Raw genomic sequence first — 110,772 nt, 5'->3', positions numbered from 1 at the left:
CCATTTCCGCGGGGTGCGTCAACCGCCGATGCGCGGCGATATGGGTCTCAAGCGCGGCACCCGACAGCCGTCCGGCCAGCGCTTGCGCCCGCTGCGTGATCCCGAGGCGTTCAAGGAACACGCCCTGCGGTGTGAGGGCGCTGAACGCGCAAGGGGCGGCGGCCTGCGCCAGCAACTCGAAATCCACATGGGCGGTCAGATCGGCCTCCCCCGGCGTCTCCAGCGGATCGACCTTTTCATGCCTGCGCACCGCCTGCAGACTGCTGCCTGTCAGCCGCCAGTCCCCGTAGTCAAGGAGCAGCGCGCACCCCCCGTGCGCCACGATTCTTTGCGCCAGCGCGTCCATCACCGGAGCCGCCGCCGCGCAACTCTCGATCAGGTCGCCGTCCTCTGTGTCCTCCATCCGGTAGGCCAGCGCCGGCTGCGGAAGCGCCGGGCCCAGCCCGAAGTGCAGCGCGCCGTCCTTCAGCCCCACCTGCCGCTCGCGCCAGAGGCTGCCCTCGCGCACGAACTGCCGGATCGGGAGGGCATCGAAGAACTCGTTTGCAACGAGGTAGAGCGGCTGCTCGGGCAGCGCCTCCGCCGTCTCGACCCAGCGCACCTCGTGCCCCTTCAGCATCTCCGCCTGCACCGCGCGCAAGGCGGGCGAGACCTCGACCAGCACCACCTCTGCCGCCGCGACAAACCCCGGCACCCCGGCGCAGGCGCGCAGGATATCGGCCATCAGCGTCCCCTTGCCCGGCCCAAGCTCGGCCAGCGTGAAAGGGGCAGGGGCCCCGTCATCGAGCCATGTCTGCGCAAGGCAGAGGCCAATCATCTCGCCGAACATCTGGCTGATATCCGGCGCGGTGATGAAATCGCCCTCCGCCCCCAGCGGGTCGCGCGTGGTGTAATAGCCGTGCCGTGGATGCAGCAGGCAGGTCGTCATATAGTCGTCGATCCGCATCGGCCCCTCGGTCGCGATGCGCTGGGCGATATGGTCGAAAAGGCTCATGCGCTGTGGCGTGCGCGCAGGATCAGGAAGAGGCCAATGAGGATCATCGGCAGGCTCAGAAGCTGGCCCATGGTCAGCCCGTAGCCGCCGACATGCCAGGCAAGGCCGAGCGGATTGCCCTCGGTCACGAACTGCGCATCGGGCTGGCGCACGAATTCGACCAAGAACCGCGCGGCCCCGTATCCGGCAAGAAACACACCCGTCAGCAGCCCCACCCGCATCAGCGCCCCGCGCCGCCACGCCAGCCACACCAGCACAGCGCCGAGCAAAAGCCCCTCCAGCGCCGCCTCGTACAATTGCGAGGGATGCCGCGCGCAGATGCCCGCGACCTCGGGGCAGAACTGCGCGGCCTCCGTCGGAAAGGCCACCCCCCAGGGCAGGTCGGTGGGCCGCCCCCAAAGCTCCGCATTGATGAAATTCGCGATCCGCCCCAGCAACAGCCCCGGCGCCAGTCCCAGCGTCACCATGTCCCCGGCCGAAAGCGTGTCGATCCGGTGCCGCTTGGTAAAGATGAACGCCGCAAGGATCACGCCAAGGGCCCCGCCATGAAACGACATGCCGCCTTCCCAGAGTTGCAGAATGCGCAGCGGGTTCGAGAGGTAGAACTCCGGCTGATAAAACAGCACGTACCCCAGCCGCCCCCCGAGGATCACACCAAGGATCACCCAGAACAGCAGGTCCTCGACCTGCTGCGCCGTCATCACCGGCTGCCCGCCCCGCCACAGCCGCGGCGTGCGCACCGCGCGCACCACGATCCGCCAGCCGATCAGAATCCCCACGATATAGGCCAGCGCATACCAGCGCAGCGCAAACTCCATCCCAAAGAGCGTGATCGAGAATATCTCGGGCGAGATGTCGGGAAAGGGCAGCATGGCGGTCATGGCGCTGATTGAGCCTTTGCGCGCGGGGAAGTCAACCTTGCCTGCACCGGCCCCAGCCCCCATATAGGGGACAACCACAGACCGGAGCCCGCCATGCAAAGCCGCAACAAGTTTTTCGACGACGTGTCCCAGATGATGACCAACGCCATGGGCGTGGCACAGGGCGCACGGGAAGAGGCCGAGAACGCGATGAAAGGGCTGGTCGACCGCTGGCTCGCCGACCGCGACTTCGTCACCCGCGAGGAATTCGACGCCGTCCGCGCCATGGCCCAGAAGGCCCGCGAAGAGAACGAGGCGCTGAAGGCGCGCATCGAGAAACTCGAAGCCAAGAAGTAATGGCCTGACGCGCGCTGGCGATGGGGCCAGCGGCAAGTACGTGACAGCCAAACGCTTCGCGTGCGCGCGACAGCCGCTCCGTTTCGGGGCGGCTTTTCTGCATAACAACCTGAGGAGAAATCCCGGTCGCGTCGCTCAACGGAACGTTACTCTTGTGCACAAAATCTCCGCGCCAGAGGCAGATCGGAACGCTTTCAATCGCTTCTGAACGTCCTCGGGATTTGCCAATAGCATGAATTTCCCAGCATACTCGGTCGCAGCAGCTTGGGGAGGCTTGGGCCGGAAGGATGTCAGCGTGATCGGAATTATGCCTTGCGCCGTGCGGGGGGCAGCGCCGTGAGGCACAGGCAGGCTGTCTGTCGCTCCCGTTGCTTTCGCAACGGCTGCGCCGCCTTGGGATTGTCACCTGTTCTGCCCTCATGCTGCTGGCAACGGGTACAAGCCTTCAGGCACAGGCAAGCGACCCGATGCTGATCCACGATGCGGACGGGCTGACCGTCCGGGGGCATCTTCAATTCGGCCTCAACGCCGTGAGCGAGGCAAATCTCTTCTGGAATTTCTCCGACACCGTCGCCCCCGGATCGGGTTTCGACCCGGACACAAGCTGGCTCGAAGTCTACGTCAAACCGGGTCTCAGCTTCGAAAAGATGCTCGACAGCGGCTCGGTCCTCTACGGCAAAGCCTCCGCCGTCGCCTCCTACACCTTCGGCACCGACGCCTATGACTTCGGCGACACCGGCCGCATCACGCTGGAAGAGGCCTACCTCGGCCTGCGCACCCCCGCCGACGGAGGCCCTGTGTTCGACTTCTCCCTCGGCCCGCGCGAGCTGAAACTCGGCACTGGCATGCTGATCGCCAACGGCGGCTCCAGCGGTTTCGAACGGGGCGCGCTGAAATTCGGACCGCGCAAGGCGTGGGAAAAGGCCGCCATCGCGCGGCTGACACAGGACGGCCTCACGGGAACCGCCTTTTACATCGACCCCAACGAACGCCCCGCCAATGACGGCAAGAACAGGCTGGCCGGGCTGGACCTCCGCCATGACTGGGCCGGAGGCGGTTTTCTCGGGCTGACCTTTGCCTCGGTGCTCAACTCCGAATCCCCCTACATTCAGGCCGCGCCCGGCGGCAGCGGTGCGCCCACGATCCTGCCGGGGGCCCGCGAAGGCACCCGTGCCCTGAACCTCTATGCACGAACGAGCCCCCTGTCCGGCGCGCTTGAGAACTGGAGCTTCGCCGCCGATCTCGCGCGCGAATGGAACGACGACATCGACCTCAGCGCCTGGGCCGGACGGGTACAGGCCAGCCATGCCTTCGCCTCCCTCCCGTGGTCCCCGACCCTGACCTATTCCTTCCAGACCTTCTCTGGCGATGACCCCAACACCACGAGGCTCGAACGCTTCGATCCGCTCTACTACGAAGGCTCCCCCAGCGCCTGGGCCACCGGGTCTAAATCGTCGATGGTCTTCATCAATTCCAACGTGCAGTCTCACAACATCGCCCTCAGCGTCAAACCGACCCCGCGCGACACGATCACGCTGCGCTACGCGCATATCCGCGCCAACGAATTGTTCAGCCCCATCCAGTTCGGTCAGGCCACGCGCCTCGACACGACAGGCGGGACCGCCAATGTCATTTCCGGCGTGACAAACGCGCATCTGTCGGATGACCTATTTCTTGAATACAGCCGCATCATCAACCGCAACACCTACCTCACCGCCGGGATCAGCGTGTCTTTCCCGGGCGAGGGGATAAAGAACACCGTAAGCGGGGATGTGCCCAACTGGACCGGAGGATTCATCAATGTCGTCTTCAATTTCTAAGCTCTTGCCGCTGGTCACCGCTGCGGGCCTCGCACTGAGCGGGGCGTCCTTCGCCACTGCCCAGACGGCCCCGCTGTCGGCACAGGACTCCGATCCGCGCGTGATGGGCTGGATGCAGGGCTTCCCGCCGCCACCCGACAAGCTGATCACCCAGCCTGACAGCAACTACTTCAGCTTCCCCAAGCTGCGCTGGTCCGTCTGCCACCTGCGCGAATTCCTCCCCACCGAGGACATCAGCCGTGGCCTCGGCGCACCTGCGCCGCTCGACTATCCCACACCCGCCGCCTTCGCCGAGCTGCGCCAGCAGATCGACGCGCTGACCTTCACCCCGATGAACAGCGACACCCCCATGACGTGGGAAGAGTCGCTCTATGCCAACTATACCGATGGCATAATGATCCTGCACGAGGGCGAGGTCGTCTACGAGCGTTACTTCGGCTGCCTTGAAGAGGACGGCAAACACGCGATCATGTCGATGACCAAGTCGATCACCGGCCTTCTGGGCGAAATCCTCGTGGCCGAAGGCGTGCTCGACGACAGCCTGCTGGTCCGCGACGTGATCCCGGAAATCGGCGACAGCGCCTTTGCCACCGCAACGGTGCGCGAGGTCATGGATATGACCACCGGCGTCCAGTACTCCGAAAACTACTCCGACCCCAACGCCGACATCTGGGTCTATTCCCGCGCCGCCAGCCCGCTGCCCAAGCCCGAAGGCTATGATGGGCCGGACGGCTACTGGGAATACCTCCAAGAGGTCAAACCCGAGGGCAACCACGGCGACGCCTTCCACTACAAGACCATCAACTCCGACATGCTGGGCTGGATGATCAGCCGTGTCACCGGGAAGGCCGTGACCGATCTGGCTTCCGAACGGTTATGGCGGCCCATGGGGGCCGAACAAGACGCTTACCAGACTGTCGATGGCAAGGGCGTACCCTTCGCGGGAGGTGGTGTGACGGCGGGCCTGCGGGACCTCGGTCGTCTCGGGATGCTGATGCTGAACGAAGGCAAGTCCGGCGAGACACAGGTCTTCCCGGCCGAGGTCGTTCGCAAGATCGCCGCCGGGGGCGATCCCTCCAGGTTCAGCGGCTTCGCCACGATTCCGAATGGCAGCTACACAAGCCAGTGGTGGGTCTTCCACAACGACCACGGCGCCTATGCCGCGCGCGGGGTGCATGGCCAGACGATATACGTCGATCCGACCGCGCGCATGGTGCTGGTGCGCCTTGCCTCCTACCCCCGCGCGCAGAACGGCTTCATCGACCCGACCTCGCTGCCCGCCTATCAGGCGGTGGCGCAGTTCCTGATGGAACGCTAGGAACCCGTCTCGAAACACGTCACTTCGAGGAGACCTCTGTTCATACCCCTGCGCTCCTGCCAGCGGTCGCGCGTTGTCTCAGCACATCAGATGCACGGCGTACTTCGGGAAAGCGTTATTGGAGTAGGTCTGGCGGAAAGTCTGCCCGCTCACCGCGCATCCCGTCGACTGCTGCGCCACGAATTGCGCCTGAGAGGACAGGTCGCGGTGGCGACGGACGGCGAAAGGCATGCCGTACTGGTGAAAGACGGCAAAGCTCTGCCCGCCTACCGCAACCATGCGCATCCCCATCGGCGTGCCGTCCACGACCACGCTGATGTCGTCGCGGGGAAGTCCGTAGCCGAAGGCCCGCCGCGCGGCGCTCTGCACCGAAAGGCTGGGCGCGGACGGCGTTGCCGCATAGCGATAGGACGCGCTGCCGTACCCCTGCGGGGCAGGGGCCGGGACACAGGCCGCAAGAATAAGGGGGAGTGTCAAGAACCAGCGCATGATGTCGCCTCCGGATTGATATGGGGCTGCAACCACAGATTGCCGGCCAATGCGTTCAAATCGTGTTTATACCGGGGCGATTTCGCAACGGTGTGATCGGAGCACCCCTGGGTCGCCCGCCACAAGACGCTGATGATGTAGCCGCGCTCAGGCCATCCACAAGATATCGCAGTTATCCCCCATCAATTGCGTTTATCCCCAAGAAAAAGGTTGCCAGACGCCCCTCTTTGCGCCCACCATATCTTGTATAGGCGGTTGCTCGCCCAACGGCCTATTGTAGAGGCATCCAGTCCTAGCGTGGCGCTGCGCCACCTCGGGCTGGACTTACAAAAGAGGTGTCGAAATGGCCCTGACCGAGCAGTACCTGGAAGAAGAAATCCACCCCATCGATATCGTCGAAACGCTGGCCGAATACCACGAGTGGGACTTTGACCGTATTTCGCAGGAACAGATCGCCATGGCCGTCGAGGGCCAGTGGCGCACCTATTCGATCACCCTGGCCTGGTCGGGTTTCGACGAAACGCTGCGCCTGATCTGCACCTTCGAAATGGACCCGCCCGAGGACAAGCTGCCGGGCCTCTACGACCTTCTGAACCGCGTGAACGATCAGTGCTGGGCCGGGGCCTTCACCTACTGGGCCGAACAGAAGCTGATGGTCTACCGCTACGGCCTCGTCTGCGCGGGCGGACAGGACGCCAGTGCCGAGCAGATCGACACCATGATCGGTGCCGCCGTCATGTCGGCCGAACGCTACTACCCCGCGCTGCAACTGCAGGTCTGGGGCGACAAGACGCCCGAGCAGGCCTTGCAGGTCGCCATTGCAGAGGCCTACGGCCGGGCGTAACACTGCCCCCCGGAAACAAACCGGGGGAGCACGATGAAAGACAGCAGAATTGCCAGGGACGGGCTCGTCCTGCTCGGATGCGGCAAGATGGGCTCGGCGATGCTCGAGGGCTGGCTGGCGCGGGGGCTGCCGCCCACCTCGGTCTGGGTGATAGACCCCTATCCGTCGGACTGGCTCAAGGCGCAGGGCGTGCACCTGAACGCGGATCTGCCCGCCAGCCCCGCCATCGTCCTTGTCGCCGTGAAACCCCAGATGATGTCCGAGGCCCTCCCGACGCTCAAGGCCATGGGCAACGGCACCACCCTTTTCGTCAGCGTCGCCGCCGGTACCCCCATCTCCTACTTCGAGGAAACGCTCGGCACCCAGACCCCCGTCGTCCGCGCCATGCCCAACACCCCCGCCGCCATCTCGCGCGGGATCACGGCCATCGTGGCGAACGACGTGGCGGGCAACGCCGCGCTGGACGAGGCCGAGACCCTGCTCAGCGCCGTGGGCGAGGTGGTGCGCCTGACCGAAGAGGCCCAGATCGACGCCGTCACCGGCGTCAGCGGCTCGGGGCCTGCTTACGTCTTTCACATGATCGAAACCATGGCCGCTGCGGGCGAGGCGCAGGGCCTGCCCGCCGACCTTGCCATGCAACTGGCCAAGGCCACCGTCGCCGGGGCAGGGGCGCTTGCCATGCAGTCGGACGACACGCCCACGCAGTTGCGCATCAACGTCACCTCGCCCAACGGCACGACGCAGGCCGCACTCGAGGTGCTGATGGACGAGACAAGCGGCTTCCCAGCCCTCCTCAACCGCGCCGTGAAGGCCGCGACCGACCGCTCAAGGGAGCTTGCCCGTGGCTGACGAGATCACCTTCGACGACTATCTCAAGGTCGATATCCGCGTCGGCACGGTGATCCGCGCCGAGGATTTTCCCGAGGCCCGCAAGCCTGCCATCAAGATGTGGATCGACTTCGGCCCCGAGATCGGAGAGCGCAAGACCTCGGCCCAGATCACTGCGCATTACGACCCCGAAACGCTGGTCGGTCGGCAGGTCATGGGCGTGGTGAACTTTCCGCCGCGCCAGATCGGCCCCTTCATGTCCGAGGTGCTGGTGCTGGGCGTGGCGGATGACGGCGGGGATATTGTCTTGCTGTCCCCGGATCGCGCGGTGCCTGATGGGGGGCGGATGCATTAGCAGGACGACGCGTTCTGTCCTGATGACGCGTTTCGGAATTGCGGCTGGCCTTCGTGTCGCATACCGTCGCGCGTCGTTTCACGCCGGAAGCGGGTCGGGTCCAACAAAACGAAAAAAGATCATAAAGGCCCCCTGCGCAGCGAGACTATTTCTTGGGGTGCTGATCCGACATCAAATCCAACATGCGCGTCACCGCTTTGCCCTCCGCCTTCACATTGACCGAATATTGAACCCACTGGGCCTTGCCCATGGTCTTGGCCGATGTCAGCCCCTTGAGCGTCCCTGCTTCGTCCCCCTTTGACGATTTCGCCCCGCTCTTCAGAACCTTGATTTCGCGGTCAAGTAGCTTAACCAGCTTCTTCTGAACCTTCTCGTGGTTCTTCAGCGCCTTCTCGGTCACCTTCAGCGCGCTCTTCGTCTCTTTCTCAAGTTTCTGAAGCGTCGGGTAGGGGATCGGCACCGGGCTGGGGGTCTCCGGTGTCTTGTCTATGTTCGGGGCCAGCTTGTAGGCTTTCTCGTGGCATTGGAACGACTTCATCATCGCCGTCTCAAGCTGCTTGGTCGCCTTGTCCAGTTCTTTCTTTGCCCCTTCCAGCGCCTTGGTATCGGCAGCCGTATTCTTGGACTGTGCGACCGCATCGTCGAGCGGCTTGAGCTTTGCAAAGAGTTTCTTCTTAGGTTTTTTGGGCTTGAGCGACATCTGCGGCAATTCCGGTCGTTACTGCACGGAAGACTAATCGCGGTTTTCAATGTCGCAAAGAATTATGTTGCGGTTCGCGGCTCCCGATCCCCCACCGCCTCGCGCCAATGCTTGCGGCAAAGCGAGACATAGGTCTCGTTCCCGCCGATCTGCACCTGCGCGCCGTCCTTGACCACCTGACCGCTGGCATCCTTGCGCACGACCATCGTCGCCTTCTTCCCGCAATGGCAGATCGTGCGCACCTCGCGCATCTCGTCTGCGAGCGCCAGCAGGGTGGCAGAGCCGGGAAACAGCTCCCCCCGGAAATCGACGCGCAGGCCAAAGCACATCACCGGCACCTTCAGATCGTCCACCGCACGGGCCAGTTGCCAGACCTGCTCGGCCTCGAGAAACTGCGCCTCATCGACAAAGACACAGGCGACGGGCCCTGTGGCAAGTCGCGCCTCGATCTTGGCAAGGAGATCCTCGCCCGGCGCGTAGGTGTCGGCCTCCTTACCGATCCCGATGCGCGAGCCGATCCGCCCCTCACCCGCGCGCTTGTCGAATTGCGCGGTTAGCAGATAGGGCACCATCCCGCGCTCTTCGTAGTTATGCGCCGCCTGCAAGAGCACGGTCGATTTGCCCGCGTTCATGGTGGAGTAGTGGAAGTAGAGCTTGGCCATGATGCTTCTTTGCCCGAGGGGTCCCGCACGTTCAAGTCTGCTTGGGGCAAAGCGAAGTTCGTACGCTTGTGTGGCTTGCGTCGATGTGTGCGGCAAAGACCCAAGGACGGCGTACGGACCCCGAACAAACACCGCCCGAGGGCGGCGGCACTCGTATCACCTGGCTATCAGGCCCGGTGGTTTTCTGAATGACATTTCCGGCCCGAGCAATTAATGGGAAAAGTCAACGGTCTTTCCCCGATGTGCGGTCCAGCGGGAAGCGACACAGAATTTGGGGACGTCAGGATATGGCCATTATCGGCAGCTATCTGAAGAAGCACACCGAAGCACTTGTGAAAGACGTAGGCATCGAGCCTGCCTGCGCCGTGACCGGCAAGTCCAAGGCGACGCTGGGCCGCTATTATTCCGACAATGACGAACACGCCGACCGCTTCATGCCCATCGATGCGGTGGCACAGCTGGAGGAGGTGGCCAGCTATCCCCATGTCACCGCCGCCCTCGCCGAGCTACGGGGCGTGGGGCTGAGTTTCGAGAACCGTCCGAACAACGCGCGGCGCTCGGGTGGGGTGAATTCCGACGTCATCGCGCTGAGCCAGCGGTTTGCGATGCTGATGGCGGAGTACCAGCAGTCGATCGAAGACGGCCGGATCAGCGTGAACGAGGCCAAGCGGCTGCTCAAAGAGACCACGCTGCTGCAGCAGGTGCTGGTCGACATGAAACTGAACCTTGAGGACGAGGCGAGCTGAGGGTTTGGAGTATTCTGAGTTTAGTGGATTTCAATAGTCTCCGCTGACCGACGCTATTCGGCCAAGGGTCTTAACCATCTTTCCTCAATATCGTGTTAACGGCCCCTCAACCGTGTTTCTCCACGATCACCGACCCAACCGAATATCCCGCGCCGAACGAACAGATCAGCCCCTTGTCGCCATCGGCCATGTCCCTGGAATGCTTGGAAAAGGCGATGATCGACCCGGCGGATGAGGTGTTGGCGTAGTCCTGCAGGATGTTCGGCTGCTCCTCCGGCTCCGGCGCGCGGCCCAGCACCTTGCGGCCGATGAAATCGTTCATCGACTTGTTGGCCTGGTGCAGCCAAAGCCGTTTGAGATCAGTGGCTTCGACCCCTTCGTCGGCCATGTGCTGCGCGATATGATCCGAGACCATCGGCACCACTTCCTTGAAGACCTTGCGCCCGTTCTGCATGAACTGCATGTCGCGGCGGTCCTTCAATCCGTCGGGTCGCGAGCGGCGCAGAAAACCGTTGTTGTTCCGGATGTTGTTGGAAAACTCGGTCGCGCAGCGGGTCGATTTGATTTCGAAATAGGGGCCCGTCGCGTCCTCTGCCCGTTCGATGAAGGTGGCGGTTGCCACGTCGCCGAAGATGAAATGACAATCCCGGTCGCGCCATTCGAGGTGGGCGGAGCAGATCTCGGGGTTAACCACCAGTGCGCTGCGGATCGATCCGCTGCGCACCATGTCGGCGGCGGCTTGAATGCCGAAGGTCGCCGACGAGCAGGCGACGTTCATGTCGAAGGCGAAGCCGTTGATTCCCAAAAGGTTCTGGATTTCGATCGCGACGGCGGGGTAGGCGCGTTCGAGGTTGGAGGCGGCGCAGATCACCGCGCCGACGTCGGCGGGCGTCTTGCCTGCCGCATCCAGCGCCTTTTTGGCGGCATCGAGCGCCATTTCGGCCATCAGCGAGGGTTCGTCGTCAGAGCGTTGGCGGAGCAGGGGATGCATGACGCGGGGGTCGAGAACGCCTGTCTTGTCAATGACATAACGCTGTTCGATACCACTGGCCTTGACGATGAATTCCTCGGATGAATACTCCTTGGCTGCGACCTCTCCGGCGGCGATAGCATCGGCGTGTTCGGCGTTATAGAGGTCCACGTAGGCATTGAAGGCGTTAACCAATTCGGCGTTGGTGATCACCTGATCGGGGGTGAAGACGCCGGTGCCGGTGATCGCGGGTGTATACATTTGATTTCTCTGGTCTTTCTGCCGGGGTGCCCTCCGGTGGTGCCGAAAGGGTTCACAAATCGTAAATTGTCACACCCTGTACACCGGGCGTACACCGCCCGTGCACACGGTGGGTTCGGACGTTTTTAACCAAAGTTTCGCTAACTCGCCACGCAAAACATGACGGAGCGGGTGATGACGAAGCGTGGCAAAGTGCAGCGGGAGCACTTCAACTACTTCTACGACCTGATGAAGCAGATCGAATGGGACCTGCATCAGGAGGTGCTGGACGCCAAGCGCATTCCGGCGGCGTGGCACGAGATTGCAAATGCGAAGGGGCAGGCGAAGAAGGTCCGGCTGACCATCCGGATCGACGCGGACGTGGTGCGGTTTTTCCGGCGCTTCGGGCGAGGGTATCAAAGCCGCATGAACGACGTGCTGGCCGCCTGGATGCACGGGCGTCTGGCGGGGCTGATCGACGGGCATTGTCAGACAAACTCGGCTTGAGGCGCGGCAGGGTGGTGACTAGCGTCCAAGCATGACGAAACGCTCTCCCTTCAAGTACTTCAAGACCAGCCCGGAGATCATTCGCTTGGCGGTGATGCTCTACATTCGTTTTCCACTCTCGCTCCGCAACGTGGAGGACCTGCTGCACGAGCGGGGTGTCGATGTCAGCCACGAAATGATCCGGTACTGGTGGCACAGGTTCGGTCCAATTTTCGCTTCCGAGATCCGGAAACGCCGCATCGAGGGCATGCGGTCCAGTCGCTGGCGCTGGCATCTCGACGAGATGTTCGTGAAGATCAATGGCGAGATGCACTATTTGTGGCGGGCGATAGATCACGAGGGGGAGGTGCTGGAAAGCTTCGTCACGAAGACCCGTGACAAGAAGGCCGCGCTCAAGTTTCTAAAGAAAGCAATGCGCAAGCATGGGAAGCCCGAAGCCATCGTGACTGACAGGCTCAGGTCCTACGGGGCTGCCTTGAAGGCCATCGGTGCGGAGGCAAAGCAGGAGACCGGCCGTTGGGCGAACAACCGCGCTGAGAATTCACACTTGCCTTTCCGACGACGCGAGCGGGCTATGCTCCGGTTCCGGCGCATGCGAAGTCTGCAGAAATTCGCCTCCGTCCATGCCTCGGTCTTCAACCACTTCAACCAGGAACGCAGTCTTTCAAATCGAACCCACTTCAAGCTGAACCGTGCCGCCGCCCTCGCCGAATGGCGCGGTCTCTGCGCCGAATAAGGGGCAGTGCGACTGTCCCACCGGAGACTGGTTCGAATTAGTCTGCCAGCACCCCTATTGCCTTTACGTCGATGCCAAAGGCAAGCCGACCGCAGGGTTGATCTGGGCGCATCTCAACGAGGAAAACAAGGAATTCTACTGCAAGTACGGCCTGCTTCCGAACGTGGAAGCCTGGCGCAGTGGCGATCAGCTCTGGCTGCTCAATGTCGTGGCCAATGGCGGGCTGATCAAGGCGGTGTTCAAGGACACGATGGAGACCCTTTTCAAAAACGAGAAGGAGGCCTTCATGATCCGGCCCTCGCCAAGCGGCAAGCGGCGCATCGTGCGGATCACCCATGGCGGGGCCGAGGTGGTGGGCGTCTTGCCCGACCCCGAACCCGAGGAAGAGGGCGCAGCCGCACCCGCCTGATCAGGTGCAGGTCCTGCCGGTCAGAACCACTGCCCCGGTTCCATCAGCCCCAGATCCAGCAACTGCCGCGAGTGCCATTCGAAGGGCGCGGAATTGTGCCACTTGAAGGTCTCGATATCGAAAGTGCTGCCGGGATTGGTCTTGAGCGCCTTGGCGGTGCGGAATGAACAGATCGCCGTGGTAATGTTGTGGTGCCAGGGGCAGGCATAGGTGTTGTATTCCTCGTCGCTGAACGTGTGGTCCCAGCGAATTTTCAGCCCCTTTCTGGCGCGAAAGATGGGAATGCGGTCGATCTTGCGCCGGTTCTGCGGCACGTGTTCCTCGTACCGCCAGCGCAGGCCGCCGAAGAAGTCGAGCTGCCGTTCCTTCGGGTGGTTGTCCTTTCCCGCGTCGGTGCGCGCGAGGGCGTAATAGCCCGAGCGGTCCAGATGTGCCCTGTCCAGCGATACCGCATTCGGAAACTGATGCAGGTCATCGGCATACAGGTCGATCACATAGGCCAGCATCGCGTCGCGCCGTTCCTCGGTGTGAAAGGCGAGCATCTCGATGATGTTGCGAGTCTCGCTGAAAGGATAGAAGAGGTATTCCGCGTTGTAGCAGTAATAGACCCACTGCCCGGCCATCGGCGTCATCAGCGTGTTGATCGCCGTTTCCATCGCGTGCTCGGCTGACATGTTGTAGTCCACGCGGATCACCGTCTCCGACAAGTCGCGAGGCAGGTCGAACGCGGGGGGCATCAGCGCAATGACCGCCTTGAACCCCATCTGCTGGTGGTGCCGCAGCGTGGTGGCGACCTCGACGTCATCCTCGACCATGATGATCGCGACAGGCCCCTTGGCGAGCCGCGCGCGCTCGCCCGCGATCATCTCTTTCAGGCCGGAATACTGCATGCGCCCTCTCTGTTCTTATTTTTGCGGCAGAATCGGTTAATTCGCTGTGCATTGCAAGCGTCGGGGCGCCCTGATAGACGCCTGACATTCCCAAGACCCAGCGGACCGATGCGATGACTGCGCCCAAGAAGCTCTTTATCAAGACCTACGGCTGCCAGATGAACGTCTACGACAGCGAGCGCATGGCCGAGGCCATGGGCGGGCGGGGCTATGTCGAAACCGACAGGCCCGACGACGCGGACATGATCCTGCTGAATACCTGCCACATCCGCGAGAAGGCGGCGGAAAAGGTCTATTCCGAACTGGGCCGCTACAAGGGGCTCAAGGCGGAAAAGCCCGATCTCAAGATCGGCGTGGCGGGCTGCGTTGCGCAGGCCGAGGGCGAAGAGATCATGCGCCGTCAGCCGCTGGTGGACCTCGTGGTCGGCCCGCAAAGCTACCACCGCCTGCCCGAGTTGGAAGCAAAGGCCCGCGCCGGGGAAAAGGCACTCGACACCGATTTCCCCGAAGAGGACAAGTTCGATCACCTCAAGGCGCGCCCCAAGGCGAAACGCGCGCCCGCCGCTTTCCTGACCGTGCAGGAGGGCTGCGACAAGTTCTGTGCCTTCTGCGTGGTGCCCTACACCCGGGGCGCCGAAGTCAGCCGCCCCGCCGCGCGGGTGCTGGCCGAAGCGCGCGATCTGGTGGAGCGTGGCGTGCGCGAAGTCACCCTGCTGGGCCAGAACGTCAACGCTTACCACGGCCACGAGGGCGGCCTTGCCGGGCTGATCCGGGAGCTGGCGAAGGTCGATGGCCTCGACCGGATCCGCTATACCACCAGTCACCCCAACGACATGGACGATGCCTTGATCGCCGCCCATGGCGACGTGGCCGAACTGATGCCCTACCTGCACCTGCCGGTGCAGTCGGGCTCTGATCGTATCCTCAAACGCATGAACCGCAGCCATACGGCTGAGAGCTATCTGCGCCTGATCGAACGCATCCGGGCGGCCCGCCCCGATATCGTCATGTCGGGCGATTTCATCGTCGGCTTCCCCGAGGAAACCGATGCCGATTTCGAGGCGACCATGGCCCTCGTCGAGGCCGTGCGCTACGGCTATGCCTATTCCTTCAAATATTCCGCCCGCCCCGGCACCCCCGCCGCGGAACGCCCCATGGTCGATGCGGCCGTCGCTGACGACCGGCTGCAGCGGCTGCAGGCGCTGATCACCCGGCACCAGCGGGAAATCCAGCAGGAGATGGTGGGCCGTGAGGTCTCGGTGCTGGTCGAGCGCGAGGGGCGCGTGCCGGGCCAGATGCTGGGCAAATCCGAGTATCTCCACGCGGTCCATATCGAAGCCTCCACCGCAGCGATCGGCGATATCGCCCGGGCGAAGGTGGTCGATTCGAAATCGAATTCACTCGGCGCCCGACACCTCTGAGGGGCATCGCAACCGAGAATTGAGCGCGCGGGTGTGCCGCTCCCGGCGGCAATCGCCATTAGAACGGCATTTCAGCCGCCGATTTCCTACTAAATGTAGATATCGGTGCTTCACAGACCGCAAAATTATCCCTAACCTACCGCATATGGATGGGCGGCCCCCTGCAAGGGCAAACAGCGCCATCCTGGGGGACAGGAAAAAGGAAAACGGCTGTGGTGAATACATTCTCCAAGGCGATCCGCGCCCTTGCCGGGCTGACGTTGGCGGCGGCCCTTGCGCTGCCGCTCACTCTGGCGCCGTCGATCTCCGAAGCGCAGACCCCATCCCAGAAGGGGCGTGACAAGGGGCAGTACATCCCGACCATCTGGGTCGATCCCGATGGCTGCGAGCATTGGGTGATGGACGACGGGTCCGAGGGCTACATGACCCCGCATGTTAACCGCCAGGGCATCCCGGTCTGCCGCCGCGGCAACGTCTGCGGCGTGATGAACAGCGACCAGTTCTTTGCCAGCAACAGCGCCCGCATCCACAAGGCGGCGCGTGAGCGTCTGGCCAAGTTCTTCCGCGAAACGCAGGCGGTCTCCTATATCATCATAGGCCATACCGACAGCCGTGCGTCAGATGCCTACAACATGAAGCTCAGCTACAACCGCGCCAACGCGGTCGCCGCCATCGCGGTCAAGAACGGCGCGCGCATCTCTGACGTGCGCGGTTACGGCGAACGGATGCCCGCCGCTGCCAACAACACCGCCGCCGGCATGGCCAAGAACCGCCGCGTCGAAATCATCTGCATCCGCTAGGGGGACAGACCGTGATCAAAGCAAAATATCTCCTCATCACGGCCATGGCGCTTAGTCTGTCGGCCTGCGGCGATTTCGAAACCATGGGCGGCGGTTTCTCCGCCGACAAGACCCACGACCGCGGTTTCGACAGCAAGCATCTCAGCCAGCTTCAGGCCGGCATCTGGGTCGATCCGAACGGCTGCGATCACTGGATCATCGACGACGGTGTGGAGGGTTATCTGTCCCAGCGGCTCGATAAATACGGCAAACCGGTCTGCTCCGGTGTCGCCCCGCCGACCTACACGGCCGGCGATTTCAAGGGCGGCTCCGACATCCGCGATCCGAACTGATCTTGCCTGCCAGACACGACATAGACGGGCCGGGGCGTTGCGCACCCCGGCCCGTTTTACATCAGGGGGGTGTCATCGGCCCCCGCAACGCTTATCTCTGTCCCAGCCCACCCCGAACAAGGAGCCTCCCTTGCCCCCAAGCGATCTGTTGACAGCCGCCCCCGTGACCGAACCCGTCGTGCTCGAATTTCCGGACAACCGCCTGCTGATCGACCTCTGCGGCGCCTATGACGCGCATCTTGCAGCCATCGAGAAGGCGCTTGAGGTTCAGATCGTCCGGCGCGGGAACCACCTGAGCGTGATGGGCGAGCCGGAGGCCAGCGCGCGGGCGGCAGGGGTGCTCAACACGCTCTACGCGCGGCTCGAAGGCGGACGCGCGGTCGAACAGGCCGATGTCGACAGCCTCCTGCGCATGGGCGGGGCAGAGATCGACACGGGCGCGCGGGCGGGCGACCAGATGGAAATGCCCATCGGCGAGACGATCGAGATCCACACCCGCAAGAAACGGGTGGAGCCGCGCACCGAAGCGCAGAAGGCCTATGTGAAATCGCTCTTCGACAACGAACTCGCCTTCGGCATCGGCCCGGCGGGCACGGGCAAGACCTATCTCGCCGTCGCGGTGGGGGTGAGCATGTTCATCGGCGGCCACGTGGACCGGATCATCCTTTCCCGTCCGGCGGTCGAGGCGGGCGAGAAGCTGGGGTATCTGCCCGGCGACATGAAGGACAAGGTCGATCCCTACATGCAGCCGCTCTACGACGCGCTCAACGACTTTTTGCCGGGCAAGCAACTGGCCAAGCTGATCGAGGAAAAGCGGATCGAGATCGCGCCACTCGCCTTCATGCGCGGCCGCACGCTCAGCCGCGCCTTCGTGGTGCTGGACGAGGCGCAGAACGCCACCTCCATGCAGATGAAGATGTTCCTCACCCGCCTCGGCGAGGGCAGCCGCATGGTCATCACGGGCGACCGCACCCAGATCGACCTGCCGCGCGGCGTGCCATCGGGTCTGGCGGACGCCGAACGCCTGCTGAAATCCATTCCCAAGATCAGCTTCAACTACTTCACCTCCAAGGATGTGGTCCGCCACCCCCTTGTCGCCGCCATCATCGAAGCCTACGAGGCCGACAGCGGGCAGGGCTGACCTGCTCCTCTTTCTGGCCAGATAAAGTCCCGGGGGTCCGGGGGCAGCGCCCCCGAAATGTACTGCGATATGGAAACGCTCGACATCGCCATCGAAGACGCACGTTGGGAAAGCCTCGATATCGAAACGCTGGCAGTCGATGCGGTGACAGCCACACTGAATGTCCTGGGCCTCGACTCCGCGACCGCCGAGATCAGCCTGCTCGCCTGCGACGACAGGCGCATCGCCGCGCTCAACGCCGATTTCCGGGACAAGGCAAAGCCCACCAACGTCCTGAGCTGGCCCAGCGAAGAGCGCGCAGCGACGCGCCCCGGGGCGGACCCGCAACCTGCCGAACCCGGCCCTGACGGCATGATCGAACTCGGTGACATCGCCATCGCCTATGACACCTGCGCTGCCGAGGCAGGCGCGGCGGGCAAGGAGATGGCCCACCACGTCACCCATCTCATCGTGCACGGCACGCTGCATCTTCTGGGTTACGACCACGAGACTGAGCCGGATGCCGCCCTGATGGAGGGGCTTGAGCGCAAAATACTTGGCAAAATGGGTCTCGATGACCCATATAGGGAAGATTAGGCGATACGGTCGCCGTTATTTGCATCAGGACCAAATGGACGACAAGGACGGATCATCTGACGCGGCGCAACGCGCGCATCCGGATGAGGACAGTGAACAGCAGGAAGAAAACGCGGCCAGGACAGGCGGATTCTTCTCTCGCGTGATCGAGGCGCTCAGCCCCTCGGAAACCGAAAGCCCCGACGAGAATACGCCGCCCCCCGTGGACCGCCTGAGCGCGCGCGGCATGATGAACCTGCGCCGCATGCGGGTGGATGACGTGGCGATCCCCAAGGCCGATATCATCGCCGTGCCGGTCACCGCGGACCTCGACGAACTGGTCGATGTTTTCAAGGAAAGCGGGCTGACCCGGCTGCCGGTCTACGACGGCACGCTTGATACCCCGGTGGGCATGGCGCACCTCAAGGACCTTGCCCTGCAATACGGCTTCAACGGCAAGCCCAGGAATTTCGATCTGCAGGGCATGCTGCGCCCGCTGCTTTTCGTGCCCCCCTCGATGAGCATCGGGGTGCTCCTGACCAAGATGCAGGCGGAACGGCGGCACATGGCGCTGGTGATCGACGAATACGGCGGGGTCGATGGCCTCGTGACCATCGAGGACCTGATCGAACAGGTGATCGGCGAGATCGAGGACGAACACGACGTCGACGAAGGCACCTACTGGACGGTCGAGAAACCGGGCACCTATATCGCGCTTGCCAAGACCCCGCTCGAGGATTTCGAGGCCGAGATCGGCCATTCCCTGACCGACCACGACGACGTGGACGAGGAAGAGATCGACACGCTGGGCGGTCTGGTGTTCATGCTCTCGGGTCGTGTGCCTGCACGGGGCGAGGTGGTGCTGCATCCTGACGGGCCGGAGTTCGAGGTGATCGATGCCGATCCGCGCCGGATCAAGCGGCTGCGCGTGCGGACCACCGGGGCCAGCGGGTGATCCGAAACCGGGCGGGCTGGCGGCTTTTCGGACTGGGCGGCGCGCTGGGCGCGCTTGCCGCGTTCGGGCAGGCCCCCTACGACCAGCCCCTGATCCTGGCGGCCGCGCTTGTGGGCGCGGTCTATGTCTACCGCTCCGCCGACACCCCGCGGATGGCGGCGCTTTTCGGCTGGGCGCTGGGGGCGGGGTATTTCGCCCATGCGCTGCAGTGGATCGTCTCGCCCTTCATGGTTGATGTCGCGCGCCACGCATGGATGGCCCCTTTCGCCATCGCCTTCATGGCCGCAGGCCTGGCGCTTTTCTGGGGCGCGGCCTTCGGTGCCGCGCGGATGCTGGCACCCAGCCGTGCTTGGCCGCTGATCCTCTGCCTGCCCGCCGCCGAGCTGATGCGCGCCTATGTCTTCACCGGCTTTCCCTGGGCCATGCCCGCGCAGGCGTTGGTGGATTTGCTGGGTGGGCAAACGCTCGCCTGGATCGGGCCCTACGCGCTGAATGCCGCGATTGTGGCAATCGCCGTAGCGCTCGGTTTCCCGGCGCGCAGCGCGCCGCAGCGGGTGATGCAATACGGCGTGATCCTCTTCGGTCTCGGCGCCTTCGTGCTGCCGCCCATGGTGCCCGCGGCCCCCTTGACGGACAATGTCGTCCGTCTTGTGCAGCCCAACGCCGCACAGCGCGACAAATGGGACCCCGAGAAAATCCCCGTTTTCTTCGACCGCCAGCTCGGTTTCACCGCCGCCCCGCCGGAGGCCGGAAACCCCGCGCCCGACCTGATCCTATGGTCCGAGACCGCGATCCCCTGGCAACTCGACTACGCGGGTACCGCCCTGCGCGAAATCGCGGGGGCAGGTGGCGATGCGACCGTTGCTCTTGGCGTTCAGCGCGCCGATGGTGAGCGCTTTCACAACTCCATGGTGGTCCTCGCCGCGGACGGCGCGGTGGCGCAGGTTTACGACAAGCACCACCTCGTCCCTTTCGGCGAATACATTCCATTCGCGAACCTCGCCGCCCGCCTTGGCGTCTTCGGCCTGGCACAGACCATCCCCGCAGGTTATGCGGCGGGTCCGGGCCCCAAGCTGCTGGAACTTGGCCCGCTGGGCCGCGCGCTGCCGCTCATCTGCTATGAGGCGGTCTTTCCCCATGACGTGAATGCCGCGCCCGAACGCCCCGATTTCCTGATCCAGATCACCAACGATGCCTGGTTCGGCAAGGGCGCGGGACCGCGGCAGCACCTCGCCCAGGCGCGGATGCGCGCCATCGAACAGGGTCTGCCGCTCGCGCGGTCGGCCAACACTGGTATTTCGGCGATGATCGACCCATATGGACGGATAACGGCATCGCTGCCGCTCAACACAGCAGGCTTCGTCGATGCAGCCCTTCCGGCGCCCCTTGCGCCCACGTTCTACAGCCGCACTGGCGATCTGCCTTTCGCGCTGCTGTTGCTTGCGGGACTCGCTTTCGCGGCAATCAGGATGCGCGAAGGGCTCTTCGGGTTTAGCGATTGACCGCCCCCAAGGCTCTGGGTAAGCCAGAGCGCATCGGTGCCACAACGGCTTCCTGACGTGGCACGTCACATTATTGGAGCAGATATGTCCCGACAGAATTACGTTTTCACCTCCGAGTCCGTCTCGGAAGGGCATCCCGACAAGGTGTGCGACCGCATCTCGGACGCGATCCTTGACACGTTTCTCAGCGAGGAGCCCGAGGCGCGGGTGGCGGCGGAAACCTTTGCCACCACGAACCGCGTGGTGATCGGCGGCGAGGTCGGGCTGAGCGATCAGGCCAAGCTTGCCGAATACATGGACCGCATCGAGGACATCGCGCGCGCCTGCATCAAGGATATCGGCTACGAGCAGGACAAGTTCCACCATGCCACCTGCGAGATCACGAACCTTCTGCACGAGCAATCCGCCCATATCGCACAGGGCGTGAATGCGGCCGCGAATAAGGACGAGGGCGCAGGCGATCAGGGCATCATGTTCGGCTATGCCACCGACGAGACCGAGCAGCTGATGCCGGCCCCCATTCACTATGCCCACGCGATCCTGCGGCGGCTGGCCGAGGTGCGGAAGGACGGGACAGAGCCCACCCTGCGCCCCGATGCGAAAAGCCAGCTGTCGGTGCTCTACAAGGGCGGCAGACCCGTGGGCGTCACCTCCATTGTCCTTTCGACCCAGCACGAGAGCGAGGCCCAGAGCAGCGACGACATCCGCGCCATCGTCGAGCCCTATATCCGCGAGGTGCTGCCGTCGGGCTGGATTACCGACGAAACCGTCTGGCACGTGAACCCCACCGGTACTTTCGTGATCGGCGGCCCGGACGGGGACGCGGGTCTGACGGGCCGCAAGATCATCGTCGACACCTACGGCGGCGCCGCCCCCCACGGCGGCGGTGCGTTCTCGGGCAAGGACCCGACAAAGGTGGACCGCTCGGCCGCCTATGCCGCGCGCTACTTGGCCAAGAACGTGGTGGCGGCGGGCATGGCCAAGCGCTGCCTCATTCAACTGTCTTACGCCATCGGTGTGAGCGAGCCGCTGTCGATCTACTGCGACACCTTCGGGACCGGCGAATGCGACGATGCGGAGGTCGAACGTGCGATCCGCAAGGCGATGAGCCTGACACCGCGCGGGATCCGCGAACACCTCGAGCTGAACAAACCGATCTACCAGCGCACCGCTGCCTACGGTCATTTCGGCCGGGCACCCGAGGCCGACGGCGGCTTTTCCTGGGAAAAGACCGACCTTGCCGACGCGCTGCGCGCCGGGGGCTGAGTGATGATCCGGGGTGGGGCGGCGTGGATACGGCGGCTTGCCCCGGCCCTGCTCTGCCTCGCCCTGCCGGGCGCGGCACTAGCCGAACGGTTCTCCGTCAGCGGTGAGAGGCTTATCTTCGACACCATTGCCCTTGTCGACGGGGAGCCCGCGGATATTTCGGGCGACGACGTCGAGCAGATGCGCGACGTGCTGCGCGCCAACCCGGACATCCGGGTGCTGGAAATCAACTCGACGGGCGGCGGGCATTACCCTTCGATGGAACTGGCCGCGCTGGTGATCGACTTCGAACTCGATACCCACGTTGAGGAAACCTGCCAAAGCTCCTGCGTGCCGGTGTTCCTGGGTGGGGCGAAACGCACCATGGCGCGCGGTGCACGCATCGGGTTTCACCAGTTGTCATGGGACGCCGAGGCGGTGGAGAATTATTATAACGAGAACCGCGAAGGCTTTGGCTGGGAGACGCCTTTCGACTTTGCCGAATGGATGTACGAGGACACCCAGACCGAGACCTACAACCGGCTCGCCTATATGGTTTCGCGCGGAGTGGATCCGGAATTCGCCATCCGCACGATCCGCAAGCCGGATACGACGCTCTGGTTTCCCTACCGTAGCGTGCTGATGGCAGCGGGGGTTCTGACGGACTGAACGCCCGTATTCCGGCACAGGGTTATTGGCAGGCGATAATCGCGCTCAGCGAAAACTCTGTGACAATTCACGCGTATTCTGATAATTTTTCGCCATTCAATTATTTGAATGATAGCGAGGTAATACCCTGTGTTTTTACCCATTATTGAACACAAGATCAAAAAAGGCGAGAATCTAACGTCGATAGTGAAGAAGCATGGCTTTCCTGGAAATGCCCGGAAGGCGATATACAACGCAAAGTACAATGCCAAGCTTCGGACGGAATGCCCAAATCCAAATCTGATCCTGCCGGGCAAGGTGTTCAAGCTGCCCTCTACTCCGAAAGCACAACTTTTGAAGGGCAAGACATACCTTGATAAGGCCAAAGCGCACTATCAGGCCGAGATTGCCCTTCAGGATTTCAATCTGGCGAAATATGCCAAACTTGCGGAGTATGCTGAACAAGAAGACGCGAATAAACAAAGCTTGTATCTGAAGGAATTGAAGGCGCTGAAAAAGACAAAACCCGGAGATGATCTCTTTGCGCGATGCAAGGAGGAATACGCAAATCCGATCTTCCTTGCATTCTTTGGTCGCTGTAAAAATGATGTGGTGAGGCACAAGAAACTGATAGAGGAAACAGAGCGCCTTACGAAGATGGCTCTGAGAGCGAACCTTCAGAAAAAGAAAGAAACGATCGCACGCTTGCGCGCGCTAAAGGATAGGGCGACAGAGGCGCGAGCGCATGCCAACCAAATCCTGACATGGTTGCTGGAGATCGAGAAGAAGGTAAACGCAGCGATTAAGGAGACCGTCTGAGGACGGTTGCACGGCTTTGCGTTTCAAACAGCTCATCATGTTTGGGTAATTCCTCAGTGCGTCCGGCGCCCGAAAGGGGACGGCGGGCGCGCGGGCTTGGGCGGCAGGCTTTGCACCTTCGCCCTGTCGCCGGTCAATTCGGCCAGAAGCTGTGCGCCGTCCTCGCGCTCCATCTCGATCAGGAAGGCCCAGAGGCTAATGCAGTTCTGCTCAAGCGCGTCCAGCGCCTGCGGGGCACCGCCGGTGGCGCGCAGGTCGCGCATCTGCCGCATCATCCGGCTGATCATCGGCTTGACGTCGCGCGCGCAGCGGGTTGCGCAACGCGCCAGCAGCCGTTCGACATCTTCGGCCGGGTACTCTGCCTTGGGGGCCTCGGCGGGGGGCGTCGCGGTGGCAAGCGCGCGCTCCACCGCAGCGGCGAAACTGGCGGGCGAAAGGTCGTCCTTGGCCAGATGACCTGAACAACCGATCGAAACCGCCCTTTCGGTCAGCTGTGCCGCCGCCTGACCCGAGACCATGAGCGTCGCGGCATTGAGGTTGCGCGCGCTCAGCCGCACCATGTCGAGCGCGTCAAGACCGGTGCCATCGGGCAGGGCATAATCGACGAGGATCAGCCGGTAGCTGTCCCGTTCGAGATGTGCGGCGAATTCCCCGAGCGTCTTTGTATTGCTGACCGCGCAGGGGAAACGCAGGCCCGAGCAAAGCCTTGCCAGCCGGTGCCGGTCGAACCTTTCGTCATCGAGGATCAGCACCGGCAGGGGCGAAAGCCCGGAGGGGTGCGGCATGCGCGTGGCGGGGCTGGAGAAGGTGGCAGGCATGAGGGGCTCCGTGGCAGGTACCGGGCGAGATTAGCGCAGGGCCCTTAAGCGGGATTTAATCCCGAAGCATTGCAGCCATGCGGTGCCCGCGCTAAAGCCCGCCGCATGAACACGCCGAAACGCCCCCGCCGCAATTTCTATGGCCGCCTCAAGGGCAAGGCCCTGAAACCCGCGCAGAAACGCTACCTTGATGAGGACCTCGCCGCGCTGTCGCCGGGGCCGGTCAGCTGGGAAGACAATCCCGGGCGCACCCCGCTCGACCTCGACATACTTTTCGGTGGACGGCCTGTCTGGCTGGAGGTGGGGTTCGGCGGTGGCGAGCACATGGTGCACCAGGCGCGCGAGAACCCGGGCGTGGGCATCATCGGCTGCGAGCCCTACATCAACGGTGTCGCGATGCTGCTGGGCAAGATCCGCAGCGCAGGGGTCGACAATCTTGCCGTCTATCCTGGCGACGCGCGCGACCTTTTCGACGTGCTGCCCGAGGCCTCCATCGCGCGCGCCTTCCTGCTCTACCCCGATCCCTGGCCCAAGACCCGCCACCACCGCCGCCGCTTCGTGACCGAAGAACATCTCGTACCGCTCGCCCGCGTGATGCGGCCCGGCGCGATCTTTCGGGTGGCCACGGATATCGAGGATTACGTACGCCAGACGCTGGAGAAGGTGCCGCGCTTCGGCTTCGAATGGCTGGCCGAGCGGCCTGCCGACTGGCGCGAACCCTGGGACGACTGGCTGTCCACGCGCTACGAGCAAAAGGCGCTGCGCGAGGGGCGCAAACCGCATTACCTGACGTTCCGGCGGCTTGACCAAAACTGAGCGGGCTGACGCCCGCACGCGATTTTATTGATTTTCCGCAGGAAAATCAGTGCGAGGCGCTGCCTCGCGCTCCGGGACCTTATCGAGCCAGAAAGAGAGGGATTGTGGTGCGCCTTGGCATGGACGGTGCCTTGCGGCTGGGCTAGAACGCGCTGAAACCAAATGAGGGCGCTAACATGTCGGGGCACGGTGATCCCATTCCAATGACATCCTCGGCCTGCGGGCCGCTAACCGGAACAGCCGAGGTGCCGGGGGACAAGTCGATCTCGCACCGCTCTCTGATCCTGGGGGCGCTAAGCGTCGGTGAAACGACGATTGAAGGTCTGCTGGAAGGGCAGGACGTGCTCGATACCGCCAAGGCGATGCGCGCCTTTGGGGCGGAGGTGACGGAGCACGGCGGCGGGCGCTGGTCGGTGCAGGGCGTGGGCGTGGGCGGGTTCGCCGAGCCCAGCCAGGTGATCGACTGCGGCAACTCGGGCACCGGTGTGCGGCTGATCATGGGGGCCATGGCGACATCGCCTATCACGGCCACGTTTACAGGCGACGCGAGTCTGAACGGGCGGCCCATGGCGCGGGTGACGGACCCGCTGGCGCTTTTTGGCTGTGCCGCGGTGGGGCGCAGCGGCGGGCGGCTGCCGATGACGCTGGTGGGCGCGCGGGAACCGGTGCCGGTGCGCTACACCGTGCCGGTGCCTTCGGCGCAGGTGAAATCGGCGGTGCTGTTGGCAGGTCTCAACGCGCCGGGCAAGACCGTGGTGATCGAGGCGGAGGCCACGCGCGATCACACCGAGCGGATGCTCGCGGGGTTCGGGGCGGAAATAACCGTGGAGGAGAAGGACGAGGGCCGGGTGATCACGCTCACCGGTCAGCCGGAGTTGTGCCCCCAGCACATCGAGGTGCCGCGTGACACGTCCTCGGCCGCCTTTCCTGTCTGTGCGGCACTCGTCGTGCCGGGATCGGATGTTTTGGTGCCGGGCATCGGGCTGAACCCGACGCGCGCGGGTCTTTTCACCACGCTGCGCGAGATGGGTGCGGACCTTACCTACGAGAATGAGCGCGAAGAAGGGGGAGAACCGGTCGCGGACCTGCGCGCGCGTTTTTCGCCGAACCTCAAGGGCATCGAGGTGCCACCCGAACGCGCGGCCTCAATGATCGACGAATACCCGGTGCTCTCGGTCGTTGCGGCCTTTGCTGAAGGCCTGACGGTGATGCGCGGCGTGAAGGAATTGCGCGTCAAGGAAAGCGACCGGATCGAGGCCATGGCCACGGGCCTGCGCGCCAACGGGATCGACGTGGAGGACGGGCCGGACTGGTGGACCGTCACCGGAAAGGGCCATGGCAATGTGCCGGGCGGGGCGCTCGTCGCGAGCCACCTCGACCACCGGATCGCCATGTCCTTTCTGATCCTCGGCATGGCCAGCCAGGAGTCTGTGCGCGTGGATGACGGCGGGCCGATTGCCACGTCCTTCCCGATCTTCGAGCCGTTGATGCAGGGGCTTGGCGCGCGGATCGCGCGCGCGGGCGCGTGACCGCGACGGGGAAGGCGACGACGGCGGCGGCGCTGGGGGCTGCCGTGCTCTTCGTGGCGCTTGGCATCCTGACGGATCGGCATCTGCAGCCGGACGGTATGGACCCCTTCGACAGCCGGCTGACGGGCTATACGGGTGACGAGGCGCGTCTCTATCTGGCCGCGCTGGCCGAAGCCGGAAGTATCGAAACCTACCTCGGGCTTTTCCGGCAGCTCGATACGATCTTTCCGGTGCTTCTGGCGCTGACCTTCCTCGGGGCGATCTGGCTTGGGACGCGGGGTCTCCCGTTGCCGCTGCGGCTTGTCCTTGGCCTTGCGCCGGTTGCCTACCTCTGGGCGGACCTGGGAGAGAACGCACGTGTGGCCATGATGCTGCGCGCCGGACCAGCGGTGGACGACGCGACCGTCGCCGCCGCAAGCTTTTTCACGAGGGTCAAGTGGTCTTGCCTTGCCCTTTCAGCCATGGTGATCCTTGCTACCTGGGGTTACCGTCGGATCAGCATGAGGGCAGAGGCATGACAACCAGGGGCTTTACCGTGGCCATCGATGGACCGGCGGCCAGCGGCAAGGGGACGATCTCGAGGGCCGTTGCGGCGCGGTTCGGCTTTGCGCATCTCGACACCGGGCTGCTTTACCGCGCGGTGGGGGCCAAGGTGCTGGAGGGCATGGACCCGGTCGCCGCTGCCCGTGCGCTCAGGCCCGGGGACCTCGATGGCGATGCGCTGCGCACCCCGGCCATTGCACAGGAAGCAAGCAAGGTCGCGGCCCTGCCCGAAGTACGCGCTGCACTCAAGGATTTCCAGCGCAGCTTTGCCGCGCGGTCGGGCGGCGCGGTGCTGGACGGGCGCGACATCGGCACGGTGATCTGCCCCGACGCGCAGGTGAAGCTTTTCGTGATCGCCGATGCAGTGGTCCGCGCGCGGCGGCGGTTCGCGGAGCTATCGGAAAAGGGGATCGAGACCACCTTCGAAGAGGTGCTGGCCGATGTGCAGGCGCGTGACGCGCGTGACATGGGCCGGGCGGATGCGCCACTCCGGCCGGCGGTTGACGCGGTTACGCTTGATACCTCTGACATGGACATCGAGGACGCAGTCGCGGCCGCCGTGGCATTGATCGAGGCGAAGCGCACTGCGCTTAACTGAACGCCAGTGCGGTGTCCAAGCGATCTCACCGACACAATGCGCATGGTTCGGGAAAATCCCTTCCGAGGGAACTGGCGGCCGCGGCGCGGCGTACTACCTGACAATTAATGCCCCGCGCGACGGGGTGCAGAATGAAAGGAATGTCGCCATGAAAACTGCCAAGGATTTCCTCGAAGAGGCCAATGCTGTCGTCCCGAAGATGGACGCCACCGACGCCATAGCCAGACATGCGGCGGGCGAAGGGGCCTTTATTGACGTGCGCGACACCTCCGACATCGAGAAGAGCGGCACCATCGCGGGCGCGCATCGTATCCCGCGCGGAATGATCGAGTTTCGCGCCGATCCGAACATGGAGAACTTCTACAATCCGGTGTTCAAGAAGGACGCACCGCTTTACCTGATCTGCGGTGCAGGCGGGCAGGCGGCGCTGTCGGGCAAGACGCTCAAGGACATGGGCTACACCAATGTCACGAACATCGGTGGCTTCAATGCCTGGAAAGAGGCGGGCGGCCCGACGGAAGAGGGCTGATCTGACCTGGAGTCGGCGCTGGGGTCAGGGACACGCCTCTCGCATTTCTCATCCACGTCGGTTTGTGGCGTGACGGGATTGACCGGACCGTTGTTCTGGCGCCTTTTCGCCGCCGATAAGTCGGCGGCACTTTGCGCGACATATCTGGCGGACGTGCAGCCCCTTGCAGCACTGAGTAAAGTGTCCTATACGCGCCCTGTCCAAAGGGCGGAAACAAGCCTTGCGACGTAGACTAGGGCAGGGTCGGTTCCAACCGGCCCTCTTTCTTTTGCGTTACAAGGGCCAACTTGCGGACCAATTCACCCCCCAGACCGGCGGAGACAACCGCGCGGCCAGAAACAGTTGATAAGGATAGCAAACGCCATATGGCAAACATGATGGATGAGTTTGAAGCGCTCCTCGAAGAAAGCTTCGAAATGGACACGCCCGAAGAGGGCAACGTCGTCAAGGGCAAGGTCATCGCGATAGAAGCGGGCCAGGCCATCATCGACGTCGGCTACAAGATGGAAGGCCGCGTCGAGCTGAAAGAATTTGCCGATCCGGGCGAAGCGCCCAAGATCGCGGTCGGCGACGAAGTCGAAGTTTTCCTGCGTCAGGTCGAAAACGCCCGCGGTGAAGCCGTCATCTCCCGCGAAATGGCCCGCCGCGAAGAGGCATGGGACCGTCTGGAGAAGGCCTACGCGGCAGAAGACCGTGTCGAAGGCGCGATCTTTGGCCGCGTCAAGGGCGGTTTCACCGTCGATCTGGGCGGTGCCGTGGCCTTCCTGCCCGGCTCCCAGGTGGATGTGCGCCCCGTGCGCGATGCAGGCCCGCTGATGGGTCTCAAGCAGCCCTTCCAGATCCTCAAGATGGACCGCCGCCGGGGCAACATCGTGGTGTCGCGCCGTGCGATCCTCGAGGAATCCCGCGCCGAGCAGCGCGCCGAGGTCATCGGCAACCTGACCGAAGGCCAGACCGTGGACGGCGTGGTCAAGAACATCACCGAATACGGTGCCTTCGTTGATCTGGGTGGCGTCGACGGCCTGCTGCACGTCACCGACATGGCCTGGCGCCGCGTGAACCACCCCTCCGAGATCCTCTCCATCGGTGAGACGATCAAGGTACAGGTGATCAAGATCAACAAGGACACCCACCGCATCAGCCTCGGCATGAAGCAGCTGCAGGAAGATCCGTGGGATCTGGTGGCCGCGAAGTATCCGCTGGAATCCGTCCACACCGGCCGCGTGACCAACATCACCGACTACGGTGCCTTTGTTGAGCTGGAGCCCGGTGTCGAAGGTCTGGTCCACGTCTCCGAAATGTCCTGGACCAAGAAGAACGTGCACCCCGGCAAGATCGTCTCCACCTCCCAGGAAGTGGAAGTCATGGTGCTGGAAATCGACCAGGCCAAGCGCCGCGTGTCCCTGGGCCTCAAGCAGACCATGCGCAACCCGTGGGAAGTCTTTGCCGAGACGCACCCCGAGGGCACCGAGGTCGAGGGCGAGGTCAAGAACATCACCGAATTCGGTCTGTTCATCGGCCTGCCGGGCGATATCGACGGCATGGTGCACCTGTCCGATCTCAGCTGGGACGAGCGGGGCGAGGATGCGATCCAGAACTACCGCAAGGGCGACGTGGTTCAGGCCGTCGTCTCCGAGGTCGACGTCGAGAAGGAGCGCATCTCGCTCTCCATCAAGGGTGTGGGCGGCGACAAGTTCGCCGAGGCAACCGGCGGCGTGAAGCGCGGCTCGATCATCACCGTGACCGTGACCTCGATCGAGGACGGCGGCATTGAGGTGGAATACGAAGGCATGAAGTCCTTCATCCGCCGCTCCGATCTGTCGCGTGACCGTGCCGAACAGCGCCCCGAGCGTTTCTCGGTCGGTGACAAGGTCGACGTGCGCGTGACCAACGTGGACGCCAAGGCGCACCGTCTGGGCGTGTCCATCAAGGCCCGCGAAATCGCCGAAGAGAAGGAAGCGGTCGAGCAGTATGGCTCGTCTGACTCCGGTGCATCTCTGGGGGATATCCTGGGTGCCGCGCTCAAGGGTGACGAAAAGTAAATCTGCCTGTCAGACAGGTCAGGAGGGCCCCGCGCTGCATGGCGCGGGGCCTTTTCTTTTCGGGGCTCCTTGTGAAAGGTCCCTACGCGATCTGGTTCTCTCAGGCCCGTGCCCGGTCGTCCCGACGCCATGGCCGGTCCAGCGCAACACCTGCTGCCGTTGCCAGCAGCGCGAAGGCGTTGCCGTACCAGGGCGGGCTGCCTGGTGTCTGGGTCAGGACGGTGAGTGTCGCAACAAGGGTAGGGACGTAGAACAGGACCAGCAGGACCGGCACCAGAATCCGCGCCCAGAGTTCCCCGCGACGCAAGGGAATGACCACGAGGACAATCACCGCAACACCGAGCGCAATCCAGCCCGCTCCGGCAACGTCGAGCAACGCGCCGAAGAGAACCCGTTCACTGTCTGGCAGCTCCTCCCAGGCACGGCCAAGTGCGTCGACGTGGTAGGGCATGAATTCAGGCGAGAACAGATAGATCGCGCCCATCACGATGCTGACGATGCCGGTGATCACGTAGGATGATATGGCCGCAATCCGCATCAGCGTTGCTCCGCCCAGGTCGCGCGGGCTTGCCCGAGCAGGGACAGAACCCCATTGATACTGCTGCGGACGCTCGAATTGTACACTGCGTGCCCCCTGAATTCCTTTCGCATACCGTACCACAGGCCACACCGATGTTACCCTGATGTGGATCAGGAAGTCAGGGGCGGTCCGGCGATCAGATGGTCCTTTGTCAAGGGATGGCGCTTTTGCTAGGTGGAATAGGTCATGGGCGATCGCTCAGCCGAGGGCACAAAAGCCCCACTCGCTCGCCTCAGTTCAGCACCTCAGGCCAGTTCCTGTCCCCCGCCGCGATCCTGCCGGTGATGTCCTTTTCCCACCGGCGCTGCACACGTTTGGAGTAGTTCAGGTACAGCTTGCCATCGACGATCCGCCAGGCTTCCGGCACGGTCGAGGCTGTGTAGCCGTTGCTGACCGCCCAGGCACAATAGCCGCCGTATTGCGGGGCGTAGCGGTCCGGGTCAGCGGCAAAGGCATCGCGGTTGGCCGCGCTCGCGAAACGCCATGTCGCTCCGCGCCAGTCGTGGGTGATAGCGGGATCGCCCGCGATGGGCCTGCCTTCGGTGAAATAGGCCACCACGTCCGTGCCATCGACGGCGACACCCCCCTCGGCATAGACCTGTGGGGTCTGCGCCCGGGCCTTGCCCGCAAGGAACGGCGCCGCGGCAATGACTGTCAGGGCGGCCAGGAACGAACGGCGGGAAACGGACATGGGGGTCTCCTTCGTCTGGGAATGATGTCTTTCCCCCCAATCTGGGACAGCTTTCCGCGCCGGACCAGAGCCCACACGAAATTGTCAGCCTGCGCGATCAGGCACGGGCCAGCGTCCCCCTTCCGCGGCCCGGCACCACGACGAATCGCTCTGACCTTTCGGCAACTGAGGGGGCCATTTGCACGTCAGCCTTTGCCAACGCAGGAGGCAGCTTGCAAAAACTTCACCAAAAACAGGATGTTCTGCCCCAAAAAACCCTTCTGTGATGAACGGACCGGCTTCCCGAATGCGCGGATTTTTCCTATAGTTTGGCGCGGACAACCAAAAATATATCTCGCGGGGGGATAGCACAATGATCCGGTCAGAACTCATCCAGAAGATAGCGGATGAAAATCCGCACCTCTACCAGCGAGATGTCGAGCGGATCGTCAACACCATCTTCGACGAGATCACCGGTGCGATGGCCGGGGGCAATCGGGTCGAGCTGCGCGGCTTCGGGGCCTTTTCGGTCAAGAAACGCGATGCCCGGGTCGGACGGAACCCGCGGACGGGTGAAACCGTTCATGTCGAGGAAAAGCACGTGCCGTTCTTCAAGACCGGCAAGTTGCTTCGGGACAGGCTGAACGGGAAAAGCTGATGCGCTATGTTCGCTATTTTTGTATCGCCATTTTCGCACTGGCGCTGATCTCTGTCGCGCTGGCCAACCGCGCGATGGTGACGCTGCAGGTTCTGCCCTCCGAGGTGGCGGGCTGGTTCGCGGTCAACCCGTCTATCGACCTGCCGCTGTTCCTTGTCATCCTTGGCAGCATCGTCGCGGGCCTTCTGGTCGGCTTCATCTGGGAATGGATCCGCGAATACGGTGAACGCGCGGAGAAGGCGCGTCTGGCGCGCGAGACCCGCAGGCTGGAGCGCGAGGTTGCCCGCCTGAAGGGCGAAAAGCACCAGGGCAAGGACGAAGTGCTGGCGCTTCTCGACGAGGCCGGCTAAGGCAGGCCATGCCTTCGAACGTCAACGTGAAGATTTGCGGCGTGAAGACGCCTGCCGATATCGCGGCCGCTGTTGAGGCGGGGGCGCGCTACGTCGGCTTCAACTTCTTTGCCAGGTCCCCACGCTCGGTCAGCGTGGAAGACGCGGCCGCACTGGCCGCGGAGGTGCCCGAGGGCATCTGCAAGGTGGCCCTCGTGGTTGACCCGACCGACGCAGCGCTGGACGCGCTTCTGGCCCGCCTGCCCATCGATATGATCCAGCTTCACGGCAGTGAAACGCCCGCGCGGGTGACCGAGATCAAGGCACGGCACGGCCTGCCGGTGATGAAGGCGGTGGGCGTGGCGGACGCCGATGACCTGCAGAAACTTGACGCCTACTTGAAGGTCGCCGATCAGATACTGGTCGACGCCAAGCCGCCGAAAGATGCGGTGCTGCCCGGCGGAAACGGCCTTGCCTTCGACTGGCGGCTGATCGCCGGACGGCGCTGGCCCGTGCCGTGGATGCTGGCGGGCGGCCTGACGGCTGAGAACGTGGGCGAAGGCATCGCCATGACGGGCGCGCGGCAGGTCGATGTGGCTTCGGCCGTGGAGTCCACGCCCGGCGTCAAGGACGCCGCGTTGATCCGGGCGTTCTGCGCGGCGGCACTGGCAGATTGAGCGCGCAAAGCGCGCACGCGATTTATTGATTTGTCTCCGCCAAATCGGTTTTGCGAGGCGCTGCCTCGCGCTCCGGGACTTTATCTGGCCAGAAAGAGGGGCGATCAGATCTTCTGGTCGTAGTCTCCCACGCCGGGTTCGGTCCGGATCACCGCGTCGATGTCGTGGAAGATGGCGCGCATTTCCTCTTCGGACGTCGGGCTTTCGCAGACGACCACCAAGTTCGGCGTATTTGAGGAGGCGCGCACCAGCCCCCAGGCGCCGTTGTCGAGGATCACGCGGGCACCGTTCACGGTGACCACTTCCTTGATGGCGCGGCCCGCGATCTCTTCGCCCGCTTCATGCTTGGCCACGAGCTTCTCCACGAGGCGCGCGAGAATGTCGTATTTCTCTTCGTCCGTCGCATGGGGCGACATGGTCGGCGTGGACCAGGTGCGGGGCAGGGCGCGGCGCAGGTCGGACATGGACATATCCGGGTTGCGGTCCATCAGCTTGCAGATTTCGACGGCCACCCGCATGCCGCAATCGTAGCCGCGCCCGATGGGCTCGGCCAGGAAGTAGTGGCCCGATTTCTCGAACCCGGCCAGCGCGCCGATTTCCTTGACGCGCCGCTTCATGTGGGAGTGGCCCGTCTTCCAGTAGTCCGCCTTGATCCCGTGCTTCTGCAGCTCCGGGTCGGAGGCGAAGAGGCCGGTGGATTTCACATCCGCGACGAAGGTCGCATCGGGGTAGAGCTTGGCAAGATCGCGGGCCATGATCACGCCCACCTTGTCGGCGAATATCTCCTCGCCCTCGTCGTCCACCACGCCGCAGCGGTCGCCATCGCCGTCAAAGCCGAGTGCCAGATCGGCGCCGGAGGCTTTCACGGAGGCGCTCATGTCGTGCAGCATCTCCATCGCCTCGGGGTTCGGGTTGTAGTGGGGAAAGGTATAATCGAGCCGGTTGTGGCTCTCGACCACCTCGACGCCCAGGCGGCGGAAAAGCTCGGGTGCGAAGGCCGAGGCGGTGCCGTTCCCGGTGGCGCAGACCACCTTGAGGGGGCGTGTCATCCGGAAGTCGCCTACCAGATCGTCGAGGTAAGCCTCGCGCACACCGTCGACGAATTCGTACTTGCCGCCGTCGCGCGGCTGTCCTTCGCCGTTCAGCACGATGTCCCGCAACTCTGACATCTCGTCCGGCCCGTGGGTCAGCGGGCGTTCGAAACCCATCTTCACCCCGGTCCAGCCGTTGGGGTTGTGGCTGGCGGTAACCATGGCGACAGCAGGCGCATCCAGGTGGAACTGGGCGAAATAGGCCATGGGCGACAGCGCCGGGCCGATATCCTTGACGTGAATGCCCGCCTGCATGAGGCCAAGGATCAGCGCGTTCTTGATCGACAGCGAATAGTCGCGGTAATCGTTGCCGACCGCGATCACCGGTTCGATCCCGCGCCGGTGCATCTGGGTGCCAAGGCCTAGGCCGAGGGCCGTGATGCCGGGCAGGTTGATGTCGTCGGGGTATTTCCAGCGCGCGTCGTATTCACGGAAACCGGTGGGCGCGATCATCGGATCGCGCAGGAATGCCCAGGTGTTCTGGGCGACTTCGGGGGCGGGTTTGCGCACGGGGGGCACCTCGCGAATTGGGTCAGAAGGTGAGGGGGTATGCCTTGGCCAGCGCGTCGAACTTCATCAGCGTCGCGATGAGGTCGTGCATCTGGTCCAGCGGGATCATGTTGGGCCCGTCCGAAGGGGCGTTGTCGGGGTCTTCGTGGGTCTCGATGAAAACAGCCGCCACGCCGATCGCCGTTGCCGCACGCGCCATGACAGGGGCGAATTCGCGCTGTCCCCCCGATGAACCACCCTTGCCGCCGGGCTGCTGTACAGAGTGGGTGGCGTCCATGACCACAGGATAGCCGGTCTGGGCCATCTGCGGCAGGGACCGCATGTCCGCCACCAGCGTATTATAGCCAAAGGACGTCCCCCGCTCGGTCAGCAGGATACGCCTGTTACCGGTGCTTTCGATCTTTTCGACGATATTGGGCATGTCCCAGGGCGCAAGGAACTGGCCCTTCTTGACGTTGACGGCCTTGCCCGTCTCTCCGGCGGCCAGCAGCATGTCGGTCTGACGGCAGAGAAAAGCGGGGATCTGGAGGATGTCCACCACCTCCGCCGCGACGGCACATTGCGCTTCGGTATGCACATCCGTCAGGACCGGCACGCCGTTGGCCTTTGCCACCGATTGCAGCACCTTGAGCCCCGCGTCTATGCCAAGGCCGCGCTTGCCCTTGAGAGAAGTGCGGTTTGCCTTGTCATAGCTGGCCTTGAAGACATATTGCGCGCCCGCTGCCGCACAGGCCTCCTTCATGGTGCCCGCGATCATCTGTGCGTGGTCCTCGCTTTCGAGCTGGCAGGGGCCCGCGATCACCGTCAGGGGGCGGTCGTTTCCGATGATAACGTCACCGATCGTGGCTTGGGTCATGAAGTTACCTGTTCTCTGAGGATCGACGCTGTCAGGGACAACATAAGGTAGATGCCTGCAAAGATCAGGAAAGCCAAGATCGTGTTCTCGAATTTGCGCGGATAGGTGGGTTCCTGCGGGGCAACGGGCTGCACCGCAACGGTCAGATAGCGCACCTGGCGGCTGGCCTCGGTCCGCGCTTGTTCCATCGCCGTCTGCGCGGCCTGCAGCTGCATGTCGGCATTGGCCAGATCGGCCTGCGCCAGCTGCATGGTCACCGCTTTCTCGGCCAGAGAGTTCTCGCCTTCGGTGGCGCTGTTCATCTTCTGGCGTAGTTTCTCAAGCTGGTCATTCAGGCGGCGCACGTCCCCCTGCGCGCCTTCGACCTTGGCGCGGTTGGGCCTTGCGTTGTCCAGCAGCGCAGCAAGTTCCAACTGTTTCTCGATCAGCAGCGTTTCATAGTTGCTGATCTGGCCGCGGATGGCGGCAATCTCGGCCTCGGGGTCGACACCGTTCTCGATCTGCAGACGGATCAGCGCCTCCTGCGCGTCGCGGCGGTTCTGCTGGGCCTTTTCGAAGCCGTCGAGCGCGTCTTTCATCCCGTCCTCGCGCTTCTTCTGGCTCAGTTCGTTCACCCGCTCTTCTGCGTATTTGATAAGGCTCTTGGAGAAATTTGCAGAGACCTGCGGATCGGCGGCGATCACTTCCATGCGGATCACGCCCTCGGTCGGATCGTAGCCGATCTTCACGTTCTTCTTGTAGATCTTGTAGGCTTCCTCGCTCGTCGAATTCGGTTCCAGCCTCTGGATCGGGTCGATCATCTCGTTCGCGAAATGGCCCTTGAAGCCTTCGTCCGCGTTGAGGCGCAGCATGGCGTCCTTGGATTGCAGATAGGCCTGCGTGGCGATGCTGTCGGCGGAATTGGCGAATTGCGTGGGCAGGATGCCGCCAAAGGGGCTGGCGCCCCCGCCGCCCTCGCTCTGGATGATCAGGAACTGGCTGGTGGTCGCATACATCGGTGTCGCGATCTTGTAAAAGTAGAAGCCCGCGATGAAGGTCGGCAGCATCACAAAAAAGGCCAGCCGGGTCAGCAACAGTCCAAGCTTGCGGCGGCGGCGGCGCGAGATGTCGCGCTGGATTTCCGAGATTTCGCGCTGACGGCGTTCCGTCGGGCTCATCTCCGTCGCGGGCAGCTTCACGCCGCCTGCGGGCACGGTCTGGGGCAGTTGCACACGCCCTGCGGGTGCTGGCTCCGCGCCTACCTCACCTTTTTTTCCGTCGTTCGATGGAACGACAAGCTCAAGCATATTGGAGCGCTGGAAAGGGTCGATGCCCTGTTTACGCAACAGGCTTATCGCATCGAAATCCGATGTGGGTGCCAGCCCGTGTTTCTGCGCGACGCGCCGCGCCAGCCGCAGTTGACGGCCAGTCAGACCCTCGCGGCGGATCGCATCTATGTCGGTCTCGCCCGCAACCTCGCTGGCCGAGGCTACCTCGCCTTCCCGTGCCGTCGCCTTGGGCGCGCTTGGCGCCTCGGGCTTTTCGTTGGGTTTCGGGGCCGGTTTGACGTCGGCTGCCGGAACCGGTTTCACTTCGGCAGAGGGCACAGGCGTCGGCACCGGGCGCGGCTTCGGCGGCTCCTTGAACTCCTCGGCGCGCACGGCCGAGCTGAGCTTGACGCTCGTGGGGGCGTCGCCGGCGGTCTCCGACGCCGGGGTGCTCCGCTTGATGCGGAATTTTCTAGCCTTGGGTTTCGTAGTCATAGAGCTGTTTCGCTTCTTCCAAGGTATCGAACATATGCAGCTGCCCGTTCAGCAACACGGCGGCGGAACGGGCGAATTTTTCAAGTGTGGAGGGCTGGTGCGAGACGATGACGATCGTCGTCGTGCGCAGCCGTTCCTGCAGGATTTCCCCGGCCTTGCGGTTGAATTCAACGTCCGTCGCGCCCGGCATCCCCTCGTCGATCAGGTACATGTCGAAATCGAGCGCCAGCATCAGCGCAAAGGAAAACCTCGAGCGCATGCCTGAGGAATAGGTGCCCAGCGGCTGGTCGAAATACTCGCCCAGCCCGCACAGCCAGCGGCAGAAGCTTTCAACGTAGTCGGGGTCAAGCCCGTAGAGCCGCGCGATATAGCGGGCGTTCTCCATGGCCGAGACCTTGGTCACCACGCCTCCCATGAACCCCAACGGAAAGGAGATGTTGCAGCTGCGCCGGATTTCCCCCTCGTCGGGTTTCTCAAGCCCTGCCATCATGTTGATGAGCGTGGTCTTGCCCGTGCCGTTGGGCGCGAGGATGCCCAGCGACTTGCCCAGCGGCACGCGGAACGACACCTTGTCCAGGATCACTTTGTGGTGTGACCCCGTCCAAAAGGACTTGGATACGTTCTCGAATTCCAGCATGCCTGCTCCGGTTGCTGTACTGGTGTGTTCTGCCTCGTCCTCTTGTGCCAGAGGTTAAAGGTCGGTTTACACCGGGACTTTGGCGACATTATGGCCGAAAGTCTTGTCGCAACACAACGAAGGATTGGTTAACGGGGCCTTTCGCCCCGTCCCCGTTCTCAGACGATCGCCTGCCAGACAAGGCCCGCCGCGATGGCGCCGACAAGCGCGAAGGCGAGGTAGGCGGCAAAGACACGCGGCTTGACCAGCGCCCAGACCGCGATGGCCGCCGGAATGCAGCTGACCCCGCCCGCGATCACGAAGGACATCGCGGCACCTTGGCTCATGCCCTGCTGGAGGAGCGCATCGACCAGCGGCACGGCGGCATAGCCGTTGAGATAGGCAGGTGCACCGACAATGGCACCCAGCAGGATCGGAGCGATCCCGTCGCCGCCCAGCACCCGCGCGATCATCTCTGCGGGCAGGTAACGCAGCATCAGCGCCTCGATCAGGTAAGCCAGCGTCAGCCACTTGGTCAGGAACAGCGCGTTGTCGAGCGCGGTCCTGCCAAAGGTCTGCCGCCGCTCCGCCACCTGCCAGAAGCGCCAGACAGGCGTGCCCGAAAAGGGCTTCTTGGCCGAACAGCAACCACTTACAGCGGGTGTGGCGCGCAGCGGATCGGCGAAAACCGGGGAGTGCGCGGTGAACATCACGGCAAAACCGCCCATCATGCCGATGCCGATTGCCGCAAAGGTCTTGGCCAGAGCGAAATCGAACCCCAGCGTGCCCGAGGTGATGGCGAACATCGCCGGATCCATCAACGGCGAGGCCAGCCAGAACGCCATGACCGCGCCCAGCGGTGCGCCCACGGCAAGCAGCGCGGCGATGAAGGGGATCACTTCGCAGGAGCAGAAGGGCGACAGCCCGCCCAGCAGGGCCGCCATGACGATCATCCGCGCTGGATTGCCCTCGAAGGCGCGGGCCAGAAGGTTTTCGGCACCGGTGGCCTTGAGGTACGCCACCGCGAGGACCGCAAAGGCGATGAACGGGGCCGTGTGGCCAAGGGCCGTAACGGTAAAGCGCACCGTTTCCCCCAGCGTTTCAGGTGCCAGCACCGCGACAAGCGCCAGGATCACCGCAATCGCGCCCCATGCACCGGGGGTCCAGCGGCGCGAAAAGGCGGCAGTTGTCTGGGTCGTATCAGCCATGATCGTGATCCTTGTGAGGGGAAGCGGCATCCGCGCAGCATTCGGTCAGCAGGAAGTTGGCCAGCGCCTCGACTTCCCGGTAGGCGACGGCGGCGCAGATGATGCTGCGCCCCTGCCGCTTCTGTTTGACAAGACCGGCGGCGGCCAGAAGCTTGAGGTGGTGTGTCAGGGTCGAACCGGTCACGCCGGTCTTCTCTCCCAATTCACCGATGGTCAGCCCATCCGGCCCAGCCCTTACGAGGCTGCGCAGCACGGAAAGCCTCTGTTCCGATCCAAGCGCGGCAAAGCTGGCGGCGGCGAGGGTGAGCGGGGGTGTGGGGAGCGAGTCGGTTTTCATATTTCTAGAATTATCGAAATGATGGCCGCGATCAAGCTTTATTTCTAAATCTGTCGAAATGATTTTCGGCGCACAGCTGCCCGCGCCCCCGAAAAACGCCGATCTCAAGGCTGCAACTCGCCCGCCGCGCACCCGCTTTCTTTGAAAGAAAGCGGCCGGGAACCTTGAATGTTTCCGATCCCGCGACGCACCCACAGAAAAACACCCTCACACCTTGGTCTCGCGCCAAAAAGACGTATCTCCCTCCCCATGAAGGACATCCGCGAAGACCTGCGCGCCTGCACCCTCTGCGCCGACCGCTTTGCCGCAACCGCCACGGCGCACCGCCCCAACCCGGTGGTCTGGTTTGCCCCCGGTGCACGCATCCTCATCGCGTCGCAAGCCCCGGGCCTGCGCGTGCACGAGGCCAACACGCCCTTCTGGGACGCCTCCGGCAAGCGCCTGCGCGACTGGCTCGGCATGGATGAAGATACCTTCTACGACCGCTCGAAAGTGGCGATCATCCCCATGGGCTTCTGCTTTCCCGGCTACGACGCCAAGGGCAGCGACCTGCCACCGCCGCCCCTTTGCTGGAAGACATGGCGCCAGCCCGCGCTCGACATGGTGCCCGAGATCCGCCTGACAGTGCTCATCGGCGGCTACGCCATGCGCTACCACCTGCCCGGTTTCACCAAAGTGACCGAGGCCGTCGCAGGCTGGCGCGACCATCCGCCCGGCGTCTTTGCCTTGCCTCATCCGTCCTGGCGCAATACCGGATGGCTGAAGAAGAACCCGTGGTTCGAGGCGGAGGTCGTGCCCCGCCTGCAATCCGCGGTGAAAGAGGTATTGAATGACTGACCTGACCCCCCTCGACGAGGCCCACGCCGCCATGATCGCTGCCGAGGACGACGATACCGCGCGCCTGCGCTTTTACGAACGCATCGCGGATGTCGAGCTGTTCCTGCTGCTCGAGGCCGAGCCGGATGATGATCAGGTGACGCCTGTCCTGCTCGACGACGGCTACGTGCTGGTCTTTGACCGTGCCGAGCGCCTCGCGGCCTACGTCGGCGAAACCGCCCCCTACGTGGCGCTGTCGGGCCGCGCGATTGCCGGGATGCTCGACGGGCAGGACCTCGGCATGGCCGTCAACATCGGCGTTGCCTCCTCCGAAATCCTGTTGCCCGCCGGTGCCGTGGCGTGGCTGCGCGACACGCTGGCCAACGAAGCCGGAGAGGTCGAGGCGCGGATCGAACGTGTCCTGCCGCCCAAGGGCCTGCCCGAAACCCTGATCGCCGCCATCGACGCCAAGCTCGCCACCGCCACGGCCATGGCCGCAGGGGCCTACCTTGTCGCCGTCGAGTATCAAGGCGGCGGACGCGGGCACCTCCTGGCCTTCATCGGCGCGATCCCCCGCGCGCAGGACGCGCTGGTGCGCGCGGCCTCCGAAGCGCTGACCTTTTCCGGCATAGAGGCGGGTGCGATGGACGTGGGCTTCTTCGAACCCGGTGACCCTACCGTTGAGAAACTCGCGAAGGTCGGCCTGCGCTTCGACCTGCCGCAGGGCGAGGGATTGCAACATACCCCCCGGATGCCGCCGGGCATGGACCCTGCAAAACCGCCGATCCTGAAATAATCGGGGCCGCCAGCCCACGGCGGATCACCAACCGGTCACGAAGCCGGGAGATCACGCAGCCGTGCAGTGATCGCGACCCGCCCTTTACCTAGCTTGGCGTGGAACGCATCATCAGCCCAAGGAGCGCATCCATGAACCGTTTCACCCTGACCCTTGCTGCCGCCGCAACCGCCCTCAGCCTCGCGGGGCAGGCCTTCGCGGGCGAGCAATACGTCGACGGCACAGGTTTCGCCGTCTCCGGCTACGATGTGGTCGCCTACTTCGACCTCAATCAAAACCCGGTGGGTACCGCCCAGCCCGCCGCCGTTCCCGGCAAGGCCGACATCACCGCCGACTACAACGGCGCCACCTTCGCCTTCTCGACCGAGGCCAACCGCGACAGGTTCCTCGCCAATCCTGCGCAATACGCGCCGCAATACGACGGCCATTGCGCCTACGGCGTCAGCAAGGGCGGCAAGGTGCCCGGCAACCCGAACCTCTGGCGGATCGTGGACGGCAAGCTCTATCTGAATATCACCAAGAATGTCGTGGGTTTCTGGGAAGAGGATATTCCCGGCAACATCACCCTGGCCGAGGGCAACTGGACGTCCATTGAACCGACCCCGGGTTCCGACCGCCCGATCCCCGATTTCAGCTCCTCCGCGCCGGTGAAATGACGTCGGAGCGCGATAAGGTATTCTCCCCGTCGCGCGCCGCGCGGCGGGGTTTCCTGTTCTCGGGCCTCGCCGTCGCTGGCCTTGCCGCCTTTGCCGCAGCGCGCTGGTTCAACGTTGGGGCAGAGCTGACTGAAAACGATCTGACCGCGCCCGAGGCGCTGCTTGCCGCGCAGGAAGGCGAGGTGATCCTCGTCGACATCCGCAGACCTGACGAATGGGCGCGCACCGGCGTGGGTGAGGGGGCGGTGCCTCTCGACATGCGGCGGCCGGACTTCGTGCTGGCATTGGCGGAACTTACCGGTGGTGACACGGCCACGCCCGTCGCCCTGATCTGCGCGCGCGGCGTGCGCTCCGCCCGCCTTGCGCGTCGGCTGGCGGAGGCGGGTTTCACCAATGTCCTCGACGTCCCCGAAGGCATGATGGGCTCCGGCGCGGGGCCGGGGTGGCTCGCCCGTGGCCTGCCTGTCACTGACGTGGAGTAACACGCAATTCTCTTGCAAGAGAATTGCCAAGGCTTTTGCAAAAGCCTTGTCCGCACCCAACCTATTCCGCCGGAACACCTGCCGATAGTTCCGCCCGGATCTCCGCCCGCGCCGTTCGCGCCCGCGCCACGATGGCCGGTTCGCGCAGCGTATAGGGGCTGTGCAGCGCCAAAGAACGCGGCGCCCCCCTTGCGAGATTCACACCCGACAGCGCCGACAGCGGCACCGCCAGCAACAAGCTCGCCGCGATGGGAATAAGCCAGAGCGACACCAGCCCCGATACAAGCCCCAGCGTCAGGACAATACCGATCGCCGTCTCCAGCCAGTGAAACTTCACCAGAGTCATGAGCGGATACCGCTGCACGTCCCGCCGCTGCGGGGCCCAGGCTTCCGACCGCGTCAGCGCTGCCCGCAGAACTGACTTGGTCTGCTGGATCATCATGATGGGCGCATAGGCGACCGACAAAAGTACCTCCGTCAGGAATGCCCCCAGAAAAGCCCCGTGCCCCCCAAAGATGCGCGTTGCCGCGGGCACCGCCGAGATGATCGCCGCACCGACAATCTTGGGCGTCAGCAGCATGGCGTACATGATCACCAGGAACACCGCGCTGTCGATATGGCTCATCGCCGGGGGCCAGTCGGGGAACAGAGGGTTCGCCTCGTTGAAATAGCGGATCACGTTGGTCTCCGCGTCCTTGCCCAGCAACGCCCAAAAGACCAGCAGCAGGAACCACGCGGGCGACAGCAGGTAACTCACAGCGCCATGCAGCAAATGAAACCGCGATACCGGGTGCAGCCCGGCGGTCCGCAACAGCCGCAAATGCTGCAAATTGCCCCGGCACCAGCGCCGGTCGCGCAGCGTGTAGTCGATCAGCGTCGCGGGCGTCTCCTCGAAACTTCCCGTCACACGCGGCCGGAAACGCACCCGCCAGCCCGCGCGGCGCAACAGCCCTGCCTCGACAAAGTCGTGGCTCAGGATCAGGTCGTCGCGGCCTCGCGACGTCAGATGCGGCAGCCCGGCGCTTTGCGCAAAGGCCCGGATGCGGATGATCGCGTTATGACCCCAGTAATTTCCCTCCGACCGCGACCAGAGCGCCAGCCCTTCCGCCAGCAGCCAGCCGTAGGCGATGTTGGAGAACTGTTGCAGCCGGGCGAACAGCGTCTCGGCCCCGATCAGCATCGGGAAGGACTGGATCAGCCCCGCGTCCGGATCGGCGGAAAGCTCGCTCGCCAGCCGCTCGATGGCGCGGCCTGTCATCAGGCTGTCGGCATCCAGCACCAGCATCGCGTCATAGGCAGCACCCCAACCCGTGACCCAGTCAACGATATTCCCGACCTTCTTGTCCGTATTCTCAGCGCGCCGCCGGTAGTGGACAGGGAAGCGCGCCGTGGCCGCAAGCCGCTGGTAAGCCTGCCATTCCTGCGCCGCGATCCTCTCGTCCCGCGTGTCCGACAGCACGAAGAGCGTGTAGCGATGAGGACCATTGCGCGCCGCCAGATCATCGAGCATCGCGGCGGCATTGCCGAAAACGTCCCAGGGCACCTCGTTGTAGACGGGCACCAGCAGCGCCACGTCCAGCGGCGCGACGCTTGCAGGCGCGCGCTGTTGCGATTGCTCGCGCGCCAGCAGCCCCGCAATCGCGACACCCACCGTGCTGACCGACAGCGTCACCCAGACAAAGGTCGCCCCGATCATGCTCAGCAGCAACCACTCAAGCCCCGTCATCCCGGCACCCGCAAGCCATGCGTAAAGCCCGTAGAGCAGGAGAACGGTCCCGATCAGCGCGGGCAGGAAGGTGGCCACACGCCAGAGCGTCGGGCTGACGGGCGCAGGGGCAGAGACACGCGGCGTCGGGGCCGCACGCAGATCCTGCGCCCGCATTTCGAGCGGCGCGCGCGGCGGCATGGCCGAGGGGAAGGGTGCCGCATCGCTCATGCCGCGGTCCACCGGTAAAGCCAGACCTCGCTCAGCGCCTCGCCCCCCAGCCGCAACTGCGCCCGAAACTCTGCCAGCGTCGCCTCGCCCGGCGTGAAGGTGAAGGCCAGGCGCGGCCCGCCTGTCTCTGGGTTGCGCTGGACGATGCCGGGGCTCACCTCACCGTGTGATGCGCGCACCAAAACCTCGATCTCGGCCAGATCGTCCGGCATCCGGTCCGACGGCGCAAAGTCGATGGCGACGATCTGCCCGCCCTCAGGCCGTCCGCCCATCGCGGTGTTCAAAACCTTGACCGGCACATCCGCCGTCGCCGCCACCGGGTCCGCACCCCAGTGCAGCGTGTAGGACATCGCGTGCTCGGTCCCGGCCAGGATCGGCTGCGCGGGCTGCCAGTAGCTGACGATGTTGTCGTATATCTCCAGATCGGCGGGGATCTCGACAAGCGTCACACTGCCCGGTCCCCAGTCCTCCCCCGGCGTGATCCAGACCGCCGGACGGTTGTGGTAAAGCGCCTCCAGATCATTGAAATCCGAGAACTTCCGCTTGCGTTGGCAAAGGCCGAAGCCGCGCGGGTTCACGTCCGAAAACGCGCTGATTTGCAGGCTCTTCGGATTGGCCAGCGGTCGCCAGATCACCTCGCCCGCCCCGTTGTGAATGAGCAGCCCGTCGCTGTCATGCACGGCCGGGCGGAAATCCGAGAAACGCTCGCGCATCGTGCTGTCGAACAGAAACATCGACGTCAGCGGCGCGATGCCCACATGAGTGAGGTCCGCCCGCGCGAAGATCGTCGCGGATACCTGCATCTCCAACACCGTGCCATGGGTGATCTCGAACCGGTAGGCCCCCGTGCAGGACGGGCTGTCGAGCAGGGCATGAAGCACGACGGTATCGCTGCCCGGTGCGGGTGCCTCCAGCCAGAAGGTCGTGAAATCGGGAAACTCCTCGCCCATGGGATCGCCGGTCTTGAGCGCCAGTCCCCGCGCCGACAGCCCGTAAATCTCGCCCGTCCCGATCCCCCGAAAGTAACTCGCCCCCTGGAAAACCGCGTATTCCTGGAAAATCCCCTTCTTCTCCAGCTCCGCCCGCAGGCGCAGGCCGGAATAGCCAAGCGTCCCGTCGATCTCGACATCCGGAAACTTGTCCGTCGTATCGAACACACCCATGTCGAAGGCCAGAGGCCGGACCGCGCCGTTCTCGACCACATGGATCGCCACCGGTTGCGGAAAGTAGAGCCCCGGGGGAAACACATCGACCCGCTGGGGCAGGTCGGTCCCCTCCCACAGCGCATTCCGACTGTCGAACCAGATCTTGCGGTACTGGTCATAGCTCAGGTCCCGCCAGGTTTGCGGGATCAGCGGGCGCGGCTGGTATGGCTCTGCTGCCAGCGCGCGGGCGCGGTCTCTGACCGTCTCGGGGCCGAAACCGCCCACGGCGTACCCCAATTGCAGGCCCGGCTCGCTGGCCAGGGCGGCGACAGGCGTTGCGGCAAGGGCGGCAAGAGCCTTCAACACATCGCGCCGGATCATGGCTTGGCCTTCCCGCGCCAGGGCTGCGACTTGAACCAGCCCGCGCCATAGGCCACCGCAACAAGCACCATCGCGCCCAGCAGGTTGACCAGGATCGTGATGCCCCAGTCGCGCCCGTAGACATCCATCACGAACCCCAAGAACCGCGCGATGAACATCGACACGACGAAAACGGCAAGGCTCTGCTGCCCGACCTTCAGGATCACCGCCAGCATTCGGCCCCAGCCCCGCGCCAGGGCACCGTCACCAGAGGGCCGCAGCCGGTCGCCCCCATCGCCGGCCAGCACCCAGCAGATGTAGGCAAGGCTCAGGAAATGCACGTAGCGCAAGATGCCAAAGTCCGACTTGTCGATCAGCGGGGCATAGGCGGCACGCCAGTCGCTTGCCCAGCCAAGCTCAAGCTCGCGCACCCCGATGCTGCTGAGCGGGACATTCGCCAGCACCAGCAGCGCGGCCAGCGCGAAAAGCGCGGGCGTCACCGGCGGCGGCGGCAGCCAGCCGCGCATGAAGGCAAAGCCCGTGAAGAAGATCAGCTGCCAGCCGAAAGGGTTGAAAAACCACGTCCTGTCCGTCCAGGGCTCCGCCGGCAAGGCAAGGTGCAGATGCCCAAGCCCCAGCCCTTCCATCAGGGCCGCCTGGCCCATCAGCCAGACGCCGATGACAAAGGCCGCCACCAGCCGCAGGTCCACCCGCGCCAGCGCCATGACCACCGGCATCATCAGCAGCACCACCATGTACATCGGCAGGATGTCGAAATAATTCGGCACCCAGCGCAGGGTCATCAGGCTCAGCAGCATGTCGGGATTGTCCCACTTGTCGCTCTCGACGAAAATCATCCAGAGGTTCAGCTGGCCCCAGTAATTCCGCCCCGTGATCTCGAGGTCCGTCAGGAAGACGCACAGCGCCAGCGTGGCAAAGAACAGCCCGATATGCGCCCAGTAGACCTGCCAGACCCGGAACAGCACCCGCGCCGTGCCCATGAGCCAGCCCTTGCGCACAAATGCCCCGCCAAAGGCAATGGCCGAGGCCATGCCCGAGCAGAAGACGAAAATCTCGGTCGCGTCCGAGAACCCCCAGCGCGCCGGGATCCAGAGGGTGAACAGGTTCCCCGGCGTATGTGCCATGAGGATGATGAACATCGCGATGCCGCGAAAGAAGTCGAGCCGCAGGTCGCGCGTCCGCGTGGCCGACCGCTCCCCAAGGGCGGTGACGGGGCGGGAGTCGATCTGGCTTGTGTCGGCGAGGCTCATCTGGCTGCGGGCCCGAAATTACTGCGCGGGAATGCGCCGCGCGCGCGCGATCTGGTCGAACCGGGTGGCGGCAAAGCGGTCTTCGCGTCCGCCGCGCAGGGCAAGCCTCTCCAGCAGGACCTGTTCTGCCGCGTCGAAATGGCCCGCGCGCAGGCCCGCGTCAATGGTCATGCGCTCAAAGACGTCGCGCTGCGCGTGACTACCCCCGATTGTCTGCATTTTTGGGCGGGCTTTTGCCAATCGGGTGAAAGCCTCGCCATAGCGGCCCTCTGCAAAGGCATTGAGCCCCGACAGCGCTGTCACCCCCGGATCGGCCACGCGCGTGGCCATGTCGCCCGTCTTCTTCGCGTCGCGGGCGAACCGGGCGGCCATGGCGGCGCTGGCCTCACCCTTGCCGGCGCCCGCTAGGGCCAGCTGGTAATGCAGATCGGCAAAGACCAGACAGCCGTCGTCGATGCGCGTCTCGGCCAGTGTCCCCAGTTCCTCCCAGCGCTTGCCCACGTCCCGCCCCTCCAGCTCCAGCCGCATCAGCAGCGAGGTGGCATTGGCGATGTCGCGATAGTCGTCGGTCCTGTCGGCGCGGATCTGGCTGTCATAAAGATCCAGCGCCGTATCCATCTCGCCCCGGTCCAGATGCAACAGCGCCTTGTGCCACCACACGTGATAGCGAAAGTTGTTCGACCCGTCCCAGGCGCTCCGGTGATCCTCGATCAGCGCGATCCCCGCATCCGGTTCGGCCCGCATGTCATGCACATGCGCCACCGCGTGCAACCCCCAGGCATCGTCGGGCGCATAGGTCAGCCCCGCGCGACCGGCCAGCTCGGCGGCGGCATAATCACCTGTTTCCTCTATCGCAAAGGCATGACAGCCCATCATGTAGCCCCGCAAGGGATGGTCGCAGGGATGCGCGGGCATCACCCGCTCGACCGAGCTGCGCATGCCCGCCGCATCGCCAAGAATGAAACGGATCGCCTGGATTGCCTTGGCCGTCAGCGAATCTTGCGGGGTGTCGTCAAGGATGCTCTCCAACGCCGCGACCGCCCCCGTCGGGCTGTCCGCCAACCAGTGATCGAGCGCTGCAATCCACGTCCGCTCCCGCGTACTGATCTCAGCCTCCCGCGCCGCGGCATGCGCCGCACTTCGCGCGTCCTCAGCCACCTGCCACATCTCAGCCCGCCCCAGCATCAGCGAGAAGAGCCCCCGCGCCGCGTGCCCCATGGCAAAGCCCGGCTCTGCGCTCAGCACGTCACCCAGATGCTGCGGTGTTGCCGGTTTATGGGCCAGAAACGCGCGGATCATCGCGTTCCAGCTGTCCACGCTGGCCGCGTGTTCCAGCGTCACCGGGGCGTCGCAGATATCGGTTTTCATGGGGCAGGCCTCTCGCAGTCTGTCGTCCTGCCTTAGAGGTACGCGCAAACGCGGATTCTAAGAACGCCCGCACCCCCGGTCACACGTCAACGTGAAGTTGCTGGGCGCTTTCGTGAGAATCCGTGACAAAATCCGCTTGAATTACGCGGATTTACGGCAGGTTTCTGCACATCGGGCCGGTTTTCGCCGGTTTCACTTGCCCGATTTCCGGGCATCCGGCCCCCATGTTTCAAGCACCTCGTCGGTATCCTGCCCGAAACGGGGCGGCGGCCGGTCATAGCGGACGGGCGTCGCCGAGAATTTCAGCGGATTTCCCAGCAACCGCAGCGCGCCGCCCTCGACATCCGCGCGGGGCACTTCCACAACCGCGCCGCGCGCTTCCGCCTGATCCGACGTCAAAGCCTCTTCGATGTTGTTGATCGGCCCGCAGGGCACCTTGACCGCCTGCAGCGCCGCGACAAGCGCGTCCTTCTCCATCCCCCTCATCGCGGGCACGATCCGGTCCATCAGCGCCGCCCGGTTCTCGATCCGGCCAAGGTTCGTGGCGAAACGCGTGTCCGATGGCAGCTCGGGCAGCCCGATCACATCCGCGAACCGCGCAAACTGCGCGTCATTACCAACCGCCAGCAGGAAATGCCCGTCCGAACATTCGAAGGCATCGTAGGGCACGATATTGGGATGCGCGTTCCCCCGCCGCTCGGGCAACTGGCCCGAGGTCAGGTAATTCGTGCCCTCATTGACCAGCCATGCCATCGAGGCATCGACCAGCGCCAAGTCGATATGCTGGCCCTCGCCCGTCCTGTCGCGGTGGCGCAAGGCGGCAAGGATACCGATGGTGGCATACATCCCGCACATCACGTCCGCGATCCCCACACCCACCTTCATCGGCGGCCCCTCCGGTGCCCCGGTGATCGACATGATCCCCGAATACCCCTGCGCCATCAGGTCATAGCCCGGCCGGTCCCGGTTCGGCCCGGTCTGCCCGAAACCCGAGATCGAGCAATATACAAGCGCCGGGTGCGCCGCACAAAGCGTCTCGTGGTCCAGCCCGTATTTCCGCAGGCCCCCGGGTTTGAAATTCTCGACCAAGACGTCGGCGCGGACGGCAAGGTGACGGAGCACGCGTTGCCCATCCTCGGTGCCGATATCGACGCTAATCGACCGCTTGTTGCGATTGGCCGCCATGAAATAGGCCGACAGGTCGGTGCGATCACCCTGCCTGTCGCGGGCATAGTTCGGCCCCCAGCCGCGCGTGTCGTCGCCCCCCGACTTCGGGTTCTCCACCTTGACGACCGTTGCCCCAAGGTCGCCCAGCAACTGCGTGCAGGTCGGTCCCGCGAGGATGCGGCTGAGATCGAGAACGAAAACCCCGTCGAGCGCGCCCCTAGATGCGCCCATCGTAGGCTCCGCGGTCGATGACGGCGGCAATCACGGTAAAGGTCTCGGCCTGAAGCGCCTTCGTCAAAGCTTTCTCCAGCCCCGCGCGGCTGCGCACGGTCACGCCCGCGCCGCCAAAGGCCACGCCCATCGCCGCGAAATTATGCTGCGCGAAATCCACCCCGTGATTGGCCAGCTGCCGCTCGCGCTGCTTTTTCTCGATCAGCGCCAGCGAGGCATCGACAAACACGACGAAAATCGGATTGAGGTCCAGCTCCGCCGCCGTGGCAAGCTCTCCCGCCACCATCAGGAACCCAGCGTCACCCGAGAAAGACACCACGGGCCGCTTGGGCTCGGCGATCTTGGCACCGATGGCCATCGGCACGGCGCACCCCATGGTGCAAAGCGCCGAGGATTGCATCAGTTCGCGCGGCGCATAGCATTCCCACATCTGGCTCAGCAGGATGCGGTGCGCGCCGCTGTCGGCACTCGCAATCGTGTCGCGCGGCAAGACCTTGCGGCAGGTGTCGATGATCGCGGCCGGGCCCCAGTCCTCGTCTGTCGAGAAAGCCTTGGCCAGCGCCGCCTTGACCGCGTCGATCTCGCCTCCGGCCCAGGTGTCCCGCCCGTCGAGCCCGTCACTCAGCGCGCCCAGCGTAGCGGCGCAATCGGTGACGAAGTTCAGCGTGGACTGGTGCATGTAGTGGTGATTGGGCGCTGCGGTGATGTCGATCACGTTCTGCCGGTCCGGATGCCAGACATCCCGCCAGCCGGGCCGCATCTCGATCGGGTCATACCCCACGCAGATAATCAGGTCGGCCTGCTGCACGAATGGCACCAGCGTCTTGTCCGCCAGCGGCGACAACCCCGCGCCGCCAAGTGACAGCGGATGATCCTCGGGGATGATCCCCTTGGCCTTGTAGGTGGCGATCACCGGGACGTTGTGATCCTCCGCGAACTCACGCACCGACATCTCCGCGTGCTGGTTCAGCGCATCCACACCCACGATCATCACCGGCCGCGTGGCGTTCTCAAGCCAGCCGCGGGCGATGGCGAGATCGGTCCCCGAAGGTGCCGCCGCACTCGCCGCCCTGCGCGGCGGCGGGGCATCCGCCGCGATCTGCGTGTTTGCCACGGTGATCGGCACATCGATATGCACCGGCCCCATGCGTCCCTCGGTGGCGATGGCCACCGCCTTGTCCGCGATCACATGCGCCGCATCGGCGGTGAGCGAGAAGGTCGCCTTGGTAATGGGCCGGAACACCGCCTGCTGATCGACGACCTGATGGGTGTAGGTCTGCACCTCGCCCGGGTCCATGCAGCCCGACAGCACGATCAACGGCACCTGGTCCTGCAGCGCGTTGGCAACCGTGTTCACCCCGTTCAGCGTGCCGGGCCCGATGGTGCCCACGAGGATCGCGGGCGCATGGTCGCGGTGGTGCACGCCCTCGGCGATGAAGCCCGCCGCGTTCTCGTGCTTGGCAAGGATGAACCGGATACCCGCCGCCTCCAGCGCGTCAATCAGAGTAAGCACCTCGCCCCCCGGCATGCCAAAGGCGGTCCGGCACCCCGCTGCAAAAAGACGGCGGGCAAGGGCATCGGCGGCGCGGATCATCTGCGTCATGGGTTCGGCTTTCGCTTGGGTCCCATTGGTTCAACCACGTCCGCAAGCGCGGCGCAATTCACTGTTCTGTTGGCTTTGTTGCAGCTTGGGAAACAGACTTTTTCGAACGCGGCGCCCAACTCCGGGCAATGGGCGCAATTCTGACCGGTTGAGCAAAGGATCCGCAGCGCGTCCGACACAAGCGATTTTCATTGCCAGCGGGTCGCGCCGAGCATATGAACAAAGAGTGAACATCTAATCGGAAGGCTTGCACCGATGACAGACACCCCCGAACACTGCCGCGACTTTGATTTCGAAATAGGCACCTGGCACGTCCGTCATCGCCGCCTCAGGGAACGGCTCACCGGCTGCACCGACTGGGAAAGCTTCGAGGGCACCGCCGAGATGCGCCCGGTGCTGGGCGGCAACGGAAATATCGAGGACAATCTGCTGCATTTCCCCGGCGGCAGCTACCGCGCCATCGCGATCCGCTCCTACGATACGCAAAGCCGCAACTGGGCGATCTGGTGGCTGGCGACGGATGATCCGCACCGCATCGACGTTCCCGTCATCGGCCGGTTCGAGAACGGCACAGGCACCTTCATCGCCCGCGAAACGCTGAGGGACCAGCCCATCCTGGTCCGTTTCCTCTGGCTTCACACGGAAACCGCCACCCCGCGTTGGGAACAGGCGATGTCACCCGATGAAGGGCAAAGCTGGGAAACCAACTGGACGATGGATTTCCGCCGCGCCTGAGCGCCGTCAGCGCCGCCGGTCACGGCGCGAGGACATCGGCTGGAACGCCACGCCCACATGCGCCTCGCAATAGGGCTTGCCCTGTTTCACCGGCAGCCCGCAGAACCAAAAATCTTCGGTCGCCGGATCGCCAACGGGCCACTTGCAGGTCCGCTCAGTCAGTTCCATCAGGCTGATCTTCTTGGCCTTCTTCTCGACCTCGTTGACCTTGGCCAAGGCCTCCGGGCTGATCTCGTTGGCCGAGGGCTGGGGCGGCAGGGGCTGGCCTGCGGGGATGATCTGCTTGCGCGCGGGCAGGGTGGAGCGCGGCGGCGCGGCGGCCTCGGTCTTCATCTCCACTGGCTCCGCCTTGGGTGCGGCCTTGGGCTTGGCCTCTGCCTTTGGGGCGGCCTTGGCCTTGGGCTTGGTCTCTGTCTTGGCGGGGCCAGCACCGGTCGCGCGGTTCGACAGGCCCAGCCGGTGCACCTTGCCGATGACCGCGTTGCGCGTGACGCCGCCAAGCTCCTTGGCGATCTGGCTGGCGGACTGGCCTTCGCCCCACATCCGCTTCAGTGTTTCAACGCGCTCATCGGTCCAGGACATCGGCAGTCTCTCTTGTTCAAAAAGCGGCCCCCTGGCCGCTTTGTCGTTTATCAGCGCCTAATACTAAACCTCTGACGCCTGCGTGCAAGGGAGGAAGCGTCAGACCGAGGTCGTTGGACGCGGCGGCACGACCTTTTTCACCCGCGCTTCCCGGAAGGCAAGCAGCAGCGCCCCCGCGATGATGATCCCCGCCCCTGTCAGCGTGACCGCATCGGGGATCACACGGAAGAACAACACATCGTAAAGGGCCGCGAAAATCAGCGTGCCATAGCTGAAGGGCGCGACGAAACTCGCCTCGGCCCGCGCCATCCCGTTGACGAAAAACGCCTGTGCGACGCTCATGCAAAGCCCCAGTGCTGCCAGGAAACCCCATTGCGCCGCCGTGGGCGCCTGCCAGACGGCGATCACCGCAAGGCTCGCGATGATCACGCCCAGCCCGTTGTTGAAAAGCAGTATCTGGAAGGGCCGCTCCCGGCCTGCGAGCTTCTTAATAAAGATCAGCTCCATGCCCATCACCACCGCTGCCCCCAGCGCCAAGAGGGCGGCGGGCTGAAAGCTCTCCGGTGTCGGGCGCAGCAGCACCAGCGCCCCCGCCAGCGCCAGCGCGGCGGCGAACCAGCGGACCGGGCCCACACGCTCGCCCAGGAGCGGGATGGCAAAGATCATGGCGAAGACAGGGTTCAGAAAGGAAATCGCCGTGGCATCGGCAAGCGGAATATAGGCCACGGCGGCAAACATCAGCGTCACGCCGCCCCAGCCGAAACAGGTGCGCGCCACATGCAGTGGCAAATGAGGCCGTGTGAGGCGCGGGCGCAGAACCGCAGCGATCGTGGTAATCCCGACAAAGGCAAAAACGAACCGCCCGTGGCTTATTTGCAGGGGATGAAGCGCAGGCCCCAAAGCGTCGCTGCCAAGCGCCTTGGCAAAAAGCGTCGTCGCCGCGATAAATGCGGTGGCCGTGGCAATCAAGAGTGCCGCCAGCGCGTTGTTGGGTGTCGGGCTGTCCTGCATGGCCCCTCATGCGCGCAACGGATTGTCCCGGCAAGCGGAAAAACAGGGCTATGCAAGCGCCTCCGCACCCTCTATGACGGCCCCATGATCACGATGGCACATATCCCGTCCCGACGACGCCGCGGCTAAGCCTCTCGCGTGGCCTGCATGACGCAGGTCTGATCCCGGTGCGTTGCACCATCCCCTTACGTACTTGACCCTCCGCGCCGCCCATGGCCTCCTGTGCCTTTAGCGGCCCCTCATAAGGATGATCCAGATGATCTCTTCCGTTCTGCCAACCTATAACCGTGCGCCCCTCAGCTTTGTCTCGGGCGCTGGCGCCTGGCTGACGGAGGCCGATGGCCGACGCTTTCTCGATCTCGGCGCTGGCATCGCGGTGAACGCGCTTGGTCACGCCAACCCAAAGCTGGTCGAGGTGCTGACCGACCAGGCGCAGAAGCTCTGGCACACCTCGAATCTCTACCAGATCCCGCAGCAGCAGGCGCTTGCCGATAAGCTGGTGGCGAACACCTTCGCCGACACGGTCTTCTTCACCAACTCCGGCACCGAAAGCTGCGAACTGGCCGTCAAGATGGCGCGCAAGTATTTCTACGACAAGGGCCAGCCCGAGCGGGTCGAGATCATCACCTTCTCCGGCTCTTTCCATGGCCGCTCAAGCGCTGGCATCGCGGCGGCAGGCTCGGAAAAGATGACCAAAGGCTTCGGGCCCCTCCTGCCCGGTTTCGTGCACCTCGATTTCGGCGACCATGACGCGCTCAATGCCGCGATCAACGACAAGATCTGCGCGATCCTCATCGAACCCGTACAGGGCGAGGGCGGCATCCGCCCGGTCCCCGACCAGTGCCTCAAGGGCCTGCGCGATCTCTGCGACGAACACGGCATCTTGCTGATCTTCGACGAGGTACAATGCGGCGTGGGCCGCACCGGCAAGCTTTTCGCCCATGAATGGGCGGGCATCACACCCGACATCATGATGGTTGCCAAGGGCATCGGCGGCGGCTTCCCCTTGGGCGCGGTGCTCGCGACCGAAAACGCCGCGTCGGGCATGACGGCAGGCACCCATGGCTCCACCTACGGCGGCAACCCGCTGGGCTGCGCGGTGGGCTGTGCCGTCATGGACATCGTTGCCGACCCGGCTTTCCTGGCCGAGGTGAACCGCAAGGCGAGCCTCCTGCGCCAGAAGCTCGAAGGGCTTGTCGCAGGTCACCCCGACGTCTTTGAAAGCGTACGCGGCTCCGGCCTGATGCTCGGCCTCAAATGCAAGGTGGCCCCTGGCGATTTCGTCAACGCGGGCTACGGCAAGGAAGTCATCACCGTCCCCGCCGCCGACAACGTGGTGCGCCTGCTGCCGCCCCTGAACATCACCGAAGAAGAGATCGCCGAGGCCGTCAACCGACTGGACGCAGCCGCCGCAAGCCTTGCGCCCTGATCTTCATCTTTCCAATACACCTCTCCGGGGGGCCGGGGGTGGAAAACCCCCGGCGCTCTCAGAAAGAGACCACCCATGACCCACTTTCTCGATATCCACATCACCCCGCAGGACGACCTGCGGCACATCATCGACAATGCCATCGCCATGAAATCCAAACGCGCGGGCCGCCCCAAGGGCGCGCTCGACGACGACCTGCCGCTCAAGGACCACATGGTCGCGCTGATCTTCGAAAAACCCTCCACCCGGACCCGCGTCAGCTTTGACGTGGGCGTGCGCCAGATGGGCGGTCAGACCATGGTTCTGTCCGGTGCCGACATGCAGCTGGGCCACGGCGAGACTATCGCCGACACCGCCCGCGTGCTCAGCCGCTATGTCGACCTGATCATGATCCGCACCTTCGAGGAACAGACGCTTCTGGAGATGGCCGAATACGCCACTGTCCCCGTGATCAACGGCCTGACCAACAGCTCGCACCCCTGCCAGATCATGGCCGACGTTATGACCTTCGAGGAACACAACGGCCCCATCAAGGGCCGCAAGGTCGTCTGGTCGGGCGACGGCAACAATGTCTTTGCCAGCTTCGCCCATGCCGCCAAGCAGTTCGAGTTCGATCTGACCTTCACCGGCCCGCCGCCGCTCGACCCCGATCCGTCCCTGCAGGGGCTCTACACGATCGAACGGAACCCGGACATCGCCGTTCAGGGCGCGGACCTCGTCGTCACGGACACCTGGGTTTCCATGCACGATCCGCAATCGGCGCGCGAGCGGCGCCACAACCAGCTGCGCGGCTACCAGGTGAACGAGGCGCTGATGGAGAAGGCCAAGGAAGACGCGCTCTTCATGCATTGCCTGCCCGCCCACCGCGAGGACGAGGCGACAAGCGCGGTGATGGACGGCCCCCATTCGGTCATCTTCGACGAGGCCGAGAACCGCCTGCACGCGCAAAAGGCCATCATGCGGTACTGCCTTGGCCGCTGACACCGGCAGCACGGCCCGCGACCCGAGGATCGTGGTCGCGGGCGCGGGCTCCATCGGCTGTTTCGTCGGGGGGCTGCTGGCGGCGGCAGGGCGCGACATAACTCTGCTCGTCCGCCCCCGCGTCGCCGCCGAAGTGCGCGCCCACGGGCTGACGCTGACCGATCTCGAAGGCATGGCCAGGAACGTCAGCGCGGATGCTCTCACCCTCTCCGAAGACCCCGCCTGCATGGAAGAGGCGGACATCGTCCTTGTCACGGCCAAATCCCGAAGCACCGCCCAGATCGCCCGCGAGATCGCGCAATATGCGCCTTTCAGCGCGCCAGTCGTCAGCCTGCAAAACGGCGTCCGGAATGCACCTATCCTGCGCGACCGCCTGCCTGGCCGCGACGTGCGGGCAGGCATGGTGGGCTTCAATGTCGTGCCCATGGGGCAGGGGTGCTACCACCGCGCAACAGAAGGCGACGTGGTGATCGAGGCCGGACCCGACGCTCTTGCCGATGTCCTGCGGGTGCCGGGGCTTGCTGCCAGCGAAAGCGACGCGATCGAGAGCATCCAGTGGGGCAAGCTCCTGCTCAATCTCAACAATGCGCTCAACGCCCTCAGCGGATTGCCCCTGCAGGAGCAGCTTCGCAACCGCGACTGGCGCAAGCTCATGGCCGACCAATGGACCGAGGCGCTCGCCGTCCTGCGCGCGGCCGGGATCGAGCCTGCCTCCTTCACTCCCGTCCCCGTAGCCATGGTGCCCCGCATTCTGCGCCTGCCGAACTTCCTGTTCCAGCGCGTCGCCTCAAAGATGCTCGCCATCGACCCGCAGGCCCGCACCTCGATGTCCTATGACCTGATGGAAAACCGCCCGACCGAGATCGACGCACTCCAAGGTGAGGTGCTCCGGTTGGCCGAGAAAGCAGGCAAGCCCGCCCCGGTGAACGCCATGGTCGCCGATGTGATCAAGACCGCCGAGCTTGCGGGCGAGGGGCTGCCCAACCTCACGCCCGCAGCACTCAGACGCGAGATTGGCCGCGCAGGCTGACCGCCGATCAGTTCACCACCGCGTTCAGCACAAGGAAAACGACCGCCGACAGGCTCGCTGCCGCAGGCACGGTGATCACCCATGCCGCCACGATGGTCAGGAAATGCGACCGGCGCACCAGCTTGCGGCGGCGTCGCTCTTCCTTGGCAATCGGCTTCACCTTACCCACTGCAGCGCCGGGCCGGCGCAACCGCCGCTCCATGTGCCATTCGCGGTAAAAGCCCACGCCAAAGACCCCGCCCACCGCGATATGGGTGGAACTCACCGGAAGGCCCAGCCAGCTTGCCACGATCACCGTGATCGCCGCCGACAGCGCCACGCAATAGGCCCGCATCGGGTTGAGCTTGGTGATCTGGCTGCCCACCATCCGGATCAGCTTCGGCCCGAACAGGAACAGCCCGAAGGAAATGCCAAAGGCCCCGATCACCATCACCCAGCTTGGGATGGCGACTTTCGCCTCGAAAACTCCGTTCTCCGTCGCATGGACGATGGCTGCCAGCGGGCCCACCGCATTGGCCACGTCATTGGCCCCATGCGCAAAGCTCAGCAGCGCCGCCGAAATCACCAGAGGCAGGCCAAATAGAGTCTTGACCGACTTGTTGCGGTTCTCCATGCCCACCGACGCCTTGCGGATAAGAGGGGCCGCCAGCGCATAGGAAAGCGCGCCGATCGCGGGCCCGATGATGAGTGCCGTCATAAGGTCGATCTTGATGATCTGCTTCAGCCCCTTCATCGCGAGGTACGTGGCAAAGACACCCGCCATGATCCCCACCAGCACCGGCACCCAGGTCCGCGCGGCGGCGATCTTGTCCTCGCGGTAGAGAATGCGGGCCTTGATGAAGGCCAGAAACAGCGCCGCAATCGCCCCGCCCAGCACGGGCGAGATAACCCAGCTTGCCGCGATGAGGCCCATGGACGGCCAGTTGACCGCCGTCAACCCGGCCGCCGCGATGCCCGCGCCCATCACGCCGCCCACGACCGAATGGGTGGTCGACACGGGCGCACCCGCCCATGTGGCGAGGTTCACCCACAGCGCCGAGGACACCAGTGCCGCCATCATCGCCCAGATGAAGATACGCGTGTCCGCAATGGACGACGGGTCGATGATCCCTTTGGAGATGGTCGAGACCACATCGCCTCCCGCGATCAGCGCGCCCGCGCTTTCGCAGATAGCCGCGATGGCAATAGCGCCTCCCATGGTCAGCGCATTCGCGCCAACTGCGGGCCCCATGTTGTTGGCAACATCGTTGGCCCCGATGTTGACGGCCATGTAGGCGCCAAAGACCGCCGCCGCGACGACGACGTAGTTCACAGGCTGCTGGCCAAAGAAGATCGCCGCGATGATCCCCGCCAGCACCATGAAGGCCAGTGCAATCCCCGGACCCACAAGCGGTCGCGCAACGTAGGCAGTGGCCATTTCGACTTGCGAAATACGGTTAAGATCGGTGTCCAGCGTTTTCCACTGGCTGCCCTGCGGTGCCTGCGCCACTAATCCTGCCCCCCGTCTGATCCGGCGCGCCCTTGCTCGCACGCTGTGGGCGCGAATTCAAGCTAAGGGAATGGTCAGGCGAATGGCGGCGCTAGAAGGTGCGCAAAAGGTCCTTGAGGTCCGGCTCATCGACAAGATTCGCCGCCTCGGACGGAGAGAACCATTTGCGCGTGCGTTCATCCACTTCCGGGTATTTTCCGGCCAGGTCGCGCACGCGGGTCATGTAGACCTGCGTCTCGACAGGCACGGTCACGCCGTTGTCGAGCCCCTTGACGTATTCGTAATACCCCATCGGCTCTTCCTCGATATCGGCCTCGCGCACGCCGGCCTCTTCCCACGCTTCCTGAAGCGCGGAACCGGGGCCGTCCTTGCCGTTGATGGGCCAGCCCTTGGGCAGGATCCAGCGCCCCGTGTCGCGGCTGGTGATCAGCAGCACCTTCTTGCCTTCCGGCGTTTCCTTGTAGCAAAGCGCAGCGACCTGCACCCGCTTGGGACGTTGTAGAATGGGCATGACCATGTCAGCCCAGGCGCGTTTCAGATTGTGGATCATGAATGCCTACCGCGAAATTTTTATTCTTATTAGAGCCTTAACTTACGCGTACCTGATTCGTTTTTCAAGAAAGTTAATGATGCCGCTCTCGCCGATGTGTTGAGCGGTAAGCGGCAGATGCCATTTCTCAGGGCATTTGGGTCAATCGGTGTGCATCAGCCGAAGGGATCGACCGGGTACCCAACATGCGCAAGATACAGCCCTTCCGGCGGGCAAACCGGCCCGCAGGCAGCCCTGTCTCTCGCCTCAAGTGCCGTTTTCACATCCCGGGGTGACCATGCGCTTGCGCCCACCCTCTCCAAGGTGCCGACGAAACTGCGCACCTGATTGTGCAGGAAGGACCGCGCGCGCACGTCAAAGTGAAATTCCGTCCCGCCGAGTGTTTCGACGCGGGCAACGTCCAGCCGGTCCAGCGTTTTCACCGGGCTTTCCGCCTGGCAGATGGTCGAGCGGAAGGTCGTGAAATCATGCCTGCCAATCAGGATCCGCGCCGCCTCCTGCATCGCCTCCGCGTCCAGATCCTGCTTCACTTGCCAGACCAGCCCCGCCTGATGCGTCGCGGGCGCACGGCGGCTGAGGATGCGGAACAGGTACCGCCGCTCCAGCGCCGAGAAGCGCGCGTGAAAGTCGTCTTCCACCCGCGCACAGGCAAGGATCGCCACCGGGTTGGGCTTCAGGTGATGGTTCAAAGCCTCGGACAGCCGGAACGGCTCCCACTCCTGTTCCATGTCGCAATGTGCCACCTGCGCCAGTGCATGTACGCCAGCGTCGGTGCGTCCTGCGGCGGCGATGGTGTGCGCGCGCGGCTCCAGCTTGGCCAGCGCCGCCTCGACCGCACCCTGCACCGACGGCAGGTCGACCTGACGCTGCCAGCCCACGAAAGGGCCGCCGTGGTATTCGATTTTCAGCGCATAGCGGGGCATGGGCCGGGCCTTAGCGCGGGGGCGGGTCACTGGCAATCCCTTCGGCTGCTGCCTATGTTACGCGACAGAATACGGAAGGGCGGGCGCAACATTGGTCATCTCAAGCATTGCCGATGGCATCTGGCGCCAGGTCGAAGCGGTGCAGGACACCGTGTCGGAGACCTTCTTCGAGCCGGTGATCCGGCTCGGCGTCACGGGCCTCGCGCGCTCGGGCAAGACGGTGTTCATCACATCACTGGTTGCAAACATGCTTGACCGGGGCCGCCTGCCGGGCCTTGTCGCCGCCGCCGAGGGGCGGATCAACGCCGCCTTCCTGCAACCCCAGCCCGACGACACGCTGCCGCGCTTTGCCTACGAATCCCATCTTGCCGCGCTCACCGGGAAAACCCCGCACTGGCCCGACAGCACCCGCGCCATTTCCGAACTGCGCCTGTCGCTGCGCGTGCGCCCCAACGGCCTGCTGTCGGGTTTGCAGGGGCCGCGCACCATCCACCTCGATATCGTGGACTACCCGGGTGAATGGCTGCTCGACCTCGGCCTTCTGGACCGCAGCTACGAGGAATGGTCAAAAGAAACCCTCACCCGCATCGAAGGGCGCGAGGCCGCGCGCTATTTCATGGCGCTGGTGCGCGACACCGATCCGGCGGCGGAGCATGACGAGGGGCAGGCCCAGAAGCTGGCCAAGAACTTCGCAAGCTACCTGCGCGAGGCCCGCGCGGCAGGCTTCTCGGACTGCACACCGGGCCGGTTCCTCTTGCCCGGCGACCTCGACGGCTCGCCCGTGCTTACCTTCGCACCGCTCCCCGTCGATGGCTATGGCCCCCGCCGCAGCCTGCACCGCGAGATGGCGCGGCGCTTCGATGCCTACAAGCAGCGGGTCGTCAAACCCTTCTTCCGCGATCACTTCGCCCGGATCGACCGCCAGATCGTGCTGATCGACGTCCTCGGCGCGATCCACCAGGGGCCGCAGGCGGTCGAGGATCTGCGTCAGGCGATGAGTGATACGCTGGGCGCCTTCCGGCCCGGCCGCAACACTTTCCTCGGCAATCTGCTCGGTGCGAAACGGGTCGAGAAGATCCTCTTCGCCGCCACCAAGGCCGACCATCTGCACCATACCCAGCACGCCAAGCTGAGTGCCATCATGGAGGCGCTGGTGCGCGACGCGCGCGACCGGGCGCAATACGCGGGGGCGGGCACCTCCGCCATGGCCCTCGCCTCCCTGCGTGCCACGACCGAGGCAACGATGGAGCACGAGGGCACACCGCTCAATGTCGTGCGCGGCACCCTGCTGGAGACCGGCAAGGAAGCCGCCTTCTACCCGGGCGAGCTGCCCGACGATCCCACGCACCTTCTGAACCCCGCGCGGCAGGGGGCGGAGAAATGGCTCGACGCGGATTACCAGGTCATGCGTTTCGCGCCCGCGCCACTGACGCTGAAACCGGGTGACGGCCCACCGCACATCCGGCTCGACCGGGCGGCGGAATTCCTGTTCGGGGACCGGCTGTGATGTTGTTGCGCGCGGCAAGGTCCACGGACGCCGGCACGGTGGGCGATATCCTGTCGGCCTTCATCGACGACACGCCCTGGATGCCGCGCATCCATACGCGCGCCGAGGACCTCGCCCATGCGGGCGCGCTGATCGCGCGGGGTGGCGTGACGGTGGCCGAGCGCGAGGGCGCGGTGATCGGCTTTGCCGCCTGCGAGGGCGATGATCTGGACGCGCTTTACGTACAGGCCGACGCGCAGAGCACGGGCGTCGGCTCGGCGCTTCTGGAGGCGGTACGGGCGAGGCGCGAAACGCTGACCCTCTGGACCTTCGAGGCTAACATTGGCGCGCAGCGGTTCTACCTCCGTCACGGCTTTCGCGAAGTGCGCCGCACCGACGGGTCGGGCAATGACGAAGGACTGCCCGATATCCTTTATGAATGGCGGCGGGAGGCATCCTGATGGCGAAAGGCCCGGTTCTCTTCGATCTCGACACCGACAGCACCCCGCGCCCGCAGGTGGCCGAAGCGCCCCCCGTTCCTGATCTGCATGTTGCTGCCCCGGAAGGACAGGCGATGCAGATCGCCGCCCGCCTCGCCGCGCGTCGTCCGTCCCTGCTGGTGCGGCTTTTCTGGTGGCTCGCGGCGGCGCTGACCGGTGCGATCGTGTCGATCGCCGCCTGGAGCTTTGTCACCGACCTGATGACGCGCTACCCGCTGCTGGGCTGGGGGATGACCGCGCTTTTCGCCGCTTTCCTGCTGGTGCTGGCGCTTCTGGGCCTGCGCGAGATGGCTGCCTTCGGCAGGTTCGCGCGGCTTGACGGGCTGCGCCATGCGGCCGCCGAGGCGGTGGCGCAGGGCGATCTGCCCGCTGCGCGCAACGTGACGGACCGGCTGATAAGCCTCTACCGGGGCAGGGAAGAAACCCGCTGGGGCCGCGACCGGCTGGCCGATCTGCGGCAGGATCAACTTGACGCGGCGGGGCTTCTCGCGCTGGCCGAGGCCGAGCTTCTTGGTCCGCTCGACCGCGCAGCGAGCCGCGAGATCGAGGCCGCGGCGCGGCAGGTGGCGACGGTGACCGCGCTGGTGCCGCTGGCACTGGCCGACGTGGCAGCGGCGCTGACCGCGAACCTGCGGATGATCCGCCGCGTGGCCGAGGTCTACGGCGGGCGGTCGGGGTTCTTCGGGTCCTGGCGGCTCACGCGCGCGGTGCTGAGCCATATGGTCGCCACCGGGGCCGTGGCGGTGGGCGATGACCTGCTCGAACCGGTACTGGGCGGAACCATCATCGGCAAGCTGTCGCGGCGTTTCGGAGAGGGGCTGGTGAACGGCGCGCTGACTGCCCGCGTGGGGGTCGCCGCGATGGAGGTTTGCCGCCCGCTGCCCTTTGCGCCCGAGAAACGGCCGAAGGTGCGCGGGATCATCAAGAACGCGCTGGGCGGGCTTTTTGCGTCGAACAAGAAAGGTTGACGTGGAGCCTGTCGCGCTGTCGGCATATTGAGCGGGCAAGCCCGCATTCGATTTTTGGATTTTTCCGGGGGAAAAATCGGTGCGAGGCGCTGCCTCGCGCTCCGGGACTTTATCGGGCCAGAAAGAGCGGATGCGTTGGGTCTTGTGGCCTTTGGGGGCTGCGCCTATAAGCGCGGCATGAGCCAGCTTCGTCTCATCATTATTCGAATTATATCCCCGGCGCTCTGAATTTTGCGAGACGCCGGGCAAAGGTGTTGAAGCATATCGCACCGTTTGAACCTGATCCATCACCAGACCCATTCGAAGGACGCCTGACATGTGCGCCGACACCACCGAAGCCGTTGATTACAAAGACACGCTGAACCTGCCCAAGACCGATTTCCCGATGCGCGCCGGATTGCCCGCGCGCGAGCCCGGCTGGCTGGCCCGCTGGGAGAAAATCGGGGTTTACGACCGGTTGCGCGAGAAGGCGGGGCGGCAGCCTTTCACGCTGCACGACGGGCCGCCTTATGCCAACGGGCATCTGCACATCGGGCATGCGCTGAACAAGACGATCAAGGACATGATCGTGCGCTCGCACCAGATGATGGGGTTCGACGCGCGCTATATCCCCGGCTGGGACTGCCACGGACTGCCGATCGAGTGGAAGATCGAGGAGGAGTACCGCAAGAAGGGCAAATCCAAGGACGACGTGCCGATCAACGAGTTTCGCGGCGAATGCCGGGCTTTTGCCGACAAGTGGGTTGATATCCAGCGCGAGGAGTTCAAGCGCCTGGGCGTGACCGGCAACTGGGCCGATCCCTACCTGACGATGGATTTCCACGCCGAGCGGGTGATCGCCGAGGAATTCATGAAGTTCCTGATGAACGGGACCTTGTACCAGGGGTCGAAGCCCGTGATGTGGTCGCCCATCGAGCAGACGGCGCTGGCCGAGGCGGAGGTGGAGTACCACGACAAGGAGAGCTCTACGGTTTGGGTGAAGTTCGATGTCGTGGGCGGCGGTGAGCTGGAAGGGGCGAAGGTGGTGATCTGGACGACCACGCCCTGGACGATGCCGTCGAACAAGGCGGTGGTCTTCGGGAAGGACATCGCCTACGGCCTTTACGAAGTGACCGGCAGGCCCGAGGAATGCTGGGCGCGGATCGGCGACCGCTACATCCTTGCGGACAACCTTGCCCCCGACGTTTTGGGCCGGGCGCGTTTGGACGAGACGATGTACCGCCGGCTGCGCGACGTGACCGCCGATGATCTGGCGGGCGTCAAGGTCAAGCATCCGCTGGCTGGAGCCGAGGGCGCGAGCGGCGAATGGGACGACCTGCGCGACTTCCGTGCCGCCGATTTCGTGACCGACGACGAGGGCACCGGTTTTGTGCATTGCGCCCCTTCGCACGGGATGGAGGAATACGAGCTTTACCGCGACCTCGGCATGCTGCAGGAGGTGATCACCTACAACGTGATGGACGACGGCTCCTTCCGTCCCGATCTTCCGTTCTTTGGGGGGAAGTACATCCTGTCCCGCAAGGGCGGAGAGGGCGATGCCAACAAGGCGGTCATCGACAAGCTGGTAGAAGTGGGCGGGCTGCTTGCGCGTGGCAAGATCAAGCATTCCTATCCGCATTCCTGGCGCTCCAAGGCGCCGGTGATCTACCGCAACACGCCGCAGTGGTTCGTGGCCATCGACAAGCCGATGCAGGTGGGCGATGATGAATTCACCATCCGCGACCGCGCCCTGCGCGAGATCGACCGCGTGAATTGGACGCCGCGGTCGGGCCGCAACCGGCTCTATTCCATGATGGAGGCGCGGCCCGACTGGGTGCTTTCGCGTCAGCGGGCTTGGGGCGTGCCGCTCACGTGTTTTGTGAAGAAGGGCACGCTGCCCACCGATGCCGACTACCTGCTGCGCAACGCGGAGGTGAACCGGCGGATCGTCGAGGCCTTCGAGGCCGAGGGCGCGGATTGCTGGTACGAGGAAGGGGCAAAGGAGCGGTTCCTCGGGAACGTGGTGAGCCCGGACGACTACGAGCAGGTGATGGATATCCTTGACGTCTGGTTCGACAGCGGCTCGACCCATGCCTTTACCCTGCGCGACCGCGCGGACGGGACCGAGGACGGGATTGCCGACGTCTACATGGAAGGCACCGACCAGCATCGCGGCTGGTTCCATTCCTCGCTGCTGCAGTCGGTTGGCACGACGGGCCACGCGCCTTACCGCAACGTGGTCACCCACGGTTTCACGCTGGACGAGAAGGGCATGAAGATGTCCAAGTCGCTCGGCAATATCATCGCGCCGCAGCAGATCATCGACCAGTATGGCGCGGATATCCTGAGGCTCTGGGTAGCTCAGACCGATTACACCGCCGACCAGCGGATCGGGCAGGAAATCCTGAAGGGGGTGTCGGACAGCTATCGCCGGTTGCGCAATACGATGCGCTACATGCTGGGGGCCTTGAGCGACTTCAGCGAAGCGGACCGGGTGGCGCAGGCGGATATGCCGGAGCTGGAGCGCTGGGTGCTCCACCGGGTGGCGGAGCTGGACCGGCAGGTGCGCGACGGCTATGCGGCCTTCGATTTTCAGGGGGTGTTCCAGGCGGTCTTTACCTTCGCCACGGTGGACCTTTCGGCCTTCTATTTCGATATCCGCAAGGATGCTTTGTACTGCGACGGCAACACGCTTCGCAGGCGGGCGGCGCGGACGGTGCTGGACATCCTGTTCCACCGGCTGACGACATGGCTTGCGCCGGTGCTGGTGTTCACCATGGAAGAGGTATGGCTCGAGCGGTTCCCGGGTGACGAGTCATCGGTGCATCTGGTGGACATGCCGGAGACGCCGGAGGCGTGGCTCGATGCCGATCTCGCGGCGAAATGGGCCAAGGTGCGGCAGGCGCGGCGGGTCGTGACAGCGGCGTTGGAAGTGCAGCGTGTCGAGAAGGTGATCGGTGCCTCGCTTGAGGCCGCACCGGTGGTCTACGTGGCTGACGCCGACCAGCGCGCCGCGCTCGAGGCGGTGTCCTTCGAGGATGTCTGTATTACCTCGGACATCACCGTGACCGGCGATGCGGCACCCTCGGACGCTTTCCGCATGCCGGAGGTGGATGGCGTGGCGGTGGCGTTTGCCAAGGCAGAGGGTGCGAAATGTGCCCGCTGCTGGAAGGTGCTGCCGGACGTGGGCACGCATGGTCATCCGGGCGTCTGCAAGCGGTGCGATGAGGCCGTCAGCGAAAGCGCTTGAGGCGGAGATACGCCGCCGGGTGACGGAACGGGGGGCGGGCAAGACGATCTGCCCCTCGGAAGTGGCGCGTGCCTTGGCCGATGATTGGCGGGCGCTGATGCCTCAGGTGCGTGCGGTGGCGGCCAGGATGGCCGCGCGGGGCGAGATTGCCGTAACGCAGAGGGGTGTGGCGGTGGATGCCTTGAGCGCGCAGGGGCCGATCCGGTTGGGACTGGGCGTGGTCGGACGGAGCTGACCGGCCTCCGAATTGTTTCGCGCGCGAAACATTTGTTTTAACAGTGGGTTAACCGAAGTGCTGCTTTGGCGCGGGAAAAGGCCCCTGTCATAGCGCAGGTTTCGGATTGAGGCAGGGCGGCGGCTGGGGCAGGCTGATCCCATGAAACGCAAATCCATAGAGACGCAATTCGGCGACCTGACGCTGGTCGAGGATGACGGGGCCATTGTCGCGCTCGACTGGGGGCGGGCGGCGCAGCAGGATGCGTCGGCGCTGCTGGACGAGGCGGCGGCGCAGCTCGCCGCTTATTGCGCGGGGGAGCGGGAGGCTTTCGATCTGCCGCTGCGGGTGAAAGGCTCGGACCTGCAGCGCGCGGTTTGCGATGCCATGGCCGCGATCCCTTTCGGGTATACGCGGACATACGGGGAGATCGCGAAGGACCTTGGTGTGCCCGCGCAGGCGGTGGGTCAGGCCTGTGGCGGCAATCCGATCCCGATCATCATTCCCTGTCACCGGGTGGTGGGGGCGAAGGGGCTTACCGGGTTTTCCGGGCGTGGCGGGGTGGAGACGAAGGTGGCGCTTTTGCGCCACGAAGGGGCGGCGGGGTTGTTGATCTAGTCCCGCGCCCCCTGACCTCGGACAAGCCCCCACATCGCGGCAAGGCCGATGCAGCCGATGGGCAGGGAGACGAGGAACAGGATTCGTGCGATGGGGATCGCTTCCTCCGCGCCCTGCAACCCGGCAAAGCCTGCGGCATTGGCCGCGATACCCATGAGCGCGGCCCCCAGCGCATAGCCCAGCCGCTGGACAGTGGGCATCGCCCCGGTGACGCGCTGTTCCTCCTCTGCGGGTACCAGTGTTACCACCCGCCGCAGGATGAACGTATAGGCCAGCCCAAAACCCGCGCCCTCGGCAAAGGCGATGACGGCAATGAGCCAGACGGGCCCTGCCGGGACCGCATAGGCAAAGCCTGCGATGCTGAGCGTGGCGAGTGCCATGCCAAGGGCGATCCACATGCGGTCCAGCCGCTCGGGCGAGCCGCTGACGGCGATGGCGGCGACGGTCCAGCCGATGGAGGAGGCGGCGACCACGTAGCCTGCCGTCAGGGCCGAGACGCCGTGTATCGCGGTCATCAGGAGCGGCCCGTAGGCGAGGATCGGGATGGTGGCCATGGAGAGGGCGAAGAGCATCAGCAGCGTCGATCCGGCGGGGGTGCGCGGATCGAAGGGCGCGTGGGGCAGCAGGCGGTCGCCCCCCGCGCGGGCGTCGCGGCGCAGGAAGAGGGCGAGGCAGGCAAGCCCTGCCAGCGCGAGTGCGCCGGTGTGCAGGGGCTCCACCCGCACGCCGCTGGAGGAGATCAGGATCACAGCCCCGCAGAGAAGCGCCAGCCGCCCGAGCGGGAAACGTCCCGGTTTGTCGACGCGCGCGGGGGCCTCAGACGGGGCCCGCCAGAAGATGAAGGCGGCAAGCCCCAGCGCCTGTGCGGCGAAGAACCAGAAGCCGATGCGCCATGTCGCGTATTCCACGAACAGCCCGCCCAGAAGCGGCCCGAGAAAGGCCGACAAGCCCCAGAAGGCCGAGACCATCGCCATGACCCGCGCGGTGTAGCGCCGCTCGAAAAGCGTGCCGATGGCGACGAAGGCCATGGCAACGAGACCGCCGCCGCCAACCCCCTGCAGGGCGCGGCCAATCAGCAGGATGCGCATATCCGGCGCCGCCGCGCTGGCCGCGCAGCCCAGCGAGAACAGCAGCGCCGCACCTGCCATGGGCAATCTCAGGCCGTGGCGCATGGTGAGAAGCGCGCTGGCGGCACCGGCCACGATCGAGCCGATCTCGTAGATCGAGACGGTCCAGCTGACGTAGGCCGCCCCGCCGATGTCGCCCACGATGGCAGGCAGCTTGGTGGCCACGATGAGGCTATCGGCGGCGTGCAGCCAGACCGCGAGGCAGACCAGCAGGAGGGCCGCGGAATTGCCGCTGCGGAGGAATTCGGACCAGCTGACGCTGCTGTCGGTCTGCGTATCGGGTGATGCCGTCATCGGGGAAAGCCTTTTTGTTTCCCCATGGATGCGACCTCAACCAAGGTTGAGGTCAAGCCCTAGTTTCCGTTCTCGGTCAATTGCTGCACCGCGCCCGCGAGGATCAGGTAGATTGAGGAGACCACGAGCCCCCAGTGCGCCCAGCTTTCGGGATCGAAGTCGACCCACGCGGCCCAACCCGCGAAGAAAGTCCAGGCCAGCGCCATGGGCAGTGTGATCGCGCGCCAGCGTTCGGTGCGGACGGGGTGGACGAATTTGACCGGTACGAACATGGTGATGGCCAGCACGGTCACGATGATCAGGCAGACCCACCAGTCGGGCTTGAGCGCGAAAAGCACCAGTACCAGCATGTTCCAGCAGCCGGGGAAGCCGGAGAATGAATTGTCCTTGGTCTTCATCCGCGTGTCGGCGAAATACATCGCCGAGGCGAAGGTGATGATGATGATCATCACCCAGCCTGACCAGCCGTCCATCAGGCCGGATTTGAAAAGCGCGAAGGCGGGGATGAAGACATACGTGAGATAGTCGATGATCAGGTCGAGCAGGACGCCGTCGAACTCTGGCGCGTTGACCTTGACGTGGTACTTGCGCGCCAAGGGGCCGTCGATGCCGTCGACGAAGAAGGCGATCACCAGCCAGAGGAACATCAGCGACCATTTGCCATCGACCGCCGCCAGCATGGCGAGCATGGCGAAAACTGCGCCCGTGGCCGTGAAAAGGTGAACGAAGAGGGCGCGCATCTGCATCGACATGCGGCAGGTTTCGCAAATTGGCGGCAGGGAGGGAAGGGGAAAGCGGCGCAGGCGTGCGAAAATGAAAAACTGGGGTGATCACCCGATTTCCCGGACGCATCGGCAGGTTTAGGCTTTGATGCGTATTTCATCGGATTTCTCCCTTATTCTTGGGAAAGGTTTCTTATGCCAGGACCCGCCGCCGCCATTGGCCTTTATGCTGCCGGATTGGGAATTTATTCTTTCTTTTCGGGCTTCTCCAGCGATGTCGAACGCCAGTTCGAGATGTCGCAACTCAAGAACGACCTCGCCGAGCTTCAGGGGATCACCACCGCCGTCATCAACCAGAACATCGCGCAGTCGCTGGGTGCGGCGGATACGGCGCTGGATCAATTGGAGCTTTATGCCGCGAGCGAGGACGCAGCGGCGCGGGCAACCTTTGCCAATAACGCCGTGCTTGAAAGCTCAAATGCGCTGAACGCCGTTGTATCGCAGGTTCTTGCGGGCAAGGGTTCGGCAAGCGCGGAGTCGCTGGCCTACATGATGGGCGCGCTGCAATATGCGGTCCTGGTTCGCCAGACTGTCGCAAATACCGTGCAGGACGGGCCACTTGGTGGGGCAGGGCTGCACCAGTCGATCAAGCAGGCCACGCAGCTCATGTACGATACGGTCGGCGGAAATGACATCTATTCGGAATTTCCACGGGCCATTTCCTCGCGCATCGAGGTGGATGGGCTCGATGTCAATTTCTTCGGGACCAAGGTGAATTTCAGCGTTGTCAGTTCGTTCAGCGGCCGCAGCGAGGCGGTCGAGGTTGTTCGGGACAGCGGCTTTGCGGATACATTCCCTTTCCTGCCCTACGTAGAAAGTGACGCCAGCTTTGAGCGGCGCGCAGATGCAGCGGCCGACGCAGCGTTCAACCGGATATACAGCGCCGATTATGCGGAAGCGCGGGTGTCGGAGTATCTCAGTCTCGCGGTCGAAATGAACACCTGGCTCGCGCAGGACGCGGTCAATGTGCCGGAGCTTTACGAGCGGATCGGCACATCGGGTGCGGATACGGAACAGGGAACGAATAACGCCGATTACTTTTCGGGTCTTGCAGGGGATGACATCCTGAGCGGTGCCAACGGCCCGGATGCGCTGAACGGGGGATCGGGCAACGATATCCTGAGGGGCGGGGCGCTTCAGGATGTGCTCACCGGGGGCCTTGGGAACGATCTGATTTTCGGCAGCGAACGGATGAGCGACGGGATTGACGGAGACACGGCGCGGTTTGCGGGGCTTTCGAGCGATTACACTGTCGTCGGCGGGTCGACCTATGCGGTCGTTACTGGTCCGGACGGCGCGCGGGACAAGCTTTTCAATATCGAGTTCCTGCGGTTCGACGACACCTATTTTGCGCTGGGCGAAGGCTCGGCGCTCGACAGTGTCTCGCGCGATGCATTCACCGTGGAGGAACGGGTCGCGCTGCTTTATGAGGCGGCGCTGGACCGGAATGGGGCGATTGATCTGCCGGGATTGAACTTTTATATCGAGGTGACCGAGCGCGATAACCTCAGCAACGAGTTCCTGGCGGCCGACCTGATGACCAGCCCCGAGTTCACGGCGAAGTTCGGGGATGTGAACACGCTCAGCAATGACGCGTTTCTCGAGCAGATCTATCTGAATGTCCTCGATCGCGCATCCGACGGGGCGGGCAAGGCGTTCTATCTTGGCCTTTTGGATAGCGGGACGATCACGCGGGCGCTGGCACTGGCGGATATCGCCACCAGCCCGGAGAATAGTCAGGGATCGGCGGATATCCTGATGGGCCTTTACGAGAGTTCAACGGGCGACTGGAGCTTTGTCAGCGACGGGATGGAGATTGCATGACGGCGCTTCGCCTGTTGCTGCGCGCGCGTGACGCAAATCGGCCCTGTGCGCTTGACGCCTTGGGCGATTCCCACTAAAGGCAGCGGACAAGTTTCAGGGTCGCGTCGCGCGGCCCCTTTTATGTGTTGCACCGCGCGGGCGTTGCTGCACCACTGAACAAAGAGGATGAACCCATGTCGCGCGTTTGCGAATTGACCGGAAAAGGCCCGATGACGGGCAACAACGTGAGCCACGCGAACAACAAGACGCGTCGCCGCTTTTTGCCGAACCTGAACGACACCACGCTGCAGTCCGAAGCGCTGGGCCGTTCGTTCAAACTGCGCATCTCCGCGCATGCGCTGCGTTCGGTCGATCACCGCGGCGGTCTGGATCAGTTCCTGGCCAAGGCCAAGGACAGCGATCTGTCGCCCAACGCGCTGAAGATCAAAAAGGCGATCCAGAAGTCCGGCATGGAAGCCGACGCGCTGAGCTGAAGCCCGCGCATCGCTTGAATATTGACAACCCCGAAGGCCCGGCCTTCGGGGTTGCGTCGTTTTGTCCCTCGCTATCCTTCCATTTGTGGCGTAGCGGTTTCCCATGACCCCGCGCGGCCTGATATCGCTCTGCCTGGCCCTGATGCTGGCCCTGACCAGCCAGGTCATGGCGGTGACGCGTGTCAGCGCGGATGCGACGGGGCAGATGGTTCTGTGCGTCGGGGCCGAGATCGTCACGGTCTACGTGGACGAGGAGGGCCAGCCGACGGCGGCTCCGCACCGGTGCCCCGATTGCGCCCTGAGCGAGGGGTTTGTCCCCGAGCCACCGCGCCTGATGGCGCCGCAGGAGGTTGCTGCGGCGTTCCTTGTGGCGGAGAGTGCGAAGAGTATCCTGCGCGCCGAGCGGTCGCCGAAACCGCACACCCGCGCGCCGCCGATCCCTGTTTGATCCCAGGACTTCAGATCAAACAAGGACAAGACAGATGACATTCACACGACTTTTCATGGCCGGTTCCACGGCCCTCATGCTCATGGCCACTCCCCTTCTTGCAGGCGATATCAGCGTCAAGGACGCCTATATGCGCAGCTCTACCCCGTCTTCGGTGACCGGGGCAGCGTTCCTGATCCTCGAGAACACGGGTGCCACGGACGACCGCCTGATCGCCGCGGCATCGGAGATCGCGGAGCGGGTCGAATTGCACACCCACAAGCAGGACGCCAACGGCGTGATGCAGATGATGGAGGTGGAAGAGGGCTTTGCGGTGCCGGCAGGGGGCATGCATGCGCTGAAGCGCGGCGGCGATCACATCATGTTCATGAGGCTGAAGCGCCCGCTTGAGCAGGGTGAGGAAATCGCCGTGACGCTGACCTTCGAGAAAGCGGGGGAGATGCAGGTGCTGATCCCCGTGGACCGCGAGCGCAAGCCCGGGCATGGCAGCATGAACCACGGCAGCGACGGCTGAGGCGGGGTGGGCGAAGCGCCCACCTTACCCGCCTGTCAACGCGAGGCGATGCTGTTGTAAGGTGGGCGTGCCGCCCACCCTCAGCGGGTCAGCAGCTCATCGACCCAGTCGCTCACGGTGCGCGAGGCGGGGCCGATGCGGTGCTCGGCGAACTGGTTGCCGATGGCCGAGCGTTCGAGGTTGAACTCGATCGTATGGGCCCCTGCGCGGCGCGCTTCCGCCACGAAACCGGCGGCGGGATAGACGTTGCCGGAGGTGCCAATGGAGGCAAAGAGATCGGCCTCGGCGAGGTGGGCAAAGAGCCTGTCCATCTCGTAGGGCATCTCTCCGAACCAGACGATATCAGGGCGTGCGGCGGGGGCTTCGCAGGCGGGGCAGCTGTCGCCCGGGGCCATGACCATGGGCGCCTCCCAGCGGTGTTCGCAGGCGTAGCAGAGCGCGCCCTTCAAATGCCCGTGCATATGGTAGAGGTTGCGGGTGCCGCCCCGTTCATGCAGGTCGTCGACGTTCTGGGTGATGACCACCACCTCGCCCGCGTGTTCTTCTTCGAGGCGCGCTAGCGCGCGATGTGCGGCGTTTGGTTCGACCGAGGCGGCTTGCGCGCGGCGGGCGTTGTAGAAATTCACGACGAGTTCCGGGTCGCGCATGAAACCTTCGGGCGTGGCCACGTCCTCGACCCGGTGCTTGGCCCAGAGGCCGTCATCGGCGCGGAAGGTCTCGATCCCGCTTTCGGCGGAAATGCCTGCGCCTGTCAGGATGACGATCTTGTCCATGGCTGCTCCTCCACTTTCTTCCCCCAAGTGCCCCTGAGATAAGCGCGCGGCGTGGGATTTTCCACCCGACGCAAGCGCAAGTTTGCCCTTGCGGAGCACGCGCGGCCCCCACATCCTGCGCGCGAAGGAGAGCCGCCATGAAGATCGCCACCGCCGCCTATCCGCTCGATGTGCTGAGTTCCTGGGCGCAGTACGAGGACAAGCTGGCATCCTGGGTCGCGGAGGCTGCCGGGGCAGGGGCGGAACTGCTGGTTTTTCCCGAGTATGGGGCGATGGAGCTTGCCACGCTGGACGGACCGGAGGTGGCGGCGGATCTTGAGCGGTCGCTTTTTGCCGTGTCCGACAAGTTGCAGGAGGCCGATGCACTGCATGTGAAGCTGGCGGCCGAATACGGCGTGCATATCGTCGCCGCATCGGGGCCAGCGGCCACGGACACGCGACCGGTGAACCGCGCGCGGCTGATCACGCCCACGGGGCAGATCGGCGTGCAGGACAAGCAGATCATGACGCGATTCGAGGCGGAGGTCTGGGATGTGATCCCCGGCGGGCCGCTGCAGGTCTTTGACACGGCATTGGGCCGCATCGGTATCCTGATCTGTTACGACAGCGAGTTTCCCCTGCTGGGCCGGGCGCTGGCGGCATGCGACGTGATTTGCGTGCCAAGCGTGACCGAAACGCTGGCGGGCTACTGGCGGGTCCGCATCGGATCAATGGCGCGGGCGCTGGAAAATCAGTGCGTTACGGCGATGTCCTCGGTCGTTGGCGAGGGCGATTGGTCGGAGGCTCTGGGTACCTCGCATGGCGCGGGGGGTATCTTCACACCGCCCGACAGGGGCCTTCCCCCGACCGGCATCCTCGCGGTTGGGGAGCTGAACGCACCCGGCTGGACCTATGCGGAGGCGGATCTGGCGCAGATCGCCGAGGTGCGCGCCGATGGGATCGTCCTCAACCGGCGGGACTGGCAGGGGCAGATTGGCCGCGAAGCACCGGCCAAAGAGGTCGCCTTGCGCTGAATCACCCTTGAAAAATGGCGCAAATGCGCTCATTTAAGCGCTGTGTCCCGCTGGTGGGGCGCAGCAAACAAGGAGAGACCATGGCCAAGGAAGATACGCTCGAATTTCCCGGTGTCGTGAAGGAACTCCTGCCTAACGCGACGTTTCGGGTCGAGCTTGAAAACGGCCATGAGATCATCGCGCATACGGCAGGCAAGATGCGCAAGAACCGCATCCGGGTTCTGGCTGGCGACAAGGTGCAAGTCGAAATGACCCCCTACGATCTGACCAAGGGTCGGATCAACTACCGTTTCAAGTAAGCGCTTGAAGCGCATGCCGTTTCTGGTCCGTACCACGGGTGCGGACCGGTCCGGAGCAACAGTCCCATGAAATTCATCCTCGGATCAGCCTCGCCCCGGCGTCTGGAGCTTCTGGCGCAGATCGGCGTGCGGCCCGACGATGTGCGCCCTCCCGACATCGACGAGACGCCACGGAAGGCCGAGTTGCCGCGCCCCTACTGCGCGCGGATCGCGCGCGAGAAGGTGGCGGCGGTCGAGGCTGGCGATGACGATATCGTGCTTTGCGCAGATACCACCGTGGCGCTGGGCCGCCGCATCCTCGGCAAGCCCGCGGATCGCGCAGAGGCGGAGGATTTCCTGCGCCGCCTGTCCGGGCGGCGGCACCGGGTTGTTACGGCGGTGGCGGTGCGGCGCGGTGCGCGGGTCTGGGAACGCGACGTGCAAAGCAGCGTCAAGATGAAGGTGCTGTCCGAACCCGAGATCGCAAGCTATCTCGACAGCGGCGACTGGCAGGGCAAGGCGGGGGGCTACGGCATCCAAGGGCCTGCAGGTGCCTTCATTCCCTGGATCAGCGGGTCCTTCACCGCCATCGTGGGGCTGCCGCTGGCCGAGACCGCGAACCTGCTGGTGGCGGCGGGCTATCCGCTTTACGGGGGCAGGGCATGAAGGGACGTACGATCATCCTTGATCATCTGGGCGACGTCGAAGCGGCGGCGCTGATGGTGGACGGGCAGCTTGAGGACCTGTTCCTCGACAGTGATGCGCCGCGCCCCGGCACAGTCTACCGCGCGATCGCCGACCGGCCCGTAAAGGGGCAGGGGGGCATGTTCCTCAAGACGCCGGATGGGGCGGCCTTCCTGCGGCAGGTCAAGGGGCTGGCACCGGGTCAGCCGATCCTGGTGCAGGTCACCGGCTATGCCGAGGCGGGCAAGGCGATCCCGGTGACGGCGAAACTGCTTTTCAAGAGCCGCTACGCCATCGTCACGCCCGAGGCACCGGGGCTGAACATCTCGCGGAGCATCCGGGACGAGGACGAGCGGGACAGGCTGCTGGAGATCGCCCATGACGTCGCGGGCGAGAGCGGTTTCGGCCTGATCCTGCGCTCTTCATGCGCGGGGGCGGCGGAATACGAGATTGCCGATGACATCGCCGCCATGCTGGAGCTTGCGCAGAAGGTGAGCGACGACCCCGCGCGCGAGATGGAGACGCTTGCCGATGGCGATGGGCCCCATGTGCTGGCCTGGCGGGAATGGGTGGAGGCGGCGGAGGTCGTGACGACATCGGGCGGTTTCGAGGACCATGGGGTGCTGGAGGCGATCGACGCCGCGCGGCGCGCGGAGGTGCCGCTGGGCGGTGGCGCGTCGATGTTCGTGGAGCCCACCCGCGCGCTGGTGGCCGTCGATGTGAACACCGGCAGCGATGCCTCGCTCGCCGCCGGCGTGAAGGCGAACCTCGCCTGTGCCAGGGCACTGCCCCGCGCGCTGCGGGTGCGCGGGCTTGGGGGGCAGATCACGCTCGATCTTGCGCCGATGCCCAAGCAGGACCGCCGCGCCTTCGAAAGCGCCCTGCGGGCCGCCTTCCGTGCCGACCAGGTCGAAACCACGCTGGTGGGCTGGACGCCGCTGGGCCACTACGAGCTGCAACGCAAGCGCGCGCGCACGCCCCTGAGCGAGGTGCCTGCATGAGCTGTCCGATCTGCGGCGAAACCACTGTGCCGAAGTACCGGCCCTTCTGCTCGCGCCGCTGCGCCGACCGCGACCTGGCGCGCTGGCTGAACGGATCCTACGCCGTGCCATCGGAGGATCCCGAGGACATCGAAGCGGCCATCGAGGCCGCATCGGCATCCGTCGAGGGGGGCGGAAAGCCTCACTGAGGCGACAAGGCGACACCGGCCCGTCGGGCGTGCAAAAAGAGGCTGGACACCCCGCCCGCAACCCCCTAGAACCCGTTCACCCAGCCTGTTTCAGGCATCCCGTGCCCGGGTAGCTCAGGGGTAGAGCAGTGGATTGAAAATCCTCGTGTCGGTGGTTCGATTCCGCCCCCGGGCACCACTTTTGAAAGCAGAAGAACCAACCGCGCTTCCGCACGTTTTGGCGGTCTGTGTTGCACGGTCATCCTACAGTTTTCAGCCTACAGTTTTCGAGCGTTGGCCGGACACTGCGCGGGCTGAAAGTCATTATTAAACATAGTGTTGGGTGCCAATGTGTTGGGCATCGAAAGTGGAACACAGCGTTTGTCTCATATTGTTTTGAAAAGCGGCCAACAGCACAGCTTATTCATTCGGGGCCAGGACCCACAGTCAAAATCCCGTCCTTGCTCCAAACCAGCGCTTCATAGCACACCTCTGCGCCAGCACCTCCGCACCAACCTCCATCACGTCCAATGAGAAGGATACGGTCGGGACCCCAATCAATGAGCCGCCAACCAGTTGACTGCCACGACATCTTCTCACCGTTCACAATGAGATTAAGCATGCACCCACCCGTCCCGCAGAAAAGCGACGCGGCGGAAGAGCATGCGTATTGGCTTTCGTCCACAAGTTCCGCGTTGACGGTCCCAAACTGAGATCGCAGTTCGATCTCAGTTACGGCATCGCCTTGATCGAACTCTCCGTTCTCGAAGGCTTGGCAGTCCGCAGCCGCGCGGTCGATGAGTTGTTGTGCTTCGGGTGAAAACGCCATTGCCGAGCCAACGCTCAACAAGAGCATCGCCAAAACGGCCAAAATCTTTGAGGTCATGTCGTAATCCCTCTCACTACTTCGCTATCAACAGCATAGACACAGTTTTGTGCTACAGTTGCCCTTCAAAGCATAGCAACAAGATACGGGAGGATCACAATGGCAAAAGGATATCTCGTCGCGCACATCCGTGTTCACGACAAGGGCGCTTTTGAGGAGTTCAAGCAACTGTCGGGAGCTGCAATCAAAGCGCACAACGGCAAAGTTCTGGTAAGGAACCCATCACCAGACCATCGCGAGGGCGGCGCTCGGGGGCTGGCCATCGTGATTGAGTTCGAAAGCATTGATGCGGCTCGGGCTTTCTACGAGTCCGATGCATACACAGAGGCACGTGCCATCAGAGAGAAGATCTCCGACACCGACCTCATCCTCGTTGAGGGCCTGCAAACCTGACTAGGTTCGAAAAACCTTGTCTGAACATCCCGCAATCGACACTGGTGGTTTATGCGAAACCTATCCATTTGCCCAAGTCAGCCGATACTTGATGAGCGCTGTGCAAGCACTGCGGCCTAACTGTACTCCAAATCGTATTTTGAGCGCAGGCTATCCCGTGTTAGTGTCACCCAGGCAAGTCACCCGCGCGTGTATTTCAATCGGCTTATGATGAAAGTCTGCAGAAAGGGAAGGTTATAGACGGCGCGTTGATAAAAGAGCTACGTAGGCGTCTCGGTATGACACAAACCCAGCTTGCCGAGAAGCTGAACGTGGACCAAGGAACGGTCAGTAGGTGGGAACGAGGTGCCGAGTCGCCTCGTCCCGCAAGGCGCGCAGCGCTTCAAACGCTGCTTCTGCGCGACCAGAGCCGCCGGGCCATGCTCAGAAGTCTGGCATTCGTACGGCACGACTATCTGCCGTCCACGCTACTCGACAGCAAGCTTCGGTTGGTCGAACTTTCCGCATCTGGAAAGCGTCACTTCGAGGCGCGAGGGCAAGACCCGCAAGCTTTGCTCGGAATGAGCCTCGAAAGATATTCCGATCGCATAGGGAAGCCGGGCTTTTTGGGCGCGGTGCGTGAGTCAGGTCTTCTAAACGGCGATTGTCTTTTGTTCAGGTTCGTAACCAATTTCGGCGGGCGCGGTCACGCCACGGTATATGAGCCGATTTTCGAGAACGATGCATTGATCGGTGTGTTGAATTACGTGACGGACTATTTTGAACTTCCCAGACAAGAGAAAGAAACTGTTGAACTGATCGAAATCGTGCGGGTAGAGGACCCATCCCGTGCGATGATTATTCATCGCGGTCCTAACGTGCAAAGTGCGTTGCATGCGCTTCGGAGTTCCTGACCGACTATCTCGGGATGCCTGCTTTTCTCGGGCACGCGGCCGCATATTCATTTCTTCAAACGCATATTTCCGCCCTTCTCTGGCGCAATGATCACGTGAGATGATCGCTTCATTGCCGGGAGGCTAGGAGTCGTTATCCAGGCTGATCGAATGGCACCAATCAGCGCCGCTCCGGACCATAGGGGACTGTTGAGGTAAGTTGAACATCGACGTTTTAGCTAGTGAAGAACCTGTAGATCATCTGAGGACAACGGCGAAGCGGGTAGGTTTTCTCGTCTTTTGTTTTGCTGTCGCGGCGATGGCAACGTCAGTAAGGGCGAGCGAATGGCAAATTGTTGGCCTAGGGGGCGCGGTGCCCGTAGGTACGCCAGAAGTCCGCATTTTGGCGGACGGAGCCTTTTCAGGCACTACGGGATGCAACCGCTTTCAGGGAAGCGCAAGGCTCGAGGGAAACGAACTGATCGTCGAAGGCCCGGTTGCCACGACGCGCATGGCTTGTCCCGACGATGCGATGGCGGCGCAGGACGACAAGATCATCGCGGTGTTCAGCGGTCGCATGACCGTGAGCTTTGACCCATTGTTGGACGTGCTGCGCTTGTCGAATGGTGGCACTGTCCTCGACCTCAAATCATTGGTGGAAGCCGGTACAGGGTTTCCTGAGGCTCCCCAAGCGCACGCGGGTCTCGAGCGCCCGGCGGGTGAGCCGCCTTATCTCAACCCGTTCGGTCTGGCGGACGGCATGCCCATCCGTGTAGAGCCGGATGTCGCGTCTAGCATTGTGGGCGGTGCTTTCTCGGGGCAAGTCCTGCGTAACGCCGGGTGCGAAGGAGATTGGTGCCAGGTCACGTCACTCGATGGCAGCGTCAGCGGATGGGCGGAGCAACAGACCCTCGAGGCCTCCGACACTGCTCTCAGGGCAGGGCAGGGCGTGTTCGATGCAACGGGCATCTTGCCCTGCGCCAAAGAGGTTGGCGCGCCAATGGCCCAGTGCGCCTTCGGTGTCGCGCGGGACGCAGGCGCCAATGCTACGGTAGCAATATTCCGGCCTGACGGAAAGACGCGGGCATTGTTCTTCTCTGACGGCGCATTGCTCGGTGCCGATACCAGCGAGGCGGATGGCGGACATGGGGTTTCGTCGGCACGCGAAGGCGATCTGTTTCTGATCCGCGTCAACGACGAGCGGTACGAAATCCCCGACGCAATTGTCCAAGGCGAGTGACGGCGCGGATCAACAGGAAAGGAATCAGATCCTGGGCAAAGTGCTTCTCGCAATCATCTTCCTCGTGCTTGGGGGCATCTTCGGCTTCGCCGGTGGTACAGCAATCGGGTTCGGAGGAGGCGCCGGTGTCGGGATTGCGACTGGCTTGTCTGCTGGTCTTTGCGGTTTGGCGCAGGCCACGCGGGACGAAGGCCTCCTGACGGACGCACAGTTGGATCAGGCCTTCAATCGCGCGGCCGAGAACCTTCGCAGCCTGTCACCCGAGATCGAAACGGAAGCCGAACAAATCGTTGGCGGTGCCGGCGAGTGCGAAGCCGTACTCGAACGGCTCCGCCAAGCAGCAACAAACTGACTGATACTTTGGAGAGGAAAGAGTCATGTATATCCGTAAACTTCTGATGGCGAGCGCTCTTGTCCTGCCGACGGCGGCACTGGCCGAGATGCCAGTCTTCTCGGCACAATGCCTGTCGAATTACGTCGATGCCGACAGCACCGGCACCGTCCGTATCAACGGCGCGCCGATGGACGTCGCGCGGTTCAACGAGAAATACTACGAGGCGCGGATGGAAAGCCTCACCATCAGCATCAGCCATGAGGGTGGCGGCCGTGATCTGATCGTGAGCTTCACCGGTTCGGGTGGCGCGAACGGGGTCTGCACGATCCTCGGGGTCGGAAGCGCAGCGGCGCCCGCGGCTCCGGAGGGCGGCGCCGACGGTCCGGACCATTTCACAGTAAGCGCCGACAGTCGTCTGAAGGTACACTCACAACCTTCGACGTCGGCGCCAACCGTCGCCGTTCTGCCGCGCGGTATGGTGGTCGAGAACCTCGGGTGCCGCGAAGCGGAAGGACGCAGCTGGTGCCATATTGCGGACGGCGACGCCTCGGGCTGGGCGGCGGCGGAGTTCCTGACCGAGGGTACCGGGCCGATCCGCTCGGCGCGCGCAACTCCGGTCCATGCCGGCCAGGACGCGAGCCACACGACCGAGCGCGTGCGCTTCGCGCGCGGGACCACCGGTACGGAGTTCACCGACACCCTGAATGTCGGCGCTTCCCATCGCTTCGTGCTGGGCGCGTCGAATGGCCAGTTTCTGTACGCTCGCATCGCCGCGAACGGACCCGGCCTGTCCTACCGGATCCTCAACCCCAATCATACCGCTCTACTGGACGAAGTGCGCGCCGACATGGAGTACCGCGGTCAGCTCTGGCAGTCCGGTGATCACGTGATCGAAGTGTTCAACCGTGGCGGCAGTTCACAGACCTACAACGTGATCATCGGAATTGAGTAAATCCAGCGTCCTGATGACAAATCAATAAACAAAGGAGAACGACATGAGCATATCCATACACAGAGCTATTGTTGCTGCCGGGGCACTAAGCTTGTTGGCGGCCTGCGTGGAAACGTCAGGCGATGCGAGCGTATCGCAGATGCCTGCCGCGGCAGGGGGGCCACCTTTTATCACGACCATGGCCTCTGACGTCAGCCAGGCCGCGATTAACTCCTGTCGGACGGCGCTTGATCTTCAGACAGATGGCAATGTCATCGTTGTCGGTGGCGAGACATCAGAAGCCGCGACCGCGATTTACATGCGGGTGGGTGAGAACGGCGCCCCCTGGCGGTGCCTGGTATCGCCAGACGGAAGTAATCCATCCACCATGTTCATGGGCAGCGAGGGCACGCTTTAGTTGATGCTGTGAGCCGTCCCCGGGGAACGCGAGGGATCGCGATATTCTCCGGGGACAGTAAGGCGGGCATCACTCACGATGCAAAAGGGCTAAATTGTCGTGGAAGATACAGCCGGAACCATCATGGGCGGATTGGCAGGCTTGGTCATAATCGTGGTGATCGGCGCGATTGTTGGCTGGGTGGCAAGTCTTGTCGTAAAGGGCCGCGGTTCGGGACTTTTTCCCGACGTGGCCATCGGGATCGGCGGGGCGCTCGTTGCAGGATATCTCTTCCCGATTATTGGCCTGCCGATCCATGGCATTCTCGGCGCTTTTCTCGGGGCGGTGATCTTGCTGCTGGTGGTCAAACTGATCAGGCGAAGGTGAGGATTGATGAATTATTCAGCTATCGTTCAGGTGGGGCGGAGACGGACTCTCGTCGGAAAGGTTCTTTCCACCGTCTTTTTGGCTCTGTTCTGGGCCCAGTCGTCTTTGGCGCAGTCGACAGAGTTCATGATCAACGAATGTTCAAGCGTCGGTCAGACCTACTTTCGCGATTTCACCGCGCGGACAGACATGCGCTACAACGGTCAGAGGGTTGATGGGACCCACGCGATCAACGGGCGCATTTTTCTTGAGACCCGTTTCGAAGACTTTGCCTGCTCTTACAATCGCAACGGCCGCCGGATGACCGAATTCTTCGCCGAAGGTCGGGTCCAGAATGCCTTTTTGCCCGGTGCCGGGAGTGCGGGGCAAGGAAGCAGTAACGCGGGGCAGGGCAGCGTGGTGCAGGTGACCGGTCTTCGCCAGGGCGATACTCTGAATGTGCGCAGCGGACCGGGGACGAATAATCGCATCGTCGGGGCGCTCTCGAATGGCACCTCGGTTCGGAACCTCGGTTGCCAGATGCAGGGTGGCACGCGTTGGTGCCAAATCGAGATGATGACGGATATGCGGGAGCGCGGCTGGGTTGCCGGACGGTATCTCACCCTTGCCGGGGCCGCGCCTGCACCTGAGGCGGGTCCGGTGGTCCGTGTGACCGGCGTCGCGGCGAATGACGTTCTGAACGTTCGGGCGGGGCCTGGCACCAGATACGGTGTCATCGGAGCTTTGCCGAACGGGGCTTCGGTGCGCAACCTGGGGTGTCAGACGCAAGGTGCCGCGCGCTGGTGTCAGATCGAGATGATGACGGACATACGGGAGAGAGGTTGGGTCAATGCCCGTTTCCTGACCGGACAAGCCGGTCAGGCGACGCAGTTACCCAGCCTTTCCCGCACCCAGCGCATCCGGTTTCAGCCGGGCGCGTCAGGAACGGAGTTTTCTGACAGCCTCCCTGCCGGTGCCACAGTGACGTATCTTCTTGGGGCGAGAAACGGGCAGACGCTTTCCGTGGAATTGGCTGGCGCAGCACCGAATCTCTTCTACCGGATTTTCAACCCCGACGGTCGTGAGCTTCTGGGCGCAGTCAATGCAGGACGGTTCTATCGCGGTCAGCTTTGGCAAAGCGGGGACTACAGGATCGAAGTCATGAACCGGGGCGGTCGGTCGGTATCCTATACCGCGCTGATCAGAGTCAGGTAGGTCATCGGTTTCAACCAAACTGATACGTAGGAAGTAGGGAAGACAATGAAGAAGACGATCAGGCTTACCTTTGGAGCCGTAGCACTTATCGCCGTGGCGGGATGCGTCGAGACAGCGGGAACGCCTGCCAATGATGGCCTGAGCGGGACAGAGGCGCAATTCAATGCCATGACTGCACCCTGCATCGACCAAGCGGCACGCTATACCAGCTTTCCCGCGCAAGACATCAATATCGCCGACCGCGTTCGCACCGGCGGCGGCCCGCTCTTGGTTCTGGACGCCGGGGGGCAGCGCGTGAGCTGTCGCCTGGAGCCGAATGGAAGCGTCACCGTGTTCAGCGAATTCGCGAACTGAGAGAAACGGAAATGAAACTCTGTCGATGGGTCATCGGTGTCGCCTGGGTCCTCTACCTCGTGGCCCTGGCGTTGCTCCTGATCGGTACCTTCGGGTTTTTCGGTCAGGAGCGTGACCCGTTGGCAGGGGTCTTTCTGGTGCCTCTTGGAATGCCATGGGTTCTCTGGACCGACATATTCCCAGAAGCGTTGCTTCCGTGGATGGGGGCCCTGTCACCACTGCTCAATATCGTGATCCTGACATTGCTCTGTCGGTTTTTCCAAACAGGCCGAACCGACAACAATTAACCAACAAGGGAGGGTCGGATGCACTTTGACCTCGCACATGCACTCATAACAGGTGTTCTCATATTCGCCGTAATGATCGGCATGCACAAAGCGGGTCTTTATGTCCCGCATAAAGATGGTGGCCCAAGGTGGAGTTGGCCGCTGTTCTTCGGGATCGGTGCCGCCGTGTTCATCCTTAATCTGATTTGGCCTTGAAGGCCGACGCACCCGAGAAAGGAAGGTACATATGGGTAAGCTGCTGTTTGGAATTGTCGGCCTCATTCTTGGCGCAGGCCTTGGTGCTTTTGTTGTCGCACCAGTCATGAGTGGCGCGGCTGCAGGCATAGGCGTCGCGACCGGTCTGTCAGCCGGTATCTGCGCGACGGTCCAGGCTGCTCAGGAAGAGGGACTGCTCAGTGCGCAACAGGTCGATCAAGTGCTTGGGCGCGCCGCAGCCGACATGAGCGCGCTCGCCGGTCAGGCAGCACCTGGGGGCGTTGTCGGTGGGGTCGAGGAATGCGCGACGGTGATGGAGAGGTTGCAAGCCGCAAATGAGAATTGAGCCCTGATATGGGAACGGGAAAGGTAAATCCCGCCCCGGCAACCCTGGTGAATGCTCTTCAAGGGAAGAGCCGGATTGAGCAGAGGGCCCAAACTGCGAGATCCCGGTTGTTTTGGCTCGACGCTTCGCGAACCCTCGCCTTGATCGCCATGATTGGCTTTCACTTCTTTCGGGATTTGGAGTTCTTTGGAGTTATTGTTCCCGGAACAACTTCTCAGGGAAGCTGGGCGATCGCCGCTCGGATGATCGCGGGCTCGTTCATATTTCTGTCGGGCATCAGTTTGGTCATTGCGCACGATGCAGGGTTTCGGCCCAGACCATGGGCAAAGCGCTTTGCGATGATTTCGGGCGCTGCCGCATTGGTATCGCTGGCCACCTACCTGGCTATCCCGGACCGCTTTGTATATTTCGGAATCCTGCATTGTCTTGCTGCGTCAAGCCTGATCGGGGCAGGCCTTCTGTTCGCACCGACATGGTTGCTGTTGGCTCTGGCCTTTCTGATCTTTGGTATGGATGGTCCTATCGGTCCAGTGCCTTCTGGATCGTTCTGGCTCGCATGGACGGGGCTGAGCTCGTCCGTACGACCGTCGCTGGACTTCCTGCCCTTGATCCCTTGGCTGGGTGTGTTTCTGGCTGGAATGGCATGCGCACGGCTGATCCCCGTCTCCCGATGGGATCTTCCGTTCCGCACCACAGCGCCTGCCCGCTGGTTCAGCTGGCCCGGACGGCATAGCCTTGCAGTCTATCTCGTACATCAGCCCGTGTTGATCAGCTTCATTGCATTGGCCGTGTGGCTGGGGCGCTAGGATATCAGCTTGTGGCGGAGATTGGACATCGTGATGCCGACTGCCAGTTCCGATCTGGCCCTTCTCTGGAACGCACCACGCCGTCTTTCTTGGTTTGCCAACCTCGTCGCATGGCAGACGCGTATGCCTCGGTGGTCTGCAAAAGCCTCCACTTGCACCGGGGACATAATTATTCCTTTATCTTATGCAACCAAGACGGGAAGGCGTCTTTCAGGATTGGAGAAATACCAGGATGAGCTTGGCAGCCCGAAAACTGGTCCCTTTGGCGATCATGGTCGCGATTGGATGCGGCAGCTTTAGTGCAATGCTACCAGGCCGCGCTGCGGCCCAGTCAGTCGATGCGCAAACCTATCATGTGCTGGGTGTGACAGCCTACGATCCCGCCGAAGTCCTGAGCTATGCTGCTCAGGTTGCCTTGCAGCGCGAGGGTCGGGTGACGCCCGGTGTGCTGGCAGATACACTTGAAGTGATCTATCGCGAGGACGGCTATTTTCTTGCCGAAGTCTGGGTTGGTGACGACGGTCGGACCATCTTGGTCAATGAGGGGCAGATCGACACGCTGAGCATCGAAGGTGTTGATGCAGGCACATTCCGTTTGATCCGCAAATATTTCGCACCGGTCCTGGGGAAGCATGCTGTTCGCCTTGATCAGTTCGAACGATCGATCATGCTGGTGGAAGACATTGGATCGATCTCGGCCACCGCGGAGGTCGAGTATCCGGCGGGGCAGGAGAATGCCCATGTCAGGATCGTTGCACGGGAGGAAGACAGCGCTTCCGGTTATCTGACGCTCGACAACCCGGCGCGGGAGTTCGGTGATGCGGCAGTCCTGACCTTTGGCCAGCAGTTCACCAGTGCGCTGACGGCGGGTGATTTTCTCCGCTTCGAGCTGTCTGCGACCGAATATTTCGGAGAAGGGGACAGCAGCGTATTCGGTGCTGTGACATACAGAATGCCGCTGGGTGGAAACGGATCCTATGGCGAGCTCTACTTCGGCAACGTGCTCGCGGATCGGGATGCGTCCGGAACGCTTGAGCGGACCGATATCGAGGGCAATACCGCGATCCTTGCCTTCGGCCATCCGGTGATCCGGGATATCGAACGCTATGGCTACGCACTTTTCGAACTTCGGCAGACCGCATCCAGTGTTACCCTCCCCTCGGTCGGGTTCGATGCCGATGTGGATGTCTTGTCGGCATCCTGGGTCTATGGTGCGGCGCTTTCCCATGGGGGTGCCTGGGAATACGCGGCAAACCTGTCTTATGGCAGGAGCCAATCCAACTTCGGAGGTGTTGGCACTGATGATGAAACCTTCTGGCACCTTCGGGCGGGTCTGGGATATCAGCGCCCCGTAAGCTGGTTTGGTGAGAATTCCTCACTTCACGCGGAATTCTGGGGCCAATACACAAGCGATGCTCTGCCCGCCATTGAGGAATTCTATCTTGGGGGCATCGATGACGAACGCGGCTACGCGTTTGCTGAGGTACAGGGAGACATTGGCCTGTCAGCGAGCATTGAGGTTTCGCGGGACCTTTATCCCGACAGTCAGTATTTGCGGCGGATCAGGCCCTTCGGCTTCCTAGATGCCGGTTACGTCAAGAACAATGAACCCAGCGCCTCCGAAACGACCGAAGAAACATTCGCCTCCGTGGGACTGGGACTCGATCTGGAATTCAAGGGGAATGTGTTCCTGCGCAACTACGTTGCCGTCCCGCTGTCGGATGGCCCGACCACGTCGGCGGGGGATCCAGCCTTTTATCTCTCTCTGACCAAAACATGGTGATGTCATGAAGTCTTTTTTCGCAGTCACCGCGACAATCGTTGCCGCCCTTGCCACAGTCCCACAGCCGGGCTGGAGCGCCGGAAACCACTATGGCTGGTGCATTGGTGTCGGAAACCAACATCAGGGGACCAACTGTGGCACCGGTGGGTCAACTCCGTCCTCAAGCCTGCCGCCCGCTCAGGTGCCCACGTCAAACCAGCTGCCTCCGACCGGGCCAAGCATTGTGCCAACGCCAACAGATGTGACGACAAGTGTGATCTTGCTCGAGCCGCTGCCCTCGCAAACCATTACGGGCACTGCCCCAGTACCGACAGTACAGGGCCAGCCCGGTGGCAGTTTCACCGGGACCGGTCAGCTCCCGATCGAGGTGACGGCTCAGCCCGGTCAGGTTTTCACGGGGACGTCGCCGGTTCCGACGGTACAGGGCCAGCCAGGCGGCAGTTTCACCGGGACAGGTCAGGTTCCGATCGAGGTGACACCTCAGCCCGGTCAGGTATTCACCGGAACCTCGCCGGTGCCCCCGTTGCAGACCCAGCAAACGCCATCCTTTACCGGTACCGGGCAGCAGCCAACCATCGTCCTGCAACCCTTGCGTCCCCAGACATTCACCGGCACGTCGCCGGCTGCGAATGTCCAAGGCGTGCCGGGACCGTCCTTTACTGGCACCGGCTTGCCCACGGTGACAATCGTGCCCAATCCTCCGACGACAGTGACCGGGTTCGGGCCGGTCTCCGCAACGATCATCGTGCGCCCCGATCCCCCTCGCACGTTCACAGGCACTGCGCCGGTCCCTCAGGCGACCCCGCAAGCGGTACCTGGACGTATCCCCGTGGCCACCCCCCAAGCGATACCCTCTCTGGTGCCGCCAATGGTGCAGCAGCAAGTGCCGGGCCGCATCCCGACAGCTCGACCCGGTGCCACGCCCCAAGCTACGCCACAAATGGTGCCGTCAATTGCGCAACAACAACAGGTTCCGGGGCGCGTTCCCACGGCGGTACCCGGACGTGTCCCGCCTGCGACACCCCAGGCAACGCCTCAACGCACGCCTCAGTCAGTGCAGCCGGTTCAGCCACAAGTACCAGGTGCCATCGCGACGGCAGTCCCGCAGCCAGTTCCCCAAGGGACCCCACAGCTGACACCGACCGCGGTGCCTCAACCGATCATCGTCTCGGTACCCCGCCCACAACCGCGTCCGCCGGTCGTGGTGGTCCCGCCTTCCAAGGATGTGCAAGTTGTCCACGTGCCGACGCCGACAAAGCCATCCCTTGGTCCGGCACATATCACGGCAAAGCCAGGTCGGCAGAAGCAGCACCAGCCTCCGGCCTTCAGTGCGGATGATGGTGGCAAATCGTGGAATTGCCTTGCAAGCGGTCACGGACAACGCAAGACGCAAACCGGTCGGTCGATCACCGTTTCTGGCACGCTCCGGCATGTGGGCTCCATCGACGTCTTGGGCCGGGACTTGCCCGCTCTGCATCCACGCCATTCGGATTGCATCATAACTGTTCGCAGACGGCGGGGTGACTGAAGCTCGGGGAGGTCGTCGCGTCAGCAAACTGACCGCAGATGGCTACAAGGACGGCAGGGCGTTCTCGATCTGCCTTGCCCGTCCGTCTGGAGACCCCTGTTACTCAGAACCAGATCGCCTAGCGCTAGGCAATCTTTGGTGCCTTCAATGCTGGAATCTCACGCTACCACTCGCTGCAAGTCCTGCACGCCAACTTCATCGTGGAGTGAGGGATGACTCTATCCACGCATAAGTCCCGTTTGGGGTTTCCTGCAATCGCTCAATATGTGAGCAATTGAGAGCGGCAGGAGATCGAAGGCCCGCCAGACAATGCGATCGCCGTTATGTGGGCGCGAAACTCACAATTCATCCTCGATCGGAAGATGGGCAAAGAACCACTCCTCAATTCTCTGAAACCCTCGCAAGGCCGGTTCCGCATCCAAGACCATGCCATTTCCCATCCAGACAATCTTTCCATCGTCCTTGAGGGCGAGACGCCAAGCGTTGCTTTCGTCAAAGTCCGGTTCGGTCAGTTTGAGAAGGTCATTCGCCAGGGACTTGCTGTCGACAATCAGAACCAGTTCCGTGTTGATCCTCAAAGACCGCGGGTCGAGATTGGCGCTTCCGACAACAACGTGCCGCTTGTCAACGATCATGTACTTGGCATGCAGCCCCAGATGTTTCTTCAGCACCGGGGGCAAGATGTAGCGCGGACGAATGTCGGCAAGTGTGCGCATCTCGTGCACTTCGGCTCCAAACGACAGCAGTTCTGCGATATGCCCCCTGTAGGCCGCGTACGCCGAAATATGGTTGTTCGAATTGATTGAGTTGGTCAGAAGCCGAACGCGGACGCCTCGGCTGACGGCACTCTTGAGGGCTTGGACAAGGCCAGGTGTAGGTATCAGATAGGCCGAAACGATGGTGACCTCGTCACGCGCCGATGTAATCAGCCGCGAAAGTGCATCAGCAACCTGAACAGGCCTGTCTTTCAGAGCTTCGGGGCGATCTTCCGGGGGGCGATCAGCAATCAGCTTGGACCTACCGCGATGCGACTGCTTGACGATGTCACGCCAGGCCGCATCGCGGCTCTCCTGAGGCTCTCTGGGGTACATGCGGTCAAGCTCCGCAGCCTCGCCCTGAACCTTTTCTCTGGGCACATGGGCAGCCCGGACGCGGCCAATCTTATCCACCGGGAAAGACCAGCGATCGTTCCAATAGGTGTCGAATGAGCCGCTGATCTTCTCGACGATAGGACCACCAACGAGAAGCTCCATGTCCCGGAAATTCGCCGCATCATCGAAACCGAAATACTCATCAGCAAGGTTGCGTCCTCCAACGATGGCAACCTGATTGTCGACCACCATCGACTTGTTGTGCATACGATGATCCAGCCTGTCGAAATCCCCGAGATTGAGAACGAACCGTGTCATCGCACTGTCCGCGCGACGCTCATAGGGGTTATATATGCGGTACTGTACGTTCTCATGGCGATGCAGTTGGAGAAGATGCTGATCTTCCCCGACAAGGAAGCTGTCGTCGATCAGAATGCGGACATTGACCCCCCGATCGGCGGCCGCCAGCAAGCGCTCCTGTATGACGCTGCCAACATCGTCGAAGCTCCAGATGAAGCTTTGCAAGTCAATCGAACTGGTTGCTGAATCGATCGCGCGCAAGCGCCAGCCAAGCGCGCCTCGCCCTTCGTTTAACGGGACCTGCCAGTCTGAGCCCCTGATGGTTTCGATTTCAGACCATATGCCACGCGTGACAGGGGGTGGCGTGGTTTCTTCAGTGCCCTCGAAAGGAGTTAAGGCTGTACAGCCTGCAATGAAAATCCCAATCAGGAACGGCAGGTAGCTTCTCAAAATGTGCATGAAGTGCTTTCCTCGTTCCAAAACTATGTCAGATTTCAGCGGGCCCGCCAAGAACGCGTCGGCGTGCGCCAAGGTGTTCTTGATGGACTTGAGGGAAAGACCTTGTCGCCGTCCGATAATCTCGGCGGCTTCATGTTCTAGGTCAGGAAGTACTAGCTGGGAGATGGAACTGAATTGAAGCTCCATTTGCCCGAGCCATCGTTGCGGCAACAGGGCTGACATACGCAATGAGCAATACGGGTCGAAGCACTCTGCGCAATATGAGGCCCTTGTCCATGAAGCTGAAGAATTAGACCACCGACCCTCGGCAAGTGTCTAGCCTGGAGCCCAAACCGCCACGCTTCCACACTACGCGCATATTCTAAACTTGAGTTGGGGGCTCGCCTATGAACAGTTTTCTTTGGTTTCTTTCTCCCGTTCGCGACACGCGGCTCAATGTCTGCTTGGTGTGAACAGCTTGTTCCGTGGCCTTTGAAATGCGCCATACAGGGGAGGTGTGGCGGTTTTCTACCCGAAAGTTTCTGATGCAGTTAGAGCTACCTATAAGGATTGGAGCCGTCAGCACCGACCATTAAAGAGACAGGGCTAGAGCCGTCCGATGTGCTGTCTAAGACTTCCTGCAACCTCTTGTCACTCGAGCTTCGTCGTACTGGTGCTGAAGGGTGGTTTCTCCAAGGCCGCACGCAATCGGCATATGTCGAAACGGGTCGCTTCACCGCTTCGCAGAAGGTCCCGTGCGTCGCCTTCTATCACTGAACATCCCCCGACACACGGGGCGCACTTGTTCAGGAGACCGACATGACCCGACCCACATCCCCGACAGCCCGGCATCTATACGACGCAATCGAAGCGTCCTCCAAGACCCAGAAGGAGATCGCAAAAGATGCTGGCTTTGCCAGTCCCAACATCCTGTCAATGATGAAGCGCGGCGAAACCAAAGTGCCGATCAGCCGGATACCGAGCCTTTCCCAAGCGCTGGATATCGACCCAGGGGAGTTCATCAACATCGCGCTGCACGAATACGACCCCGAACTGCACGCGGTTCTGATGGAGCATTACGGGGCGGGGCTAACGCTTGCAGAACGGACCCTGCTGGAGGTCTACGACGAAGCACAGCACGTTGCACCTTTCGTCTTGGAAGCCGGGCTATGTGACCTCTTGCTTGAGCTGTTCGTCTATTCTGGCCGTCTGCAGGCGGAGATTGGGTGACGAAAGGGCTCGGGAGTGTGCAGTTATTTTACCCCTAGAGACCACTGCCGAGTTTCACTGGGCCGGGCTCAAGTGGGCTGGCTGAACCCTTGTATTATTGACGTTGCCAGCGTTGGCTTCATGCGGGCGGGGAACCCAATCCAGGTGTCGACCTACTAACTGAGATCAGACCAACAGACAGACACAAGACAGACAGACACAAGACAGACAGACACAAGACAGACAGATAAGAAGAAGAGAGGAGGTCAGGCAGAGAGAAAGGGAAACAAGGCACTGATGAGAAGGGAAAACAAGGCTCTCTGAGAGCAAGGCTCCCTAGGGAAGGCTGAAGCTTAGGAAACCAGGCATCTCCCTCTTTCAATATTTGCAAACTAGGCGATCGCATCGGGCAGTGACCTTATCCCAATGATTATTCATCTCTCCCGGGGGTGCATCCCCATTAGAAGACTCCAACCTGCCAATCAGTAGTCTCTTCCCCATCCCCGCTCCCATGTCTCATGCAGTCTGTTGAGCGCTTTGGAAACTCGACGGTTCAGATCAGAGTAACGACGGCATTGCCCGGTGCTCATCAGTTCCCTCCTGTCTCGAAGCTTCCTCCCTGATTTCGCAGCGTCGAGCTTCAGTTGGACATCTTGGAAATATGCGAGCCCAGCAACGCCTGACTTGCTGAAGATCTCCCATTCATCTCGGTTTGGTTCTGATGGGTTCTCGGTTGATGGGGTGAAGGTCGGTAGGCCGAACTGCAGAAACAAGTTGAAGCCCTTGAGCCCTCTTGTGGCGATGTCACCGAGATAATTCAGATCAACGTAAGCTGGGCCCAATCTGTCTAGAGGGACCTCATCTATGAACGTCAACTCGATCCGGGACCGGGATTGTTCAAAGGGTAGGGATTTAGCACCCAGTGCTGTTCGCTGATCTGTGATCTTGTCCATGCAGCGGAAGTGCACTTTCTGACCCTTCTTACCGTAGTAGAACGTTGCATCGAGATAGGGCTGCTGATGCAGGCTTGGGTGTAGGATCGACAGGTCTTCCACTGCGATCCCAAGTGCTGCGGCATCTCGGGCGAGCTTTACTTTAAGCCGTCCTTTGGGTTCGTCGAATACCTTTGGAGTATTTGTCTCTCCATCGGTATCGTAGGTGAACCTTGGTCGAGATCCTTCTTCCCGGTGTGCATCATGAACGAGGACATGCTTTCTAATCAGGTCAGTCATAATCATGCGACGGGCGGCATACGCCTCAGGAGTTTTGGCTAATTGAGCTATAGGGTAAATATCCAGGGACAGTTCGAGACCAACTAACGGGAGTTCGTCGAGCTCAGTTCCCTCGCTACAGTATCTGTCTAGGACAGCCCTGAGGAGCGACCTCAGCCCCTTTGGTTGGGGGTCTTGAAATCGGATGACAAAGGAGCGCCCAGTCGTACCGCGTCGTCTGGTGGGCCCTCCCACGAAGCAGCTCCTGAATGCTGAGAGTTCTGCGTTTTGCTCTGTAAGCCAGCGCTGAATCCTCCACGCGTAATGCTCTTCCTTCGTTTGCAGGTAAATCTCAAGCCAGTCGAAGACGGCCTTTACCTGGTACTCCGACAGATTGATCAGTGGCTCTGCGGTGAGCCGCCCACGGAATCGAGCTTGGCGCAATTTGAGAGGAACAGTACTGTAGTTCAAACACAGATGTTCCGGATCGATTGTTCCGGGGTACGCAGGATCATTGAACAGGAGTGGGCAAGACTTGATCATGCTTTTCAATCAGGAACGCGACGTGGCAATTGCAAGCTTATGGCAACATTTTGCGAGGGCGGGCGAAGTAAGGCATTGAGATATATGTAGAATAAGGCGTCTACGAATGCGCCGTTTTCCGGTTCCGCCCCGTAAAGTCCGAGCGAAGACAGTCTCATGACAAAGAAGCTCGCTGTTTGCACAGACCCAAATCTTACCCAGCAACGATCGAGCAAACGCTCACTTGCTGACATCTATCCCTTCTCAGACTTCAGCTCTCTGATGGCCCGTAGCCCAGTTCGGTATGTCCAGGGTTTCCCCTGACTGTTCTTTAGACCTTCTGCACCGGCGCTTTGGAGGAATTCCCGGAAGCTCGTCCCGGGAGTGTTTGCAATGTGTTTCGAATACGCTTGTTGAAGGGCTGTCGCTGCCTGTCGCGCAGAGGTCGAACGGGCTTTCGCTGACATCTGTCGGGCTTTTGCTGTCTGTGCAGCCCGCTGTTCGTCGGATCGATCTCTGCTAGGCGTTCGTTTCTTGAGGGGTGTGAGAAGAGCGTTTCGAATGAGCATCGACATCTCTTGCGACAGGTCATTCAGAGGTCTTCTTTGTCTCAGGTCTCGGATGTAATCAGAGTATTCCAGAAGCGCTCCCCACAGCTCCGGTCTGAACGCTTCATCTGCTGCTCTGAACAGTCGGGCATAGTCGTCGATCGTGAGACGTGCAGGCAAGCCTGTCTTCTCGGCGTTTAGCCGGTAATCCTTCAACAGGCGAAACAAGTTCGGGAGATCATCTCGTGATCGGATCTTCCGTGCATAGTCATGCCCCATGATGTGCAGCTGAGCATCTCCGCGGGCGGCCTGTTCTTGAAGGGCCAACAGCTGCGTTTGGGCGCCCGGAAGTTCCTCTACAGGGCTGCCGTATCGGGGGCCGTGGGAGACGAGAATATAACCGGGCAAAAAGGGCATTTCGTATCAGGATACGTACCGGATGTGTCAGGGTTGGTGGACCTCGTCACCCTACCATGAGCGGTCGGTTGGCACCATAGGGAATACCATGAAATGGCGCAAAAACAATGGCTTGACTCCACTTTTCGACCGACAAGCGACTACGATCCTGCTATAATGAGGGTCAACGAAATCCACCGAGAGAAACCCCCCTGTGACCCATACAGAAAGAACCGTTCATCATGCCTGCATGAGCTGGCTCAAGACCTGTCAACGCAACGAGTTGGAGCGCTCGACCATGAAGGCCTACAGCAGTCACGTACGCATTCACATCGACCCTAGGATAGGCACTCTTCTGCTCAGCGATCTCTCGCGAAGTGACGTCCGGGACTTCATGTATGCGTTGCTGGATGACGGTGTCTCACGTGCGCATGTGAAGAAGGTCATGGTCAGTCTGCGATCGATCCTGTCGGAAGCCGTCGAGCGGGAGTGGGTGACCCACAATGTCGCGGTAGACGTCAAGCTGCGGCGCAAGGCGCGAACCGCCGAAGATGAGAAGATAATTCCGACAAAGGATGAGATCAGGCTGATCATCGAGAAGGCGCCGCAAAGTCATCGGGCAATGTTCGTCACGGCGATCTTCACCGGGATGCGCATCTCGGAGCTACGCGGGCTGACCTGGGACTGCGTGGATTTCGAGCGCCGGGTGATCAAGGTTGCCAAACGGGCTGACGAGTTCGGCGAAATGGGGCCGCCCAAGAGCAGGGCAGGGGTGCGGGATATACCCATGGCGCCGACTGTGACTGAGACACTGCGCGCCTGGCGGTTTGACGCCCCCGGAAGTGACGCGAACCTTGTCTTCCCCAATGGGGCAGGGAAGGTGCAGAACTACTCCAACATCTACAACCGCGTGTTCAAGCCTATGCTCGTCGCCAACGACATCGTCGATGATCTAGGCAGGGCGAAGTTTGGCATTCACGCGCTCCGACATGCGGCGGCATCGCTCTTCATCGAGCAGGGGTGGAATCCGAAGAAGATACAGACCCTGCTCGGGCATGCCTCGATCACCATGACAATGGATACCTACGGGCATCTGTTCGAGACGCCCGAGGAAGATGTCTCACTCTTTGAAAAGCTCGAAAGCGATCTGATGGCGGCGTGAGGACGCTATCCCGCAAAATCTGTCAGTCAACTTTGAGAGGCACCGCTTAGGAACCGAAAACCCTGCGAACCTCTGTTGCCACCACCAGCTGAGAAAGGAAAGCCAAATGCTGAATACGTCACCCAACAAGGCAATGCTCATTGTAGATACTGACGAGGCATTCCGTGATTGCCTCGCTTCAGACATGCGGAAGCGCGGTTTCGACGTTCGCACTTGCGCAACTGTCCAAGAGAGCATGGCCACCATCGAGGCAAATAGTCCTAGATATGCGATCATCGATATCCGGTTGGGTGAGGACAACGGTCTAGTTGTTCTCAAAGCTCTCAACCAATCCTCTTCCGAGGTGCGGTCAGTCATTCTGACAAGCCATGGGGATGCTCGAACGGCAGTTGCGGCCATCAAGCTTGGCGCCTGCGACTATCTTCTGAAGCCGTCAAGTGCCGAGGAGATCATCGGCGCGCTTGTTGGTTCTGCAGACGCATACCTCGATGCGCCCGAACCCCCAGTTTCAGTCGTGAAGTCGCAGTCGGGGTACTTCGAAGAGTCCTTAGACGCTGTCGCCTAGACGGACCCGCTACGGAGATTTCGATGGCCAAGTGTTTCATTGTCTGGCGGCTCACCGTGGGTCTATGGTCAAATCCAAGGCCACAGACCAATGATCTGGCCATCGAAACTTTCCTACGATCGCGGATCCGGCAATTCGCGAGATAACCAATCTCAGGTGGTGGACTCGATTGAGGGGACTACTCCACAAATTAATAAGTCTATTTATCAATACGAGCCGTTCGCTGCGACTGTGTTCAACGTATCATATGCGGGAGAAGCGGACCTTTGATTTCTGCGGGCAAACACTAATAAGTAATCAATAGTCCTCGATTGCGAACACACGAACTGGCTCTTCAAATCCTTTGAATGAGTGTCTTCCCAGATCTTCCGAGACGCCATCGATAAGACGAATGACCTCTTCTGAGCATACTATGCGTTTACCGAGTGAAGCACCGATCTCCAATAGACGCGCAGTCAGATTTACCGTCGGTCCGACAACGGTGAAATCCATACGATTGACGCTCCCGATGTTACCGTAATGCACGTCTCCCACGTTCAAGGCCGCCCGAAAGTTGAGCACTGATTGCCCGTCAGTTTGGCTCGACATCGACCTGCGCGTTTCTTCCAGGGTCGCCAAGGCACCATCGACAGCCGCAACTTGCGCGGCCCTGTCGTCTGGAGTGGGAAATATGGCCATGGCGCCATCCCCGATGAATTTGAGAATTTCACCGCCATTCCTGCACACTCCTTCATCAAGCACGGAAAAGAAGCGATTAAGGAAGCTGATAGTATCTTCAGGTGGCATCGTGTTGGAGAATTGTGTAAAGCCTTCGAGGTCGATGAAGAGCACGATTGACGGGATATTCTCGGTATCTCCACGACGAATGTTACCGGTCAGAACCCGCGCTCCGGCATCTCGCCCGACGTAGGTGGACAGGACTGCGATGGTACTTTCGTGCAACACGAAGCCCTCGGTAACACGCGCTATTGGCGCTTGAAGGCTGCGGAACGCCTCAATTTGATCGTCGCTGAAGCCACCTTCAGCTTTGGTCATGGCGACTGCGACGTTGAGATCGGGCGTGTACCTCGAGTGCAAAGGCAGGCAAAGGCTTTGCACATAGCCCCTTTCCCGTAGCGCCGTCATATCCGGCCTTAAGTCGAAATCGGGATTGTTGCCAAAAGTGTAGAGCAGCACCCGGCCTGTGCTGCTGCAGACTTGGCCCGGCGTACCGATCCACTGCTTACCTTCCTTGAGTTGTCGCGGTGTGAGCCTGCTTGTTCTGGGGCCTGCAGCCTCAGTCCAGTAATCAAAACGCCCAGGCAATTCGGGATGCATTAATGTCTTGTAGATGCCAAAGAAATCTACGGGAAGACTTGCGGCTTTAAGGCGACGACCGATTTCGGCATTGATCTCGCTGAAGCCTTCTGTGCCAGGTGCTCCCGCTACCAGCCAAGAGTTGAGAGCCGATAGCCGTGAATTTCGATGCATGGGCAGCCTCCTACCCACTATCATAACCCAACAACCATGCATATGCACTGGAGCTATTGGGTAGTAAGGTCAAAACTGACGAAGCAAGAAACAACTGGGCCGGTCTGCAGGTCTGTTTTTCGGGTGGAAGAGAGCTGGGAACCGGGCCTTCGTCTTTGCTGAAGAAGAGGTCAGCTAGGCGGACATTTCAGACGTCCCGTGGTAAAAACACTTGATGGCGGCTTACGGGAACATCGATGAGCACCAATAGCGAGCAAGAAGCGATTAAGGCCGTAGTCGTGGAGTACCTTGAGGGAATGATCTATGGCCAAAGAGATCGGCTGGAGCGAGCGATGCACCCCCAATGCATGCAGGCGGGTCACTTCGGGGGTAGCTACGAGTTTTTCGACCGCGACACTTTCATTTGCTCGCTCGAAGGCGAGGCTGCGCTGCCGCCAGGGACACCGTACCGCTGGGAACTACTCTCTATCGAAATGACAGGCGATGTCGCCGTGGTGAAGGTCGAGGATGATTGTTTCGGCACGACGTTCACGGACTACCTCACGCTAATAAAGCATGACAACCAATGGCAAATTGTGATGAAAGCATTCTTTGACCATGCCAATGGCTGAACTTGCTTCTTCGCAGAAGCACCAAGAAGACCAGCTATTGGCTCGCCTAAGACATCTGAGCGAAAAGGTCAGATGATCACTCTTCGGCGTAAGCAGCCTTCCGAGCCGACAAGACCGTTGAGCCACGCCCGAATGACGGCTTCCAGCGGCTCCAGACGTTCGCCGAAATCGACGCGAGGACGGGAGCGCCGGACGAAGCGGGCGTTCGAATTTGTCTACCAAAGTTTGCTAGGCTGCCGTTCCATGGTGACGCGCACAGAAATCACAACCTATTTGGGAAGTTCGCGCCAGACCCTCGGGTCAATGCTGGCCGCGGCGAAGATTCCACCCCATAGGGCTCCGGGAATGCCCGGGGTCAAGACGTCCTGACCTGAAAGGATAAGGCCCGGCACCGGAGTCTTTGCCTGAAGTGCGCCACTCAGCACGCGTTCAGGCGTGACGTCTATGCCGTAGAAACCGCCGTGATGATGTCCCGTGATCGCCTCGGTGGAAAGGGGCGTCGATAGGTTGCGAAATACCACGAGTTTGGCGAGGTCAGGGAAATATGTCTCGAACTGCGCGAACAGGATATCCTCGACCTTTGCCTTAAACTCCCGGTAGTCCTCGCCGCGCGCACCCGGCTCCAGCCCGGCCCATTTCTCCACCACCGACCAGTCGGTCCACGCCACGATCTCTCCGGCGTATTTCCGAGACGGACCGGGATCGTGCGCACTGTCCTTTAGCGAAGCAAACGAAACGAACATGCCCTGGGGTGGATTGTCGGGTGCGTCGGTCCAGACGACGTCCACCTTTCCACTTGGGTATATCCAGTGGTTCGAGCGGGTCGCTCCGGCATCCTCGATATCACCCTCAAAGCCCATGAACAGGCTGAAATGGGCCACCGAGTGGGGCAGCGCGTTGACTTCTTCGATCCAGTCCTGATGTCCGCTCCCCTCGGGTAATAGCGAGTTTACGGTCTCGCGCGCCCCGATATTGGAAATCACGAACTTTGCGCGGATTTCCTCTCCCTCTGCCGTACGGACGCCAACGGTCCGCCCATCATCGAAGACCAGCGTTTCGACTCTGATGTTTGCCCGCGCCTCTCCCCCTGCCTTTGTGATCGTCGGCAGGATGTGCTTTGCTAAAGACGCGCCGCCGCCAGACGGATACCAGGCACCGCTCTCAAGGTAAGAGCCTGTAATCAGGGCATGCATCGCAAAGCTCGCTTTGCTGGGTCTGCCGCCGTGGTCGAACCACTGCGCGGCGAAGGCGGCGGCCAGATCGGGGTTGTCGGTGATCTCGTCGATAACCTCTTTCGTCGTACGCTTGCACCAAAGGTCGATGGCGTGGCTATGCCACCACTTCATAGCCGACCCAATGATCTCAGGCATCGCACGCGTAGAGGTGGCCGTGAAGGACGCCTGCCTGCCTTCTTTGAGCGCAGAGAACCACGCTTCGATTGCCTTGGCCTCGCCCGGAAACCGATCCTTAAGATCGCGCTCCTGCGCCTCGTAAGGTCGCGACAGGGACAGAGGCGCCGCATCTCCGATATGCAGATTGTCATAAATCGAACCCATTGAGGTGAACTCGATCGGCGTGTCCGACAGCCAGTCCAGCATATGGCGCTCGCGATCTTCCGGGGCGACGCAATTGAGGTAATGGATGCCCGCATCCCAGGAGAAACCTTCCATGGAGAAGCTGTGGGTCAGACCTCCAAGCGTGTGGTACTGCTCCAGAAGAAGGACCTTGTGCCCAAGCTTCGACAGCGCGGCGGCTGCGGCCATGCCCCCCATGCCCGATCCGATGACGATGGCATCCCAGCCCTTGTCTTCAGAGGTAGCCAAATCTGCTCTCCTTCGTATCCAAATGGTTAGGTTAGAAAATATCTCTGCGGGTAAGGCTAACGCTTGGTCGCAACATCCGACTTGATCGCGATCAATTTAGTTGTCGAGCCCAGTTTCTCGCTTTGCGGTACCATCGACTTGTGCGGCAAGGCTTTCAGGTAAATCAGCAGCTATCGCAGTCTTCGGTCATTCAAACCCGGCGCGGCGATGGTAAATAAGGGCCCTTGGCTTCCATTCGCTGAACTATGCATGAGTGTCAGCTATAGCTACCCTTTATTCAAGGAAGGCTTTGCACGTATCCTAAGTTCAAGAGGAGGTTGAGCACCTAGATGCGCATCGCAACGTTCAATCTGCAGAATCTTAGGTTGCGTGAGCGCCAGGGTCAGCTTGTGTTGGATGGTGCCGTTGACCATGATTTTGATAACCGCCCACGCTCAATTGAGCAGGATATCTCAGATCGGCAACTGACCGCCAAAGTGATTGCCGAGGTTCAGGCCGATGTTGTCGCGCTGCAAGAGGTTATTGACGAAAAGACGCTTGAGTTCTTTTGTGATCACTTTCTGGTTCCAGCCGGTGCTCCAGATTACCCAATTCGCATATGTCTGCCCGGAAATGATGGGCGTGGCCTTGACGTAGCGGTTCTTGCAACAATCAAACCTCTGAAAGTCAAAAGTCACGCGCATCTCACCGGAGCGGACTTCGGTCTTGATGAGCTGCCGGACGACCTCCGGGATCGCCCGCTGTTCCGACGCGATTGTCTTCAAGTGGACTTCGAGAATTTCACGCTCTTTGTGTGTCACTTCAAGGCGCCCTACCCAGACACCGAAAAGGCGTACCTCGTAAGGGAGGCAGAAGCACGCGCAGTACGGAAAATTGTCGAGGCACGCTTTCCCGAACCTGAAACAGCGCGATGGATCATACTTGGAGACTTCAACGAACCTGAAATGAGCAACGTGGATCAGCCGTCTGCGCTTGCTCAATTGAGGCAAGGGTTTGCGGTCGGACTATTAGACCGCATGAAGCCGGGAACTGACTGGACTTTTGAAGTGCCAGATACGCATGCCCGGTCGCGGCCGGACCGGATATTATTGTCGCAAAAACTTGCAATGGAGTACTCAGAAGCCATTCCGCAGATTGTGCGAACCGGGATGAGCCATTCATTTGCAGACACTTCCGAAGCTGGTTACGCAGTTCAATCGAATAGCCAAGCTAGCGATCACGCTCTCGTTTATGTGGTCTTACCAGACCTTTAGGCCCACGCTAGCTAATGCATTGCATTTGCATGAATGCTTTGGGTTGTTAGCTTTCATTCGCAGCGCTATGCATGAATGTCAGCTAAGACCTTGTTTCGTGACCTTTGAGAGGCACTGCAAAAGGGATGCGATAGCTGTTTGCTTCCCGAGCAACTTTGGCTCCCTGTAAGGATTGGAGCGGTTACCGCTGACCATTGGGGAGACAGGGCTTGAGCCGCGCAGTGTGCTGTCTAAGACTTCCTGCATGTGATGGTTGCCTGAAATTCTTTGTCCCCGTAGCGTAGGAGGTGTTGCCAGGTTCCTAGAAAGGAGGCCGGGCCATGATGCCCAGAACGCAATACGCCAAAAGTGACGACGTGCATATCGCCTACCAGGTCTATGGGAAAGGGTCCAAGAACCTCGTTTTGGTCCCGGGGTTCATATCTCAGATCGAAACTTACTGGGAGCAACCGAATTGGGCAAAATGGCTTGAGCGTTTAGGGCAGTTTACTAAGGTTGCGATGTTTGACAAACGTGGCACGGGCCTGTCCGATCGAGGTGTTGCCGTACCTGACATGGATAAGCGCATGGACGACATCCGCGCCGTCATGGACGCCGCAGGTATGGATACAGCCTATGTCATGGGGATTTCTGAGGGGGGCTCGCTCGCTTCCGTTTTTGCGGCCTATCAGCCACAGCGTTGTGAAGGCCTCATACTCTATGGTGCTTTCGCACGTTTCGAGTCGTGGTTCCCCACAAAAGAAGCTTTGGAGGAATTGTTCGAATACGCCGAAGACAATTGGGGCAGCGGCACCGCGCTCCCGCTGTTTTGCCCGGAGACTGGCGACGAACCATCATTTCAAGAGTGGTGGGGTAAGTATGAGAGAACGGGGGCATCTCCTCGTGATCTCATTGAGATAATGAAGGTGAATAGTCAGATCGACATCACGGATATTCTTCCTTCAATCAAGGCTCCAACTCTTGTGCTCCACAAAACAAAAGACGCGCTCATAGATATCGAAGGCGGTAGAACACTGGCCCAAATGATCCCTGGGGCGAGACTCGTGGAGTTCTCTGGGAGAGATCATTTTGCATTTATGGGCAATGAACGTGATGAAATACTGGTGGAAATAGAGGAATTTGTGACGGGTGCTAAACCAAAGCCAGTCTTCGACAGGGTTCTTGCTGCTGTCGTATTTACCGACATCGTCGACTCAACCGCGATTGCACAAGAGTTTGGGGACGAGCAATGGCATACAAGGCTCGAACAGCACAACGCTCTCGTTAGGGAGCAAATCAGAGAATTTCGTGGCCAGGAAGTGAAGTCGTTAGGCGATGGTTTTCTTGCGACTTTTGATGGGCCTGGGCGTGCAATTCACTGCGCAAAAGCGATAGGCGAAGTGGTTTCCAAACTAGGACTACGAGTACGCATTGGTGTGCATACGGGCGAAGTTGAGATTGCCGCGAATGACGTGCGTGGAATTGCAGTCAATATCGCGGCGCGTATCGCTGAACTCGGCGACGGTGGAGACATTGTGGTGTCTCGTACAGTGAAAGATCTTGTCGCAGGTTCAGGCCTTGATTTCGAAAGCCTCGGGCGGAAGAAACTGAAGGGGCTCTCTGAAGAGTGGCATGTGTATAGGGCACTGTGACAGCGGTCTCGACCTTGCTGCCGTCGGGAGCGCAGCTATGGCCTGAGTCATCCTTTCGGATGACTGTTTAGGCACAATCGACGGTCACTCATGCCGAACTTGCAAAGACCCAGCGTCTGGTTTTTGCACTGCCGACTGCCCTATTCGTTCGTCTTGAAACGCAAAGCAGGCTAATATGATCGCAGAACAAGCCGCTGATGCGGAAGACATGATATGTCGAAGGAAACGAACCGAAGACTGGTCGCGATACTAGCCGCTGACGTTGCAGGGTATTCGCGGTTAATGGGAAGGGATGAGGACGGTACGCTCGCCGCTGTCCACGATCTGCGCGACCATATTCTGGAGCCAACCGCGAAGAGTGTTTCTGGTCGCTTGTTTAAGTCTATGGGCGACGGATTTCTGTTCGAGTTCTCTAGCGTGGTTGCTGCCATGCGCTTTGCTGTCGAAGTGCAACTTGCTTTGAACACCTGGAATGCGAAACGTCAGGCCGCACCTGACCTAGAGTTGCGAATGGGCTTGAACATCGGCGATGTAATCACTCGCGACGATGATCTTTTCGGTGACGCAATAAACATCGCTGCACGTCTAGAAGCGATAGCTGATCCCGGCGGAATCTGTATTTCGGAAGCTGCAATGCAGCAGTTGGGCGACCGTATGTCGCTGGACGTCGAAGATCTTGGCGAACGGGCACTCAAGAACATTGAAAAGCCGGTCCGCGCCTTCCGCGTGCGATCAGCCTCTACGCCACGCCCCGCGAACCTAAGTGCAGAAACGGATCTGCTGACAAAAGATCCAGCCGCACAGATGCGGTCTTATAACTTCCCATCTGCACGTCCTTCTCTGGCAATCCTGCCCTTCCGAAACATGTCAACATCCCCGGACAGCGCATTCTTCGCACAAGGTATTTCGCTCGGGATTCAAACGCTTCTGGTGCAACTGCCGAACATGTTCTTTGTGAATGCGTGTGGCCACTCGGGTTATCGTGACGGGTCCGTTACCGCATCGCAGGCATTGGAGCATATGCCAGTTCAGTACGTGGTCGAAGGGTCGGTTCAGCAGGCTGGCGCCCAAGTGCGGGTCAATATTCAGGTCACGGACCTGACAAATAACACGGTCAAGTGGGCGTCAAACTATGATGGAACTCTCGATAACATCTTTGCCCTGCAGGACGAAATCGCGCGCAACATTGCCGGAGCTTTGAGCGCGGAGTTGATCGGCGGTCACATGGCTCGCGATTTCACAGGTGGCCTTGATGGATCGGAGTCGTGGGAACATTTCCTCCGGGGGATCAATTATTTCTACCGCATGACGAAGGCGGGTCATGCACAGGCTGTGCCGCATTTCGAAGCCTTGGCCGAAGCACATCCGAATAGCGCGATCGGCCCCTGTTATCTTTCAGTATTGCATTTCTACGCTGCCCGTCGTGGATGGTCTCCTGACACCCGCGCAGCGCTCTCTGAGGCTGAGAGATGGGCGCGCCAAGCTTTGACACTAGAAGATGGGAACAATGGGCTAGGCCACGCGGTTCTCGGGGCTATCGCGTTGGAAAAGCACAAGTATGATGAAGCCAACCAACTGTGCCATATTGCTGTTGGATACCGCGCGAGTTGTCCATTTGCATACGGCCAGTTGGGGATCACTCAGACCTACATCGGTGAACCAGAAAATGGGATCCGAAATATTCGGGGTGCGATTGCACTGCGGTTGGGAGGACCCGTGCCGCTGGAACTGAACGCGCTGGCGGTGGCCTATAGGGATTCAGGCGACTTTGACCTTTCTCTAGCGGCCGCAGAAGAGGCAATCCGTATCGAGCCGGAGTACTTGGATGCCTTTGTAACAAAGACCTCTGACTTCGCGCTCAAGGGTGACACTGAACGCGCTAGAAAGACAGCAGAGGCGATCCTGTCCGTCAAATCGGATTTCCGGATCGCCAGTTTTATCGAGCGTGAACCATATCAATCGGCCGACATGCGACGTCGCATTGCTACTGCGCTGCAGGCCGCCGGACTACCGGAGTAATTGATTGCAAATGAATTCCGGCTGTCATTCGCCAACTGTGCATGAATGTCAGCTTGGTGCAAACAACTCGACACTCGGGTTTGTCTGCGTAGGGAAAACACAGATGTTCCAGATTGGTGCTCTGGCCTTCAAGTTTAGGCAGCCTCCGATAACCTGGACTGGCCGACCGTCTTTGTGTCGGTCTCAAGCTTGATCCCCATAACCCCTGGTCGGATTGAAAATCCTCGTGTCGGTGGTTCGATTCCGCCCCCGGGCACCACTTTAGCCATAAAAATAAGGCACTTCAGCATCGCACAGTTTTTACTTCCTGCGTTGCACAGTCATCGCACAGTTTTTCGTGCGTTGCTGGGTGAATTTGCGGGCTGAAAGACTGTGTTGAACACAGTGTTTGGAATCGTTGTGTTGAACACACTGTTCGCAACACACTGTTTGCCCACAGTAACTGCAACACAGTTCATCCCCACAGTGTTTAGAAACACTGTCGAAGACAGCCTGTTGCAGCGCTTTCTCGCCTCGATAAATTTAGAAGCAAAACAATCGTAATTCTAGAACAGAGCGCCACGACAAGCTAAAGTTGCCCCAGAGGTAAATGACGTGAAGCGAAGACTGGCAACAATATTGGTCGCGGATGCTGTAGCGTCGACCGCCGCTATGGAGGCTGATGAAGAGGCGGCTGTTGCGCTGATTGAGCGTCATTTCCAAGCGTTTTCCAAGACGATGTCTAACTACGGTGGTCGCGTATTTAGCAATGCCGGGGATAGTTTGCTTGTAGAGTTTGACAGCCCGATTAACGCACTAAGAGCCACGCTTGAAGCCCGTGCTCAACTCGCTGCCGAAGGGCAAGACAATGCGATGCGCTTTGGTCTAAATCTTGCTGACGTAGTCGTAGTCGGCGACGATTTACGAGGCGATGGAGTGAACATCGCTGCTCGTCTTCAGAGCGCTGCTGCTCCAGGCGAAGTTTTAGCCTCAGAAACTGTTTTCAACAACGTAAGACGGAATTCTCCCTGCACATTCCATGAGCCGGAAACTCTTGAGTTAAAGGGAATATCGGAGCCTCTGGTTGTTTACCGCGTCAAAGCGATCATGAACCGTCATCTTTATCAGATTGATTCTACTCGCCCAGAAGCGAAGGTCTCACGGAGGCCAAACTCAGTAGCTGTCGCTCCATTTTCAGTTGCCTCGTCTGCAGATGAGGATCAGTCGTTTCTTGCCGAGGGATTTACGGAAGACTTGATACTTGAACTAAGTCGAGTTCGAGACCTGTTTGTTGTGTCACGAACAGCGGCGGATGTGTTGCGTGGTCGCGATCCTGTCGAAATCGGAACGAAGGCTGGAGTCGGGTATGTTCTCTCTGGTTCGGTACGTAAACTTGGGTCCAAGGTTCGCTTGAATATTTCCCTGACGAGCACGAAGGATGGCGCTGTAATTTGGTCTGATCGGATTCAAAGACCATTCGACGAAATACTGGATGTCATGGATGACATTACTAGTCGCGTTGCGGCGACAGTTTTTGGTCGGATCGAGCAGGCGGAATTGGATGCTGCGAAGATTAAACGCCCGGGATCGATGTCCGCCTACGAGCAATACCTACGTGGCCTGGAACTTCACAGGCTTGGGGGTGTTACACTTGACCTCTTCCGTGACGCTATGCAGTGGTTTGATCAAGCGATCCAAACCGACGCAACGTTCAGTCGCGCTTACTCCATGCGGGTATGCTCAGCATCCAATCTCGCTGATTTTGATGTTGAAGAAGGCCAAAGACAGATTGAGAAAGCCCTCACGTTGGACCCAAATGATCCGGAAGCACATCGAATTATGGGAATGATGCAGCTGCGCATTCACAGGAACTTCGATGCCGCGCGGAGACACTTCGAGCGGTCAATGCAACTAGCACCTTCTAATGCCTACATTATCGGGCGTGCGGCAGCGTTTTATATCTTTGATGGCGATCCAATCGAAGGGTTGCGCTTACTTGACCGTGCTGAAGCCATGGACCCATTCTTACCGGTTTGGGTTACCGAAGAACGTATAGCAGCGCTCTATTGCCTTGGACGCTACGATGAAATGATGGCAACCGCCAAGGCTCTCCCATTTCAAACTCGTCGCAGCAGGATTTACAGAGTGGCAGTACACATGAAGCAAGGTGAAAAGGAAGAGGCCGAAAGGCTTGTGGCTACGCTGTTGGTCGATGATCCACAAATCAATTCGGATTTCATCGTTTTCGAAGACATGTACCGCGACGAGTCAATAATTGATGAACTTGTTACCAGTGCGCAAACGGCAGGTTTGCCGGGTGGCGTAGCGGTGTTTGCATAACAAATTAGGGCGATTTAGCATTTTCTTTGTCTTCGTCCCACACTGTTTGCCCACAGTAACTGCAACACAGTTCATCCCCACAGTGTTTAGAAACACTGTCGGAGACAGCGTGAAGTGTGCCGACATTGGCAACGGCAGCAATTCTGCTATAGGCGGTCATCTGATGGTTTCGGTCAGGTGTCTCGGTTGAGCCCAATCCGGGCATGCATGTCGGCTTGATTAGACTTTCACACCAGCCAACCACCAAGTTTCCACTGCTCCAAGCCCCTTCACCTCAACGATCCCTCGAGGCTCGAACTCGTAGTCACCTTCCAGCTCTTCCTTGGCAGCAGTTGTAACCTGAATACGTCCTGGTTCACCGTGGCTCTCCATGCGGGAAGCTGTGTTCACGGTCTCGCCCCAGACGTCATAGAAAAGCTTTCGGTTCCCAATGACCCCTGCTACCGCTGGTCCCGCATGCAGGCCGATGCGAACCTGTAATCCTTCGGGGAAGTTAGTAGACATCTCTTCCACTGTACGCTGCATATCCAAGGCCATTTCAGCGACCCTGTGAACTGGGTTTCCAACCGGTGAGGGCATCCCTGCCGCAACCATATAAGCGTCTCCAATGGTCTTGATCTTCTCTAAGCCATGTTTCTCCGCAAGGGCATCAAAGGCAGTGAAAATCTTGTTCAGAAAACCCACGATCTCTTCTGGTGGCAGCGTGGCGGCACGGGGCGTGAAATCCACGATGTCGGCGAACAGGATAGCCACCTGTGGAAGACTGTCAGCGATAGTCTGATCCGGTTCTAGTTTCAGTCGCGCTGCGATATCTTCAGGCAAAAGATTGTATAGAAGCGCTTCGGAACGTTTGTGCTCAGCCTCCAGTGCGTCTTCGGCCTCATTGGCTTTATCCAGCAGCAATAAGACGGTGCCTGTTATGAAAGCCATGCAGAGAAGGATGGTCGAAGTTCGAAGGATCGACAGAAGCCTTTCGTCAACAGAAATAAAACTTGCTGGGCCATCAAATGCGTTGACCGCGATCACAAGAGAAATGGCGGACATGATGAAAACGAAACTAACAAGAATCTTATGGTGGCTGCCTGCTATAAGAAGAACTATGAGCGGAGCCTGCAAAATGAAGAAATATAGTCCTGCATCTCGTCCAAGCATCCAGGTCAGTAGCAACAAAGTTGTGTATGCATTTCCGGAGCCCAAGACATTACCTAGAACAACATTCCTCTCGACGACAAATGGATTAAGAAGCTGATACGAAATCAGCAGAACAGCCAAACTAGCCGGCCATAATCCTTCGGCGTCATAGGCTAGAAAGCCAACAGCGTAGATGATGGCGGCTAACCCAGCCGTTAGAGAGAAAAGATTGCAAACATAACGAGCCCTGTTGCGACGAGACGGCTCACCATCCAAGCCCAGTTCCATGTAGGCAGCAAGCAGCTTACGTAATGCGTAGTATGTGGCCAAGGTGATGGATCCTTCAGCGGTCTACTTAACAGTGTATATCATGAAGAATACACCACGCATCTTACTTCGCCTGGCTGGAACAAGAGGGCTGCCGGGTTTGTTCGCTCAGCAGGCCTTATTGCTAAATGCAACTAATGGCTGGAACGAGCCCAAAGCAACCCGAATGAGTACAACGTACTTGACACCGGCAAGACGTGCTGCAGGACAGGACCAACAAATTGGAAAGGGAAGATAGGGTGGATTTTTCTGTCAAGAGAGACGGCGCTGAGGAGCAGATTGTCGACCTGTTTACAGCAACGTTCACCGCATCTGAGGGAGCCGATGAAGGCGACTTGATCGGAAGCCTTGTGAGCAACCTGTTGGGCAATACACCACAAAATGACATCTATGTTTTCACCGCAGTTGACGAAGGGGAAATGATCGGCGGGGCCATCTTCTCCCGACTTACCTATGCAGATGATCCTCGCTCAGTGTTCATCCTATCCCCGATGGCCGTAGCAACCGATCGGCATGGGCAAGGGATTGGCCAGGCTCTCCTGAAGTACGCATTGGCTGTTTTGCGTGATAACGGCGTTGATGTGGCGATCACCTACGGCGACCCCGCATTCTATGGCAAGGTCGGGTTTCTGCCCCTCGACGAAGATACTGCCGCAGCGCCCTTACCATTGAGTTTCCCCGAAGGATGGATCGGTCAGTCGCTCACGGACGAGCCATTGATTCCCCTCAAAGGCAATTGCACTTGCGTCGCCGCGCTGAATGAACCGGCGATTTGGTGAGGACGTCATAATCGCTCGCATAAGTCCTTGTCCAACGCCCGTTATGGCCGAAATCTCTGCTGTTGGCCTGATCTCAGCCAGTGTTTGCTCTACCCAAAAGTAGTCGTCGTTGTGATCTCTAGTTTGTGCGCCTGTATCGCATCACTGTCGTTCTCCGGCTGACATCACCGCACCGGCAACACACTGTTTGCCCACAGTAACTGCAACACACTTCTTCACCACAGTGTTTTGGATCACGCACATTGATCAGCCGCAACACGACCCACCTTCTTGGATCGGCGGACAAGGCACGGTTCCATAGGAGCAATAGACACAGCAGTCGCCTGGTAGAGGCTTAAGCACGGCCTTGCATGAGGTGCACTCGTAGAACCACTGGCAGGCATCTGTCGGCATGGTCTCGACTGCCTCGTGGCCACACTCGGGGCATGTGATTGCACTTTCAAGGATGATGTTCGGATCATTCATCGTGTCACGCCAGAGTTTTTGAAGATCGGTGTGCGTTCATTCAGGTGCGGGGCCGACGGTCAGCACCTTGCCATTGCTCCAAACCAGCGCTTCATAGCACACTTCTGCGCCAGCGCCCCCACACCAGCCTCCATCACGTCCAATCAGAAGGATACGATCGGGACCCCAATCAATGAGCCGCCAACCAGTTGCCTGCCATGCCATCGTCTCACCATCTACAATGAGATTGAGCATGCAGCCACCTGTCCCGCAGTAGAGCGACACAGCGGAAGAGCATGCGTATTGGCTTTCATCCACAAGTTCCGCGTTCACGGTACCAAACTGTGAGCGCAGTTCGATCTCGGTGACAGCATCGCCCTGATCAAACTCTCCGTTTTCAAAGCTCTGGCAATCTGCTGCCGCGCGGTCGATCAGTTGTTGCGCTTCGGGTGAAACCGCCATTGCCGAACCAGCGCTCACAGCAAGTGCGACCAAAGCAGCCAAAATCTTTTGGACCATCTGTCAATTCCTCCCGTTCAATCGGCTACACGACGTCTAGCGAGAGCCAAAGCAACCGTAACACACTCTTTGCCCACAATGTTTTGCAAAAGGTTCTTCCCCACTGTGTTTGGAACACGGTCGAAGACAGCTTGTTGCAAAATAAAGTTGGGGAACGGCAGCAATAGTGCGTTCAGCGGACAGAAGCGGAAGTCCTGCGCTATGCATGAACATTCTAGGGCTTCCATACGATCCTCAAAGTTATCAATATTGGACAGATGAGCATCCTTTCCATTCTGCCCTTGTTAGCCTGGGGTGCGTTCGTCGGCATCGTGTTTTCCACGATTGGAGCCGCCGGAGGTATTCTGGCGTCCTTTGGACTAATCACGCTTTTTGGATTGGTTGATCCCAACAGTGTCAAGCCGATGGCCCAGTTGTTGGTCCTCGCAGCGACCATAACCTTTATCCCGGGTTACCTCCGGCGTTCGCGGCTAGTCTTGCCTCTTGGCTTGCTATTAGGGGGAGGAGGTCTGGTAGGTGCCTACGTTGGCAGCACATTGTCGAGCTATTACCTTTCTGACATGAACACTTTTCGCCCGTTGTTTGGGGTGCTGACGCTGGCGATAGCAGCACAGATCTTCTGGAAACTTTATCGAACTCACTCTGACGCTCAGGAGGCAGTCGAAAAACCTCATGCGAATTTCGATCACAAAGTTTATGGCGTTTCGACATCCTGGCGCTTCGTCGCATTTACCTTTGCCAGTGAAAATGACCCAGCCCCCTGAAATCAGGCCACTGAGGTGTTAGTAATCCGTCCAAGCAAAGGATGGACTATGAAACGCAGAT

General features: G+C 61.7%; 115 protein-coding genes, 1 tRNA gene and 1 riboswitch (1 of these 117 only partly in view). Of the genes, 77 read left to right on the top strand and 39 right to left on the bottom strand.

The genetic code is table 11. The annotated features are described in order from the left end of the window. Positions 1-994, bottom strand: partial view of a class I SAM-dependent methyltransferase gene (locus AB2B41_RS08375; protein ID WP_367877322.1) — the 5' portion only. 68 nt of this gene lie to the left of the window's left edge; 994 of the gene's 1,062 nt are visible here — the first part of the coding sequence; it begins with the start codon at positions 992-994; its stop codon lies beyond the left edge, outside the window. Continuing rightward, complete coding sequence (lgt, locus tag AB2B41_RS08370; RefSeq protein ID WP_367877321.1) at positions 991-1,875, bottom strand: prolipoprotein diacylglyceryl transferase; 885 nt, start codon at positions 1,873-1,875, stop codon at positions 991-993. The genes AB2B41_RS08375 and lgt overlap by 4 nt, the downstream gene beginning before the upstream one ends. A 93-nt stretch (positions 1,876-1,968) precedes the next feature. Between lgt and AB2B41_RS08365 the strand changes: the two genes are divergently transcribed. The 3 genes from AB2B41_RS08365 to AB2B41_RS08355 all read left to right on the top strand — a co-directional run bounded on the left by AB2B41_RS08365 (position 1,969) and on the right by AB2B41_RS08355 (position 5,349). Further along, positions 1,969-2,211 (top strand): accessory factor UbiK family protein, encoded by a 243-nt coding sequence (locus AB2B41_RS08365; protein WP_367877320.1) that lies wholly within the window; start codon positions 1,969-1,971, stop codon positions 2,209-2,211. Between the two features lie 419 nt (positions 2,212-2,630). Then, positions 2,631-4,031, top strand: coding sequence for an alginate export family protein (locus AB2B41_RS08360; RefSeq protein WP_367877319.1), 1,401 nt, complete (start codon positions 2,631-2,633; stop codon positions 4,029-4,031). Continuing rightward, positions 4,012-5,349, top strand: a complete 1,338-nt coding sequence (locus AB2B41_RS08355) for a serine hydrolase domain-containing protein (protein WP_367877318.1) — start codon at positions 4,012-4,014, stop codon at positions 5,347-5,349. Before AB2B41_RS08360 ends, AB2B41_RS08355 begins: the two co-directional genes overlap by 20 nt. 78 nt (positions 5,350-5,427) lie before the next feature. Here AB2B41_RS08355 and AB2B41_RS08350 read toward each other — a convergent pair whose 3' ends face one another. Then, positions 5,428-5,838 (bottom strand): hypothetical protein, encoded by a 411-nt coding sequence (locus tag AB2B41_RS08350; RefSeq protein ID WP_367877317.1) that lies wholly within the window; start codon positions 5,836-5,838, stop codon positions 5,428-5,430. A 343-nt stretch (positions 5,839-6,181) separates the two neighbouring features. On the opposite strand from AB2B41_RS08350, the gene AB2B41_RS08345 reads away from it, so the two are divergent. Genes AB2B41_RS08345 through AB2B41_RS08335 form a run of 3 tightly spaced genes read left to right on the top strand, consistent with a single transcriptional unit; the run spans position 6,182 to position 7,865 of the window. Then, a complete protein-coding gene (locus AB2B41_RS08345; RefSeq protein WP_367877316.1) occupies positions 6,182-6,682 on the top strand; it encodes a type III secretion system chaperone family protein in 501 nt (166 codons plus the stop codon). A gap of 33 nt (positions 6,683-6,715) precedes the next feature. Next, positions 6,716-7,531, top strand: coding sequence for a pyrroline-5-carboxylate reductase (gene proC, locus AB2B41_RS08340; protein WP_367877315.1), 816 nt, complete (start codon positions 6,716-6,718; stop codon positions 7,529-7,531). Beyond that, positions 7,524-7,865 carry a tRNA-binding protein gene (locus AB2B41_RS08335; protein WP_367877314.1) on the top strand — a complete coding sequence of 114 codons (342 nt, stop codon included), beginning with the start codon at positions 7,524-7,526 and terminating at the stop codon, positions 7,863-7,865. Before proC ends, AB2B41_RS08335 begins: the two co-directional genes overlap by 8 nt. A 145-nt stretch (positions 7,866-8,010) precedes the next feature. Here AB2B41_RS08335 and AB2B41_RS08330 read toward each other — a convergent pair whose 3' ends face one another. After that, positions 8,011-8,565: a DUF4150 domain-containing protein gene (locus AB2B41_RS08330; protein WP_367877313.1), complete on the bottom strand. Its 555-nt coding sequence runs from the start codon at positions 8,563-8,565 to the stop codon at positions 8,011-8,013. A gap of 62 nt (positions 8,566-8,627) precedes the next feature. Next, positions 8,628-9,227, bottom strand: coding sequence for a thymidine kinase (locus AB2B41_RS08325; protein WP_367877312.1), 600 nt, complete (start codon positions 9,225-9,227; stop codon positions 8,628-8,630). Between the two features lie 287 nt (positions 9,228-9,514). Between AB2B41_RS08325 and AB2B41_RS08320 the strand changes: the two genes are divergently transcribed. Next, a complete protein-coding gene (locus AB2B41_RS08320) occupies positions 9,515-9,973 on the top strand; it encodes a hypothetical protein (protein WP_367877311.1) in 459 nt (152 codons plus the stop codon). A 106-nt stretch (positions 9,974-10,079) separates the two neighbouring features. Here AB2B41_RS08320 and AB2B41_RS08315 read toward each other — a convergent pair whose 3' ends face one another. Beyond that, a complete protein-coding gene (locus AB2B41_RS08315) occupies positions 10,080-11,204 on the bottom strand; it encodes a beta-ketoacyl-ACP synthase III (protein WP_367877310.1) in 1,125 nt (374 codons plus the stop codon). Positions 11,205-11,378: 174 nt separating this feature from the next. Here AB2B41_RS08315 and AB2B41_RS08310 point away from each other — a divergent pair, with 174 nt between their 5' ends. From AB2B41_RS08310 to AB2B41_RS08300, 3 genes are read left to right on the top strand one after another with little or no spacing between them, the layout of a single operon-like run. Then, positions 11,379-11,690, top strand: coding sequence for a BrnA antitoxin family protein (locus tag AB2B41_RS08310; RefSeq protein WP_367877309.1), 312 nt, complete (start codon positions 11,379-11,381; stop codon positions 11,688-11,690). Between the two features lie 31 nt (positions 11,691-11,721). Continuing rightward, entirely contained in the window at positions 11,722-12,426 is a 705-nt protein-coding gene (locus AB2B41_RS08305) for an IS6 family transposase (RefSeq protein WP_367877308.1), read from the top strand. Continuing rightward, the gene (locus tag AB2B41_RS08300; RefSeq protein WP_367877307.1) at positions 12,383-12,835 is read left to right on the top strand and encodes a toxin-activating lysine-acyltransferase; all 453 of its coding nucleotides are present in this window, start codon (positions 12,383-12,385) and stop codon (positions 12,833-12,835) included. The genes AB2B41_RS08305 and AB2B41_RS08300 overlap by 44 nt, the downstream gene beginning before the upstream one ends. Before the next feature lie 20 nt (positions 12,836-12,855). On the opposite strand, the gene AB2B41_RS08295 is transcribed toward AB2B41_RS08300, so the two are convergent. Further along, positions 12,856-13,725 carry a hypothetical protein gene (locus AB2B41_RS08295; protein ID WP_367877306.1) on the bottom strand — a complete coding sequence of 290 codons (870 nt, stop codon included), beginning with the start codon at positions 13,723-13,725 and terminating at the stop codon, positions 12,856-12,858. A gap of 113 nt (positions 13,726-13,838) precedes the next feature. On the opposite strand from AB2B41_RS08295, the gene miaB reads away from it, so the two are divergent. The 10 genes from miaB to AB2B41_RS08245 all read left to right on the top strand — a co-directional run bounded on the left by miaB (position 13,839) and on the right by AB2B41_RS08245 (position 23,143). Continuing rightward, positions 13,839-15,146: a tRNA (N6-isopentenyl adenosine(37)-C2)-methylthiotransferase MiaB gene (gene miaB / locus AB2B41_RS08290; RefSeq protein WP_367877305.1), complete on the top strand. Its 1,308-nt coding sequence runs from the start codon at positions 13,839-13,841 to the stop codon at positions 15,144-15,146. A gap of 212 nt (positions 15,147-15,358) precedes the next feature. Beyond that, positions 15,359-15,946, top strand: a complete 588-nt coding sequence (locus AB2B41_RS08285; protein ID WP_367877304.1) for an OmpA family protein — start codon at positions 15,359-15,361, stop codon at positions 15,944-15,946. 44 nt (positions 15,947-15,990) lie between these two features. Then, positions 15,991-16,278: a hypothetical protein gene (locus AB2B41_RS08280; protein ID WP_367877521.1), complete on the top strand. Its 288-nt coding sequence runs from the start codon at positions 15,991-15,993 to the stop codon at positions 16,276-16,278. Positions 16,279-16,441: 163 nt separating this feature from the next. Continuing rightward, a complete protein-coding gene (locus AB2B41_RS08275) occupies positions 16,442-17,419 on the top strand; it encodes a PhoH family protein (RefSeq protein WP_367877303.1) in 978 nt (325 codons plus the stop codon). Positions 17,420-17,488: 69 nt separating this feature from the next. Continuing rightward, positions 17,489-17,995, top strand: coding sequence for an rRNA maturation RNase YbeY (gene ybeY / locus AB2B41_RS08270; RefSeq protein WP_367877302.1), 507 nt, complete (start codon positions 17,489-17,491; stop codon positions 17,993-17,995). Positions 17,996-18,029: 34 nt separating this feature from the next. Continuing rightward, entirely contained in the window at positions 18,030-18,929 is a 900-nt protein-coding gene (locus tag AB2B41_RS08265; protein WP_367877301.1) for a hemolysin family protein, read from the top strand. Next, positions 18,926-20,431 carry an apolipoprotein N-acyltransferase gene (gene lnt, locus AB2B41_RS08260; RefSeq protein WP_367877300.1) on the top strand — a complete coding sequence of 502 codons (1,506 nt, stop codon included), beginning with the start codon at positions 18,926-18,928 and terminating at the stop codon, positions 20,429-20,431. Before AB2B41_RS08265 ends, lnt begins: the two co-directional genes overlap by 4 nt. Before the next feature lie 33 nt (positions 20,432-20,464). Further along, positions 20,465-20,512, top strand: a riboswitch (SAM-SAH riboswitch). 3 nt (positions 20,513-20,515) lie between these two features. Continuing rightward, entirely contained in the window at positions 20,516-21,697 is a 1,182-nt protein-coding gene (gene metK / locus AB2B41_RS08255) for a methionine adenosyltransferase (protein ID WP_367877299.1), read from the top strand. Between the two features lie 3 nt (positions 21,698-21,700). Next, positions 21,701-22,345, top strand: a complete 645-nt coding sequence (locus AB2B41_RS08250) for a COG3904 family protein (protein WP_367877298.1) — start codon at positions 21,701-21,703, stop codon at positions 22,343-22,345. A 129-nt stretch (positions 22,346-22,474) separates the two neighbouring features. Further along, positions 22,475-23,143, top strand: coding sequence for a LysM peptidoglycan-binding domain-containing protein (locus AB2B41_RS08245; protein ID WP_367877297.1), 669 nt, complete (start codon positions 22,475-22,477; stop codon positions 23,141-23,143). A gap of 53 nt (positions 23,144-23,196) precedes the next feature. Here AB2B41_RS08245 and AB2B41_RS08240 read toward each other — a convergent pair whose 3' ends face one another. Then, positions 23,197-23,961, bottom strand: coding sequence for a response regulator (locus tag AB2B41_RS08240; RefSeq protein WP_367877296.1), 765 nt, complete (start codon positions 23,959-23,961; stop codon positions 23,197-23,199). 105 nt (positions 23,962-24,066) lie between these two features. On the opposite strand from AB2B41_RS08240, the gene trmB reads away from it, so the two are divergent. From trmB to rpsA, 6 genes are all read left to right on the top strand, one after another. Then, a complete protein-coding gene (trmB, locus tag AB2B41_RS08235; protein WP_367877295.1) occupies positions 24,067-24,777 on the top strand; it encodes a tRNA (guanine(46)-N(7))-methyltransferase TrmB in 711 nt (236 codons plus the stop codon). A gap of 176 nt (positions 24,778-24,953) precedes the next feature. Then, complete coding sequence (gene aroA, locus AB2B41_RS08230; protein WP_367877294.1) at positions 24,954-26,306, top strand: 3-phosphoshikimate 1-carboxyvinyltransferase; 1,353 nt, start codon at positions 24,954-24,956, stop codon at positions 26,304-26,306. After that, positions 26,303-26,824 carry a hypothetical protein gene (locus AB2B41_RS08225; protein WP_367877293.1) on the top strand — a complete coding sequence of 174 codons (522 nt, stop codon included), beginning with the start codon at positions 26,303-26,305 and terminating at the stop codon, positions 26,822-26,824. The genes aroA and AB2B41_RS08225 overlap by 4 nt, the downstream gene beginning before the upstream one ends. Then, positions 26,821-27,447 carry a (d)CMP kinase gene (locus AB2B41_RS08220; protein ID WP_367877292.1) on the top strand — a complete coding sequence of 209 codons (627 nt, stop codon included), beginning with the start codon at positions 26,821-26,823 and terminating at the stop codon, positions 27,445-27,447. Before AB2B41_RS08225 ends, AB2B41_RS08220 begins: the two co-directional genes overlap by 4 nt. A 148-nt stretch (positions 27,448-27,595) precedes the next feature. Then, positions 27,596-27,976: a rhodanese-like domain-containing protein gene (locus AB2B41_RS08215; RefSeq protein ID WP_367877291.1), complete on the top strand. Its 381-nt coding sequence runs from the start codon at positions 27,596-27,598 to the stop codon at positions 27,974-27,976. Positions 27,977-28,263: 287 nt separating this feature from the next. Then, positions 28,264-30,018, top strand: a complete 1,755-nt coding sequence (rpsA, locus tag AB2B41_RS08210) for a 30S ribosomal protein S1 (protein WP_367877290.1) — start codon at positions 28,264-28,266, stop codon at positions 30,016-30,018. Positions 30,019-30,118: 100 nt separating this feature from the next. On the opposite strand, the gene AB2B41_RS08205 is transcribed toward rpsA, so the two are convergent. Next, a complete protein-coding gene (locus tag AB2B41_RS08205; RefSeq protein ID WP_367877289.1) occupies positions 30,119-30,556 on the bottom strand; it encodes a hypothetical protein in 438 nt (145 codons plus the stop codon). Positions 30,557-30,830: 274 nt separating this feature from the next. Next, positions 30,831-31,289, bottom strand: a complete 459-nt coding sequence (locus AB2B41_RS08200; RefSeq protein ID WP_367877288.1) for a YHS domain-containing (seleno)protein — start codon at positions 31,287-31,289, stop codon at positions 30,831-30,833. Between the two features lie 352 nt (positions 31,290-31,641). Between AB2B41_RS08200 and ihfB the strand changes: the two genes are divergently transcribed. From ihfB to AB2B41_RS08185, 3 genes are read left to right on the top strand one after another with little or no spacing between them, the layout of a single operon-like run. Then, on the top strand, positions 31,642-31,926 hold the full coding sequence (gene ihfB, locus AB2B41_RS08195) for an integration host factor subunit beta (RefSeq protein WP_367877287.1): 285 nt from the start codon (positions 31,642-31,644) through the stop codon (positions 31,924-31,926). Continuing rightward, positions 31,926-32,276 (top strand): lipopolysaccharide assembly protein LapA domain-containing protein, encoded by a 351-nt coding sequence (locus AB2B41_RS08190; RefSeq protein WP_367877286.1) that lies wholly within the window; start codon positions 31,926-31,928, stop codon positions 32,274-32,276. Before ihfB ends, AB2B41_RS08190 begins: the two co-directional genes overlap by 1 nt. Before the next feature lie 8 nt (positions 32,277-32,284). Continuing rightward, on the top strand, positions 32,285-32,932 hold the full coding sequence (locus AB2B41_RS08185; RefSeq protein ID WP_367877285.1) for a phosphoribosylanthranilate isomerase: 648 nt from the start codon (positions 32,285-32,287) through the stop codon (positions 32,930-32,932). 104 nt (positions 32,933-33,036) lie between these two features. Here the strand turns inward: AB2B41_RS08185 and AB2B41_RS08180 are convergent, their stop codons facing one another. The 6 genes from AB2B41_RS08180 to AB2B41_RS08155 form a co-directional block, all read right to left on the bottom strand. Beyond that, entirely contained in the window at positions 33,037-34,533 is a 1,497-nt protein-coding gene (locus AB2B41_RS08180) for a phosphomannomutase/phosphoglucomutase (protein WP_367877284.1), read from the bottom strand. Positions 34,534-34,555: 22 nt separating this feature from the next. Further along, entirely contained in the window at positions 34,556-35,389 is an 834-nt protein-coding gene (gene kdsA / locus AB2B41_RS08175; protein WP_367877283.1) for a 3-deoxy-8-phosphooctulonate synthase, read from the bottom strand. Beyond that, positions 35,386-37,131, bottom strand: a complete 1,746-nt coding sequence (locus AB2B41_RS08170; RefSeq protein ID WP_367877282.1) for a KpsE/RkpR family capsule polysaccharide export protein — start codon at positions 37,129-37,131, stop codon at positions 35,386-35,388. The genes kdsA and AB2B41_RS08170 overlap by 4 nt, the downstream gene beginning before the upstream one ends. Continuing rightward, entirely contained in the window at positions 37,109-37,768 is a 660-nt protein-coding gene (locus tag AB2B41_RS08165; protein WP_367877281.1) for an ABC transporter ATP-binding protein, read from the bottom strand. The genes AB2B41_RS08170 and AB2B41_RS08165 overlap by 23 nt, the downstream gene beginning before the upstream one ends. Before the next feature lie 158 nt (positions 37,769-37,926). Beyond that, positions 37,927-38,955: a permease gene (locus AB2B41_RS08160; protein ID WP_367877280.1), complete on the bottom strand. Its 1,029-nt coding sequence runs from the start codon at positions 38,953-38,955 to the stop codon at positions 37,927-37,929. Next, positions 38,948-39,292: an ArsR/SmtB family transcription factor gene (locus tag AB2B41_RS08155; RefSeq protein WP_367877279.1), complete on the bottom strand. Its 345-nt coding sequence runs from the start codon at positions 39,290-39,292 to the stop codon at positions 38,948-38,950. The genes AB2B41_RS08160 and AB2B41_RS08155 overlap by 8 nt, the downstream gene beginning before the upstream one ends. A gap of 249 nt (positions 39,293-39,541) precedes the next feature. On the opposite strand from AB2B41_RS08155, the gene AB2B41_RS08150 reads away from it, so the two are divergent. From AB2B41_RS08150 to AB2B41_RS08135, 4 genes are all read left to right on the top strand, one after another. After that, positions 39,542-40,129, top strand: a complete 588-nt coding sequence (locus AB2B41_RS08150) for a uracil-DNA glycosylase family protein (protein WP_367877278.1) — start codon at positions 39,542-39,544, stop codon at positions 40,127-40,129. Then, positions 40,122-40,904 carry an SseB family protein gene (locus AB2B41_RS08145; RefSeq protein ID WP_367877277.1) on the top strand — a complete coding sequence of 261 codons (783 nt, stop codon included), beginning with the start codon at positions 40,122-40,124 and terminating at the stop codon, positions 40,902-40,904. Before AB2B41_RS08150 ends, AB2B41_RS08145 begins: the two co-directional genes overlap by 8 nt. Before the next feature lie 131 nt (positions 40,905-41,035). Continuing rightward, positions 41,036-41,560, top strand: coding sequence for a YHS domain-containing (seleno)protein (locus tag AB2B41_RS08140; RefSeq protein WP_367877276.1), 525 nt, complete (start codon positions 41,036-41,038; stop codon positions 41,558-41,560). Next, positions 41,557-42,042, top strand: a complete 486-nt coding sequence (locus AB2B41_RS08135) for a rhodanese-like domain-containing protein (protein WP_367877275.1) — start codon at positions 41,557-41,559, stop codon at positions 42,040-42,042. Before AB2B41_RS08140 ends, AB2B41_RS08135 begins: the two co-directional genes overlap by 4 nt. 61 nt (positions 42,043-42,103) lie before the next feature. On the opposite strand, the gene mdoH is transcribed toward AB2B41_RS08135, so the two are convergent. From mdoH to AB2B41_RS08105, 6 genes are all read right to left on the bottom strand, one after another. Then, positions 42,104-43,978 carry a glucans biosynthesis glucosyltransferase MdoH gene (gene mdoH / locus AB2B41_RS08130; RefSeq protein ID WP_367877274.1) on the bottom strand — a complete coding sequence of 625 codons (1,875 nt, stop codon included), beginning with the start codon at positions 43,976-43,978 and terminating at the stop codon, positions 42,104-42,106. After that, positions 43,975-45,504 carry an OpgD/OpgG family glucan biosynthesis protein gene (locus tag AB2B41_RS08125; RefSeq protein ID WP_367877273.1) on the bottom strand — a complete coding sequence of 510 codons (1,530 nt, stop codon included), beginning with the start codon at positions 45,502-45,504 and terminating at the stop codon, positions 43,975-43,977. The genes mdoH and AB2B41_RS08125 overlap by 4 nt, the downstream gene beginning before the upstream one ends. Further along, positions 45,501-46,754, bottom strand: coding sequence for an OpgC family protein (locus AB2B41_RS08120; RefSeq protein ID WP_367877272.1), 1,254 nt, complete (start codon positions 46,752-46,754; stop codon positions 45,501-45,503). The genes AB2B41_RS08125 and AB2B41_RS08120 overlap by 4 nt, the downstream gene beginning before the upstream one ends. Before the next feature lie 18 nt (positions 46,755-46,772). Further along, positions 46,773-48,122: a tetratricopeptide repeat protein gene (locus AB2B41_RS08115; protein ID WP_367877271.1), complete on the bottom strand. Its 1,350-nt coding sequence runs from the start codon at positions 48,120-48,122 to the stop codon at positions 46,773-46,775. Between the two features lie 192 nt (positions 48,123-48,314). Next, the gene (locus AB2B41_RS08110) at positions 48,315-49,520 is read right to left on the bottom strand and encodes a CaiB/BaiF CoA transferase family protein (RefSeq protein ID WP_367877270.1); all 1,206 of its coding nucleotides are present in this window, start codon (positions 49,518-49,520) and stop codon (positions 48,315-48,317) included. Beyond that, positions 49,507-51,123 (bottom strand): thiamine pyrophosphate-binding protein, encoded by a 1,617-nt coding sequence (locus AB2B41_RS08105; protein ID WP_367877269.1) that lies wholly within the window; start codon positions 51,121-51,123, stop codon positions 49,507-49,509. Before AB2B41_RS08105 ends, AB2B41_RS08110 begins: the two co-directional genes overlap by 14 nt. 255 nt (positions 51,124-51,378) lie before the next feature. Here AB2B41_RS08105 and AB2B41_RS08100 point away from each other — a divergent pair, with 255 nt between their 5' ends. Next, positions 51,379-51,858 (top strand): DUF1579 domain-containing protein, encoded by a 480-nt coding sequence (locus AB2B41_RS08100; protein WP_367877268.1) that lies wholly within the window; start codon positions 51,379-51,381, stop codon positions 51,856-51,858. Positions 51,859-51,864: 6 nt separating this feature from the next. Here AB2B41_RS08100 and AB2B41_RS08095 read toward each other — a convergent pair whose 3' ends face one another. Next, positions 51,865-52,440, bottom strand: a complete 576-nt coding sequence (locus AB2B41_RS08095; protein ID WP_367877267.1) for a GcrA family cell cycle regulator — start codon at positions 52,438-52,440, stop codon at positions 51,865-51,867. A gap of 99 nt (positions 52,441-52,539) precedes the next feature. After that, positions 52,540-53,451, bottom strand: coding sequence for a DMT family transporter (locus tag AB2B41_RS08090; RefSeq protein ID WP_367877266.1), 912 nt, complete (start codon positions 53,449-53,451; stop codon positions 52,540-52,542). Positions 53,452-53,707: 256 nt separating this feature from the next. On the opposite strand from AB2B41_RS08090, the gene AB2B41_RS08085 reads away from it, so the two are divergent. The 3 genes from AB2B41_RS08085 to AB2B41_RS08075 all read left to right on the top strand — a co-directional run bounded on the left by AB2B41_RS08085 (position 53,708) and on the right by AB2B41_RS08075 (position 56,891). After that, positions 53,708-54,880 (top strand): aspartate aminotransferase family protein, encoded by a 1,173-nt coding sequence (locus AB2B41_RS08085; RefSeq protein WP_367877265.1) that lies wholly within the window; start codon positions 53,708-53,710, stop codon positions 54,878-54,880. Positions 54,881-54,955: 75 nt separating this feature from the next. Then, complete coding sequence (gene argF, locus AB2B41_RS08080; protein ID WP_367877264.1) at positions 54,956-55,861, top strand: ornithine carbamoyltransferase; 906 nt, start codon at positions 54,956-54,958, stop codon at positions 55,859-55,861. Next, positions 55,851-56,891 carry a 2-dehydropantoate 2-reductase gene (locus AB2B41_RS08075; protein WP_367877263.1) on the top strand — a complete coding sequence of 347 codons (1,041 nt, stop codon included), beginning with the start codon at positions 55,851-55,853 and terminating at the stop codon, positions 56,889-56,891. Before argF ends, AB2B41_RS08075 begins: the two co-directional genes overlap by 11 nt. 7 nt (positions 56,892-56,898) lie before the next feature. Here the strand turns inward: AB2B41_RS08075 and AB2B41_RS08070 are convergent, their stop codons facing one another. The 3 genes from AB2B41_RS08070 to truA form a co-directional block, all read right to left on the bottom strand. After that, positions 56,899-58,380, bottom strand: a complete 1,482-nt coding sequence (locus AB2B41_RS08070) for an inorganic phosphate transporter (RefSeq protein WP_367877262.1) — start codon at positions 58,378-58,380, stop codon at positions 56,899-56,901. Positions 58,381-58,471: 91 nt separating this feature from the next. After that, the gene (locus tag AB2B41_RS08065) at positions 58,472-58,930 is read right to left on the bottom strand and encodes an NUDIX hydrolase (RefSeq protein ID WP_367877261.1); all 459 of its coding nucleotides are present in this window, start codon (positions 58,928-58,930) and stop codon (positions 58,472-58,474) included. Between the two features lie 155 nt (positions 58,931-59,085). Next, positions 59,086-59,853 (bottom strand): tRNA pseudouridine(38-40) synthase TruA, encoded by a 768-nt coding sequence (gene truA / locus AB2B41_RS08060; protein ID WP_367877260.1) that lies wholly within the window; start codon positions 59,851-59,853, stop codon positions 59,086-59,088. Between the two features lie 91 nt (positions 59,854-59,944). On the opposite strand from truA, the gene AB2B41_RS08055 reads away from it, so the two are divergent. From AB2B41_RS08055 to AB2B41_RS08030, 6 genes are all read left to right on the top strand, one after another. Continuing rightward, the gene (locus tag AB2B41_RS08055) at positions 59,945-61,360 is read left to right on the top strand and encodes a YcjX family GTP-binding protein (RefSeq protein WP_367877259.1); all 1,416 of its coding nucleotides are present in this window, start codon (positions 59,945-59,947) and stop codon (positions 61,358-61,360) included. Beyond that, positions 61,360-61,800 (top strand): GNAT family N-acetyltransferase, encoded by a 441-nt coding sequence (locus AB2B41_RS08050; RefSeq protein ID WP_367877258.1) that lies wholly within the window; start codon positions 61,360-61,362, stop codon positions 61,798-61,800. Before AB2B41_RS08055 ends, AB2B41_RS08050 begins: the two co-directional genes overlap by 1 nt. Beyond that, positions 61,800-62,807 (top strand): YcjF family protein, encoded by a 1,008-nt coding sequence (locus AB2B41_RS08045; RefSeq protein ID WP_367877257.1) that lies wholly within the window; start codon positions 61,800-61,802, stop codon positions 62,805-62,807. The genes AB2B41_RS08050 and AB2B41_RS08045 overlap by 1 nt, the downstream gene beginning before the upstream one ends. A 316-nt stretch (positions 62,808-63,123) precedes the next feature. Then, positions 63,124-66,036 carry an isoleucine--tRNA ligase gene (ileS, locus tag AB2B41_RS08040; protein WP_367877256.1) on the top strand — a complete coding sequence of 971 codons (2,913 nt, stop codon included), beginning with the start codon at positions 63,124-63,126 and terminating at the stop codon, positions 66,034-66,036. Further along, entirely contained in the window at positions 66,011-66,271 is a 261-nt protein-coding gene (locus AB2B41_RS08035) for a DUF3253 domain-containing protein (RefSeq protein ID WP_367877255.1), read from the top strand. The genes ileS and AB2B41_RS08035 overlap by 26 nt, the downstream gene beginning before the upstream one ends. 141 nt (positions 66,272-66,412) lie before the next feature. Then, the gene (locus AB2B41_RS08030) at positions 66,413-66,868 is read left to right on the top strand and encodes a methylated-DNA--[protein]-cysteine S-methyltransferase (RefSeq protein ID WP_367877254.1); all 456 of its coding nucleotides are present in this window, start codon (positions 66,413-66,415) and stop codon (positions 66,866-66,868) included. On the opposite strand, the gene AB2B41_RS08025 is transcribed toward AB2B41_RS08030, so the two are convergent. Beyond that, positions 66,865-68,289 carry an MFS transporter gene (locus tag AB2B41_RS08025; RefSeq protein ID WP_367877253.1) on the bottom strand — a complete coding sequence of 475 codons (1,425 nt, stop codon included), beginning with the start codon at positions 68,287-68,289 and terminating at the stop codon, positions 66,865-66,867. The two genes, AB2B41_RS08030 and AB2B41_RS08025, sit on opposite strands and share 4 nt — an antisense overlap. Positions 68,290-68,348: 59 nt before the next feature. After that, positions 68,349-69,041 carry a CDP-alcohol phosphatidyltransferase family protein gene (locus AB2B41_RS08020; protein WP_367877252.1) on the bottom strand — a complete coding sequence of 231 codons (693 nt, stop codon included), beginning with the start codon at positions 69,039-69,041 and terminating at the stop codon, positions 68,349-68,351. Between the two features lie 165 nt (positions 69,042-69,206). On the opposite strand from AB2B41_RS08020, the gene AB2B41_RS08015 reads away from it, so the two are divergent. From AB2B41_RS08015 to AB2B41_RS08000, 4 genes are all read left to right on the top strand, one after another. After that, positions 69,207-70,895, top strand: coding sequence for a DUF4214 domain-containing protein (locus tag AB2B41_RS08015; protein ID WP_367877251.1), 1,689 nt, complete (start codon positions 69,207-69,209; stop codon positions 70,893-70,895). Positions 70,896-71,068: 173 nt separating this feature from the next. Then, the gene (rpmB, locus tag AB2B41_RS08010; protein ID WP_367877250.1) at positions 71,069-71,368 is read left to right on the top strand and encodes a 50S ribosomal protein L28; all 300 of its coding nucleotides are present in this window, start codon (positions 71,069-71,071) and stop codon (positions 71,366-71,368) included. Positions 71,369-71,471: 103 nt separating this feature from the next. Continuing rightward, positions 71,472-71,816 (top strand): hypothetical protein, encoded by a 345-nt coding sequence (locus AB2B41_RS08005; protein WP_367877249.1) that lies wholly within the window; start codon positions 71,472-71,474, stop codon positions 71,814-71,816. A gap of 34 nt (positions 71,817-71,850) precedes the next feature. Then, positions 71,851-72,330, top strand: coding sequence for a copper chaperone PCu(A)C (locus tag AB2B41_RS08000; protein WP_367877248.1), 480 nt, complete (start codon positions 71,851-71,853; stop codon positions 72,328-72,330). A gap of 80 nt (positions 72,331-72,410) precedes the next feature. Here the strand turns inward: AB2B41_RS08000 and AB2B41_RS07995 are convergent, their stop codons facing one another. Continuing rightward, positions 72,411-73,103 carry an NAD-dependent deacylase gene (locus AB2B41_RS07995; protein WP_367877247.1) on the bottom strand — a complete coding sequence of 231 codons (693 nt, stop codon included), beginning with the start codon at positions 73,101-73,103 and terminating at the stop codon, positions 72,411-72,413. Positions 73,104-73,240: 137 nt separating this feature from the next. Between AB2B41_RS07995 and AB2B41_RS07990 the strand changes: the two genes are divergently transcribed. From AB2B41_RS07990 to AB2B41_RS07965, 6 genes are all read left to right on the top strand, one after another. Then, positions 73,241-74,116 carry a carbon-nitrogen hydrolase family protein gene (locus tag AB2B41_RS07990; RefSeq protein WP_367877246.1) on the top strand — a complete coding sequence of 292 codons (876 nt, stop codon included), beginning with the start codon at positions 73,241-73,243 and terminating at the stop codon, positions 74,114-74,116. A gap of 80 nt (positions 74,117-74,196) precedes the next feature. Beyond that, complete coding sequence (gene infA / locus AB2B41_RS07985) at positions 74,197-74,415, top strand: translation initiation factor IF-1 (RefSeq protein WP_005978431.1); 219 nt, start codon at positions 74,197-74,199, stop codon at positions 74,413-74,415. 66 nt (positions 74,416-74,481) lie between these two features. Further along, positions 74,482-75,060: a Maf family protein gene (locus AB2B41_RS07980; RefSeq protein WP_367877245.1), complete on the top strand. Its 579-nt coding sequence runs from the start codon at positions 74,482-74,484 to the stop codon at positions 75,058-75,060. Further along, the gene (locus tag AB2B41_RS07975) at positions 75,057-76,079 is read left to right on the top strand and encodes a ribonuclease E/G (protein ID WP_367877244.1); all 1,023 of its coding nucleotides are present in this window, start codon (positions 75,057-75,059) and stop codon (positions 76,077-76,079) included. Before AB2B41_RS07980 ends, AB2B41_RS07975 begins: the two co-directional genes overlap by 4 nt. Next, positions 76,076-76,267, top strand: a complete 192-nt coding sequence (locus AB2B41_RS07970) for a DNA gyrase inhibitor YacG (RefSeq protein ID WP_367877243.1) — start codon at positions 76,076-76,078, stop codon at positions 76,265-76,267. The genes AB2B41_RS07975 and AB2B41_RS07970 overlap by 4 nt, the downstream gene beginning before the upstream one ends. A gap of 103 nt (positions 76,268-76,370) precedes the next feature. Beyond that, positions 76,371-76,445, top strand: a tRNA-Phe gene (locus AB2B41_RS07965). Positions 76,446-76,670: 225 nt separating this feature from the next. Here AB2B41_RS07965 and AB2B41_RS07960 read toward each other — a convergent pair. Continuing rightward, a complete protein-coding gene (locus tag AB2B41_RS07960) occupies positions 76,671-77,132 on the bottom strand; it encodes a hypothetical protein (RefSeq protein ID WP_367877242.1) in 462 nt (153 codons plus the stop codon). A 99-nt stretch (positions 77,133-77,231) separates the two neighbouring features. Here AB2B41_RS07960 and AB2B41_RS07955 point away from each other — a divergent pair, with 99 nt between their 5' ends. The 14 genes from AB2B41_RS07955 to AB2B41_RS07890 all read left to right on the top strand — a co-directional run bounded on the left by AB2B41_RS07955 (position 77,232) and on the right by AB2B41_RS07890 (position 86,651). Further along, positions 77,232-77,525: a DUF1330 domain-containing protein gene (locus tag AB2B41_RS07955; protein WP_367877241.1), complete on the top strand. Its 294-nt coding sequence runs from the start codon at positions 77,232-77,234 to the stop codon at positions 77,523-77,525. A 248-nt stretch (positions 77,526-77,773) separates the two neighbouring features. Then, positions 77,774-78,418, top strand: a complete 645-nt coding sequence (locus AB2B41_RS07950; protein WP_367877240.1) for a helix-turn-helix domain-containing protein — start codon at positions 77,774-77,776, stop codon at positions 78,416-78,418. Between the two features lie 199 nt (positions 78,419-78,617). Continuing rightward, a complete protein-coding gene (locus AB2B41_RS07945) occupies positions 78,618-79,637 on the top strand; it encodes an META domain-containing protein (RefSeq protein WP_367877239.1) in 1,020 nt (339 codons plus the stop codon). Continuing rightward, complete coding sequence (locus AB2B41_RS07940) at positions 79,621-79,989, top strand: hypothetical protein (protein ID WP_367877238.1); 369 nt, start codon at positions 79,621-79,623, stop codon at positions 79,987-79,989. Before AB2B41_RS07945 ends, AB2B41_RS07940 begins: the two co-directional genes overlap by 17 nt. Positions 79,990-80,014: 25 nt before the next feature. After that, complete coding sequence (locus AB2B41_RS07935) at positions 80,015-80,923, top strand: SH3 domain-containing protein (RefSeq protein ID WP_367877237.1); 909 nt, start codon at positions 80,015-80,017, stop codon at positions 80,921-80,923. Between the two features lie 178 nt (positions 80,924-81,101). Beyond that, positions 81,102-81,320 carry a hypothetical protein gene (locus AB2B41_RS07930; RefSeq protein ID WP_367877236.1) on the top strand — a complete coding sequence of 73 codons (219 nt, stop codon included), beginning with the start codon at positions 81,102-81,104 and terminating at the stop codon, positions 81,318-81,320. A gap of 99 nt (positions 81,321-81,419) precedes the next feature. Continuing rightward, a complete protein-coding gene (locus AB2B41_RS07925; protein WP_367877235.1) occupies positions 81,420-81,686 on the top strand; it encodes a GlsB/YeaQ/YmgE family stress response membrane protein in 267 nt (88 codons plus the stop codon). Between the two features lie 126 nt (positions 81,687-81,812). Then, entirely contained in the window at positions 81,813-82,880 is a 1,068-nt protein-coding gene (locus tag AB2B41_RS07920) for an SH3 domain-containing protein (RefSeq protein WP_367877234.1), read from the top strand. A gap of 45 nt (positions 82,881-82,925) precedes the next feature. Next, entirely contained in the window at positions 82,926-83,234 is a 309-nt protein-coding gene (locus AB2B41_RS07915) for a hypothetical protein (RefSeq protein ID WP_367877233.1), read from the top strand. Positions 83,235-83,245: 11 nt separating this feature from the next. Further along, complete coding sequence (locus AB2B41_RS07910) at positions 83,246-83,521, top strand: hypothetical protein (RefSeq protein ID WP_367877232.1); 276 nt, start codon at positions 83,246-83,248, stop codon at positions 83,519-83,521. Between the two features lie 18 nt (positions 83,522-83,539). Continuing rightward, positions 83,540-83,716: a hypothetical protein gene (locus AB2B41_RS07905; RefSeq protein WP_367877231.1), complete on the top strand. Its 177-nt coding sequence runs from the start codon at positions 83,540-83,542 to the stop codon at positions 83,714-83,716. Positions 83,717-83,747: 31 nt separating this feature from the next. Next, positions 83,748-84,062: a hypothetical protein gene (locus AB2B41_RS07900; protein WP_367877230.1), complete on the top strand. Its 315-nt coding sequence runs from the start codon at positions 83,748-83,750 to the stop codon at positions 84,060-84,062. 107 nt (positions 84,063-84,169) lie between these two features. Beyond that, positions 84,170-84,868 (top strand): heparan-alpha-glucosaminide N-acetyltransferase, encoded by a 699-nt coding sequence (locus AB2B41_RS07895; RefSeq protein WP_367877229.1) that lies wholly within the window; start codon positions 84,170-84,172, stop codon positions 84,866-84,868. A 271-nt stretch (positions 84,869-85,139) separates the two neighbouring features. Further along, complete coding sequence (locus AB2B41_RS07890; RefSeq protein ID WP_367877520.1) at positions 85,140-86,651, top strand: ShlB/FhaC/HecB family hemolysin secretion/activation protein; 1,512 nt, start codon at positions 85,140-85,142, stop codon at positions 86,649-86,651. 489 nt (positions 86,652-87,140) lie between these two features. On the opposite strand, the gene AB2B41_RS07885 is transcribed toward AB2B41_RS07890, so the two are convergent. Beyond that, positions 87,141-87,395 (bottom strand): hypothetical protein, encoded by a 255-nt coding sequence (locus AB2B41_RS07885; protein ID WP_367877228.1) that lies wholly within the window; start codon positions 87,393-87,395, stop codon positions 87,141-87,143. 1,122 nt (positions 87,396-88,517) lie between these two features. After that, positions 88,518-90,215, bottom strand: a complete 1,698-nt coding sequence (locus AB2B41_RS07880) for a phospholipase D-like domain-containing protein (protein WP_367877227.1) — start codon at positions 90,213-90,215, stop codon at positions 88,518-88,520. Between the two features lie 612 nt (positions 90,216-90,827). Between AB2B41_RS07880 and AB2B41_RS07875 the strand changes: the two genes are divergently transcribed. Continuing rightward, entirely contained in the window at positions 90,828-91,238 is a 411-nt protein-coding gene (locus tag AB2B41_RS07875) for a helix-turn-helix domain-containing protein (protein ID WP_367877226.1), read from the top strand. Between the two features lie 461 nt (positions 91,239-91,699). Here AB2B41_RS07875 and AB2B41_RS07870 read toward each other — a convergent pair whose 3' ends face one another. Beyond that, positions 91,700-92,971, bottom strand: a complete 1,272-nt coding sequence (locus AB2B41_RS07870; protein WP_367877225.1) for a hypothetical protein — start codon at positions 92,969-92,971, stop codon at positions 91,700-91,702. A gap of 1,173 nt (positions 92,972-94,144) precedes the next feature. On the opposite strand from AB2B41_RS07870, the gene AB2B41_RS07865 reads away from it, so the two are divergent. Together AB2B41_RS07865 and AB2B41_RS07860 are read left to right on the top strand one after the other, a co-directional pair. Beyond that, positions 94,145-95,056: a tyrosine-type recombinase/integrase gene (locus AB2B41_RS07865; RefSeq protein ID WP_367877224.1), complete on the top strand. Its 912-nt coding sequence runs from the start codon at positions 94,145-94,147 to the stop codon at positions 95,054-95,056. 106 nt (positions 95,057-95,162) lie between these two features. Beyond that, positions 95,163-95,621 carry a response regulator gene (locus AB2B41_RS07860; protein ID WP_367877223.1) on the top strand — a complete coding sequence of 153 codons (459 nt, stop codon included), beginning with the start codon at positions 95,163-95,165 and terminating at the stop codon, positions 95,619-95,621. 297 nt (positions 95,622-95,918) lie between these two features. Here the strand turns inward: AB2B41_RS07860 and AB2B41_RS07855 are convergent, their stop codons facing one another. Continuing rightward, entirely contained in the window at positions 95,919-97,091 is a 1,173-nt protein-coding gene (locus AB2B41_RS07855; protein ID WP_367877222.1) for an adenylate/guanylate cyclase domain-containing protein, read from the bottom strand. A gap of 236 nt (positions 97,092-97,327) precedes the next feature. Here AB2B41_RS07855 and AB2B41_RS07850 point away from each other — a divergent pair, with 236 nt between their 5' ends. Beyond that, positions 97,328-97,702 carry a nuclear transport factor 2 family protein gene (locus AB2B41_RS07850; RefSeq protein ID WP_367877221.1) on the top strand — a complete coding sequence of 125 codons (375 nt, stop codon included), beginning with the start codon at positions 97,328-97,330 and terminating at the stop codon, positions 97,700-97,702. Between the two features lie 269 nt (positions 97,703-97,971). Here the strand turns inward: AB2B41_RS07850 and AB2B41_RS07845 are convergent, their stop codons facing one another. Further along, positions 97,972-99,525 (bottom strand): phytoene desaturase family protein, encoded by a 1,554-nt coding sequence (locus AB2B41_RS07845; RefSeq protein ID WP_367877220.1) that lies wholly within the window; start codon positions 99,523-99,525, stop codon positions 97,972-97,974. Between the two features lie 329 nt (positions 99,526-99,854). Between AB2B41_RS07845 and AB2B41_RS07840 the strand changes: the two genes are divergently transcribed. From AB2B41_RS07840 to AB2B41_RS07825, 4 genes are all read left to right on the top strand, one after another. Continuing rightward, on the top strand, positions 99,855-100,778 hold the full coding sequence (locus AB2B41_RS07840; protein ID WP_367877219.1) for an endonuclease/exonuclease/phosphatase family protein: 924 nt from the start codon (positions 99,855-99,857) through the stop codon (positions 100,776-100,778). Between the two features lie 320 nt (positions 100,779-101,098). Beyond that, entirely contained in the window at positions 101,099-102,409 is a 1,311-nt protein-coding gene (locus AB2B41_RS07835; protein ID WP_367877218.1) for an adenylate/guanylate cyclase domain-containing protein, read from the top strand. Positions 102,410-102,622: 213 nt separating this feature from the next. Beyond that, the gene (locus AB2B41_RS07830; protein ID WP_367877217.1) at positions 102,623-104,428 is read left to right on the top strand and encodes an adenylate/guanylate cyclase domain-containing protein; all 1,806 of its coding nucleotides are present in this window, start codon (positions 102,623-102,625) and stop codon (positions 104,426-104,428) included. A gap of 594 nt (positions 104,429-105,022) precedes the next feature. Beyond that, positions 105,023-106,747: an adenylate/guanylate cyclase domain-containing protein gene (locus AB2B41_RS07825; protein WP_367877216.1), complete on the top strand. Its 1,725-nt coding sequence runs from the start codon at positions 105,023-105,025 to the stop codon at positions 106,745-106,747. A gap of 219 nt (positions 106,748-106,966) precedes the next feature. On the opposite strand, the gene AB2B41_RS07820 is transcribed toward AB2B41_RS07825, so the two are convergent. Beyond that, positions 106,967-108,208, bottom strand: coding sequence for an adenylate/guanylate cyclase domain-containing protein (locus tag AB2B41_RS07820; RefSeq protein WP_367877215.1), 1,242 nt, complete (start codon positions 108,206-108,208; stop codon positions 106,967-106,969). Positions 108,209-108,444: 236 nt separating this feature from the next. Here AB2B41_RS07820 and AB2B41_RS07815 point away from each other — a divergent pair, with 236 nt between their 5' ends. Further along, entirely contained in the window at positions 108,445-108,984 is a 540-nt protein-coding gene (locus tag AB2B41_RS07815) for a GNAT family N-acetyltransferase (protein ID WP_367877214.1), read from the top strand. A 246-nt stretch (positions 108,985-109,230) separates the two neighbouring features. Here the strand turns inward: AB2B41_RS07815 and AB2B41_RS07810 are convergent, their stop codons facing one another. Together AB2B41_RS07810 and AB2B41_RS07805 are read right to left on the bottom strand one after the other, a co-directional pair. Continuing rightward, positions 109,231-109,449 carry a GDCCVxC domain-containing (seleno)protein gene (locus AB2B41_RS07810; RefSeq protein WP_367877213.1) on the bottom strand — a complete coding sequence of 73 codons (219 nt, stop codon included), beginning with the start codon at positions 109,447-109,449 and terminating at the stop codon, positions 109,231-109,233. Positions 109,450-109,485: 36 nt separating this feature from the next. After that, the gene (locus tag AB2B41_RS07805; RefSeq protein WP_367877212.1) at positions 109,486-109,947 is read right to left on the bottom strand and encodes a hypothetical protein; all 462 of its coding nucleotides are present in this window, start codon (positions 109,945-109,947) and stop codon (positions 109,486-109,488) included. 257 nt (positions 109,948-110,204) lie between these two features. Here AB2B41_RS07805 and AB2B41_RS07800 point away from each other — a divergent pair, with 257 nt between their 5' ends. Beyond that, complete coding sequence (locus tag AB2B41_RS07800) at positions 110,205-110,711, top strand: TSUP family transporter (RefSeq protein WP_367877211.1); 507 nt, start codon at positions 110,205-110,207, stop codon at positions 110,709-110,711. Positions 110,712-110,772: the final 61 nt, after the last annotated feature.

The sequence above is a fragment of the Sulfitobacter sediminis genome (assembly GCF_040811725.1).
Taxonomy (GTDB): domain Bacteria; phylum Pseudomonadota; class Alphaproteobacteria; order Rhodobacterales; family Rhodobacteraceae; genus Sulfitobacter; species Sulfitobacter sediminis.
This window is presented reverse-complemented; position numbering and strand designations above follow the sequence as displayed.

Coding starts and splice junctions, on each gene's coding strand:
- AB2B41_RS08365 (WP_367877320.1), top strand. CDS start 1,969: ATGCAAAGCCGCAACAAGTTTTTCGACGACGTGTCCCAGATGATGACC.
- AB2B41_RS08315 (WP_367877310.1), bottom strand. CDS start 11,204: ATGTATACACCCGCGATCACCGGCACCGGCGTCTTCACCCCCGATCAG.
- infA (WP_005978431.1), top strand. CDS start 74,197: ATGGCCAAGGAAGATACGCTCGAATTTCCCGGTGTCGTGAAGGAACTC.
- AB2B41_RS08135 (WP_367877275.1), top strand. CDS start 41,557: ATGACGTCGGAGCGCGATAAGGTATTCTCCCCGTCGCGCGCCGCGCGG.
- rpmB (WP_367877250.1), top strand. CDS start 71,069: ATGTCGCGCGTTTGCGAATTGACCGGAAAAGGCCCGATGACGGGCAAC.
- AB2B41_RS08005 (WP_367877249.1), top strand. CDS start 71,472: ATGACCCCGCGCGGCCTGATATCGCTCTGCCTGGCCCTGATGCTGGCC.
- AB2B41_RS08250 (WP_367877298.1), top strand. CDS start 21,701: ATGATCCGGGGTGGGGCGGCGTGGATACGGCGGCTTGCCCCGGCCCTG.
- AB2B41_RS07905 (WP_367877231.1), top strand. CDS start 83,540: ATGCACTTTGACCTCGCACATGCACTCATAACAGGTGTTCTCATATTC.
- AB2B41_RS08145 (WP_367877277.1), top strand. CDS start 40,122: ATGACTGACCTGACCCCCCTCGACGAGGCCCACGCCGCCATGATCGCT.
- AB2B41_RS07930 (WP_367877236.1), top strand. CDS start 81,102: ATGGCCTCTGACGTCAGCCAGGCCGCGATTAACTCCTGTCGGACGGCG.
- AB2B41_RS08330 (WP_367877313.1), bottom strand. CDS start 8,565: ATGTCGCTCAAGCCCAAAAAACCTAAGAAGAAACTCTTTGCAAAGCTC.
- AB2B41_RS07830 (WP_367877217.1), top strand. CDS start 102,623: ATGTCGAAGGAAACGAACCGAAGACTGGTCGCGATACTAGCCGCTGAC.
- AB2B41_RS08140 (WP_367877276.1), top strand. CDS start 41,036: ATGAACCGTTTCACCCTGACCCTTGCTGCCGCCGCAACCGCCCTCAGC.
- AB2B41_RS07805 (WP_367877212.1), bottom strand. CDS start 109,947: ATGGTCCAAAAGATTTTGGCTGCTTTGGTCGCACTTGCTGTGAGCGCT.
- AB2B41_RS08020 (WP_367877252.1), bottom strand. CDS start 69,041: ATGTCGATGCAGATGCGCGCCCTCTTCGTTCACCTTTTCACGGCCACG.
- AB2B41_RS08115 (WP_367877271.1), bottom strand. CDS start 48,122: ATGAAAACCGATATCTGCGACGCCCCGGTGACGCTGGAACACGCGGCC.
- AB2B41_RS08105 (WP_367877269.1), bottom strand. CDS start 51,123: ATGACGCAGATGATCCGCGCCGCCGATGCCCTTGCCCGCCGTCTTTTT.
- AB2B41_RS08125 (WP_367877273.1), bottom strand. CDS start 45,504: ATGATCCGGCGCGATGTGTTGAAGGCTCTTGCCGCCCTTGCCGCAACG.
- AB2B41_RS08360 (WP_367877319.1), top strand. CDS start 2,631: ATGCTGCTGGCAACGGGTACAAGCCTTCAGGCACAGGCAAGCGACCCG.
- AB2B41_RS07970 (WP_367877243.1), top strand. CDS start 76,076: ATGAGCTGTCCGATCTGCGGCGAAACCACTGTGCCGAAGTACCGGCCC.
- kdsA (WP_367877283.1), bottom strand. CDS start 35,389: ATGACCCAAGCCACGATCGGTGACGTTATCATCGGAAACGACCGCCCC.
- AB2B41_RS08215 (WP_367877291.1), top strand. CDS start 27,596: ATGAAAACTGCCAAGGATTTCCTCGAAGAGGCCAATGCTGTCGTCCCG.
- AB2B41_RS07900 (WP_367877230.1), top strand. CDS start 83,748: ATGGGTAAGCTGCTGTTTGGAATTGTCGGCCTCATTCTTGGCGCAGGC.
- AB2B41_RS07860 (WP_367877223.1), top strand. CDS start 95,163: ATGCTGAATACGTCACCCAACAAGGCAATGCTCATTGTAGATACTGAC.
- trmB (WP_367877295.1), top strand. CDS start 24,067: ATGAACACGCCGAAACGCCCCCGCCGCAATTTCTATGGCCGCCTCAAG.
- AB2B41_RS08030 (WP_367877254.1), top strand. CDS start 66,413: ATGAAACGCAAATCCATAGAGACGCAATTCGGCGACCTGACGCTGGTC.
- AB2B41_RS07865 (WP_367877224.1), top strand. CDS start 94,145: ATGAGCTGGCTCAAGACCTGTCAACGCAACGAGTTGGAGCGCTCGACC.
- AB2B41_RS07910 (WP_367877232.1), top strand. CDS start 83,246: ATGAAACTCTGTCGATGGGTCATCGGTGTCGCCTGGGTCCTCTACCTC.
- AB2B41_RS07840 (WP_367877219.1), top strand. CDS start 99,855: ATGCGCATCGCAACGTTCAATCTGCAGAATCTTAGGTTGCGTGAGCGC.
- AB2B41_RS07995 (WP_367877247.1), bottom strand. CDS start 73,103: ATGGACAAGATCGTCATCCTGACAGGCGCAGGCATTTCCGCCGAAAGC.
- miaB (WP_367877305.1), top strand. CDS start 13,839: ATGACTGCGCCCAAGAAGCTCTTTATCAAGACCTACGGCTGCCAGATG.
- AB2B41_RS08200 (WP_367877288.1), bottom strand. CDS start 31,289: ATGTCCGTTTCCCGCCGTTCGTTCCTGGCCGCCCTGACAGTCATTGCC.
- truA (WP_367877260.1), bottom strand. CDS start 59,853: ATGCCCCGCTATGCGCTGAAAATCGAATACCACGGCGGCCCTTTCGTG.
- ihfB (WP_367877287.1), top strand. CDS start 31,642: ATGATCCGGTCAGAACTCATCCAGAAGATAGCGGATGAAAATCCGCAC.
- AB2B41_RS07935 (WP_367877237.1), top strand. CDS start 80,015: ATGTATATCCGTAAACTTCTGATGGCGAGCGCTCTTGTCCTGCCGACG.
- AB2B41_RS07850 (WP_367877221.1), top strand. CDS start 97,328: ATGAGCACCAATAGCGAGCAAGAAGCGATTAAGGCCGTAGTCGTGGAG.
- AB2B41_RS08185 (WP_367877285.1), top strand. CDS start 32,285: ATGCCTTCGAACGTCAACGTGAAGATTTGCGGCGTGAAGACGCCTGCC.
- AB2B41_RS08110 (WP_367877270.1), bottom strand. CDS start 49,520: ATGGGCGCATCTAGGGGCGCGCTCGACGGGGTTTTCGTTCTCGATCTC.
- AB2B41_RS08155 (WP_367877279.1), bottom strand. CDS start 39,292: ATGAAAACCGACTCGCTCCCCACACCCCCGCTCACCCTCGCCGCCGCC.
- AB2B41_RS07855 (WP_367877222.1), bottom strand. CDS start 97,091: ATGCATCGAAATTCACGGCTATCGGCTCTCAACTCTTGGCTGGTAGCG.
- argF (WP_367877264.1), top strand. CDS start 54,956: ATGACCCACTTTCTCGATATCCACATCACCCCGCAGGACGACCTGCGG.
- AB2B41_RS07920 (WP_367877234.1), top strand. CDS start 81,813: ATGATCAACGAATGTTCAAGCGTCGGTCAGACCTACTTTCGCGATTTC.
- AB2B41_RS08150 (WP_367877278.1), top strand. CDS start 39,542: ATGAAGGACATCCGCGAAGACCTGCGCGCCTGCACCCTCTGCGCCGAC.
- AB2B41_RS08120 (WP_367877272.1), bottom strand. CDS start 46,754: ATGAGCCTCGCCGACACAAGCCAGATCGACTCCCGCCCCGTCACCGCC.
- AB2B41_RS07885 (WP_367877228.1), bottom strand. CDS start 87,395: ATGATCGTTGCGGAGACCGGCCCGAACCCGGTCACTGTCGTCGGAGGA.
- ileS (WP_367877256.1), top strand. CDS start 63,124: ATGTGCGCCGACACCACCGAAGCCGTTGATTACAAAGACACGCTGAAC.
- AB2B41_RS08305 (WP_367877308.1), top strand. CDS start 11,722: ATGACGAAACGCTCTCCCTTCAAGTACTTCAAGACCAGCCCGGAGATC.
- AB2B41_RS07800 (WP_367877211.1), top strand. CDS start 110,205: ATGAGCATCCTTTCCATTCTGCCCTTGTTAGCCTGGGGTGCGTTCGTC.
- AB2B41_RS07960 (WP_367877242.1), bottom strand. CDS start 77,132: ATGACCTCAAAGATTTTGGCCGTTTTGGCGATGCTCTTGTTGAGCGTT.
- AB2B41_RS08000 (WP_367877248.1), top strand. CDS start 71,851: ATGACATTCACACGACTTTTCATGGCCGGTTCCACGGCCCTCATGCTC.
- AB2B41_RS08015 (WP_367877251.1), top strand. CDS start 69,207: ATGCCAGGACCCGCCGCCGCCATTGGCCTTTATGCTGCCGGATTGGGA.
- AB2B41_RS08050 (WP_367877258.1), top strand. CDS start 61,360: ATGTTGTTGCGCGCGGCAAGGTCCACGGACGCCGGCACGGTGGGCGAT.
- ybeY (WP_367877302.1), top strand. CDS start 17,489: ATGGAAACGCTCGACATCGCCATCGAAGACGCACGTTGGGAAAGCCTC.
- AB2B41_RS07955 (WP_367877241.1), top strand. CDS start 77,232: ATGGCAAAAGGATATCTCGTCGCGCACATCCGTGTTCACGACAAGGGC.
- AB2B41_RS08035 (WP_367877255.1), top strand. CDS start 66,011: ATGAGGCCGTCAGCGAAAGCGCTTGAGGCGGAGATACGCCGCCGGGTG.
- AB2B41_RS07880 (WP_367877227.1), bottom strand. CDS start 90,215: ATGGAGCTTCAATTCAGTTCCATCTCCCAGCTAGTACTTCCTGACCTA.
- AB2B41_RS07870 (WP_367877225.1), bottom strand. CDS start 92,971: ATGATCAAGTCTTGCCCACTCCTGTTCAATGATCCTGCGTACCCCGGA.
- AB2B41_RS08280 (WP_367877521.1), top strand. CDS start 15,991: ATGGCGCTTAGTCTGTCGGCCTGCGGCGATTTCGAAACCATGGGCGGC.
- AB2B41_RS07990 (WP_367877246.1), top strand. CDS start 73,241: ATGAAGATCGCCACCGCCGCCTATCCGCTCGATGTGCTGAGTTCCTGG.
- AB2B41_RS08095 (WP_367877267.1), bottom strand. CDS start 52,440: ATGTCCTGGACCGATGAGCGCGTTGAAACACTGAAGCGGATGTGGGGC.
- AB2B41_RS08310 (WP_367877309.1), top strand. CDS start 11,379: ATGACGAAGCGTGGCAAAGTGCAGCGGGAGCACTTCAACTACTTCTAC.
- AB2B41_RS08025 (WP_367877253.1), bottom strand. CDS start 68,289: ATGACGGCATCACCCGATACGCAGACCGACAGCAGCGTCAGCTGGTCC.
- AB2B41_RS08045 (WP_367877257.1), top strand. CDS start 61,800: ATGGCGAAAGGCCCGGTTCTCTTCGATCTCGACACCGACAGCACCCCG.
- AB2B41_RS07975 (WP_367877244.1), top strand. CDS start 75,057: ATGAAGGGACGTACGATCATCCTTGATCATCTGGGCGACGTCGAAGCG.
- AB2B41_RS07835 (WP_367877218.1), top strand. CDS start 101,099: ATGATGCCCAGAACGCAATACGCCAAAAGTGACGACGTGCATATCGCC.
- AB2B41_RS07890 (WP_367877520.1), top strand. CDS start 85,140: ATGGTCGCGATTGGATGCGGCAGCTTTAGTGCAATGCTACCAGGCCGC.
- AB2B41_RS08170 (WP_367877282.1), bottom strand. CDS start 37,131: ATGACTACGAAACCCAAGGCTAGAAAATTCCGCATCAAGCGGAGCACC.
- AB2B41_RS08100 (WP_367877268.1), top strand. CDS start 51,379: ATGACAGACACCCCCGAACACTGCCGCGACTTTGATTTCGAAATAGGC.
- AB2B41_RS08345 (WP_367877316.1), top strand. CDS start 6,182: ATGGCCCTGACCGAGCAGTACCTGGAAGAAGAAATCCACCCCATCGAT.
- lgt (WP_367877321.1), bottom strand. CDS start 1,875: ATGACCGCCATGCTGCCCTTTCCCGACATCTCGCCCGAGATATTCTCG.
- AB2B41_RS08085 (WP_367877265.1), top strand. CDS start 53,708: ATGATCTCTTCCGTTCTGCCAACCTATAACCGTGCGCCCCTCAGCTTT.
- AB2B41_RS08240 (WP_367877296.1), bottom strand. CDS start 23,961: ATGCCTGCCACCTTCTCCAGCCCCGCCACGCGCATGCCGCACCCCTCC.
- AB2B41_RS08205 (WP_367877289.1), bottom strand. CDS start 30,556: ATGCGGATTGCGGCCATATCATCCTACGTGATCACCGGCATCGTCAGC.
- proC (WP_367877315.1), top strand. CDS start 6,716: ATGAAAGACAGCAGAATTGCCAGGGACGGGCTCGTCCTGCTCGGATGC.
- AB2B41_RS08295 (WP_367877306.1), bottom strand. CDS start 13,725: ATGCAGTATTCCGGCCTGAAAGAGATGATCGCGGGCGAGCGCGCGCGG.
- AB2B41_RS08190 (WP_367877286.1), top strand. CDS start 31,926: ATGCGCTATGTTCGCTATTTTTGTATCGCCATTTTCGCACTGGCGCTG.
- aroA (WP_367877294.1), top strand. CDS start 24,954: ATGTCGGGGCACGGTGATCCCATTCCAATGACATCCTCGGCCTGCGGG.
- AB2B41_RS08355 (WP_367877318.1), top strand. CDS start 4,012: ATGTCGTCTTCAATTTCTAAGCTCTTGCCGCTGGTCACCGCTGCGGGC.
- mdoH (WP_367877274.1), bottom strand. CDS start 43,978: ATGAGCGATGCGGCACCCTTCCCCTCGGCCATGCCGCCGCGCGCGCCG.
- AB2B41_RS08165 (WP_367877281.1), bottom strand. CDS start 37,768: ATGCTGGAATTCGAGAACGTATCCAAGTCCTTTTGGACGGGGTCACAC.
- AB2B41_RS08160 (WP_367877280.1), bottom strand. CDS start 38,955: ATGGCTGATACGACCCAGACAACTGCCGCCTTTTCGCGCCGCTGGACC.
- AB2B41_RS07810 (WP_367877213.1), bottom strand. CDS start 109,449: ATGAATGATCCGAACATCATCCTTGAAAGTGCAATCACATGCCCCGAG.
- AB2B41_RS07875 (WP_367877226.1), top strand. CDS start 90,828: ATGACCCGACCCACATCCCCGACAGCCCGGCATCTATACGACGCAATC.
- AB2B41_RS08220 (WP_367877292.1), top strand. CDS start 26,821: ATGACAACCAGGGGCTTTACCGTGGCCATCGATGGACCGGCGGCCAGC.
- AB2B41_RS08320 (WP_367877311.1), top strand. CDS start 9,515: ATGGCCATTATCGGCAGCTATCTGAAGAAGCACACCGAAGCACTTGTG.
- AB2B41_RS08325 (WP_367877312.1), bottom strand. CDS start 9,227: ATGGCCAAGCTCTACTTCCACTACTCCACCATGAACGCGGGCAAATCG.
- metK (WP_367877299.1), top strand. CDS start 20,516: ATGTCCCGACAGAATTACGTTTTCACCTCCGAGTCCGTCTCGGAAGGG.
- AB2B41_RS08065 (WP_367877261.1), bottom strand. CDS start 58,930: ATGATCCACAATCTGAAACGCGCCTGGGCTGACATGGTCATGCCCATT.
- AB2B41_RS08090 (WP_367877266.1), bottom strand. CDS start 53,451: ATGCAGGACAGCCCGACACCCAACAACGCGCTGGCGGCACTCTTGATT.
- AB2B41_RS07915 (WP_367877233.1), top strand. CDS start 82,926: ATGAAGAAGACGATCAGGCTTACCTTTGGAGCCGTAGCACTTATCGCC.
- AB2B41_RS08350 (WP_367877317.1), bottom strand. CDS start 5,838: ATGCGCTGGTTCTTGACACTCCCCCTTATTCTTGCGGCCTGTGTCCCG.
- AB2B41_RS07980 (WP_367877245.1), top strand. CDS start 74,482: ATGAAATTCATCCTCGGATCAGCCTCGCCCCGGCGTCTGGAGCTTCTG.
- AB2B41_RS08265 (WP_367877301.1), top strand. CDS start 18,030: ATGGACGACAAGGACGGATCATCTGACGCGGCGCAACGCGCGCATCCG.